Source organism: Telluria sp. AZSoR62 (genome assembly GCF_058111565.1).
Window position 1 is genome coordinate 114,243 of sequence record NZ_JBYTST010000006.1, and the last position, 112,681, is coordinate 226,923.

Sequence of the window (112,681 nt, forward strand, 5' to 3'; positions counted from 1 at the left end):
TCGAGCGGTATCGGCCGCGAACTCACCGAACAATTGCTGCGTGACGGAGAGCGGGTGTTTGCCACCGTCCGCCGGCGCAATGCGCTGGACGACCTGGCGGCGCGCTATGGCGATTTGCTGCAGGTGGCGGTCCTGGACGTGACCGACAACGCGGCCATCCAGAATGTGATGGCACAGGCATTCGCGCTCTGGGGGCGCATCGACGTGGTGGTCAGCAATGCCGGCTACGGCCTGGTGGGCGCGGCCGAGGAACTCAGCGAGGAGCAGATCGCCCGCCAGGTCCAGACCAACCTGATCGGCTCGATCGGCGTGATCCGCGCCGCGATTCCCTCGCTGCGCGAGCAAGGGGGCGGGCGCATCATCCAGGTGTCGTCCGAAGGCGGCCAGCTGACCTATCCGGCCTTCAGCCTGTACCACGCCACCAAATGGGGAATCGAAGGCTTCGTGGAAGCGGTGAGCCAGGAAGTGGCGCCCTTCGGCATCGAATTCACCCTTGCCGAACCCGGCCCCGCCCGTACCGCCTTCAAGGACGGCATCGACAGTGCGCCGCCGATGGCCGTCTACGAGGACACCCCGGTCGGCGCCCTGCGCCGCGCAATGGCGAGCGGGGGATTCGTCATCGACGGCGATCCGCGCAAGATGGCGCGCGCCATGATCGACTCCGTGGCGCAATCGCCGGCGCCCTTGCGCCTGACGATGGGTACGAGCAGCTACCACGGCGTGCGCGCGGCGCTGAACGCGCGCCTGGCGCAGCTCGAGGCGAACAAGGCCGTGACCCTGTCGACCGACGTCAGCGTCGCCTGAACTGCGCGGCATCGGTGCCATCCGCCGGCGCCGCAAGCGCTCCTCCTCCGCCATGCCGATGGCGATCCAGGGCGCGTAGCTAGAAATCGCTGCTCACCCTCAGGCTGGCGTTGCGCCCCTCCCCCGGCATGATCCAGCGCGAGACATGCAGGTGGCTCGACACGAAGTAATGCCGGTCGAGTACGTTGCGCAGCGCCAGCTGGACCTTGACGCTGCCGCCGCCGGCAAGCCGCGTCGTCCAGTCGTGCGTGAGGTCCATGCGGGCATAGCCGGGCAGGACGATGGTATTGGCCTGGTCGGCAAAGCGCGCGCCCTGGGCATAAAGCCCTGCTCCGCTGCGCCAGTGCTGGCTCCAGCGGTAGTCGCCCCACACGGAGAGAGCGTGGCGCCCGACATTCGGCACGCGCTTGTTCGCAAAGACGGCGTTGTCGAGATAGCTCGCGTCGGTATAGGCGTAGGCCAGTACCAGCTCGGCGCGCTGGCCGACCCTGCCATTGAGCGAGGCCTCGAGCCCGCGCGAGCGCGCGCTGCCGCCCACCGTGAAATCGAAATTGTCCGCCGGCGTGCTCAGGTCGGAGGAAATCATGTGGGTCTGCTTCAGGCGATAGACGCTGACTTCACTATTCAGCCTGCCACCAAGCCATGGCGCCTTCCAGCCGAGTTCGGCCTGGGCGGCCTTGCGCGAAGGCAGGGACTGCTTCGCCGACGAGGCAACCTGGTTGGGCGCCAGGCCGGTGCTCAGGTTGGCGTACACCGTATCGGCGCTGCCCAGCCGATACAGGATGCCCAGCTTGGGCGACCAGTTCCGCTCGCGCACGGAACGAATGCCCGCGGCCCCGTACATGAAGTCCTGGTAGGTATAGCGCAGTCCTCCCACCACCGACCACGCGCCCAGCGCGACCTGGTCCTGCAGCGACACCGCCCTGGCCGTCAGGTCCTGCATGGTCAAGGTCCGCGGCAAGACGGCGCCCGGCGCCGGACGCGTCACCCGGCCGAACACCGGCGCATGGATATTGATGGGAGGACTGATGGCCGCGGGCAGGCTCAGGCCGGGCTGATGCAGGGTCTCGCGGTAATGGTCGACTCCCAGGAACAAGTGGTGGTCCACGCCTGCCAGTCGGCGGAGTCCGGTGAGCGACACCGCGGCGGAATCGATGCGCCGCCTGGTATGCGGCTCCCAGGACGTCGCGCGCGCATAGGTGCCGTCGGGCTGTCCGGGCAGGGGAGATCCGGTCAGCAGATTCTTGATCGATGCCGATTGCGCTTCGAGGTGCGTGAAGTCGGCGCTCAGGCGCGTGTCTTGCCCGAGCGCGGCGTCGCCATGCAGGTCGACCATCCGGTTATCCGTTGTCGAATCGCCGAACGGCTCGCCGAATTGCCGGTCGCGCGGGATCGGGGCCGGCCTGCCGCCGGCGGCAGGAATGCCATAGTCGGGCCGGTACGCCTGCCGGGTCGCCTCGAACCCTGCGCGGAGATGGTAGGGCCCACCTGCCCCGTTGGCAAGGCCAAGCTTGACGCCGTCGAGCCGGTCCGGCACATGGCGCCATTCGCTCGCGCGGGAGCGGGTGGCGATCAGGCGCGCCGCCACGCCGGCACGCTCCGACAGCACGCGATTGAGGTCGATGCTCAGCTCTTGGGCCGCGTGCTCGCCGACCGATGCCGTCACCGAGCTGGCATCGCCCATCACGGGCTGGCGGCTGACCAGGTTCATGGTCCCGCCAGGTTCGCTGCGCACGCCGATCGCCGCGCCAGGTCCGCGCAGCACGTCGACCCGCTCGATGAAGGCCCGCACGAAAGGATAATTCGATAGCCGCACGCCGTCGCGCAGCACCCGGTTGGAACCGGTCCCGCTGTCGGCGACGGCGCCGCGCAGGCTGAAGAACTGGGTGTGCGCACCATTGAAGCCGGAATCGGCCTGGGCGCCAGGCACGTTGCGCAGGACGTCGTGCAGCGTCATGGCGCCCTGGCTCAGCACCAGTTCATCGCTCACGCTGCTCACGGAGAAAGGCAGCTCCATCGCCGTGGACGCGCCGCCGGTGGCCAGACGGGCTGCGCCATCGAGCGTGTTTGCCTTGCTGCCGGTGACGACGACGGTGGGAAGGCGCGTGGCGGCCGAAGCACCCGGAGGGCCGGTCTCCGCCGCTTCGGCAGCAGGAAGAAATCCGCTCAGCAGGAAAACCAGCATGGCGCCGGCAGGAGAAAATGGTGATGGTTCAGGTGTGTTCATACTGTTCTTGTTCGAGACGCAGGCATCCGTCCGGCACCCGATGGGTGACGGACAAGGCGACCATGCAGGCGCGCGCGCCCGCTGCAGCCAGGCCTCATGGAGCCGGCGCTTGGGCGATCTCGCGGTGTGTGCAGGTCGACGCGGCAGACATGGCGCGGCACTTGGCCGCGACGTTGTCAGTGAAACGCGGCAGTACGAAGCGGGGGTGCGCGCGGATTGGCGATGGTCCAGGCGAACAGGGGCGCGGCGGACCGGTAGAACAGCGCAGGGTAGGTCCTGGCTTGCACAAGGACGGGGAAGGTGAATGCCGCGACGGGCGGCAAGGCGAGGAAGGGATGGTGCGAGGTGCAGAACGGGCACTGCTTGACCATGTGCTCGGGCGCGTGCTGCGATGAGGTCAGCGGCTCCGATGGGTCGGGCACGACGCTCACCAGGCCCTTGCTGGTACACATCTGTACTGCCGGGTCCCCCGGTGCGGACGGCGCCACGGCATACGACATGGCCGGCGCGAGCGCGGCGAACAGGACGCCGAGCATGGCGATCCAGGTCACAAGCGACAGCCGTTTCAGGGACAGGTACATGTCGAAAGTATAGTCCCGCGCGACCCGATGGTAGTCTGGACAAATTGCCCTACCCCGGGCAGGGCAGTCACGCCACCGTGCCGGCCGCGCCAACGAAACAGGGAGCCTTCCGGCTCCCTCGTTCAAGCGGCTTTCGCCTCTTCTTTTCTTCTCTGCAGCACGAAGATCGGCTGCGCCCACTGCACGTCCTTCTTCTTCTTGCTGGTGATCAGCGTCAGTTCCGACGGGTCGTACACGTCCGTATTGTGCGTCAGCGGCGTCGTCATCAGGTACTGTGCGTCGGTGTTCTTCAGGAACTCGCCGACCAGCTGAATGTTGCGGATATCCAGGTGGGCAAACGGTTCGTCGATGAACACGAAGCCGCCCGAGCCTTCTTCCGATTTCAGCAAGCCGATCAGCAGCACCAGCGACTTCATCACCTGCTGGCCGCCCGAGGCTTCGCCGTCGTTCATCCCGATCTGGTCCTTGCCGTCGAACTTGAAGCGCACGTGCAGGCCGGCCTGGGCCAGTTGCACGTCGTCGTTCTCCAGGCGCACCGGGTCGGCCTGGACGTCGATGCCCGCCAGTTCGCCCAGGTCCTTGATGTTCTTGGAATAGGTCTTGATCGTGTAGCGCAGGCGCTCGATGTAGGCCCCGCGCGCATTGGCGGTGGCCTCGATCGCGCGGTTGTTCTGGTAGCGGCGCTCTTCGGTTTCGGACTGGCGGCCGCTGAGCTGGTCGTTCAGGCGGCCGTACTGGTCGATCACGGTGCCGTCCTGTTCCCAGTCTTCGCGCCCCAAGGAGTGCTCGAGCGTCGACAGGCGCAGGTTGACCTGGTGCGCGTTCTGGTGCTTGGCAACCAGGGCGCCGCGCCAGGCGCCGTTCTTCCAGGCAGCTGGCACGTGGCGCCAGCTGCGCCGCAGCGCGAGCAGCGCCCTGGCATGCTCGGCGCGCTGCTCGATCGTGCGGCGGTTGTTCAGGCGCGTGCCGGCTTCGGCTTCGGACAGCGCCATACGCGCGTTCTGCCAGACGGTGTCGGCGCGGGTGCGCGCGACCGTCGCGTTCTTGGTCAGCAGCTGCAGCTCGCCCAGGCGCGCGCCCACTTCCAGGCGCTCGGCCTTGAGCGGGGCGATCGCGCGCAGCGCTTCCTCGAACTCGGCCTGGCGCGCGGCCAGTTCCTTGGCGGCGTCGACGCCGGCGATGCGGCCTTTCAATGCGCCCACTTCCGCGGCCAGCTTGCTGATGGTGAGCGTGAGCGCGTCCTCCTGCGCTTCCAGGGTCGGCAGCAGCTTCTGGATCGCTTCCAGGCGCTGGGTCTTGCCGGCGGCGCCGAAGCGGTAGCGCGACGGCTCCACGAACAGCGAGCGGCCGCCGCGGCGTTCGCGGTGGTAGGCATCCGGCGTGATCCACTCGTCGCCCTTCGACTTGAAACCGGCATCGACCGACTCCACGCGCTCGATGCGTTCGAGCTGGTCGATCAGCCAGCCAGGGGCCTTGCTGGAGAAGCGCACCACCGACAGCAGGCTGTCGTCTTTCACGACCGGGGCCTCGACGCAATCGGGCACGATGAAGTGGCGGTAGCGCTCCTTCTCGGCCAGGCGGTAGGCCGCTGGGGCATCCTTGGCTTTTTCCAGCAGCACGACCGAGGCGTAACCGCCCAGCACACCTTCGACTGCGCCCTGCCATTTCGGGTCCGTCACCTCGACGATGTCCGACAACATGGCATGGGCGATGCCCTCGTCGCGCAGCGCGCGGCGCATCAGGCGCTGCGCTTCCGGTTCCGGCATCGCGCTCTTGCCCTGCAGGGCCGAGACGGTCGCCATCTCGGCGGCGATCTTGGCGCCGACGGCGTCGCGCTTGCCCTTCTGCTTGGCCAGCTCGGCTTCTTTTTCGTCGAGCTGCTTGGCCACTTCGGCGATGTCGGCGCCGGCGTCAAGCGCCAGCTTGTGCAGGCGTTCCTTCTGCTCGACCAGGCTTTCCAGCGGTTTCAGGCGGCGGTTGACTTCGGTCAGGCGGCCGGCCAGCTCGTTACCTTCCTGCTCGAGCTGGGTCTCCAGCTTCTGCGCCTCGGTCAGCACGCGCTGCTGCGCCGCCAGTTGCTGGCGCTTCTCGGCCAGGATCGAATCGGCCTGCAGCAGGGGCTTGCGCGCTTCGCGCAGGTTGCGGCTGATGGCGCCGCTCTTTTCGCGCGCCTCGTGGTATTCCAGAGCCGGCAGCACTTCTTCCTGCAGCTCGCGCTTTTCCTTGTGCAGGTCCGACCACTGGTGGTAGTTCGCCACGCGCAGGCGCAGGCCTTCCAGGTTGATGCGCGACGTCTCCAGCTCGGACTCGAAGCGCTTGAGTTCCGTCTCGGTGTCGCGCTGGTGGCGCTTGGCTTCGTCGTAGGCGTCCAGCACCTCCTTGTCGCCGAAGACCTGGAACACCAGGTCGAGCAGCTGGCGCGGCGCGTATTCGCACAGCTTGTCGGTCTCGCCCTGCTCCAGCGCCAGCACCTTCGACATCGCCGGCGACAGGCCGGCCGAGGCCAGGCGCTTGCGGTAGTTTTCCACGCCGAGCCAGTCGGTGGCTTCGGTGACTTCCTCGATGTCGACATTCCCCGGGCGCATCAGGTACTGGCGCTTCCAGTCGCCGCCGTTCTTCTGGACCTGGCAGAACAGGGTCACTTCGTCGTCGGCGAAGAAGCCGGAATGGCGGAACGGTCGGTTCGACAACTGCTTGCCGACCGCCTTGTTGTCGACCACGGCGCGGATCCAGGCGCTTTGCTGGCCCGAGTGGCGCGCATAGTGTTTATACGTGCGGCCCATCGAGCAATCCAGGCCGAACAGGGTGCGCAACGCGTCGAGCAGCGTGGTCTTGCCGGAGCCGTTCTGGCCGGCGATCGTGATGATCTTGGCGTCGAGCGGGATGTTCTTGATCCGCTGCCAGTAATCCCAGTGGACCAGTTCGAGTGATTTGATGTGGAACATGGGCTATCTCAGTGTGGGGTGTCGGCGGCGTCGTCGGCCGCGGCTTCAAGCGTGGTGTCGGCCACGGCATCGTTGGCGGCTTCGGTTTCCAGCGGCGCGCGGCGCGGGACGGCGGCCAGCGGGGCGCGCTGGAACACGTCGGCCAGGGCGCCGTTGATGATGCGCTCCTTGAGCACGTCGGTGTCCATCATCAGGTCGAGCAAGGGCCCTTCCAGGATCACGTCGCCGCGGCGTTCGATGAAGCCGAGTTTCGACAGCACGCCCAGGTTCATGTCCATGCGGGTCTTCTTGCCCAGCTTGTCGCCGAAGTCGGACAGCAGCGCCGTGTACGAGATGCCGATGGAGGTGTCTTCCGCGCGCGGGATCGGCGCGTCCTTCTCGAACATGTCGGTCTGGTCGTCGGCCACCGTGACGTGGGTTTCCTGGCGCTCGCGCTTCGGGAGAATGATCTGCGCCCACAGCACCACCAGCAGGGCCACGCCGTCGCGGGTCAGGCCGAAATTATTGTTCTGCCAGATGTCCTTGGCGCCGAAGATCTTCGGCTCCACGTTACGGTGCAGGGCGATCGTCACGTGGTCGGCATACACGTTGTCGAGCAGCTTCAGGCCGGATTCCAGCAGGCGCTTGTCGACTTCGATGCGGAACTGCTCGTCCGACAGCGCGCGCTTGACCATCTTGTCGTCGCGGCGCAGGGTCTGGTGCGTCAGCAGGCGCGCAATCAGGATTTGTGCATCGTCATTCATTGCTCGTACCGCTTTCAGGACTATCAGTATTCAATGAGAGGGAGGCGATCGACATGGCCGCCACTTCCGGGTCGTCCAGCGCGATCATGTCGTCGGTTGGCTCGAAGCGCACCGGCAGGCGCGCCAGCTCGGCGGTCGCGCCCTGCAGGCTGGCCTCGGCCGCGTCGCCCAGCAGCGGCAGCAGCGAAGCGCGGTAGGACGCCACCGCGAAGCTGGCCGGCAGCAGCGACTCGTGCAGCGCCACCTTCTTCGGGCCGCTCTCCGAGAACTCGGGGAAGTTGCCCAGGTTGGCGAAGTCGGCCAGCTTGTTGATCCAGTCGTTCAGCTCCCCCTGCATCGCCGGGTTGTCGTTGACCGTCAATGGCGCGTCGGTGCCGGTCGGCAGGCCCTTGGGGCCGGTCGAGGTCACGCGCTCGAGCAGCAGTTCGGTCTCGGCCACGTCGATCATCTCGGCCGGGGTGCCGAACAGCGGCACCACCGGGCGGTCGATCGCGCCTTCGGCCAGGCTGGCCAGGTCCTCGTGGGCCAGCAGCCAGCGCTTCACGTCGGTGGTCGACAGGCCGGACTGGCCCAGGTGCACGCGCTGGCGCTCGATCTGGTTCAGGGCGCGCGAGAACATGCCCTGCATGTTCAAGAGCGCGCTCTGGGCGCGACCGATGGCTTGCGCCGCCTTGTGGGTGGCCGAATCGGCGTTCGGGTCCATGGTGATGGCGCGCAGGATCACCGAGCCTTTTCCCACCCAGTCGCAGGCCATGTGCCATTTCGCCTGCGAGGTGCGCAGCTTGAATTCGGAACCGGAGGCGATCGCATCGCGGAATTCCTCGGTCAGCTCGACCAGGCGGCCCAGCAGGTGCTTCAGTTGTTCGACCGTGATGCCGCCCACGGCCTGGGCCCCGGCCACCTGCGACAGCAGGAAGCCCATCTCGGCATCGTCTTCCTCGGGCTTGGCCAGCGCGATCAGGGTGTCCAGTGCGGAGAGCACGTTGCGCGCCAGCGGCGTGATGCGGTAGACGGCGGCCGGGGCGTCCCAGGCCAGCAGGCCGTGGCCGCGCAGGCGGTTGAGCACCGTTTCCAGGCTCTCCGCGGCCAGGTAGGCCAGCTTGGTGTTGATGTCGCCGCGCGAGAAGCTCGAGGTGGCGGTATCGCCCGCCAGCTCGCGCAGTACGAGCAGGCGCACCAGCACGCCGTCCTGGGTGCCGTGGAACAGGGCCGTGAACGCCGACAGCATGGGCTGGGCACGTTTCAGGTGGTAGACCTGCTCGATCTCGTCAGGCGCCACGCCCGGCTGGAAGTGCGCCTGCAGCGGGTCGTCGTCGTGCGGCAGGGAGGAATCTACGGCGAGTGCGGCTGCGGCCAGTGTGTCGATCATCGTGAAATACCGTTCTTCATGCGTGGGCGGCGGCGCCTGTCTTGCCAGGCACAGCCGGTCCGCGGGGGCGCCAGTATAACAGTTTAGGTTGGGCAATTAGCAGTCCGGCAGGGTGTTTCAATGCAGGAAAGACACAGTCCAGCATGGTCATTCATGCAACATGGACTGGGTGGAAACGCTGAGGCTCAGAGCCGGACGATGTACGCCGCCAGCTCGTCCGGTGTGCCCTTGGGGAAGGCTTTGCGCAGGTAGTCGAGGAAGGCGGACACGCGCGTACTGAGCAGCCGCCGCGACGGGTACAGCGCCCAGATGGCGATCTCGGGCGCATCCAGCTCGCCCCAGTGTACGAGCCGGCCGGCGGCGATGTCGTGGCTGACGAGCGAAATCGGCAGCCGCGCCGCGCCCACGCCGGCCCGGACGGCGTCGCGCACCATCATCAGCGAAGACAGGTGCAGCACCGGCTCGGCCAGGATGGTGTCGCTCCCTGCGGGCGTGCGTACGGTCCAGGACGCATCCTGGACGCCGGCGCCGCGCACCACGGCCGGCACCGCGCCGCCATCCTGCGGCCGCACAATGTCCGGATGGGCCACCACCACCATCCGGTCGCGCAGGAAAATGCGGCCTACCAGGCTCGCATCCGGGGCCGGATTGACCCGGATCACCAGGTCGACGCCCTCTTCCACCATGTCCACCGGCCGGTCTTCGGTCGACACTTCCAGCCGCACTTCCGGATAGGCTCGCGCGAAGCCGGCGGCCAGCGGCCCCATCGCGCTTTGCGAGAACAGCAGCGGCGCGCTGATGCGCAGGCGTCCGCGCGCGCTGGCGCCGCTCGAGGACAGCGCGTCGGCCACCTCGTCGATCTCGGCCAGCAGCGCGCCGGTGCGCTCGTACAGGGCTTGCCCTTCCTGGGTGAGCTTGAGCAGGCGCGCGCCGCGCTCGAGCAGGCGCAGGCCCAGGCTGGCCTCGAGCTCGGCGACGCGGCGCGAGAGCGTGGCCTTGGGGCGTCCGGTGGCGCGGGCGGCGCGGCCGAAGCCACCATGGCGGGCAACGAGATTGAAATCGGTCAGGGCAAGCAAGTCCATGTGTTTCACCAGTGAGACGGTATGTCTAAATATACCGTCTATCGGTCCTTCTGTGGGACGTCTACCATGCAAAGCGTCAACCGACACTTTTCAACTACACAGGAGCACACATCATGACCATCCTCGTTACCGGTGCCACCGGCAAAGTCGGCCGCCAGGTCGTCGACCAACTCGTCCAGCGCGGCGCCGCCGTGCGCGCCCTGGTGCGCAAACCGGCCGACGCCGGCCTGCCGCCAGGCGTCGACCTCGTCCAGGGCGATCTGCTCGACGTCGACGCCCTGCGCGCCGCCATGTCGGGCGTCTCCACGCTGTTCCTGCTCAATGCCGTGGCCGCCGACGAATTCACCCAGGCCCTGGTGACCCTGAACGTGGCCCGCCAGGCCGGCGTCAAGCACGTCGTCTACCTGTCCGTCATCCACAGCGACGTCTACGTCGACGTGCCCCACTTCGCCGGCAAGTACGGGGTCGAGCGCATGCTCGAGCAGGTGGGCTTGTCCGCCACCATCCTGCGCCCGGCCTATTTCATGGACAACGACCTGACGATCAAGGACGTCGTCACCGGCTACGGCGTCTACCCGATGCCGGTCGGCGCCAAGGGCCTGGCCATGATCGACAGCCGCGACATCGGCGAGATTGCCGCGCTCGAACTGCTGCGCCGCGACCGGGCCAACGCGGCGCTGCCGCTCGAACGGATCAACCTGGTCGGGCCGGACACCCTCACCGGCGCCCAGCTGGCCGCCATCTGGAGCGAGGTACTGGCGCGCCCGATCGCCTACGGCGGCGACGACACGGCCGCGTTCGAGCAGAACCTGCGCCAGTTCATGCCGGGCTGGATGGCCTACGACATGCGCCTGATGGCCGAGCGCTTCCAGAGCGACGGCATGGTGCCCCACGCGGGCGACGCCGAGCGCCTGGTCCGCCTGCTGGGCCGGCCCCTGCGTTCCTACCGCGACTTCGCCGCCGAAGCCGCCGCCTGATCCATCCACCCACCGACAAGGAGTCCATCATGATCTATTCGACTACCACCGTCCCCGTCAACCCGGAAGGCCAGACCCGTCTTACCCGCGCGCAGGCCTGGGCCGGCCTGGTGCTCAAGGCGCGCGACGCCCGCCTGTTCCTGCCGCCGGGACTGTGCACCCGCTGCGACATCGTGCACGAGGGCGCCACCCACCTGGTGCGCGAGGCCACCATCGGCGGCCAGGACCTGCGCGAGATCGTCAGCTTCGACCTGGAAGAAAAGGTTTCGTTCTTCCAGGCCAGCGGTCCGCGCGAAGGCGTGATCGTCAACGAGCTGTTCGAGGATGCCGCCGGCGCCTTGCAGCTGCGCTTCTACTGCTACGTCGGACTGCGCGGCAAGCCCCCGGGCGGTCCCGAGGAACAGGCGGAACAGGCCGCGATGGACGGCGGACACGGTTACCGGGCCGCCTTGCTGTCGACGCTGGAGCGCACCCGCGCACTGCTCGCGCAGGGCAAGCTCGGCATGTCCTGAGGACCGGGTTGCCGCTTTGGCTATGACGCTCATCAAGAACCCCAATTGGCCGCGCCGCCGCGCAGCCCTTATGCTGTCGTTGGAGGGCAGGCCCGGGCCGGTGACGGACCCGGCCGCCTGCCCACACCACCCACAGACAAACGAGGAGGCAGCAGCATGAGCACGGAAATGGATTTGAAGAGCGCCGAACAGGAGGTCAAGTGCCCGATGGGGCATGGCAAGACTTCCCGGCAGACCCGCACCAACGCCCATTGGTGGCCCGACCAGCTCAACCTGGGCGTCCTGCACCAGCATGCCAACCTGGGCGACCCGATGCTGGAGGACTTCAACTACCGCGCCGAATTCCAGAAACTCGACCTCGACGCCGTCATCGCCGACCTGCATGCCCTGATGACCGACTCGCAGGACTGGTGGCCGGCCGACTACGGCCACTACGGCCCCTTCTTCATCCGCATGGCCTGGCACTCGGCCGGCACCTACCGCATCTTCGACGGCCGCGGCGGCGCCCGCTCGGGCGAACAGCGCTTCGCCCCGCTCAACAGCTGGCCCGACAACGGCAACCTCGACAAGGCGCGCCGCCTGCTCTGGCCCATCAAGCAGAAATACGGCAAGCAATTGTCTTGGGCCGACCTGATGATCCTGGCCGGCAACGTGTCGCTCGAATCCATGGGCTTCAAGACCTTCGGCTTCGGCGGCGGGCGCGAAGACATCTGGGAACCACTGCCGATCGACTGGGGTCCGGAATCGACCTGGCTGGGCGACGAGCGCTACAGCGGCGAGCGCGAGCTGGCCAAGCCGCTCGCGGCGGTGCAGATGGGCCTGATCTACGTGAACCCGGAAGGCCCGAACGGCACGCCCGATCCGGTGGGTTCGGCGCGCGACATCCGCGACACCTTCGGACGCATGGCCATGGACGACACCGAGACCGTGGCGCTGGTCGCCGGCGGCCATACCTTCGGCAAATGCCACGGCGCCGGCCCCGCGCACCACCTGAGCGCCGATCCCGAGGGTGCGAATATCGAAGAACTGGGCCTGGGCTGGAAAAATGCCTACGAAAGCGGCATCGGCGCACACGCCATCACCAGCGGCCTGGAAGGCGCCTGGACCGCCACGCCCACCACCTGGGACATGAGCTACCTGGAAACGCTGTTCGGCTTCGAGTGGGAGCTCACCAAGAGCCCGGCCGGCGCGCACCAGTGGAAGCCGGTCGGCGATGCGGGCCGCAATGTGCCCGACGCCCACATTCCCGGCAAGCAGCACCAGCCGATGATGACCACGGCCGACCTGGCCCTGCGCTTCGATCCGGCCTATGAAAAGATCGCGCGCCACTTCCTGGCCAACCCGCAGGAGTTCGCGGACGCCTTTGCACGCGCCTGGTTCAAGCTGACGCACCGCGACATGGGTCCGAAGATGCGCTACCTCGGCCCCTTGGTGCCGCAGGAAGACCTGATCTGGCAAGACCCGATTCCCGCAGCGGACCACCCGCTGGTGGACGAGGCCGACATCGCGGCGCTCAAGGCGAAAGTGCTCGGTTCCGGCCTGGGCATCCCGCAACTGGTGAAGGCGGCATGGGCCTCGGCCTCGACCTTCCGCGGCAGCGACATGCGCGGCGGCGCGAACGGCGCCCGCATCCGCCTGGCGCCGCAGAAGGACTGGGAAGCGAACGACCCGGACGAGCTGGCGCAAGTGCTCGGCCAGCTCGAGGCGATCCAGAACGACTTCAACGCCGCGGCGTCCGGGGGCAAGCGCGTGTCGCTGGCCGACCTGATCGTGCTGGGCGGTAGCGCCGCGGTGGAAGCGGCGGCGAAGCAGGCCGGCCACGACGTCAAGGTAGCGTTCCGTCCCGGCCGCATGGACGCCGCTCTGGAGCAGACCGACGTCAATTCCTTCGAGGTGCTCGAGCCGGCGGTCGACGGCTTCCGCAACTACATCCACGCCGGCGCGGTGGGCAACGTGGCCAATGGCATGCTCGACAAGGCCAACCTCCTGATGCTGACCGCGCCCCAGATGACGGCCCTGGTCGGCGGCATGCGCGCCCTGGGCGCCACCAGCGGCAACACCCAGCACGGCGTGTTCACCACCCGTCCCGGCACGCTCACGCCCGACTTCTTCAAGAACCTGCTCGACATGCGCACGTCCTGGAAACGCATCGACGGCACCCAGCACCTGTTCGAAGGCCTGGACCGCCAGAGCGGCGAGCGCCGCTGGACCGCGACCCTGGCCGACCTGATCTTCGGCAGCAATGCGCAACTGCGGGCGCTGAGCGAGGTGTATGCGGCCGCGGACGGCGAAGCGCATTTCGTGCAGGACTTCGTGAAGGCCTGGACCAAGGTGATGGAGCTCGATCGCTTTGACCTGAGGTATGCGAAGGCTGCTTGATCAGTGTGAAATCGTAGGGTGGGCGTAAAACAGTCCACCGGACTGTTTTACCTGCCCACGCGGTGATCGTTACGATGTGAGCCGCCGCATAGGCTGCAGCACCGTGCACTGAACGCGTGGGCAGGAAAACCTGCCCACCCTACGAGTACGTGGGGGCTCGTAGGTCATCGGCCTGACAGCCGCGCGCTCCTTTGTAGCGACTCACCGCTTCGTGAGCGTCGACAGCGTCTGCTCGATCTGCTCCTTCTCCCCATCCTGGTAGCGCAGCTTGACCGGATACCACTCGTGCTTCGGCGCCAGCCACACTTCCAGCACCTGCTCCTTCTTGTCGGCCGGCGGCCGGCGCGCCACCAGCACCGCGTCGACTTCGCCCAGGCCGGTGCGCAGCTTTTCGCGGCGTAGCACCTTGAATACCCAGGTCTCGGCATCGCGCCGGCCCGCAACAAAAAATGGCCATTCCGATCCCGGCTTGAAACGCTCGCCCGCGGCGCGCGCCACGGCGGCCAGCTGCCAAGTGATCGACGCCCGGTCCTGCTCCCCGCCCTTGAGCGGGTAGACCTGCTGGCTTTCGCTGAAGCTCAGGGACTTCGCATCGCGGTCGAAGGTCGTCGTGGTCGCCTCCTTGCGCAGGCGCTTCTCGTGGAATTCGGCCGGGGCCAGGCCGAAGGCATCCACCGTCCCGCTGCTGCGGTTGTCGGTAATGGTGCCCAGCACCGGCACGCGCGACTCGGCGCTGACGGCGTACTTGCCGTCGCCGGCGCGCCAGGTGACGAGCGCCTCCCCTTTCAGGCTGAAGCCGCGGTGGCGCGCCTGCAGCTCGTAGTTCAGGTCGGCCGATGGCGGCAAGCTGAACGGGCGCTTGATCGCGGGTGGGGCGGCCGGCGCGTCTTGCGCCGCGGCGTTGCCCAGGCCAAGGGCCAGCAGCAGGCCGCAGCAGGCAGGTCGAAGTGTGGAACTGTGCATGTCAAAATCCTGGTGGGGTCATGGCGATCTTGTTCACCGTTTGCGTGGTCACTGCGCCATTGGCTTCGCTGCTGCGGATCTGCACCGGCATCCAGCCGTGGGCCGGGGCCAGCCAGATATCGAGCCGCGATTTATACGAACCCGGCTTCGGCGGGCGGGTCAGGCGCACCGTCTGCAGGCGCCCGATCGGGGTATCGATCTCTTCCTGTCCGACTACCTTGAAGGTATAAACGCTGCCGTCGCGGTCTTCGCCGACAAACATGTCGATGTCGCCGCTTAATTGCGCCGGGTCGCCGCGCGCGATCGCCGCCAGCTGCAGCGGCACTGTGGCCTTGTCCTGGGCCCCCGGCTGCAGATCGTAGCGCGCCTGCGAGCCGGAGAAAGTCAGCTTGTTGGCCTGCCAGTCGAAATGGGTCGCGGTCAGTGCGCGCCCGCGCCGCTTTTCGGTCATGGTCTTCGGCGCCAGCCCGGTGTTGCCGACCTGCCCTTCGCTGGTGAGCACCACCAGGTTCACGCGCGCGAACACGACCCGGATGCCGGCCTCGATGCGCACGCGGTAGGCGCCCTCCCGGTCGCGCTTCCACGACAGGATGGCCTGGCCGCTCCACCGGGTGCCATCGGCATCCTGGCGCGCCACGTCGAGCGTGATGTCGGCCGGCGGCGGCACGTCGACCTGGTAGCGCCGCACCAGGTCCTGCGCGGGCGGCGCCTCGGGTTCGGTCGCGGGTCCGGCTGCCGGAGCCGGCTCGGCCGCCGCCACCGGGGCGACGACCGGGGCCGGTACAGGTGCGGACGGCGTCTCCACCGGCGGCCCGGCCGGCAGGCGCTCGCCCACGGCATCGGCCACCACCATGTTCGAGGGCAGCGGATCGAAGTCGGGCAAGGGCGGCTGCTTCATGCTGGGCGCCGGCGGCGGCACCGGTTCGGGCGGCGGCGCGGCCTTCGGCGGCAGCAGCCGGGTCACGCTCATGACGGCGCCGCCGTCGCGCCCCGGCAGCGACAGGCCCTGGGTGCCGGCGGTAATCCAGCCCAGCACCAGCCAATGCAGCAGCACCACCAGGGTGCCGAGCACCAGGGGGCGGCGCTGCCGTCGGAGGAAAGCAAGACTCATGGCGCTAGTGTAGCCTGCCGGCCGCGGCGCTGCCGCGCCGCGGCTTGCGCGCCGACTTGGTGACCGTGTTATTTATCTGCTACGCTAGGGTGTCACCCCCAACGGAGAATACCGATGCTCAAGCCCCCCATGCCGAACGCTGCCGGAATGACCGATACGCTCGAATTCGTCAAGAATCTCTGGGGCAGCATGAATATCCCCGGCGTCGCCATGCCCGGCGCCACGTCCAGCCTGTCCACCGAAGACCTGGACAAGAAAATCGCCGACCTGAAAGCCGTCGAATCCTGGCTCAACCTGAATATCGGCATGCTGCGCGGGACCATCCAGGCGCTCGAAGTGCAGCGCGGCACGCTGGCCACGCTCAAGGCGATGAGCGACGGCATGGCCCAGGCCATGGGCGGCGCCGGCGACAAATCCGCCATGGCCGCGCCCTTTGCCCAGTTCTTCGCGCAGTCCGCCACCCCTCCTGCCGCTGCCGCACCGCCGGCCGCCCCGGCCCCGGCGCCCGGCGCCCAGCCCGGAGCGGCCGATGGCGCGTCCAGCGACAACCCGATGCCCGCTGCCGTCGCCTGGTGGAACCTGTTGCAAGACCAGTTCCGCCAGGCGGTCACCAGCGCCATCCCGACACCCGGCGCGGCGCCCGAAGGCGCCTCCGCCGGGCCAGATGGCGGGGCTGCCAAGGCCTCTTCCGGGCCAACTGGCACAGGCGGCTCGCCGCTGGATGTCTCCGGTGGCGCGCCCGATCCGGCAAGCAGCAATCCGGCCGGCGGCCGCGTTGGCCGCAACCCACGGGGCAAAGCCGACAAAGCTTGACCAGCAGCAAACCCGCGCACACTTGACGCAAACGGTAGCGCACGCCTTGGCGGCGTGCTGAACTGGACCAAACGGGACCATCGCCATCGGTCCCGCCTTCCCTGTCCAGCCGGAGTGTGCGCGTGCTCGCCATCGATCCTGCCAGTCTGTCGCCGTCCCAGCTTGCCGACCTGCGCCGCAAGCTCGACGCCGCCGGTTGCCAGCCGCCCGCCCATGCGTACACCCTCGCCGACCTGGCCGCGTCCATCGTCGAGTTCCGCCGGCGCCACGGCATCGCCGGCCTCGGCCTGCTCGACGACTTCACCCTGCAACGGCTGAACGAGGTCACCGGCGCCACCTTCAACGACGTCTTCCAGGACGAGCTCGACCTGCTGCGCCCGCCATTCGGCCCCGCGCTGGACGCCAACCCGGGCGGCGAACTGCAGGAGCGCGCCCATGCGGCCGGCCTGGTCGGCCTGGCCCTGTCCGGCGGCGGCGTGCGCAGCGCGACCTTCGGACTGGGCGTGCTGCAGGCGCTGGCCCGCCACGGGCTGCTGCGCCGGCTCGACTACCTGTCCACCGTGTCGGGGGGCGGCTTCATCGGCGGCTGGCTGTCCAAGTGCATCCACGAACAGGGCGGCAACGTGGGCGCGGTCGAAGCCATGCTGGCGCCTACCGCCGGCACGCCCGAGGCCCCGGCGCTGCGCTTCCTGCGCCAGTACAGCAACTACCTGTCGCCGCACGGCGGCATGTTCAGCGCCGATACCTGGACCCTGATCGGCACCTATGTGCGCAACACGGGCCTGAACCTGACCATGCTGGTGGCCTGGCTGTGCGCCCTGCTCCTGCTGCCGCGCGCCGCCGTGTGGGCCGTGCACCGCATCGTCAGCCCTGGCGGGCCCTGGGCCGCCTGGTCCGACGCGGCCTGGATTATGGGAGCGCTGCTCTTCCTCGCCGCCGTCTTCGGCATCGCGCTCAGCATCTCCAGCAAGCCCTCGAGCTCGCGCGGGCTGCGCCGCTTCCCGCTGTCGCAGGGCGCGGTGCTGTGGTGGATCAACCTGCCCTTGCTGCTGGCGGGCTTCCTCGGCAGCGTCGGATTGTGGCGCCACGGCGGCGCGCCGGTCTGGGAAATGGGAGAACTGCCGGCGCAGCTGCAGGGACGCGCCTACTGGCTGCTGGCGCCGGGCCTGGTCTACTTCTTCGTGTGGGGCTGCGGCTGGTATCTCGCCCACGACCGCACCAGCGTCTACCGGCGCGCCGGCTATACCTTCTGCGCCGCCAGTGCCGTCGCGGTGGCGGCCATCCTCACGGCGGCGGCAGGCACCTTCGCCCCGGCTTTCCTGCTGCGCTTCATGGATGCCGATACCAGCGGCTTCCTGGTGAGCGGGCTCCTGGTGCTGGCGGCCATCTTCTTCCTGCTGGGCGTCGCCCTGGGCGTGGCGGCCTGGTTCCAGCCCAACCGGCCGTCGGCCGACGTCACGCGCAACGAGGTGTTCGAGGGCCTGGCCCACCTGGCCTGCGCGCTCGGCGCGCTCACCCTCGGCACGGTCTTGCTGCTGCTCGGGCTGGCCGTGCTGCCGGAACCGGCCACGCACCCGGTGCTGAACAACGCCATTGCCCTTACCACCTTCGGCATGCCGCTGATGATGGCGCTGTTCGCCAGCACCATGACGCTCATGATCGGCCTGATCGGCCGCATGTACAGCGACGCCAGCCGCGAATGGTGGAGCCGCCAGGGCGCCTGGGCCTGGATCTTCGCGCTGGCCTGGGTCACGATGTTCGGCATCGCCTTCTTCCTGGGGCCGCTGCTGCACTGGGCCTGGCTGACCTACGACCCGTGGGGCCACATCACCACCCTGCTCGGCTGGCTGCTCGTGACCTGGTTCGGGCTGAAGGCGGGCAGCGGCAGCGCGACCGGCATGCGCACGGCCGACTGGCGCCTCGACCTGGCCGCGCGCCTCGCTCCCTACGTGTTCACGGCCGGCGTGTTCGCGCTGCTCGGCACCCTGGTGCAGATGGTGGTGGCCCCTCCCGACATCGACTGCCAGGGCCCGATCACGCTGGTGTGCGTGTACGGCGCCCATGCGGGCGCCACGCTCGCCACCGAGGGCCAGTGGCTGGCCACGGTCTTCGGCGGTTTCCTGGCGGCCGCCCTGGTGCTCGGCTGGCGCGTCGACATCAACAAATTTTCGCTCTACATGATGTACCGGAACCGGCTGGTGCGCGCCTACTTCGGCGCCAGCAGCCGCACGCGCAACCCGCACCCGTTCACCGGCTTCGATCCGGGCGACGACCCGTTGCTGCACGACCTGAAGCACCAGCGCCCCTGCCACATCATCAACACCTCGCTCAACCTGGTCGGCGGCGAAGAACTCGCGTGGCGCACCCGCAAGGCCGCCTCGTTCACCTTCACGCCGCGCTATTGCGGCTTCGAGCTGCCCGAACAGGCCGCCGGCAGCGACGCCGCGCGCGGCTGCTATCGCCCGACCGACCTGTATGGCTCGCGCTCGGGCCCCGGGGCCGACGACGACGCCGGCGTGCGGCTCGGAATGGCGGTGGCGGTATCGGGCGCCGCGGCCAGCCCGAACATGGGCGCGCACTCCTCGCGCCGCTGAACTTCCTGATGACGATGTTTAACGTGCGCCTGGGGCGCTGGTGCCCGAACCCGCGCAAGGCCGCCTGGCAGCAGTCTTCGCCGCCGGTCGGCCTGTTCAGCCTCCTGGCCGAGCTGTTCGGCCTGACCAATGCCGACGCCAGCTATGTCTACCTGTCCGACGGCGGGCATTTCGACAACCTCGGCATCTACGAACTGGTGCGGCGGCGCTGCCGCCTGATCATCGCGGTGGACGTGGCCAGCGACGGCGCGCTGTCCTTCGAAGACCTGGGCAATGCGATCCGCAAGTGCGCAACCGACCTGCACGTGCGCATCGACCTGGACGTCTCCAGGCTCGCCCAGCGCGGCGACGAAGGCCTGTGCGGCGCCAGCTGCGCAGTGGGCACCGTGCGCTACAGCCAGGTCGACCCGGGCGGCGTCGACGGCACGCTGGTCTACCTGAAGCCGGCGATCGTCGGGCGCGAGAACGCGGACCTGCTCAACTACCGCAAGGTGCATCCCGCCTATCCGCACGAAAGCACGGCCGACCAGTGGTTCGACGAAACGCAGTTCGAGAGCTACCGGGCGCTGGGGCAGTACATCGGCGAATGCGCGCTGGGCGGCGCGGCCGAGGCGGCGCGCCAGGACGATGGCGGGATCGACGTGGGCAAGCTGTGCGCGGAGCTGGCGCGGCGGCATGGGGATGCCCCGGAACGGGCGCAGTGCGAGCCGGTGCGGGAGCGGTGCCGCTGATGCGCTGGCGGTGCTCCGGGAATCACGCCGTAGCCGACTCACTTGCCGTCTCGGCCGGCGGCGACTCCTCCACCTTCGGCACCAGCAGCATCAACTGCTCCATCAACTGGGCAAAGCGCTGCTGCCCCGGCTGCAGCCGGTCGACGTGCCCCAGCACACCCTGCGCTTCTTCCATTCGCTCGGCGCTGTAGCCGCGCTGCTGCATGTACGACACCAGGATCTGCGCCGAATTGAACAGGATGCGCACATTGTGCGGCAGTGCCGCGCGCGCGTTGCGCATCCATTCCACGGCCTCGGCCAGCTTGTTGGTCTTCCAGAGCAACACGCCCTGGTTCATCAGGTCGATCGCTTCCTTGCGTGCGCCGCGGATCAGGGCTTCGCCCTCCTCGCCCATGCGCGCCTTTTCAAAAATCTTCTGCACCTCGTCCTGCAGCAGCTGGTTGTCGTGGTTGTTGCGGATGACGTAGCACAGCAGCTCCACCGGCGCTTCCTTCACGCCCACCGCGAACAGCAAGGTCGCCATCTCCAGGCAGGTCGGCACGTCCGGGCGCTCGGGCTTGGCCTGCAGCAGCGCCTCCAGCTCGTCGCCGGCCTTGCGCGCGCGGCGGTAGTCGCCGCTCTCGTGGTAGACCAGGCCTTCGGTGATCTTGGCGCGCAGCTCGATGTCCGGATGCTCGGCGCCGAAGTCGCGCTGTACCGCGACCAGGAGCTGCAGCGCTTCCTTCGGGTCGTTCTTCAGGCCGCATACGCGCGCAAGGCCGAGGTAGGCGTCGGGCGTCTTGCGGATCGAGTATTCGCCGATCGCGATGCACTTGCGGAAGGCTTTCTCGGCCATGCCGACGTTGCCCAGCTTGAGGCAGGCCTGTCCCAGATTGCGCTGGCGCGGCACCGAATTGGGCGAGAGCTTGGCTGCGCGCTCCAGGATGCCCAGCGCTTCCTCGTGCTGGCCCATGTTCTGGTAGCTCAGGGCCAGCTGATCGTAGGCGTCGATGTAGTAGCGGTTCTCGGCGATCACGGTCTGGAACATCTGGCGCGCCTGTTCGTAGTCGCCGTCGGCCAGGCGGATCTTGGCCAGGCCTGCGCGCGCCCACTGGTATTCGCGCTGGGCCAGCACCCGTTCGTAGGTTTCGCGCGCCTTGCCCGGCTCGCCGCTTTTCTCCATCAGCCGCGCCTTCATGCGCAGCAGGTCGATCTCGTGCACCTTGTTGCCCGCCACCTGCTCGTCGCACAGGCGCGCCGCGCGCAGGTAGTCTTTTTCGGCATAGGCCTGGTCGATCAGGCTGAACACCTGCTTCTTGCGCCACACGCGGTTCAGGCGCGAGAGCAGCACGCCCTCGGTGATCGGCTTGACCAGGTAGGCGTCCGGCTGGTGCTCGGCCGCGCCCATCACCGACTCGACGCTCTTCTCGGCCGAGACCATCAGGAACACACTCGAGGGCAGCAACAGGTTGCGCATGCGCGCCTCTTCCAGCACCTGCTGGCCGTTCTTGCCTTCGCCCAGGTTGAAGTCGCACAGCACCACGTCGTAGCGGGTGCGGTTCAAGGCCCCCATGGCCTCGCCGCCGCTGGAGGCCTGGTCGATGTTGCGCGCCCCCAGGCTGCGCAGCGCTTCGCGCAGCAGCTGGCGCACGCCGATGAAGTCGTCCACGACCAGGTAGTTCTTGCCGGCCCAGTCGACCTGGTCGGCGACGACGGGTGGGCTGAAGGTGTTCACGGCGGTATTCATGGCAGCGCCAGGATGAAGCAGCCGCCGCCGAGCGGGCCGCCGTTTTCCAGGCGCACCGTCCCGGCGCGCTCGCGGTGGCGGTGCATCTTCGCGACCTCGCGCGAGAAGTGCAGGCCCAGGCCGGCGCTGTTGGTCAGGAAGTTCACGCCGCTGGCGGTGCCGCTCAGCGCCGCGCTGCCGGCTTCCAGCAGTGCAGCCGGATAGCCCCTGCCGTTGTCTTCGACGCGGATCTCCAGCCAGCCGTCCTGCTGCCGCGCCGACAGCCGGATGCGGTCGCGCGTGTAGTGCACCGCATTGTTGATCGCGTGCGAGACCACGCCGACGATCAGGTCTTCATCCAGGTGCCAGACCAGGTCCGGCTCGACCTCGAGTTCGAGCGCGATGCCGCGCGACTCCAGCAGCACGCGCTCGAGCGCCACCACCTGCTCGACCAGCTGGCCGGCCTCGATCGGCTGCACGTCGAACGGGTATTCCGGCGTGCCGACATGCTTGTACAGCGCCAGCAGCTGCATCAGGTTGTCGTTCAGGCGGCGCGTCTGGTACAGCATCTGCGCCATCTGCGGATAGGCTTGTTCGGTCTCGGGCGACGCGTCGTCGAGCAGGCGCTCGAGCGTGCCGGACAGGACGCTGATCGAGTTCTTCATGTCGTGCGCGGTGGACGCCAGGAACAGGAACAGCTCGTTCGATTGTGGTGTGTCTTCCATCGCAGGGGGCCGGCTGACCGAAAAAGTTACTGTAAGTCAATTATACCGCGATGGATTTGACGATTCGCTCCCCCAAGGTAACTATGGGCTGGACAACAACAGTTCCTTGCTTGCGCGATGATCCAGGCTGCTCGTTCCTGTCACCGCCGGTTGTCGCCCGGCCGCGCCTGGCTTGCGAACAGCTCCGCGACCACGCCCTGGACGAAGGGGTGCATCGGCCCCGCGCGCACGACGAGGTCGATGTGCTGTTCATAGCGGAACAGGTCGGGACGGATGCTGCGCAGGCGGGTGCTGGGCCTGAGCATGTCGGCATAGTGGTCCGGCAGGAATCCGACGTAATCCCCGCTGCTCACCAGCAGGGCCACGCCTTCCAGGCTGTCGGCCCGGGCGGCGCGCCGAAAGCACGGGCCCCAGCCATGCATCGGGACGCTGTCGGTATAGGGATCTTCCACCAGGTCGAGGCTGCCGGTTTCGCCGCCATGCAGGCTGGGATCGCCGTGCAGGTAGAGCGGATGATGTTCCGAACAATACAGGCTGCTGGTTTCCTTGTAGAGAGGATGGCTGCTGAGACCGGGAGACTCGCCGGTCGACGCGACCACGCCCGCATCGAGGCTGCCGTTCAGGACCTGGCGCTCGATGTCGAGCGGCTTGCCGACCGACAGGGCGATGCGCACGCGCGGCGCCCTGGCCCGATAGGCGCGCAAGGCGGCCGCCATCCTGAACTGGGGGTCGGACAGCAGCGCATCCATGATGCCCAGCTTGAGTTCTCCGACCGGGTCGGTACGCAGGCCGTTGACCTTTTCGCCAAAGCTGCGCACGGCCTGGAACAGCTCCTGGGCCGCACTGTGGACCAGTACGCCGTGGGCGGTCAGGGAAAACCCCGAACGGCCCCGATTGCACAAGCGCGCGCCCACCGCGTCTTCCAGTTCCTTCAGGTAGCGGCTGACCGTGGACAGGTCGGCCTGCAACACGGTGGTGGCGGGCGACAGGCCCCCGGCCGACACGACCACGCAGAACACGTGCAGCAGCCGGATGTCGACACTGGTGATGGCATCGGCATACTGCTCGACGTGATTTGCCGGACTTGCCGAGCTGTCCGCGGGATTTGTTTCGCTCATGTTCCGGCAATCGCTGTGGTGAACTGACTCTGAACCGCATGGCGGGCCAGCGCAGTTTACCACCTGCGGCAGGGCCCGGGCCAGCGAGCGGCATTCCATGCGGTTATGGCGCGGCGCAAGCATTTCATACGGACCGAGCGCAGCTTGCGTCAAGCCCGCGCGGCCCCGCCAGTCCCCCCAAGCCGGCGTCATCCCATAGGAGCGCGCGCCCGAATGTCCGCCACGGCCCAAGGCAAACAAGGACTTTGCTTGCAAACCATGCAACTGAGCTTTCCGAACCGGTCATTCCAGATGAAAAGTTTCATGCATAACATTCTTTTACGCTCGATCAGCCGTCGACGACATACCAACAACAATCAAGGAGACTCCATTGAACACCAAGCCAAGCGCCATCGCCGCTGCCGTATCCGCAGCCCTGATCGCCTATGCGCCCCATGCCGCGGCGCAGGAATCGGGCGGCACGCCCCTGCCCCCTGCGGGTGAGGCGGCGGCCGTCGCGACCCAGGCCTCCAAGGAGGCCAGGCTGGAAGCGAAGGAAGAGCAGATCACCAGGGTGGTCGTGACCGCATCCAAGCGCAGCGAGCTCGCCTCCAAGGTGCCCTACAACGTCACGGCCATCTCGGAAGAAACGCTGCGCCGCGAAAACATCACCGATGCCAAGCGCCTGATTGCCGAGAACGTGAGCATCAGCGCTCCCGGCAACGGGGCGCGCTTTACCGATTCCGTCACCGTGCGCGGCCTGAACGTGTCGCCGGTGAACGCCAATAACATCGAGCAGTTCGTCCGCTCCACCCTCGCCTATTACCTGGACGATACGCCCTTGCCCTTCATGGGATACCGGATCAAGGACATTTCCCGGGTCGAAACCCTGCTCGGGCCCCAGGGCACGCTCTACGGCAGCGGCAGCCTCGGCGGCACCATTCGCTACATCACCAACCAGCCCAGGCTGGGCAAGACCGAATTCAGGGTCAACACCGGCTTCTACCAGACCCGGCATGGCGGCCTGAGCAACGACACCGATGTCGTCCTCAACCTGCCGCTCGGCGAACGCCTGGCGCTGCGCGCCTCGCTGGCCCGCCTCGACGAGAAGGGCTACACCGACCGCGTGTCGAATCCGCCATGGAACGTCAATAATGGCGCCGGCACCTGGGTCACCAAGCCCGACCCGGCGCGCAACGTCTACGAGGACGACGACTGGCAAAAGGTCAATGGAGGACGGGTCAGCCTGCTGTGGAAACCGCACCGCGATGTCGGCCTGACCTTCGCCCATACCCAGCAGAACCAGCTGGCCCACGGTACCACCGGGGTCAGCCTGACCCCGCTCGGCATCGCCAACGCCACCACCGCGGCCGAGAAGCTGGCGGTGTGGAACTACGACCGCTACGGCGAACTGTGCGGCCCCCAAGGCAAGGATCCCTGCCCGACCTACACGGACGCCTTCCGCACGCCCTTTGCCGTCAACGACCACACCATCCTGTCGCGCTACGAAGAGTTTTCCGACCGCAGGTTCAAGCTCGATTCGATCGACCTCGACTGGGACTTCGCGTTTGCGAAACTGCATTCGTCGACCTCGTATTTCACCGACGAACGCCAGGGCCAGGCCGACTATACGGACCGCGGCCACGTGTTCTACTACCTGCTGGGCGACTCCGGCGCCAGGATCGACAGCGGCCGCTCCGCCTACATGACCTTCGACAACCGCTATACCGGTTTGGCCCACGAGACGCGCCTTACCTCGAACGGCGACGGACCGTTCAGCTGGATCGCCGGGGTGTTCTACACGCGTACCAACAAGAGCCTGAAATTTTCCGAGATGATGGAAGGCCTGGACGCCTACAACGGCATCGAGCGCCAGGCGAAAGGCGGACGGGTCGACGAAGGGTACACCGAAGACCTGTCGAGCAAGTACTCGGAAACCGCGGTCTTTGGCGAGATCGGCTACCGTCCGACGCCGAAGTGGCTGCTGACCGTGGGCGGACGCCTGTTCAAGTACGACGACAAGGCGCGCTCCTTCATCAAGGACTTCACCTACGACCTGGTCGACAGCGACAAGACCAATACCACCAGCGCGAGCGGGGAGTCCTATTACAAGTTCAACGCATCCTATCAATTCAACGACAACCTGCTGGCCTATGCGACGCTGTCGGAAGGCTACCGGCGCGGCGGCGTGAACGGCTTCCGCGACTTCGGGGCCAACAAGATCACCACGGAAGGCAATGAATACCGGCCCGACTCGACCCTCAACAAGGAAATCGGCATCAAGGGCTACCTGTTCGGGCGCAAGCTGTATGTCGAAGCCAGCATCTACCGGATCGACTGGAACGATACCCAGACCTACCGCAGCCAGGAAGTCGAGAACGGCTTCCCGATCAACGGCACCGCCAACGGCCCCGACGCCCACACCCAGGGCCTCGAACTGACCGCCCGCTACCGCCTCGACGCCAGCTGGAGCGTCAACATGGCAAGCGCCACCAACCGGGGCGAGTTCGACGAGACCAGGACCCACTGCCTGTACGGGAATACCTCGGGCGCCGGCTGCACGACCTGGTACGAGGGCGACCGCCTCGGCGGCGGGGCCAAGTGGAAGCACAATCTCGGGGTGCGCTACAACACCTACTTCGACAACGGCATTTACATGAACGCGGGCCTGAGCGGCCGCTATGTCGGCCGGGTGCTGACCAACCGCGATACCAACGGGGTGCCGCCTACCGAATTCCCATCCTATGCCCTGTTCAACGGCGATATATCCTTCAGCCGCGACAACTGGGAGCTGGGCCTGTGGGCGCGCAACCTCGCCGACCGCAGTGCCCAGGTATCGTCCCAGCCGATCGGGATCACCGGCGCGCGTCCCATCTTCGCGCAGCCGCGGACGATCGACATCAACCTGTCTTACCAGTTCTATTGAGTCCGGGTCCAGCCGTGCGCACAGCTTGCTGGAGAGCCCTGGCTTGTCTCGGCCTGGCGGCGGGCGCGGCCGCGTGCACGTGGACGGGAGGGTTCGGCGCCACGGAGGCGGCGCCGGGCCCATCGCGGCCAGGTGCGCTCGACCGCGAACTGCAGGCGATCGTCGCCGATCCGGTGCTCGGCATGGCCAGCCTGTCCGTGCTGGTAGTGCGCCGGGGCGAGGTCGCGTACCGGCGCGGCTTCGGCCATCGCAGTATCGACCCGCTGGACGGCTCGCGCAACCTGCCGGCCGGCCCCGATACCCTCTACCGCATCGCCTCGGTGTCGAAACTGGTCACGGCGCTGGGGGTCATGCGGCTGGTGGAAGAAGGCAAGCTCGCGCTCGACCGCGATATCGGGGACTACCTGGGCTACGCGGTGCGCAACCCGGCCCATCCAGCGCGCCCGCTCACCCTGCGCATGCTGCTGAGCCATACCTCCTCGCTGCGCGACGACGGCGGCTACAGCTGGGGTGCGCAGGCGGCGCTCGCGACGGCGCTGGAGGACAGGCAGCGCAGCTGGGACCTGGATCACCGGCCCGGCGACTACTTCAGCTACAGCAACCTGAACTGGAGCGTGATCGGTACAGTCATGGAAGCGGCAAGCGGCGAACGCTTCGACCGCCTGATGCAGCGCCTGGTCCTGGCGCCGCTGGACATGCGCGGCGGCTTCCATGCCGCGGCCCTGGCGCCTGCGGCCAGGGACAACCTGGCCACCCTGTACCGCAAGCGGGCTGCAGCCTCGGCGTCCGGGGGGTCGGGCGGCTGGGTCGCCCAGGTCGACGACTACCGCGCCGCGCCGCCCGCCGCGCCGGCCGGGCTGGAACACTATGCGATCGGGAGCAATGGCAGCCTGTTCAGCCCGACCGGCGGCCTGCGCGCCTCGGCCGACGACCTGGGCAAGGTGATGCGGATGCTGCTCGACGGCGGACGCCACCAGGGGCGGGCCTTCCTGTCGAGCGCCAGCCTGGCTGCGATGTTCTCGACCCAGTGGCGGCACGATCCGGCGCTGCGCAACGGCGACACCCACGGCGGCCTGTTCATCCACTGGGGGCTCGGTGCGCAAGGATTCGGGACCGCGAAGGGCGAGCGCAGCCGGCTGCTGGCCGAGGGCTATCCTGCGTGGGGCCACCTGGGGGAAGCGTACGGATTGCTGTCGGTCTTTGCCCTCGATTTCAAGACGCGCAGCGGGGTCGTCGTCCTGATCGGGGGCACCGCCAGCGACCCGGGCACGCTGCCGGGCGCCTATTCGGCGCTGTCACGGCAGGAAGAGGTGGTCCTGACGACGCTGCACCGGCACCTGCCGGCGCCGGGGTCGCCTTGAACAGGCGGTAAGACAGGAAGCGGCAAGCGCGGGTTCCCGCCGGCGGGCAGGCCTAGCGCCGCTCCGCCTTCACCCGCGCCAGGTAGGCCCGCAAGTCGTCGAAGCTGACGGCGCCGCGGCGCGCCGTATCGATCTCGTCGAAATGCCTGGCGACGAAGCCGAAGTTCTTGGCCTCGTCCATGCTCAAGCTGCCGTTGCCGTTCACGTCGGCCTCGCGGAACTGCTTCTCGAGCTTGGCCAGCGCCTGCGCGCGCAGCGCCGCGCCGGTCGCCGCCGGGGCATCGGGCTGGCGGTTGCGCAGCGCCGGGGGCACCATGCCGTCGACGCCGATCGGCGCCTGCGCCTGCGCCGCAGCCGCGCCCGCCGCACTCATGAATATCAAGAACAGATGCATGGTTTTCATTGTGCCACCGATACGCTGTTGTAGAAGGCGCGCAGGTCGGCCTTCTGGAGGCGGCGCACGCGGTCGTCGAGATAGCTCATGTGCCCGCTGTCGTAGTTGCGGATCTGGATACCGGCCTGCGGACCCAGCCGCGCCAGGTCGAGCTCGGTCTGGTAGAAGGGCGTCGCCAGGTCATGGTAGCCGCCCATGGCCAGCACCTTCATGGCCGGGTTGAGCGTCAGGGCCGCGGCCAGGTCCGGAATCGTGTCCGGCACTGCCTTGCCGTCATGCGAGAAGTTCCACAGGTTCAGCATGTTGTTGGACCCCAGGTAGGGCGTGACGGCCGTGTAGCGCAGTTCGTTCTTGAGATAGGTGCCGATCGCGCTGTTGAAGACGCTGCCGACCAGGTTGATCGACGGATCGCCGCCGGCGGCCAGCGCGCTGCCGACGGGCGCGCGCACCCGCGCATCGTAGCGTCCGATCACCTGCCCCGTCTGGAACCGCGCGCGGTAGGCGCCCGGCACCATCGAGAAATCCTGGCGCCAGGTCAGCGCAGGCACGCCGGTATAGGTGGCCAGCTGGGTCAGGGTGGCGTCGGTCGGCGGCGCGCCGCTGGCAATGAAGGGGCCGACCTCGCTGCGGTAGGGGCCGGCGGCAAAGTCGCGCACGCGCTGCAGAAGCGACGAGAAGTCGGTCGGCAGGCTGCCGCCGTTCTGGTAGTAGCTCGACACGGCCGCATAGCTCGGGATATAGCCTTCGCAGCTGACCTGCCCGGGATTGAACACGCCGCAGTTCGAGTTGTAGTTCATGGCGGGCGATTGCAGCATGACGCCGGTCACGCGCACCCCGGCGGTTTCCAGCAGGTTGGCCATCACGGCCGCGCGCGGCCCGCCATACGATTCGCCGAACAGGTAGACCGGCGAGGCCTGGCGGTTGTTGGCGATGAGGTAGCGGCGCACGAAATCGCGGAAGGCCGCCGCGTCCTGGTCGACGCCCCAGAACTGGGCATTGGTGCGCGGGGCGATCGCCTGCGAGTAGCCGGTGCCGATGGCGTCCACGAACACCAGGTCGGAATGGTCCAGCAACGTTTCCTGATTGTCGACCATCGCCGGCGCGGTCGCGGGCGGCTCGGTCGACGGGAAGGTGGTGGCCATCCGGCGCGGGCCGAAGGAGCCCAGGTGCAGCCAGATCGAGGCCGACCCCGGCCCGCCGTTGTAGAAGAAGGTGACCGGCCGCTGCGCCGCCGGCAGCGTGCCGGCGGTATAGGCGACGTAGAAGAAGGACGCCGCCGGCTGTCCGGTCTGCAGGTCGGTGGCCGTGAGGTGGCCGGTGGTGGCGGTGTAGTCGAGCGAGCGGCCGTCGAGGGTAATGCGGGCCTCGACCTTGGCCGCGTTCTCCGTCGCGCTGGCCAGTGCGGCCGAGGCGCCGCCCGAATAGACGACCGGATCGGCATAGCTGCCCGGCAGCGCCGCCACTGGCGGCGGCGGAGGCGGCGTCACGACCACCGGCGGCGGCGGGGCCGGCGCGGGGGCCGGCGAACTGCCGCCACCGCCGCCGCACGCGGCCAGGGAGGCGGCGAGCAGGATGCCTGTCAGCCTGGGTAACAGGGCGCCGCAATGCGGCACGAGCGCAGAACGTTGAGTCGCCAAGATCGTCCCCGTGGAAAACGGTTGAGTATGGCGTCGATTATGCGCCGACTGAAAAAAAACTCAACAATAATCACATGGCTGGCGGCTGCCCCTGGTCCAGCGCAGCCAGCGGCGCCTTGCCCGCACGCCGTGCGCGCAAGACGAAGCGCGCCGGATCGAGCGCGTCGACCAGAGTCGTCTCCAGCGGCAGCGGCTCGCCCTCCAGTTGCGCCGCAAGCAGTTCGGCCGCCAGCGGCGCCCAGATCAGGCCGCGCGACGCGTAGCCGAGCAGGCAGTGCAGGCCGGGATGGCGCGGCACGTCGCGCAGGCGTTCGGTGGCGCCGGCGGCGGCGAAGTCCGGCAGGCGGCCTACCAAGGGAAGGCGGTCTGGCGCCACGCAGCGAAAGCCCACGCGGCCGGCCAGCGGCGCGCCTTCGGCCACAAGCGGGTCGGAGACCAGGCCGCGCAGGCGCGCGATGTTCTCTTCCTGGCTCGATGCACGCAGGCCGGGATCGTCGTCGAGGTCGTAGGTGGCGCCGGCACAGGTGATGCCGCCGGCGGCCGGGGTCAGGTAGGCTTCGCGGCACAGCACCAGCGGCAAGCTGGGCGCGGCGCCGCCCGGCAGATGCGTGACCTGCCCGCGCAGCGCGGCCAGCGGCAACCCGGCCGATTGCGCCAGATGGCGCGCGCCGGCGCCGCTGGCCAGCACCACGGTCGGCGCCTGCGCGACGACGGCGCCATCTTCGGCGCGCGCCCGCCATACGCCGTCATGCTGCTCGAGCGTGACGCTGCCGGCGCCAAAGCGCCGCGTCAGCCGCCCGCCGCAGGCGGACAGCATCGCATCGCACACGCTGCCAGGTCGCGCCCAGCCGCCCTGCGCGAACAGCCAGGCGCCATCCGGCGCCGGAAGGCCGAGCAAGGCTTCGGCCTGTTTGCGCTCGAGCCAGCGCGCGAACTGCGGCGGGTAGCTGCCTTCGCGGGCGATGGCGCGCGAGACCTCGGCATGATCGGCGTCGCGCGCCAGCTGCAGCACGCCGCAGGCCTGGCCTTCGATCGCCCCGCCGATGCCGCCATACTGGCGCCAGGCCCGCAGCGCGTACAGGTAGGCGGCGCGCGTCAGGCGGGTCGGGATGTTGTCGTCGCGCGAGAGCAGCGGCATGAAGATGCCGGCCAGGTTGCCCGATGCTTCCATCGCCGGCGCCGGATGCCGCTCGACGAGCGTGACCTCCCAGCCGCGCGCGCACAGGCTGGCGCATGCCGCGGCGCCCGCCAGCCCCGCCCCGATCACGAGCGCGCGCCGCTCGGGCAGCGGCGGCACCGGCAGGCGCGGCTTGCGGCTGGCGAAGACAGCCTCGGTAGCGCTCTCGAATACGAACCCCTGCCCTGCCAGCGCCGCGCGCTGTTCCTCGTCCAGCGTCCTGGCGAACAGGCGCGCATCGCTGGCGACGATGCGCGCCAGCGGACGCACGAAACCGGCGCCGGCAACGGCATCGAGCAGGACGGCGTCGGGCTGCGCGCCCAGCTGCGCCAGCGCCGCGTCAAACGGCATGGCAAGCAGCGTCAGTGTCAGGCGGGGATCGTCCTGCGGGATGCGGTGAAAGCCGGGCTGCAGGCCTGTTGCCAGCGCCACGATGTGCAGACGCGTGCTCCGCTGCGGGTCGGCCAGCCAGTCGGCCTGCAGCGCGCGCATGGCCGCGCCATCGCCGTAAGCCGTGGCCAGCACCGTATAGCGCTCGCGGCCGCGCCAGTGCGCGCGCAGGTCCATCTCAGCGTGCCGCGCGCCGGAAGCAGGCCCGGTCGTGGTCGTCCACCATGCCGATGCCCTGCATGTAGGCATAGACGATGGTCGAGCCGACGAACTTGAAGCCGCGCTTGGCCAGGTCTTTCGAGATGCGGTCCGACAGCTCGGTCTTGGCCGGGCGCGCCTTGTCCGGCCAGTCGTTGACGATCGGTTTGCCGTCGACCCAGCCCCACAGGTAGGCGTCCAGCGTCAAGCCCTGCCCGCGCATGGCGAGGTAGGCCCTGGCATTGGTGATCGCGCTTGCGACCTTCAGGCGGTTGCGCACGATGCCGGGGTTGGCCAGCAGCTCGGCCGTCTTGGCATCGTCGTAGCGCGCGATTTTCTCGGCATCCCAGTTATCAAAAGCGGCGCGGTAGGTGTCGCGCTTGTTCAGGATGGTTTCCCAGGACAGGCCGGCCTGCGCGCCTTCGAGGTTGAGCATCTCGAACAGGGTGGTCTCGTCGTGGCAGGGCACGCCCCACTCGTGGTCGTGGTAGGCCAGGTAGCGCGGATTGGCCATGTTGGCCCAGGAGCAGCGGGTAGGAGTCGGCGAGGCGGTCATCTCGGGAGTATAAATCAGCTGCTCGCCGCCAGCACCGCGGCCAAATCCTCGACGCCGCGCCGGATGTCCGCGGGCCCGACCGCCGAAAACCCCAGCAGCAGGCCCGGATCGACCGCGCAGGCCGGCGCCGCCTGGTGATTGGCGTAATAGGCCAGCGGACGCAGTTCGATGCCGGCGTCCAGCGCCGCCTGCGCCACCCGCGCCTCGTTGGGAAAGCGGCCGTCTGCAGCGGGACGAAAATGCACGCACAGGTCCAGGCCGGCATCCGAGGGCCCGCAGCGCAGCCGCTCGCCCAGGCGTGCATCGACCGCGCCGAGCAGGGCTTCGCGCCGCTCGGCATAGGCGTCGCGCGTGCGCCGGATGTGGCGGGCAAAATGGCCTTCGCCGATGAAGTCCGCCAGCACCATCTGCGGCACGATGGCGCTGTGGCGGTCGACCACGGCCTTGGCGCGCGCCAGCGGCTCGGCCAATGCGGGCGGCGCCACCACGTAGCCCAGCCGCAGGCCGGGGAACAGCACCTTGGAGAGCGTGCCGACATAGATCACGCAGCCAGCGCCGTCCAGGCTTTGCAGCGAGGCCAGCGGCGGGCCGGTGTAGCGGTATTCGCTGTCGTAGTCGTCCTCGATGACCCAGGCCTTGTTCTCGACCGCCCAGCGCAGCAGCGCCAGGCGCCGGCCCAGGCTCATGGTCACGCCCAGCGGCAGCTGGTGCGAGGGGGTGGCGAACACCATGCGCGCATCGGGATAGTGAGCCGCGCCATAGGCCACGTCCATGCCTTCGGCATCCACCGGCACCGTGCAGATGCGCGCGCCGGCCACCGTCATCGGGGCGCAGGCGCCCTGGTAGCCGGGCGACTCGATCCACACTCCGTCGCCGGGCGCCAGCAGCAGGTGGGCCAGCAGGTACAGGGCCTGCTGCGAGCCGGAGGTGATGATGACCTGCTCGGGCGTGCACACCACGCCGCGCGCGGCGCGCAGGTAGGCGCACAGCAGTTCGCGCAAGCCCGGGTGGCCGGAGGGCTCGCTGTAGCCCAGGTGCGGGCCGGGACGGCGCAGCGCGCGCAGTTCCAGCTTGCGCCAGGTATCGAAGGGGAACAGGTCCAGCCCGGGCATGCTGGGCCGGAAGGCACGCACCGGACCGTCGTGGTAGCGCACCCGCGACATGGCTGCGGCCATCGCCGCGCCGCGCTCGGGCAGAGGGCGCAGCAGGCCGGCGCCGGCAGGCCCTGCACGCCGCGCCACCGGCAGCGCCGCATCCACGTAGGTGCCCTGCCCGACGCCGCCGCGCAGGTAACCTTCGGCCGTGAGCTGCTCGTAGGCAGCCAGCACGGTCTGGCGCGACACCTTCAACATCGGCGCCAGTTCGCGCGTGGCGGGCAGGCGCGCGCCGGGAGCCAGCCGGCCTTGCAGGATGGCGTCTTTCAGCCAGGCGTAGAGCTGGCGGAACAGTGGCGTGGCGCTGGCGCGGGCCAGTGGAACGGCGGCAAAGAGGTCGTGGATGTGCATAAAATTGGTACGCCCATCTTCGCCCGGATTGGCACTTTAAGCAAGCCAAGTGATTGCCTATGATCACGGTTCGACCACGATGGGGGACCAATGAAACAGTTCGACGCACAGGGAAAGCCGGCGCACGCGCGCTGCCACACCGCCACTTCGCTCACGACCGCGGTCGTGGCCATGGAGGGCTGATGTACCTGCCTTCCCGCCACCGCCAGCCGGACGCGCAGGCGATGCAGGCGCTCGTCGCCAGGCACGCGCTGGGCATGCTCGTCACGCACGACGGCGAATTGCCGGACGCCGACCACCTGCCCTTCGAGTGGTTCGAGGCCGCACCGCACGGGGTGCTGCGCGCGCACGTCGCGCGCGCCAATCCCGTGTGGCGCCGCGAAGGGCAAGCGGTGCTGGTGGTGTTCCGCGGCCCGGCCAGCTATACGCCGCCCGACCAGCAGGAAAAGGCCGCCACCGGGGGCCGCGTAGTGCCGACCTGGGATTACCACGTGGTGCACGCGCACGGCCGCCTGCGCGCGGTGCACGATCCGGCCTGGCTGCTGGACCTCCTGCACGGGCAGACCGCCCACCACGAAGCGGCCCAGGCGCAGCCCTGGTCGGTTGCGGATGCGCCGCCCGCCTATATCGACGGCATGGTCAAGGCGATCGTCGGCATCGAGATCGTCATCGAGCGGATCGAAGGAAAATGGAAAGGCAGCCCGCAGGCTGCCCGTTGACGCACACCCTGCCCGTTCGCCGGGCAAGCGTGGATTACTTGGTCGGCGCGCCGGCGGTGCCCATGGTGGAGCGGCCCGACTTGGCGATCATTTCCTCGGCCATGACCAGGTGCTGCTCGACGATCGGCCGCATCTTCGTGACCAGCGCCTTGACCTCGGGATCCTTCAGGTCGACGAGGTGGTCCTTGAGCTTGTTATGGGTGTCGGAATGGTCGGCACGGCCCGCCTGCTTGATATAGCTGCGGTTGAAGATCTCGCCTTTCAGGGCCTTGAGCATGGCCAGCTTGGCCTTGTACTTGACGCTCAGCTCGGTAGGCAATTCCACGCCCTTGGCCTGGGCCAGGGCCTGCACCTCGGCCTGGGCCTTGGTGTGGTCGTCGACCATGCGCTGGGCGTAGCCCTTGACCTCGGGATTGGCGCTCTTGCTCAGCGCAAGCTTCGCAGTAGCGATCTCTGCTATGTTGGCCATGGCCAGGTCGGTGAGCGCGTCGCGGTCGGCGCCGGTGAGCTTGGCTGCGGGCGCCGCGGCAGGCGCCGTTGTGGCCTGGGTGGCTGGCGCCGCCTGCCCGGACTGGGCCTGGGCCGGCGAGATGCCGAAGGTCGCTGCGGCGAGCGCGGCGGCGAGCAGGGTGATGGTGCGCTGTGTGTTCTGCATGGTAATTCTCCTTGCGCACGAACGCGCCGGCGGAACGCGAAAGTCCCGTCGGCGCGGTGCCGATGATGTGCCGCCCGGCTCGCCTGGTGGCGCGCGGGGCGGCTGAGGTAACTGCTTACTTGCCCGAGGTCGTACCCGACTTCGCCGTCGACATCTGCTGGGCCGCCTTCAGGTGCTGCTCGACGGTCGGCATGGTTTTTTCGGCCGCGGCCTTGACGTCAGGATCCTTGGCGTTCTTGGTGATCGACTTCAGCTTGGCATGGGTTGCCTTGTGGTCGGCCAGGCCTGCCTGCTTCATGTAGGCCTTGTCGAACGCGTCGCCGCTGAGCTTTTCCAGCTTGGCAGACATTGCCTTGTGCTTGGCATCGAGCTCGGTCGGCAGGGTCACGCCCTTCGACTGCGCCAGGGCCTGCACTTCGCTCAAGGCCTTGCCGTGGTCGTCGATCATCTGCTGGGCGAAGGTCTTGACCTCTGCGTTCTGGCTCTTGCTCAGTGCCAGCTTGCCGGTTTCGACTTCAGCCATGTTGGCCATGGCCATGTCCATGATGCCCTTCTTGTCGGCAGCGGTGAGCTTGGCCGTGCCGGAACCGGTGGCGCCGGCGGCGCCCGATGCGCCCGAGGTGGTCTGGGCGGTATCGGTGGCGCCGGTATGCGACTTGGCGCCGTCGGCGTGGGTCATGCCCTTGGCGCCCTTGGCGGCGGTGGTACGGTCTTCCATGCCCATGCTGCTGGTGTTGTTGACGGTGCCGTCGGCAGCGGTCTTGCCGGTCATGTTCTGCTTGCCGGTTGCCGTCTGGTTCGTCATCGATTGGGCGGTCTGGCCGCTGGTTTGCGCCTGCACGCCGAAGGCGCTGAACATGGCGGCGACTGCGCTCACTGCGAGCAATTTCTTGACCATTTGGTTTTTCTGCATGGTGTTCTCCTGATTTTTTGGGTGGTATGAGTGACGCCCAGGAACAGTCCGGGCGGCGTTCCTGTCTTTTGACATCGGTCGATGTCGAGCGAGTCGAGTGTAGACCTGCAGGTAACGGAACAGCGCACGTTAGCCGTATTGCAACATTAAGGCGCGCCGGGACCGAAACGGGCCCGGCGGCGGGCCGCATGCGCCGCCGTCCCGTGCGCCCTGCCGCATGGCGCGGCGTATAGTGGATGGACGCGGCCGACGGCCGTGGAGGAGCGCATGATGAAAACCGATTTGTCTCCCGCAGGCGCCTGGCACGGGCTTCCGCTGAGCCCGGCGCAGAACCGCGAGGTGCTGAACTACATCCAGCGCTGCGAGCGCGCCGGCGTCGCCTGGGACACGCCCGCGCTGCGCGACATGCTGCACGATATGCTCCACCCGCCCGAGGTGATGCTCGATGGCGGCGACGACCTCACGCAATACGCTGAAAACGAGGTCTTCGCGGCCACCCACGAGGAACCGGACGACCGGCCCATCGACGACGCGCCCTGAAAAGAAAAGGCCTTCGTCAAACGCCTGTCACAATCGGCCGGCATACTGGGCCTGTCCTTGGGAAGGGATGCTGGCGGCGCGAGCCGCCCTACCGGCGCCGGCGGTCGGGAAATATACCGGCACCAATTTATTGGAACCTCGAGAACCGTCGCGAGCGGCAGCAATGTTGGCCGAGAAGCGCAGCTGTACACGCGTACAGCGAGCATCGCAGGCCGACAGTGCAACGCGCAGCAGGTTATTCGAGGTTACAACAGCGGGATGAGGATGTCGTAGGCGTTATCGGGCCTGTTGCCATCGTCCAGGGTGGGCGTATAGCGGCGGTCGTAGCGCTCGATGCGCCAGGCCTCTTCGTCCGCAACCATCCCCAGTTGCTCCAGTGCGGCAGCGCCGGTCACGTACGTGGCCCCCACGCGCGCCATGGGTCCGCGATGGGTCAGCAAGGCATAGCGGCGCTCCGGGATGCGGATCGCGATCATGCCCGGCGGGAGCGAATTCAGATCGGCAACCTCGGTAGCGACGCATTCGAGGTAGACGCCGTCTTTTTCCTGCAGGCGCAGGCTGTAGCGCATGCCCTTGGGTTCGCCCAGTTCGCTTTCGCGTTCCAGGAAGGTATCCCAGGTGTCCGGCAGGTCCGCCTCCAGAACCGAAAACGGACCTGCAAGCGGCAGCCCAGCGAGCTTCATTTCAGGTAGGGTAACGGTTGAGATGTGCATGGTATTGCCTATAAGGTGACGAGGAAATTATAGCCTTAACCCTTCGACAATATTGCCATCTGCGCAATCGTGCGCGGCCATTTGTCGCGATCAACAATCTATTTGCAGGGAAATGCTTCCAAGACAGGTCTGACACGACCGCGCCCCGCTTCCGGCCCTTGCCGGACACGCCATCATCCGCTTCCGAAGCATTCCACCCCCGCAATCGTGCAGTTCGTCGCAAACGCCACCGTCCGCCGGCGCGCCTGCCTAGAATGGCCTCATACCAGACCTCTACCGGAGACCACCATGCAACGCCTGATCCTCGCCGCCGTCCTGTCCCTCGCTTCGTTCAACGCCCACGCCGACGAGCAGGTGCGCAGCGTCACGCCGTTCAAGGGCGTCAATGTCCACGGCCCGGTCAGCCTCACCGTGGAAGCCGGCAAGGCCTTCTCGCTCAAGGTCATTGGCGACCGGCGCTTCATCGAGCGCGTGACCAGCGAAGTGGTCGGCGGCGAACTGCGCCTGAACATGAAGGAAGGCAGCCGCAACTCGGTCGACATCGACTCGAACGACCGCGTGGTGGTCACCATGCCGGAATTGCAGACCTTCCGCGGCGAAGGCGCGGGGCTGATGATCCTGAATAAGGTGCGCGGCGAGCGCCTCGACGTCAGCTACCGCGGCGCCGGCCGCCTGGCCATCGACGGCGAAGTGCGCGAGTTGCGCCTGCGCGCGCAGGGCGTGGGCGAAGTCGATACCAGGCGCCTGGTCACCCAGGAGGCCGACGTCAGCTTCGAAGGCATCGGCGCCGTCAGCGTGCATGCGAAGGACAAGCTCAATGCCAGGGTGCAGGGCATGGGCAACCTGACCTATTACGGCAACCCGCGCATCGTGAACAAGTCGGTGTCGGGCATCGGCAGCGTGGTCGCGGTCAAGTAAGCGCCCTCCCCGCTCAGCGGTTGGCGACGTCGAGCAGGACCTCGGCGTGACAGGGCCCGTCGAGCGGGCACCAGCAGGCCAGGTTCTTGCCGCGCAGGGCCAGCTTCGCTTCTTGCGCAAGGCGCTGGCCGGCCGGATCCTCGGCCAGCCAGCGCCGGAAGGCGGCGACGGCATCCACCACGGTCGGCATCGCGATGTAGCGCGTGCCCACCGGGGTGCCGCGCGGTACGTCGGGCGCCACCGAAAACGGATTGCCCCAGCGGCCGGGACGTGCTACCGACACCGTATTGGCCGGCAGCTTCCAGCCCTTCTTCCTGCTCAGTCGTACCCGCACCGGCTGCATGGCCCCTCCTAGAGTTTCGCGATCTGCGCGTCGATTTTTCGCAGCGCGCGTTCGCTGCGCTCGCTGTACCGGTCCGTCAGGTAGTCGCTGCGGCCGCGCATGAGCAGCGTGAACTTGAACAGCTCCTCCATCACGTCCACCACCCGGTCGTAATAGCTCGAGGGGCGCATCCGGCCCTCCTCGTCGAATTCCTTATACGCCATCGGCACCGAGGACTGGTTCGGGATCGTGAACATGCGCATCCAGCGCCCCAGCAGGCGCATCGTGTTGACCACGTTGAACGATTGCGAGCCGCCGCATACCTGCATCACGGCCAGCGTGCGGCCCTGGCTCGGGCGCAGGGCGCCCTGCTCCAGCGGGATCCAGTCGATCTGGTTCTTCATCACCGCCGTGATTGCGCCGTGGCGCTCCGGGCTGCACCAGACCTGGCCTTCCGACCACAACGACAGTGCGCGCAGCTCGACCACCTTCGGATGGGTCTCCGGCACGCTGCCGGCCATCGGCAAGTCCATCGGGTCGAAGATCTTCACTTCGGCGCCGAAGTGCGCGAGGATGCGCGCCGCCTCGAACACGAGGAAGCGGCTGAACGAGCGTTCGCGCAACGAGCCATACAGCAGCAGGATGCGCGGCGGATGCTGCATGTCGCCCTTCTGCGCGAGCTTGTCCATGCTGGGCAGGTCGAGTTGTGCGGGGTGGATGTTCGGAAGATCTGCAATCTTGGTCATGTCGCGTCCTTGTCAGCTCAAGCGCAGCGCGAGCGCCGCCAGGGTCAGCAGCAGCACCGGAAGCGTCAGCACCAGGCCGACGCGGAAATAATACCCCCACGAGATGCGGATGCCCTTGCTCGCCAGGACGTGCAGCCACAACAGCGTGGCCAGGCTGCCGATCGGCGTGATCTTCGGCCCCAGGTCGCTGCCGATCACGTTCGCATAGATCATCGCTTCACGCACGGCGCCGCTGCTGGCGGTGGCGTCGATCGAGAGCGCGCCGACCAATACGGTAGGCATGTTGTTCATCACCGAGGACAGCGCGGCGGTGACCACGCCGGTGCCCAGCGCCGCGCCCCAGACGCCATGTTCGGCGCAGCGCTCCAGCAGCGCCGTCAGGTAGCCGGTCAATCCCGCGTTGCGCAAGCCGTAGACCACCAGGTACATCCCGAGCGAGAACACCACCACCTGCCAGGGGGCACCGCGCAGCACCTCGCGCGTGGCGATCCGGTGCCCGCGCGCGGCCACGACAAACAGCAGCAGCGCGCCGACGGCAGCCACCGCGCTGATGGGCACACCCAGTTCATCCAGCCAGAAGAAACCGGCCAGCAGCATCGCCAGCACCCACCAGCCGGCAACGAAGGTCGCGCGGTCGTGGATGGCTTCTTCGGGACGGCGCAACTGCGCCAGGTCGTAGTTTGGCGGGATGTCGCGGCCGAAGAACCACAGCAGCGCGCCCAGGGTCGCGGCCACCGACACGAGGTTCACCGGCAGCATCACCGACGCATAGCGCGCAAAGCCGATGCCGAAATAATCGGCCGTCACGATGTTCACCAGGTTCGACACCACCAGCGGCAGGCTGGCGGTGTCGGCGATGAAGCCGGCCGCCATCACGAAGGCCAGCGTCGCCTTCGGCGTGAAGCGCAGCGCGGCCAGCATGGCGATGACGATCGGCGTCAGGATCAGCGCCGCGCCGTCGTTGGCGAACAGCGCGGCCACCGCCGCCCCCAGCAGCACCAGCAGCGCGAACAGGCGCCGCCCCTTGCCCCCGCCCCAGCGCGCCACGTGCAGCGCGGCCCATTCGAAGAAGCCGGCCTTGTCCAGCAGCAGGCTGATGATGATGATGGCGACAAAGGCCCCGGTGGCGTTCCACACGATGTGCCAGACGACCGGGATGTCGCCGACCGTGATGACGCCTGCCAGCAGCGCCACCAGGGCCCCCAGCGACGCGCTCCAGCCGATGCCCAGGCCGCGTGGCTGCCAGATGACCAGGATGAGCGTGGCCGCAAAAATCAGGAACGCAGCCAGCATCAGGATTCCAGCCTGCCGATGCGGTCCAGCTCCGCCTTCAGGCGGGTGCGGTCCTGCGCCAGCTCCGCAAGGGGCAGCGCCAGGAAGGCTTCGATGCGGGCGCGCAGGATGGCGTATGCCTTGTCGAATGCGGCGGTGATTTCATCCGGCGTGCCCTCCACATGGCTCGGGTCTTCCACGCCCCAGTGCGTGCGCAGGACCGGCCCGAGATAGGCCGGGCAGGTCTCGCCGGCAGCGCTGGCGCAGACGGTGACGACGATGTCGGGCACCACCCCCAGGTCGTCCCAGGACTTGCTGTAGTAGCCGGCCGTGGGAATGCCCTTCTCTTCCAGCAGCTGCAGGGCGCGCGCATTCAGGCGGCCTGTTGGCTGGCTGCCGGCGCTCAGCGCGCGCCAGCCAGCCGGCGCAAGGTGATTGAAAACCGCTTCGCTGATGAGCGAGCGGCAGGAATTACCGGTGCAGAGAAACAGGACGTTCATGGGTTCATTCAGGTGGTGGTAATGGTGCAGGCAGGGGCGCAGACCGGCGTGCAGGGATTGCCGCCGCAGCAGTCTTCAAGCAGGAAAGCGACCAGGCCGTTCATCGTCTCGAACCGGGCCGCGTAGATGATGAAGCGCCCGTCCTGGCGCGCCGCGATCAGGCCCGCGTGGCTGAGTTCCTTCAGGTGGAAGGACAGCGACGAGGAGGGAATGCCAAGGGTCGTGGCGATCTTGCTGGCAGCCAGGCCCGCAGGCCCGGCTTCCACCAGCAGGCGGAAGACGGCCAGGCGCGATTCCTGGGCCAGGGCGGCCAGTGCCGCGATTGCGGTTTTCGTGTCCATCGGGGCGGGTCCAATCATTTCCATGTTTATCGAATTATAGCGAGAAAGGCATTACCCTTCCAAGATTATCGAAGCAATTTGACAGGATGATGACAAGCCGGCACGCATAACCGGGCTGCGGTAGAGTAACGGGTTGGGAAGAGGGCCTGCGAAAGCGGAGCCGCGCCCGCGTTAGCGCATCGGGAGAACAGCTTGTCGGCAGCACGCAAGACCATCGGCATCCTCGCCATCACGCAGATCGCGTCGTGGGGCGCGCTCTACTATGCTTTCGCGGTACTGGCGCCCGATATCCGGCGCGACCTGCAGATCAGCACCGAAACGGCCTTTGCAGCCTTCTCCTGGAGCCTGCTGGTGGCGGGCGTCGCGGCCACGCCGATCGGCGCCCTGGTCGACCGCCACGGCGGGCGCTACGTGATGGCGGCCGGCTCGCTGGTCTGCGCCGCCGGCCTGGCCTGGCTGTCCCGCTGCACCACCACGCCGGCGTATTTCGGCGCCTGGACCGTCATCGGCCTGGCCATGGCGCTGACGCTCTACGAAGCCGCCTTCGCCACCATCAACCGCAAGGTCGCGCAGGGCGCGCCGCGCGCGATCTCGACCCTGACCCTGTTTGCCGGCTTTGCCAGCACCATCTTCTGGCCGCTGACGCTGGCCATCGCATCGAAGCTCGGGTGGCGCGACACCTACCTTGCCTACGCCCTGCTGCAGCTCGTGGTCTGCCTGCCGCTGCACCTGTGGCTGGGACCCGATGCGCCCCACCGGCCGGCGGCGCCGGGCGCGCCGCGCGACAGCCACACGCTGGGCCAAGCCGTGCGCCACCCGTCCTTCTGGAAGCTGGCCCTGGCCTTCTCGGCCAACGTCTTCATTTTCTCGGCGCTGGCGGTACACCTGATTCCGCTGCTGCAGACGCTCGGCCACAGCGCGGGCACCGCCGTGCTGCTGGCCGCGCTGGTCGGCCCGATGCAGGTGGCGGGGCGCATCGGCGAGCGCACGCTGGCAAAGGACGCCGCGCCGCAGCTGGTGGGCCGCTTCGTGTTCGCGACCCTGCCTTTCGGGCTGCTGGTGCTGGCGCTGTTCGGGGCCCAGGCCTGGGCGGTGGTGGCGTTCTGCCTGCTGTACGGAATGAGCAACGGCGTGCTGACCATCATCAAGGGCACCCTGCCGCGCGCGATGTTCGGCGCCCGCCACTATGGCGCGATCATGGGCGCGCTGGCCCTGCCTTCGCTGCTGGCCAAGGCGGCCGGCCCGCTGGTCGCGGCGGCGATCCTGTCCGGCGCATCGGGCACGACGGTCTTGCCGCTGGCGCTGTTCGGGTGTGCGCTGGCGTCGTTGCTGCTGTACCTGTCGGCGATCCGGCAAACGCCGGCAGCGGAAACGGCACACGGCGACAGGCCGGACGACCGCAAGGCGGCGTGACGGGTCTCAAGCAGGCTGCTGCGCGCTAGCGCTTCGGCGCGTCCATCCGCGGCAGCAGGATGGCCAGGATCCCCAGCAGCGGCAAATAGGACGCGAGCCGGTAGACGTATTCGATGCCGGTGGTATCGGCCATCGCCCCCATGGCGGCCGCGCCGATGCCGCTGATGCCGAACATCAGCCCGAAGAACAGGCCCGCGATCATGCCGACCTTGTTCGGCACCAGCTCCTGCGCGAACACGACGATGGCGGAAAAAGCCGACGACATTACCAGCCCGATCACCACCGACAGCACCGCGGTCCAGAACAGGTTCGCATACGGCAGCATCAGCGCGAAGGGCGCGGCGCCCAGGATCGAGAACCAGATCACGCGCTTGCGGCCGATGCGGTCGCCAATCGGCCCGCCGGCAAACGTCCCCGCCGCCACCGCCGCCAGGAACAGGAACAAATACATCTGGGCCGATTCCACCGACACCTGGAATTTCTCGATCAGGAAGAAAGTGTAATAGCTCGACAGGCTGGACATGTAGATGTACTTCGAGAACACCAGCAGCGCCAGCACGGTCAGCGCCCACAGCACGCGGCCGCGCGACATGCCCGGCCCCGCATGCACGGCAATCTTCTTCGTGGCATTGCGCAGGTGGCCGGCGTACCAGCGGCTCACGAAAATCAGCACCGCCACCGCCAGCACCACCAGCAGCATCAGCCAGGCGATCCTGCCCTGCCCGCTGCCAATGATGATGGCCGCCGCCAGCAGCGGCCCGAAGGCCGAACCGAGGTTGCCGCCGACCTGGAACAGCGACTGCGCAAAACCGAAGCGCCCGCCCGATGCGAGGCGCGCCACGCGCGAGGCTTCCGGGTGGAAGGTCGAGGAGCCGACGCCGATCATGCCCGCCGCCAGCAGCAGCATGGGGTAGCTCGGGGCCGTGGCCAGCAGCGCCACGCCGCCCAGGGTGACGCACATCCCGAAGGGCAGCAGGAAAGGCAGCGGGCGCTTGTCGGTGTACAGGCCGATCCAGGGCTGCAGCAGCGAGGCGGTGCACTGGAACGTCAATGTAATCAGGCCGATCTGGGTGAAGCTGAGCGTGAACTCGTCTTTCAGCAGCGGGTAGATGGCGGGCAGCACGGCCTGCACGCAGTCGTTGAGCAGGTGGACGAAGGCGACGGAGAACAGGATCTGCATCACCGCGGCCGGCGGTGCGGAGACAAGGCCGGAGGATGCGGGAGGTGGTGTGGACATGGCAGGGAGCAGGACGGCAATCATGCCAGTGTACTATGCAAAGATCATGTGCACCGCAGGCTCTCCAGGCACATATCCTTTGCCTGCCGGGCCCCCTGTGCAAATATCGTTTGCACGTCCTGCGTCTAGCGTGATGCCGTCTCGTTCAACAGCGGCTGCCAGTTCCTGAACCAGGCGTCGGCCGCCGGCTCCCACGGAAAGACGCCTGCCGTATCCGGGAACACGATCTGCCAGGCGCGAAAGCCCGGGCCGTCGTACAGCCACCATGCCCAGCCCATGTATTCCCGAAAATGCGCGGGCGACACCTCGCGGATCTCGCATTCGAAGCCGCCGCCAAGCAGGCCGGCGACGCGCGCGCCGGGCGCCACCGGCTGCCCCGATTTCATCATGGCATAGCAGGCGTTGAGCGCGGCCTGGGCAACCTCGTGGCGCAGGCCGACCACGATCAGTTCGGGCAAGCCGAGCGACTGGCCGACGCCGATCGAATACGAGAATGGGGGCAGTTCGCCTGCGGCGGCCACGTTCAGGATATGCAGGCCGTAGGCGTCGATGTTTTCCAGCGCACGGCGTTCCGCCGCATGCTCATTGCTATCCTTCTGCCAGCGCTCCCAGGACGCCCCGGCGCCGGCGCGGTAGGCGCTCCAACCCGGCGGCAAATCGCCGAGCTGCGCCAGCGTGGGGTCGCGCTCGATCACGCAGCCCAGGCACAGCAGCCTGCACTGGCCCGGCTCGTCGGTCGCGGCATCCAGGAACTGCCAGCCGCCCCCCTGGTCGCGGGTCACCTGCAGTACTGGCAAGCGGCCCTCGGCCACGCCGGCGGTGCAGAAGGCGACGGTATCCACGCTATCGGCGAAGGGCCAGTGCGGGAACGTGTGCGTATGTGCCGACATCGCCCCCCCTGGCAGATGGATGAATCTAACTGGCGGGCACCCTGCCTGCACTTCTGGAGACACGCAGCGGGCGCTTCATTGGCGTATATGCGCGGAACATATGCATGCCCGGTGCTGCGGCCGAGGTGGCCGGCAATCCGTCAGTCTAGCAGCTCGGCGCCCGGGGAAGGCGCGCGCTCACGAACCGGCGTCAGCGCCCGGCGACGGTAGCGGCAGCTCCGGCGGACTGCGCCCGGTGCAGGCCGGGCGACACCAATTATTTCTGTTTGCGGCGACGTGCGTTCATGCCGATCAGGCCCAGACCCAGGCTCAGCAATGCAAGCGATCCCGCTTCGGAAACCGGCGAGACATTCACGTTGTCGAGAGCGAAGTAATGGTAATTGCCAGTGGCGCTGAACGTGACGGACGTCAGGTTGGTGAAGTTTGACAAGGAGAAAGTCTGGAAATCCTGCACGCCGTTGACGCCATCACGGATGCCGTCCAGCACGAAAGACTGCGTCACGGTGCCGCCTGCTGCCTTGAAACCAGTGACCAGTAAGTTAGGCGCGCCTGCGAAGCTGGTAAACACCTCTGCAGCGTCGAAACTGCTCATGCCGAATGCCGTGCCCGCATTGGCCTTGAAGCTGAAGCCTTCCTTGTAGTAGGTCATCAGGTAATTGCTGCCATTCGAGACGCATTGCGGATTGCACCAGTTGTAATTCGCCACGGCCGCCAGCGCTCCCAAGGCGGTCGTCGTATATCCCTGTTCGGTCACGGAAGTCATCATGTTCATCGGTTGCGCGTTGTAATTGATGACAACGGCGTTGGCGGCGGTACTGGTGAACAGGCTGGCTGCAGCGATGGCGAGGATGGAAACGAATTTGTACATGGTGGTTACTCTCATGGTGGGTCAAAGGTGGCATACAGCCAGACCCTTTTCTATAAGCAACAACCATGCCACCAGGAAAATAACGAGGGATATCAGGTGCTTACATGGAGCAACACAAATTCCCTTGCTGCAATTGTAAAGTTACCCGACATAAGCACTTATTAACTTAAGTAAACTTTTTGGCATGTATGGTGCATGTATGACACTCAACAGGCCCGCAGGCGGGTCGCGGGCCTCCTTGCAATCAGTCGAACTGGCTGAAATCCGGCTTGCGCTTCTGGAAGAACGCAGTGAAGGCTTCCTTCGCTTCCGGCGCCAGCAGCATGGCCGCGAAGCGCTCGTTCTCGGCCGCGATGGCAGCTTCGATGGCGTCGACGCGCGGACGCTTCATCAGCGCCTTGGTGGTGCGGATCGAGGCGGCCGGCAGCGCCACCAGCTTGGCGGCCTGCGCCTCGGCAAACGCGCGCAGTTCGGCAGCCGGCAGCACGCGGGTGACCATGCCCATCTCGAACGCTTCCTGGGCGCCGAAGGCTTCGCCCAGCAGCAGCTTTTCGGCGGCGCGCGCGTAGCCCGCCGATTGCGTCACCAAGAGCGAGGAGCCGAATTCCGGGCACAGGCCGAGCTGGGTGAAAGGCATCGAGAACTTGGCGTTGTCGGCCGCGTACACCAGGTCGCAATGCATCAGCATCGTGGTGCCGATGCCGATGGCCGCGCCGGCCACGGCTGCGACGACCGGCTTGGTGCTGCCGTGCAGGGCGCGCATGAACTGGAAGACCGGACGGGCTTCGGCGGGCACCCCTGGCACCGGAGCCGAATTCTTCATGAAGTCGTCCAGGTCGTTACCGGCGGTGAAGATCTCCGGCTTGCCGGCGATGAGGATGGCGCGCACGGCGCTGTCCTGTTCCGCATCGACGAGGGCGTCGGCCATGGCCTGGTACATCACGGCGGTGATGGCGTTCTTGCGCTCGAGGCGGTTGAATTCGATGGTCAGCAGGCCGGCGGCCTTGGTGATCAGCATGTCCATGTTCAGGGAGTCTCCGAATATTCTTAAGCTGGTTGGACGCGTGGGCAGGAGACCTGCCCACCCTACGAGTCGCGATATGTCGACGTTGTAGGGTGGGCGGGTCTCCCGCCCACGCGGTGATACGCTACTTGATGCTTAAACGCGCTCGATGATACCGGCCGCGCCCATGCCGGCGCCGACGCACATCGTCACCATGCCGTACTTCAGGTTGTTGCGGCGCAGGGCGTGCACGACGGTCGCGGCGCGGATGGCGCCGGTGGCGCCCAGCGGGTGGCCCAGGGCGATCGCGCCGCCCATCGGGTTGACCTTGGACATGTCCAGGTTCAGGTCGCGCGCCACGGCCAGCGCTTGCGCGGCGAAGGCTTCGTTCAGCTCGATCCAGTCCAGCTGGTCCTGGGTGATGCCGGCGGCGGCCAGCGCGGCAGGGATCGCGACCTTCGGGCCGATGCCCATGATTTCCGGCGGCACGCCGCGCACCGCGAACGAGGAGAATTTCGCCAGCGGGGTCAGGTTGTGCTCGCGCAGGATCTTCTCGCTGACGACGATCAGCGCACCGGCGCCGTCCGACATCTGCGACGAGGTCGCGGCGGTGACCGAGCCCTTGGCCGCGAACACCGGCTTGAGCTTTGCCATGCCTTCCATCGAGGCGTCGGCGCGTGGGCCTTCGTCCAGGTCCACGGTGCGGCGCTTCACGTCGATCTCGCCGGTGGCCAGGTTCGGCGTGCGGGTGATGATCTCGACCGGGGTGATCTCGTCCTTGAAGTGGCCGGCCTGCTGGGCAGCGATGGCGCGGCGGTGCGACTCCAGGCCGAAGGCGTCCTGGTCTTCGCGCGAGATCTTCCACTGGTTGGCCACGTTTTCCGCGGTCAGGCCCATGCCGTAGGCCAGGCCCACGTTCTCGTCCCTGAACGTCTCCATATTAATGGAGGGGTGGTGGCCCATCATCGGCACCATCGACATCGATTCGACGCCGCCGGCGATCATCACGTCGGCCTCGCCCACGCGGATGCGGTCGGCCGCCATGGCCAGGGCGGTGATGCCCGAGGCGCAGTAGCGGTTGACGGTGACGCCGCCCACGGTGTTCGGCAGGCCGGCCAGCACGACGGCGTTACGCGCCACGTTGAAGCCCTGCTCCGCTTCCGGGAACGAGCAGCCGACGATGGCGTCGATGATCAGGGCCGGGTCGAGGTTCGGCACGGCGGCCATGGCGCCGCGGATGGCGTGTACCAACAGGTCGTCCGGACGGGTCTTGTTGAAGAAGCCGCGCGGCGCCTTGCCGATCGGGGTGCGGGTGGCCGCGACGATGTATGCGTCTTGAAGTTGTTTGCTCATGTCAGTAGTCCTGTTCTGTCGTCGCGTTAGTTGCGGACCGGCTTACCGGTTTGCATCATGCCCATGATCCGCTCTTGCGTCTTCGGGTTCGCCAGCAGCTCGATGAAGGCCTTGCGCTCCATGTCGAGCAGCCACTGTTCCGACACCACGCTGCCCTGGTCGACGTCACCGCCGGTCACGATCTCGGCGATCATGTCGCCCAGCTTGTAGTCGTGGGCCGAGATGAAGCCGCCGTCGCGCATGTTGACCAGCTGGCCGCGGATGGTCGCCCAGCCGTAGCGGCCGGTGACTTGTACCTGCCGGCGCGCCGGGGCGCGGTAGCCGGCGTCGAACATGGCGCGCGCGGTGGTCTTCGCCACGTGCAGCAGTTCGTACGGGTTGAAGACGATGACGTCGTCTTCCTTCAGGTAGCCCATGGCCTTCGCTTCCAGGGCCGACTTCGACACCTGGGCGGTGGCCGCGTTGGTAAAGCCCGTCTTCAGGAATTGCAGGATGTCGTTGCCCTTGGCTTCCGTGAATGCACGGACAGCCGCTTCCTTCAGGCCGCCGCCGGCAGGCACCAGGCCGACGCCCACTTCCACCAGGCCGATGTACGATTCGATCGACGCGACGCGCTTCGAGGCGTGCAGCATCATCTCGCAGCCGCCGCCCAGCGCCAGGCCCGCCACTGCGGCGACGACCGGGATGTTCGAGTACTTCATCTGCATGAAGACGTTCTGCAGGTCGCGCACCATCGGGTCCATCGCCTTGGCGCCGCCCATCATGAAGGCCGGCATGGCCGACTGCAGGTCGGCGCCGGCCGAGAACGCGCCGCCTTCGGCCGCATCGGTATTCCAGATCACCAGGCCCTTGTAGCCTTTTTCGGCCTCAAGCATGCCGCGCTGCAGGCCCTTGACGACGCCTTCGCCGATGACGTGCATCTTGGTCTTGAGCGAGATGACCAGCACCTCGTCGTCCGCATGCCACAGGCGCACGGATTCGTCTTCGAACACGGTGGTGCCGAAGGTCTTTGGGTCAGTCGTGGTCGAACCCAGCACCGGTGCGCGGAACTGCTGGCGCTGGTACACAGGCAGGTCGGATGCCGGCACATACGCGTTCTTCGAGGCCGAGAACGAGCCTTCCGCGGTGTGCACGCCTTTTTCGGCGACCTGGCCTTCGAACACCCAGGCTGGGAGCGGCGCGTTGGTCAATGCCTTGCCGCTGTCGATGTCTTCCTTGACCCACTGGGCGATCTGGGTCCAGCCGGCGGCCTGCCAGGTCTCGAACGGGCCGACGCTCCAGCCGAAGCCCCAGCGCATCGCGAAGTCGACGTCGCGCGCGTTGTCGGCGATGGTGTCGAGGTGCACGGCGATGTAGTGGAAGGCGTCGCGGAAGATCGCCCACAGGAACTGCGCCTGCGGGTTGGTCGATTCGCGCATGGCCTTGAACTTCTTGACCGGGTCTTTCTCTTTCAGGATGCGGGCGACGATGTCGGCCGCCTTGGCGCCGCCTGCGACGTATTCGCCGGTGGCGAAGTCCAGGCGCTGGATCTCCTTGCCGACCTTTTTATAAAAGCCGCCGCCGGTCTTCTGGCCCAGGGCGCCCTTCTCGATCAGTTTCGCCAGCACGTCCGGCGTCTTGTACAGGCTGAAGAACGGGTCGTCCTGCAGCGTGTCCTGCATGGTCTTGATCACGTGGCCCATGGTGTCCAGGCCCACGACGTCGGCGGTGCGGAAGGTGCCGGATTTAGCGCGGCCCAGCTTGGCGCCGGTGAGGTCGTCGACCACGTCCACCGACAGGCCGAACTTCTCGGCTTCGTGGATGGTGGCCAGCATGCCGAAGATGCCGACGCGGTTGGCGATGAAGTTCGGGGTATCCTTGGCGCGCACGACGCCCTTGCCCAGGGTCGAGGTCAGGAAGGTCTCGAGCTGGTCGAGGATTTCAGGACGGGTCGAGGTGGTCGGGATCAGTTCGACCAGGTGCATGTAGCGCGGCGGGTTGAAGAAGTGCACGCCGCAGAAGCGCGCCTTCAGCTCGTCGTCGAAGCCTTCGGCCAGCTTGTTGATCGACAGGCCCGAGGTGTTCGAGGCGAAGATCGCGTTCGGCGCGATGTGCGGCGCGACCTTCTTGTACAGGTCGTGTTTCCAGTCCATGCGCTCGGCGATGGCTTCGATGATCAGGTCGCACCCAAGCAGTACGTCGAGATTGTCCTCGTAGTTGGCCACTTCGATCAGCGACGCGTCGTCCTTGTTGCCCAGCGGGGCCGGCGACAGTTTCTTCAGGTTCTCGATGGCGCGCAGGACGATGCCGTTTTTATTGCCGTCCTTGGCAGGCAGGTCGAACAGCACGACCGGCACCTTGGCGTTCACGCAATGCGCAGCAATCTGCGCGCCCATCACGCCGGCGCCCAGCACGGCGACTTTCTTGACGATGAAATTGGACATTCTGTATTTCCTTGTTAAGTCGCTACCCCGCACACGCGGGGCAGCGTGATGGGTATTTAGAACAGGTCTGCGTCCAGCGCCAGCAGGTTCGCCGAACCCGAACGGGCCTGGCGGATCAGCATCGCGGTTTCCGGGTACAGGCGGGCGAAGTAGAAGCGCGCGGTGTGCAGCTTGGCGACGTAGAACTTGTCGTCCGAATCCTGCTTGGCCAGCGCGATCTTCGCCATCTGGGCGAAGAAGTAGCTGAACACCAGGTGGCCGACCACGCGCAGGTAAGGCACGGCGGCGGCGCCGACTTCGTCCGGGTTCTGGAAGGCCTTCATGCCGATTTCCATGGTCAGCTTGGTGACCTTCTCACCGAGCTCGCCCAGCGGGGTCACGAATTCCGACATCGACTCGTCCAGGCCGTTCTCTTCCACGAAGGCCTTGATCTTCTCGCCGAAGGCGCGCAGCTTGGTGCCGTTGTCCATCAGGATCTTCCGGCCCAGCAGGTCGAGCGACTGGATGGTGTTGGTGCCTTCGTAGATCATGTTGATGCGGGCGTCGCGCACGTACTGCTCCATGCCCCACTCGGCGATGTAGCCATGGCCGCCGTAGACCTGCATCGCTTCCGAGGTCGCGATCCAGCCGTTGTCGGTGATGAAGGCCTTGACGATCGGGGTCAGCAGCGCGACTTCGCCGGCGGCTTCCTTGCGTACCGCTTCGTCCGGGTGGTTCAGTTCGCGGTCGATCTGCAGCGCGATGTACGAGGTCAGTGCGCGCGCGCCTTCGGCGAAGGCTTTCGCGGTCAGCAGCATGCGGCGCACGTCCGGGTGCACGATGATCGGGTCGGCCGGCTTATCAAGCGCCTTCGGGCCCGACAGGCTGCGCATCTGGATGCGGTCTTTCGCGTACACCAGCGCGTTCTGGTAAGCCACTTCGGTCAGGCCGAGCGACTGCATGCCCACGCCCAGGCGGGCGGCGTTCATGAACACGAACATCGCCTGCAGGCCCTTGTGCGGCTGGCCGATCAGGGTGGCGTTGGCGCCGTCCAGGTTCATCTGGCAGGTCGAGTTGCCGTGGATGCCCATCTTTTCTTCGATGGCGCCGCAGGCGATGCCATTACGCTCGCCCAGCGAACCGTCGGCGTTGACGTTGAACTTCGGCACCAGGAACAGCGAGATGCCCTTCGAGCCTTCCGGTGCATCCGGCAGGCGCGCCAGCACCAGGTGCACGATGTTCTCGGACATGTCGTGCTCGCCGGCCGAGATGAAGATCTTCGAGCCGCTGATCTTGTAGGTGCCGTCGGCTTGCGGCTCGGCCTTCGAGCGCAGCAGGCCCAGGTCGGTGCCGCAATGCGCTTCGGTCAGGCACATGGTGCCGGTCCACTCGCCCGAGACCAGCTTGGGCAGGAACAGCTTCTTCTGCTCGTCGCTGCCGTGCTCCAGCAGGCACTCGTAGGCGCCGTGCGACAGGCCCGGGTACATGGTCCATGCCTGGTTCGACGAATTGAGCATCTCGTAGAACGAATTGTTCAGCGTAATGGGCAGGCCCTGGCCGCCGTACTCCGGATCGCAGCCGAGAGCCGCCCAGCCGCCTTCCACATACTGCTTGTACGCTTCCTTGAAGCCCTTCGGCGTGGTGACCGTCTTGGTGGCGGCGTCGTAATGGCAGCCTTCGCGGTCGCCCGAATGGTTCAGCGGGAACAGGACTTCCTGCGTGAACTTCGCACCTTCTTCCAGCACCTGGTTGATGATGTCGGCGTCGATTTCCTGGTAGGCAGGCAGGTTCTTGAACTCTTCGCTGACGTTGAGGAATTCGTGCAGAACGAACTGCATATCCCGGATTGGCGCGACGTACTGACCCATGGTTTTCTCCTGACGAAGGTGATTGTGTTGTTTGACTGTGGCGCAGTGCTTACTGCGCCGGGGTGCCCGCAGGCGTGGGATTGCGATAATTCTCAATAAGCCGCTCGAAGCCGCGGCGCGCGCGCTCGACCGAGCCGGGCATGCGCAGGAAGCGGGCATCGTGGTGCAGGGCCAGGATCAGCCCATACATTTCATACACCAGCTGTTCGGCATCGGTGTCGGGACGCAGGTGGCCGATGTCGATCGCCTGGCGCGCGCTGCGCTGCAGCGCGCCCTGCCAGGCCTGCACCATCGACACCAGCTCCTCGCGGATCGGGCCCGGGCGGTCGTCGTACTCGACGGCGCCGCTGATGTAGATGCAGCCCGACGCGATCTCGACCGACACGCGCTTGAGCCAGCGGTCGAACATCGACTCCAGGCGCGGCAGGCCGCGCGGCTCGCGCACGCTCGGGAAGAACACTTCCTGCTCGAAGCGGTGGTGGTAGAGCTTGACAACTTCCAGCTGCAGGTCTTCGCGCGAACCGAAATGCGCGAACACGCCGGACTTGCTCATGTTCATCCGGTCGGCCAGCAGGCCGATGGTCAGGCCTTCCAGTCCGTCGCGGCTGGACAGCTCGAGCGCCACGTCGAGAATTGCCGCTCGCGTGAGTTCGCCCTTGCGCATGAATTTTGCTGAAGTAGTGATAACGGCCCCTGAATCGAAAAAATCCGAACGCTCGTACTATTATCTACCAGGCCTGAAATGTCAAACGGGAACTTAGAGTTGGAATTCTATTGATGCGAGACAACGGCAGGCGGAGAAACCGCCTGCAGGACGTTCGCGCCGGGTTTCAACGGGAACAAGGTTGTCGCAGATGTAAAGGTACCGCATTTTTGGACGGTCGTGCGCTTGTTTTTACCGCCCGCGCTATTGATGTCACTTCGGGGTCAGGTCTGACCCCGATGTTGTTTGAAGTTAAGAGCCGGCTTTTTCGATCGCCCTGCGGTCGCGCTTGGTCGGCCGGCCCTTGATGTCCAGGCTGGGCTCCGGGAACAGGCGGCGCGCGGTCTTGTCGTTCTCGCGCTTAGTCGTGCTCTCGTCGGTCTCGAAATACAGTTCGCGCGCCACCGGCGCCGGGCCGCGCTTGTCCGAGATGGCGGCGACGATCACTTCCCAGCGGTCGGAGCCGTTGTCGATCACCAGCTTGTCGTTGAGTTTCACGTTGCGGGCCGGCTTGACCGGTTCGCCGTCGATGCGCACGCGGCCGCGGTCGATCGCGTCGGTTGCCATCGAGCGCGTCTTGAAGAAGCGCGCCGCCCACAGCCATTTGTCGAGTCGTACGTTGTTGTCTTCCATGATGTGTCCTATGCATAGCCGATCGCAAAGATCCGCATGACCAGTTTATACAACAGATAAGCCGCGCCATAGCTCGCACGCCTGAACCAGCCGATGTGCCCGAACTCCTCGGCGCAGACCGGCACGCCGTCGGCGATGCCGCGCTCGATGTGCTCGCGCATGGTGGCGGCGAACTGCTGGTCGAGCACGACCACGTTGGCTTCCTGGTTCAGGAACAGCGACAGCCCGTCGCAATTGCTCGACCCGACCGTGGCCCAGTCGTCGTCGACCACCGCGACCTTGGCATGCAGCTGGGTCTTGCGGTACTCGACCACCTTGATGCCATCGGCCAGCAGCTTCGGGTAGAAGGAATGCGCAACCGCGTCCTGGATGCGGAACTCCCCTACCCCGATCAGCAGCGTCACCTCGACGCCGCGCCGCGCCGCATGGGCCAGCGCCTTGCGGAACTTGCGCCCCGGGGCGAAATACGGGGTGGCCAGCAGCACGCTGTGCCGGGCACGGCCCAGCGCCTGCAGGTAGGCGCGCTGGATGGTGGAGCGGTTGCGCAGGTTGTCGCGCACGACAAAGGCGGCGCGCGCCGGATGGGCGCAGGAGGTGGCAGGACGCTTGCGCGACTCCTTGAACAATTCGAAGCGCTGCTTCAGGCCGAGGCGACCCGCGCGCAGCCACTGGCCGCGCGCTTCGTCGTGGATCTGGGCCACCAGCGGCCCGCGCACCCGCACCGCGAAATCCCAGCGCGGCGCGGCCAGGCGCTGGTGCTCGGCGTGGTCGCAGCGCATGTCGTCGTTGATGTTGATGCCGCCGACGAACGCGACCTCGCGGTCGATCACGGCGATCTTGCGGTGCGAGCGCGCGATGCCGCGCCGGCACCAGGGATTGAAGACGCGGTACTGCACGCCGGTGTCGGCAAAGGCCGCTCCCAGGCGGGTGGCGGGGCGGTGCTCGGTGCCGATCCAGTCGACCAGTACGCGCACCTTCACCCCGCGGCGCTCGGCGCGGATCAAGGCGTCGCGCACGGCTTGCCCGGTGTCGTCCTCGGCGAAGATATAGGTTTCGAACAGGACCTCGTACCGGGCCGCGTCGAGGGCCTCGACCAGCGCAGGAAAATACGCAGTGCCGCTCTCGAGCAGGGTGACGTCGTTGTTGTCGACAAAGGCGACCGAGCGCATGGACGCTGGCGGTCCGTTAACTGAGCTGGAGTTCCGCCACGATCGGTGCGTGGTCGGACAGCTTGGCCCACAGCGGGCCGTGCATCACCTGGGCGTTATCGACATTGAAGCCGCGCACATAGATGCGGTCCAGGCGGAACCAGGGCAGCATGGCCGGGAAGGTGCGCGCAGGCGCCAGGCGCGGCGCACGGCCGGCCCAGCTGCGCACCATGTCGCCCATCGGCGACTTCGGTCCCACCTCGTCGAACACCTCGACCACCCCCAGCGCATTGCGCAGGCGCTCGCTCAGGGTGTTGCGCCAGTCGTTGAAGTCGCCGGCGATGATGACCGGCTCGCCATGCGAGGAAGCGTTGACGTGCTCGATCAGGGAGGCCGTCTGGCGCCCGCGGCTGCCCTCGAACAGGCCCAGGTGCACCACGTAGCAGTGCACCCGGCCGGAGGGCGTCTCCAGCACGCAGTGCAGGATGCCGCGCTGTTCGTAGGCGTGGTCGGAGATGTCGTGGTTGTGCGAATCCTCGATCGGGAAGGCGCTCAGCAAGGCATTGCCGTGGTGGCCGTGGTCGTAGACGGCGTTCATGCCATAGGCGCTGTGATGCGCCTCGCTGGTGAAATACTCGTGCTGCGCTTCCTCGGGCCAGTGGTGGTGCTCGAGAGCCTCCTTGCCGTAGCGCTCGAGGTGGCGGTCGTGCCGCCCCTGCACTTCCTGCAGGAAGACGACATCGGCATGGAATTCGGCGATTGCCTTCTTCAATGCGATCACCCGCGGCGTACTGCGCAGCGAGGAGACGCCTTTGTGAATGTTGTAGGTAGCCACGCGAATCTTCATGGGAACATTCTAACAACATCGTGCGTCCGGCCCGGCGTCAACCGGACCCAATCGTGCGCTTGTAAGGAAAACGCCTAGAGGGGCATGTGCCGCGGCAACTGCAAGATCGCTTCGGCATTCGAGGACGAGAAGCAGCGGTCGGCCGCCTCCAGGTACGGCAGCCAGGCATGGTGCAGGTGCTCGCGCGGGCTGAGCACGATGGGAATGTCGCGCGGCACGCAGACCGAGAACACGTGTTCGGTATTGTGCGTCACGCCCGGCGCGTAGCGGTGGCGCCAGACCGGATAGATCTCGTAGACGTTGGACAGGCGCCAGTCGTGCAGGCGAATGCGCTCGCCGTCGGCATGGATGCCGGTTTCCTCGAACAGCTCTCGCGCCGCGGTCTGCGTCAAGGGTTCGTCCGGCGTATCGAGCGAGCCGGTGACCGATTGCCAGAAGCCGGGGCGGTCGGCGCGCTCAATGAGCAGCACCTCCATGGCGGGGGTGTGGATGACGACCAGGACCGATTCGGGGATTTTATGGGGCATGGGGCCAATATAACAAACGCGGGCAGAACCGGTGACCGGTCGTGCCCGCGCTGGTTGAACGCGTGGGCAAGAAACTTGCCCACCCTACGAAAAACGATTACGCGACTTTCGGCTCGGTGGCGCGCAGGCGGATGTGCAGCTCCTTGAGCTGCTTCTCGTCCACTTCCGACGGCGCGTTGGTCAACAGGCACTGGGCGCGCTGGGTCTTCGGGAAGGCGATCACGTCGCGGATCGATTCCGAACCGGTCATCAGGGTGATCAGGCGGTCCAGGCCGAAGGCCAGGCCACCGTGCGGCGGCGCGCCGTATTGCAGGGCGTCGAGCAGGAAGCCGAACTTGAGCTGCGCTTCTTCCGCGTCGATCTTCAGGGCGCGGAACACCTTGCTCTGGACTTCTTCGCGGTGGATACGGATCGAGCCGCCGCCCAGTTCCCAGCCGTTCAGGACCATGTCGTAGGCCTTGGCGATACAGGCGCCCGGGTTGGTCTCCAACATGTCTTCGTGGCCGTCCTTCGGTGCGGTGAACGGGTGGTGGGTGGCGGTCCAGCGGTTGTTTTCTTCGTCGTGCTCGAACATCGGGAAATCGATCACCCACAGCGGCGACCAGACGTCGTCGAACAGGCCGGCCTTCTTGCCGAATTCCGAGTGGCCGATCTTCACGCGCAGCGCGCCGATGGCGTCGTTGACGACCTTGGCCTTGTCGGCGCCGAAGAAGATCAGGTCGCCGTCTTCGGCGCGGGTCAGTTCCAGGATCTGGGCCAGGACCTCGTCCGAGATGTTCTTGACGATCGGCGACTGCAGGCCATCACGGCCTTTTGCCTTCTCGTTGACCTTGATGTAGGCCAGGCCCTTGGCGCCGTAGATACCGACGAACTGGGTGTAGGCGTCGATTTCCGAGCGCGGCATCGAACCGCCCTGCGGCACGCGCATGCCGACCACGCGGCCGCCCGTCATGTTGGCGGCGCTGTTGAAGACCTTGAACTCGACCGACTTCATCAGGTCGGTGAGTTCGGTGAACTCGAGCTTGACGCGCATGTCGGGCTTGTCCGAACCATACATGCCCATCGCGGTGGCGAAGTCCATGACCGGGAACGGGTTCGGCAGGTCGATGCCGGCGGCGTTCTTGAAGACGACGCGCATCATGTCCTCGAACAGGTCGCGGATTTCCTGCTCGGTCAGGAACGAGGTTTCGCAGTCGATCTGGGTGAATTCAGGCTGGCGGTCGGCGCGCAGGTCTTCGTCGCGGAAGCACTTGGTGATCTGGTAGTAGCGGTCGAAGTTCGCCACCATCAGCAGCTGCTTGAACAGCTGGGGCGATTGCGGCAGCGCGAAGAAGTTGCCGGCGTTGACGCGCGACGGCACCAGGTAGTCGCGCGCGCCTTCCGGGGTCGACTTGGTCAGCATCGGGGTCTCGATGTCGATGAAGCCCAGGTTGTCCAGGTACTTGCGCACTTCCATCGACACCTTGTAGCGCAGGCGCAGGTTGTGCTGCATCTGGTTGCGGCGCAGGTCGAGCACGCGGTGGGTCAGGCGGGTGGTCTCCGACAGGTTGTCGTCGTCCAGCTGGAACGGCACCGGCACCGAGGCGTTGAGCACTTCGACGCTGCTGGCGTTGATCTCGATCTTGCCCGACTTGAGGTTGGCGTTGGCCGTGCCTTCCAGGCGGTTGGTCACGGTGCCGGTGATGCGCAGGCAGAACTCGTTGCGCACGTGCTCGGCGGCCTTGAACACGGCGGCGTTGTCCGGATGGCAGACCACCTGCACCAGGCCTTCACGGTCGCGCAGGTCGATGAAGATCACGCCGCCGTGGTCGCGGCGACGATGCACCCAGCCGCACAGGCTGACGGTTTGGCCCAGCAGTTCCTCGGTGACGAGGCCGCAGTAGTGAGTACGCATGGAGGACATAGTTTTCGTTCCAGGTTGGTTGGTTCGTTCAAGGCCATCGGCCCGTTGTTTGCTTGTTCTGTACCGCTTATTCGGGAGCGACCACGCCCATCGAGACGATGTGCTTCAAGGCCGCGTCGACCGACATGTTCAGTTCCACGACCCTGCTGCGTTCCATCATCAGGAAGAAGCCCGAGGTCGGGTTCGGGGTGGTCGGCACGTACACGCTCACGTAGTCGCCCACCAGGTGGTTCTTGACGTCCCCGCCCGGCACGCCGGTGAGAAACGCAATCGTATAGGAATCCGCGTGCGGATACGGAATCAGGACCGGCGTGCGGAACGCATTGCCCGAGGACGAGAACAGCGTGTCCGAGACCTGCTTGACGCTGCCGTAGAGCGAGCTGACCACCGGGATGCGCTTCATCACACGGTCGCCTACCTTCACCACCCAGCGCCCGACCAGGTTATTGGTCAGCAGGCCCGTGACGAACACGATGGCCAGCGTCAGCACGGCGCCCACGCCCGGCACGTCGCGGCCGAAGATGGTGTGCGGCTGCCAGGATTCAGGCACGAACAGCAGCGACTGGTCCAGCGTGCTGATGATCAGGCTCAGCACCCATGCCGTAATCGCCAGGGGCACCAGCACCAGCAAGCCGGTCAGGAAATATTTGCGCATCGAATTCATTTGTTCTTATGGTGTGCAGCCCTTGCGGGCCGTCGCATTTGCCGGACTCAGGTGCCGCTCTTGTCGCCGCCGCTCGCCGCGGCAGGCGCCGGCGTGCTGGTGGCGGCCGGAGTGCTGCTGCCCTCGCTTGACGCGGCCGGCGTGGCGGCCGAAGCTGCCCCTGCGGCAGTGCCCGTAGCGGGCGCATTACCGCCCCGAAAATCGGTGACATACCAGCCCGAGCCCTTGAGCTGGAAGCCGGCCGCCGTCACCTGTTTCTTGAAGGCGTCCTTGCCGCACGACGGGCAGACCGTCAGCACCGGATCGGAAATTTTTTGCAGGGCATCTTTGGTAAATCCGCATTCATCGCAGCGGTAGGCGTAAATCGGCATCGCATTACTCCGCAAAAATCTACAAAACCCTGAATTATAAAGCTTTTGCGTGAACTGTTGCCTGTTTGGGCTGCAGGGGCCGCCACGACCGAACGGGGACGCTCCCCTGCCATGCCGCGCGGGTGTTGTTTTTCTTCATCCTCAACAACTGTTTCGTTTGCTCAATAGCAGCCCGGAGTGATTAAATAGCATCTTTCCTAACGACACGTGGGAGTAGAGCAAGCTCTGCTGTCCAAAGTTGAAAAGAAACAGAAGATTGCGCGGTGCTGCACCGCCGCTGGTCCGTAAAAGAACGCTGTACTTCAAAGAGCCCGCGCATGCGGGCTTTTCTTTTGGCGCTGAACTGATCGCAATCCAAGCGCAACCCGGGGTCAGGTCTGACATTCAGACACGGGCTCAGCTGGCGCACGGTCGAGCTCGTGTCCAAATGTCAGACCTGACCCCGAAGTTGGAATTGCGGCGCTAGCGGCGCTGCCACACCATCCAGCGTTCTTTGCCGGCGAACACGGGAATCGAATCGGCTACCGGCGCATCTTCGGTGCACGCAAAACAAGGCGCCATCAAGGCGTCGAGCTCTTCGCGCGCGATCCCGAACGGCGGTCCCTTGGCGCCCTCGTCGAAAAAGAAAAAGCCCCCTACCCTGCCGCCTGGCGCCAACAGCGCGGCCCAGCGCGCTACGACCCGGGGGCGCATGGCCCGCGGCAGCGCACACAGGAAGGCGCATTCGTAGATGAAGTCCAGCGCCCGTGCCGGCTGCCAGGCAAAGAAGTCGGCCTGGACCACGCGCTCGCTCCACTGCCCCGCCAGCGCCTTGCCGCGCGCAACGGCAGCGGGTGCGAAGTCGATCGCGGTTGCGTCCCAGCCGGCCTCGCACAGGTAGGCCAGTTCCCAGGCGCTGCCGCAGCCGGGAATCAGGGTGACCAAGGGAGGATTGCCGGCGGCGAAATCGCGCAGGGACTGCGGCACGCCGCCGCGGTCCCAGGGCGTGAAGGCCTTGGCGAAGCGCTCGTCCCAGAATTGCGGGTCGAGCGGGTCGCGGCTGTCGAAGCTCGGGGCGTCAGCCGCCGCCATAGACGAAGAACCAGCCGATCGCCGCCATGCCCAGGCTGCCTGCCACCAGGCCGAGGAAGGTCATCAGGCCCAGCAGGCGGTTGGTGCGGCGCTGCTCGGCCAGCACCATGGCCATGATGTCGGCATTGGACATCGGGTGGCCGCCGGTGTTGCCGATGCTGGCGTGGGCGTGGTGTTCGAGCGCCTGGTGCAGCAGGCGCGGCAGTTGCGGGAAGATGTGGGCGTAGCGCGGCGCTTCGGCGCGCAGGCGCTCGACCATGCCGCCCCAGCCGACCTGCTCGCCCATCCAGCGTTCCAGGTAGGGCTTGGCGGTCTTCCACAAATCGAGTTCCGGGTCGAGCTGGCGGCCCAGGCCTTCGATGTTGAGCAGGGTCTTTTGCAGCAGAACGAGCTGGGGCTGGACCTCGATATTGAAGCGGCGCGACGTCTGGAACAGGCGCAGCAGGATCTGGCCGAAGGAAATATCCTTCAGCGGGCGGTCGAAGATCGGCTCGCAGCAGGCACGCACGGCCGATTCCAGCTCGTCCACGCGGGTCGTGCGCGGCGCCCAGCCCGATTCGATGTGGGCCTCGGCCACGCGCTTGTAGTCGCGGCGGAAGAAGGCCAGGAAGTTCTGCGACAGGTAATCCTTGTCGAAATCGGTCAGGGTGCCGACGATGCCGAAGTCGAGCGCAATGTAGCGCCCGAAGGTTTCCTTCTCGACCGAGACCAAAATATTCCCAGGGTGCATGTCGGCATGGAAGAAGCCATCACGGAAGACCTGGGTGAAAAAGATTTCCACGCCGTCGCTCGACAGCTTCTTCAGGTCCACGCCTTCGGCTGCCAGGCGGTCGATCTGCGACACCGGGATGCCGCGCATGCGTTCCATGACGATCACGCTGCTCGAGCAATAATCCCAGTGCATCTCCGGCACCATCAGCAGATTCGAATTGGCGAAGTTGCGGCGCAGCTGGCTGGCATTGGCCGCTTCGCGCATCAGGTCGAGCTCGTCGTGCAGGTATTTGTCGAACTCGGCCACCACTTCGCGCGGCTTCAGGCGCCGGCTTTCGGCCCAGACGCGCTCGATCAGGCGCGCGGCCAGGTCCATCAGGGCCAGGTCTTCGTCGATGGTCTTCTTCATACCCGGGCGCAGCACTTTCACCGCCACCTCGGTGCCGTTCTTGAGCGTGGCGAAGTGCACCTGGGCGATCGAGGCCGAGGCCACCGGGGTGCGTTCGAAGCTGGCGAACAATTCGTTGGGGTGGGCGCCGAGCGAAGCCGTGATCTGGGCGATGGCCAGGTCGGAATCGAAAGGCGGCACCTGGTCTTGCAGCAGCGAGAGCTCGTCGGCGATGTCCTGGGGCATCAGGTCGCGCCGGGTCGAGAGCACCTGGCCGAACTTGATGAAGATCGGGCCCAGTTCTTCGAGCGCCTGGCGCAGGCGGATCGCGCGCGGCGAGGTGATGCGGCGCCAGAAGAACACGGTATTCATGAAGCGTGCGGTGCGCGGCGCCTGCAGGCTCGTCACCGCGATCTCGTCGAGACCGTATTTGGTGGCGATGGTCAGGATTTTTACCAGGCGCAGGAATTTCAATATCATCAGCTATCCGAAGAAGTCAGTGGTCGCCCGGCGTGGGGGGCGGAAGCGGCCTGCGCCAGGCGCGCTTCGAGTTTCGCGATGCGCTTGGCGGTGCGCTCGACATCGTCGCGCAGGCGCACCACGTCGGCGGCGAACTCGCCGACCTGGGACGGGCGTACCAGCACAGGGCGCTCTTCCAGCAAAAATTCGGCCACGTTCTCGGCCAGCCGGCGGCCGGCGCCCAGCACGCCTTCGGCCGCGCCGCGCGAGCCCTGCACCAGGCCGCGCGCGCCGAGCGGGCCGATGAAGCGTTCCAGGTCGTATTCGGCATCCCAGCGCAAATCCCTGGACAGGGCCGAGATGGTGTTGGCAAATTCCGCGTCGCCCTCGATCTTCACATAGGAAAAGGCGCGGTCGCGGTTTTGCGCGATCAAGGGCAGGTCGGCCAGCTTGACGCGGATGGTCACGTTGTCCGGGGCCTCGCCGCCGCTTTCGAGCATGCCGTCGCGCGCCACGCGCAGGCGCAGCTGGAACTGGCCCGTGTCGATGCAGGCTTGCTTGCCGGCATGACGGACGAGCGTATCGCGCGCCCAGGCTTCCTGGGCCAGCAAGTGGTTGATCGTAGCGACCGCTGGGGTCGACAGCATGGTGGAGCTCGGGAACATGGCGGCACACATTGTTGAAAAAAAAACCGCCCGAAGGTAAGTCGGGCGGTTTTGATCTTACCAGTTTGCCGGGCGCAAACCCGGCAGCGCAGAAACTTTACTGAAAAATAATACTTTAGTGAAGCTGCTGGATGCCCGCCAGGACCCATCCGCTCTGGCCCGACAGCGGCTTGGACATGTTCCACACTTCCACGAAAGGCTCGGCCGGCGCGTTCGGGGCGGTGCGGATCATGCCGTTGAACTGCACGCTGGCCAGGTAGTCGGTGGCGGTGGTCTCGATGCCCAGCAGCTGGCCGTCGATGCTCACCACGTCGGTGAAGTCGGCCACGTTGCCGCGCTCCTGGATCTGCATCTTGAGCTCGGCGAAGACTTCCGGCGTGGTGAACTCGCGCAGGTCGTTGGTGTCGCCGCGGTCCCAGGCTGCCTGCATGCGGATGAACGAGGCTTGCGCGTGGCGCAGGAAGGCCGCCTGGTCGAAGTCGCCCGGTACGCCCCACTGGTTGTGCGCCACGCCGCTTGCCGCGCCCGCTTTATTCAGGGATACGCCGCCCTGGGCTTGCTGGCCCTGGAAGCCCACCGGCTGGCGCAGGCCGGAACCGATTTCCGGGGTGGCCACCGAACCGGCGGCGGCGCCGGCCGGCTGCGGATTGGCATAGCCGCCAAAGGCCGGGTTGGCCGGGGTGTCCTTGCGGCGGAACATGCGCACGATGAACATCACGGCCAGGACCAGGAGGCCGATCATCAGGATGGCCGAGATCGCACTGGCCAGGGCGCCGCCGATGCCCAGGTGCGAGAGCAGCGCGCCCAGGCCCAGGCCCAGCAGGGCGCCGCCCAGGATGCCCTTCCACATGCTCGGGCGAGCGGTGCGCGCGGCAGCGGCGGCGCCCGCGGCGCCGGCCGTGGCCGGCACGGCCGAAGGCTGGCGCTGCTGGAAGCCCGGGGCGGGCGCCGGCGCCGGGGCCGGCATGCGCTGCACCGATTGCGACTGGCGCCCGATCGAGCGCTTGCCGCCCATCGGGCGCGCGGTCGCTTCCGCAATCATCGACACGGCGGTGACCGCCAACAGCATCGTAGCCAGGAATTTTTTCATGATCGTCTTCCTAATAATTACAATTTGATGCCGGTGTGCAGTGCCGCCACACCCGCCGTCAGGTTGTGATACTGGACCCGCTCCAGCCCCGCATCGATCATCATCGTCTTGAGCGTGTCCTGGTCCGGGTGCATGCGGATCGACTCGGCGAGGTAGCGGTAGCTCTCGGCGTCGCCGGCAATCTTCTGTCCCAGCCAAGGCAGCACCGAGAACGAGTACACGTCGTACGGTTTTTGCAGCGGCGCGATGACCTTCGAGAATTCCAGCACCAGCAGCTTGCCGCCGGGCTTGAGCACGCGGCGCATCTCGGCCAGCGCCTGGTCCTTGTGCGTCATGTTGCGCAAACCAAAAGCCACGCTGACGCGGTCGAAATAATTGTCCGGGAACGGCAGCTTCTCGGCATCGCACAACAGAGTTGGGGTCACCAGGCCCTTATTCAACAGGCGATCGCGGCCGACCCGCAGCATCGACTCGTTGATGTCGGTGAGCCAGACTTCACCCGTGCGTCCCGCCTGCTGCGCAAACGCCTTGGCCAGGTCGCCCGTGCCGCCGGCAATGTCGAGCACCTTGAAGCCCGGGCGCACGCCCGCCTGGGCAATCGTGAACATCTTCCAGGCGCGGTGCAGGCCGGCCGACATCAGGTCGTTCATGACGTCGTATTTGGCGGCGACCGAATGGAAGACCTTGGCGACTTCCTGGACCTTCTGGTCCTCGGCGACAGTCTTGTAGCCGAAGTGGGTGGTATTCGTCATATATGGGGGCGGTGGTAGGTTGCCAACATTATACAAGCTGCTCCAATTCCGCCTCGCGCGTTGACCCGGTGCCTGTCCCGCCACACAAAAGCAGGTCCGGCGGGAAAAAAATGTTGCCTGCTATATAATACCCAAATCAATCAAATCTAATCTCCATGTCTGCACCCATGCGCATCCGGACGCGTCTTCAACTCCTCGTGCTTGCCGTTCTGGTGCCCTCTTTCATTGCAGCGGCGCTGGCGGTCGCCTATGTCTACCACGAGGAACAGAAGTCGCAGATGCAGGGCGTTGCGGAAGTTACCCGCGCCTTTGCGCTGCTGGTCAACAACGAATTGGAAACCCATACGGGCATTCTCCGAACGCTGGCCAACGCGTCCACGCTGCAGGAAGGCGACCTGGAAACCTTCCACAGCTTCGCACGCCGCGTGGCGCCCGGTGGAGAAACGGTGGTCGTGCTCGCGGACCTGGAGGGTCGCCAGTTGCTCAATACGCGCCGTCCCTTCGGTGCGGCCCTGCCACAGGCACGTTCCTCGAACGTGGGCGAATTGATGCGTAGGCTAGGGCTGGACCAGGCCATTGTCTCCGACATGTTCATGGCGCCGATTGGCAAGCGCTTCGACTACACTATCCAGGTGCCGGTCATGGTCGACGGCCGCCTGCGCTATCACCTGCTCATGGGAATCAATGTCGCGACACTGCAGAGCCTGCTCGAACTGCACGATTTTCGGAGCGAATGGATTGCCACCCTGGTCGACCGCCAGGGCCGGGTCATGGCACGCTCGCGCGAAGCAGCGCGTTTCCTCGGCAAGCCGATCAGCGCCGGAACCCATGGGCGCATCAATGCCCGCAAGGAAGGCAGTTCGGCCAGCCGTACGCTCGACGGTACCGACGTGCGCGCTTTCTTCGCGACCGTCCCGGTATCGGAGTGGAAGGTGCTCGTCAGCATACCCAACAGCGAAATCCGCCGCCTCCCCCTGCGCGCTGCGGCCTTGCTGGGCGCAATGATGGCCGCCCTACTGGTCGCCGGCGTGCTCGCGGCCGGATGGCTGGCCCGGCGCGCCATCGGGCCAATCGAATACCTGGGCCGTATTGCTGACGAACTCAGCCATGGAAAAGAAACTCCCTACCGTCACCACGGCATCGCCGAGATCGACAACGTGGCGCGGCGCATGGCCGAGGCCGGCCGCCAGATTCGCCACTCCCAGCAGGAGCTCGAGCAACGCGTCGCAGAGGCGGTCGCTACTACAGAGCGTGTGCAGGGCGCGCTGCTCAAGGCCCAGAAACTGGAAGCATTGGGGCGGCTTACCGGCGGCATTGCCCATGAATTCAACAACCTCCTGCAGACCCTGAGCACGGCGCTGCAGCTGGCCGAGCTCACCGCCACCCAGCAGAAGGTGCTGCAGCTGGTCCAGACCTGCAGGAAAACCGTGCAGCGCGCCGCGACGCTGACCAACCAGCTCGGCGCCTTCGGACGGATTCAGGAAGCGCGCCAGGAGACAGTGGATACAGGCGCACAGCTGCGCAGTGCGCGGCATCTGATTGCGGGAGCGCTGCGCGACGATATCGTGCTCGAGCTCGACTGCGACGACGACGCCTGGCCGGTGACGGTCGAGCCGTTGCAATTCGACCTGGCGCTGCTGAACCTGGCCATGAATGCGCGCGACGCCATGCCGCGCGGCGGCTTGCTGCGCATCGAAGCGCACAACCTGGCACCGGCGCAGCTGCCTGCCGGACTGGCGCCGGGCGACTATGTCGGCGTCAGCGTGCAGGACAATGGCAGCGGCATGGCGCCGGAGGTGCTGGCGCGCGCCCTCGATCCGTTCTACACGACCAAGGCGCCGGGCCAGGGCACCGGCCTGGGCCTGCCGCAGGCCTACGCGTTTGCCGCACAGTCGCAAGGCCTGCTGGTGCTCGATAGCGCACCCGGGGCCGGCACGCGGGCGACGCTCTACCTGCCGCGCACGCGCGCACAACTCTCCCAGCCGCGCCACGATGGCGTGGGGGCGCCCGCTCTCCCACGCGCCCGGGGCCAGGTGCTGTTCGTCGAAGACGACCCCCTGGTGCGCGATGCGGTCACGCAAGCACTCGTGGAGTGCGGTTTCGACGTGCTTTGCGCCGACAACGGCGACCAGGCCGTCACCCTGCTCGACGGCGGCGCCCGGCCTGCCGTGGTGTTCTCCGATATCGTCATGCCCGGCTCGGTCAGCGGCATCGATCTGGCCGCGATCGTGCGCCAACAGTATCCCGCCCTGCCTATGGTGCTGGCCACCGGCTACAGCAACCAGCAATCCGGCGTGCCCGGCGTCCAGGTGCTTGCCAAACCCTACCGGATCGAGACACTGGTAGCCCTGCTGGCGCAAGCGTCTGCACGTAAAGACATTCCGTAAGGCATTGATTCCTGATGGAATTTTTGCGATGCAGATTACCAACTCGGCAATTGCCGTGCGCCGGAAAGTTGCTAATTCTGGTTAAATAATCGTCATACGTTGCCGGATACGAACCGGCACCACTGCGGGCAATTCCGTTAGAGAAACCCGCCCCCCGGCCGCCAAGCGCCGTCCGCATTGCCAAACAATAACCAAGAATAAACGAGGTATATGGTGTCGGTGAAACGACTGTTATGCATAACGAATGAGGGCAAAGCGGGCGTGCACGCCGCCTGCGGCGATCTGCGGGGCTGGGACGTATGCACGGTGGACAGCTTCCAGGCCGCGCGCAAGGTCCTGGCGCAGCAGCATTACGCGGTCGGGCTGCTGCTCGACGGCAATGGCAGCCTCGAACACGACGACACCGAACGCTTCCTGCAACAGCATCACCACATCCGCTGGATCGGCGTGTTCGGTTCCGACGTGCTGCACCGTCCGCAGCTGCGCCATGCCATCGCCACCCATCTGTGCGACTTCCATACCCGGCCGGTCGACACCGTGCGCCTGCACCACTCGCTCGGCCACGCCCATGGCATGGCCATGCTCGTCAAGGGTACGCCGCCGCACAAGCGCAAGGCCGGCGCCCGCCATATCGACGGCCAGTCGGCGGCCATTCGCCGCCTGCGCGCCCACATCGACAAGATCGCCGCGGTCGATGCGCCCGTGCTCATCTCGGGCGAAAGCGGCAGCGGCAAGGAACTGGCCGCGCAGGAAATCCACGCGCAGTCGCCGCGCGCCGCTGGGCCGTTTATTGCGATCAATTGCGCGGCCATTCCACCCTCGCTCATCCATTCGGAACTGTTCGGCTACGAGCGCGGCGCCTTTACCGGCGCAGCGAAAGAAAAACAGGGCCTGATTGAGGCAGCCTCGGGCGGTAGCATTTTCCTCGACGAAATCGGCGACCTGCCGCTCGATCTGCAGGCCAGCCTGCTGCGCTTTCTGCAGGAACGCACAATCTACCGCGTCGGCGGCACCCGCACGATTTCCGTCGATGCGCGCGTGATCACCGCCACCCACGTCGACCTGCCCAAGGCCGTGGCTGCGGGACGCTTCCGCGAAGACCTGTATTACCGCCTGAGCGTGTTCCCGATCCGGGTGCCGCCGCTACGCGAGCGCAAGGACGACCTGCCCCTGCTGACGGAGCTCATCTTTGACAAATTTGCCGACGAAAAGAGCCCGCAACTCAAGGGCGTGAGCAAGCAAGCCATGCGCGCCATGAACCAGCACGACTGGCCCGGCAATATCCGCGAGCTGATCAACCGCATGCGGCGCGCCATGGTGCTGGCCGAGCATCGCCTGATCATGCCGGAAGACCTGGAGCTGCAAGGCGGCGACGATGCGATCATCCTGCGCGACGTGCTCGACACGACCCGTGGCAGTGCCGAGCGCAACGCCATCTGGAACAGCCTGGCCCGCTGCGGCAACAACATCAGCCAGGCCGCGCGCGACCTCGGTGTCTCGCGCATGACGCTTTACCGCCTGATGGCCAAACACTCGATCGCGCCTTGATTTCCGCGCACTGCCGCCAGGCTTGTCGCGCTTCTCCCCGCTAGTTCCCGCATCTCCCCGCTTGCTGCCCCGCAGCGCGCTGAAAACCTGCTCCCTTGTCCTACTTACTGTACTGCCGCCACCAGGCGGGCTGCATCAGCTCGCCCCGGGAATTGCTCACGAATTGATACAGTCTCGTGACAATACCGTTACAACTGTCTCAAGCCTGTGACACTTATCTCTGGAGTTGTTGAATTGCCTCATCAACAACCTCCTACAAGTTTACCATCTGTCAAAACCATCAATTTAATCAAAGACTTGCGTGGAGGAGCGAAGCTGGCACGCTAACTGCTAATAGAGGGATGGACCGGTTGTCATATTGACACCGGGCATATCAACTTTTTATCAGTGACACACAAAGGGGAGTATCAGATGAAGCGCACTATTCTGGCGACCGCAATCGCCTTCGCATTCAGCATGGCACACGCACAAGACGGCAACTCGGTGAACAACGTCCGTGGCGGTAACACCCAAACTTCGACGACCGATCGTTCGGACAACAGCACCCGTACGAACACCACGACCAACACCGACAACAGCGCTCGCACCAACACGAATACCGACAGCAGCACGCGCACTGATACTCGCACCAACACCAATACCACCACCGACAGCAGCTCGCGCGACTCGTCGGGCCAGAACCGCAGCTCGGGCGACGCGATGGCCGGCGGCCTGGGCGCCGCATCCGCCAACAACATGGGCACCGCAAGCTCGTCGGTGGCGAACTCGTTCAACACCTCGACCGCCAGCTCGACCAGCACCCTGACCGGCAACGTCAGCGGCAACAGCATTTCGGACATCGGCAACTCCTCTTACAACACCGGCAACGCCAACGGCGCTTCCGGTTCCGGCGCACGCGGCGGCGACGCCATGGGCGGCAACGCACGCGGCGCCGCCGGCGCATCGGGCGGTTCGGCCAACGGCGCAGCAGGTGCGGCAGGCGGCGCTGGCGCCGGCGCGACCAGCGGCTATGCCTCCAACGGCACCTCGTCGGTCGGCAACGCTTCCGGCGCAGCCGGCGGCGACGGCGGCCTGGCGCGCGGCGCGACCTCGGGCGACGGCGGCCGCGGTGCGGCTGGCGGCCTGGGCGGCGCGGGCGGCTCGTCGGCTGCCACCGGCGGCATGGGCGGCGGCTCGGGTGCAACCGGCGGCGCAGGCGGCGCCGGTGCAGCAGGTGGCGCAGCCAACGGCGGCATGGGCGGCGGCACCGGTTCGCTGGCTGGCGGCAACGGCGGCAGCAACGGTAACGTGAACGCCGGCGAAGGCGGCGCAGGCGGCCGTACCGGCATGTCCACCGGCGGCGCCGGCGGCATGGGCGGTGCAGGCGGCATGTCGTCGGGCTCGACCCTGACCGCATCGAACGGCGCCAACGCAGGCGGTGCATCGAACGGCGACACCGGCGCATCGTCGGGCGCGGGCGGCATGCCTGGCTCGGACGGCACCACCGGCGGCGCCAGCGGCGCGGCCACCTCGACCGGCGGCACCAGCACCGCAGGCACCGCAACGAGCGGCGCCAACTCGAACACCGCAGGTGATTCGATGGGCGGCGCAGGCGCGGCTGGCGGCGCAGGCGCCACCGCTTCGAACACCGGCGGCGCCGGTGCGGCAGGCGGCGCATCGACCGGCGGCACGGCCGGCGCAGGCGCAGCCTTGAGCTCGACCGGCGGCGCAGGCGCCTCGGGCACCGGTGGTGAAGGCGGCGCAGGCGGTGCAGGCGCAGCCGGCACCTCGACCGGCGGCGCAGGCGCTTCGGGCACCTCGACCGGCGGCGCCGGTGCAGCAGGCGGCGCAGGCGGCGCGGGTGCAGCCAGCGGCGCGGCTTCGAACATGGCCGGCGCCGGCGGTGCAGGCGGCTCGACCAGCAACGGCGACGCTTCGAACGGCGCCAACACCTCGGGCTCGGCTACCGGCGGCGCCGGCGGCGCGGGCGGTGCAGGCGGCTCGACCATGGCAGGTGCAGGCGGTGCGGGCGGCGCCAACACCGGCGGTGAAGGCATGGGCGGCGCAGGCGGCGCGGGCACCGGCGGCAACGGCGGCACCCAGACCGTGAGCACCGGCGTGTTCGACATGTCGAACTCGATGTCGAACATCGCCCAGTCGGCGGCCGGCGTCTCGGTGATCAGCCAGAACAACGGCTTCTCGTCGCTGATCCAGCAAAGCGTCAACGTCCAGTCGAACCTGGCAGTCGGTTCGTCGGGCGCCACCGGCCAGTAAGCCTCACGCGCGGTATGCAGTAATGCAGTAACTACCACCGCGCGGCACCTGCCGCGCGGTGGTTTTCAAAGGAGAACGTATGAAACCTGTGAACCGATATCTGCTGGCTGCGCTGGTCGCGCTCCCGCTGGCGGTCCAGGCCGCCGACCCGGAAAAGCTCCCGGTCAAGGTCAGTTTTCTGTCTGAAGTAAACGTCGCCCCTGCAGCGCGCAGCAGCGTCGATGCCTGGGGCGAGGCGGCAGCCACCGAACGCCTGGCCGGCACCACCGGCAAGGACGACACCGTCCACACCGAATCCGTACTGGGCGGTACGGTCGGCAACAACACGGCCATCAACACGGTCAGCGGCAACAATGTGATCGACAGTGGTTCGTTCGCGAATTCGCAGGGCTTGCCGGTCGTGATCCAGAACAGCGGCTCGAACGTGCTGATCCAGAGCGCCACCACCATCAACCTGCGTTTGCAATAAGCATGAAGCCATGAACAAGCATCTAGCCCTCAGCGCCGCCCTGTGCGGCCTGTTGCTGGCGCCCGGCTGCCAGGCCTCGGCTCTCGAGCTGGCGGTCGGAAATCGGGTCACGGTGCCGGTTACCAGCCTCAAGGACATCAAGTTCCGCAACACCACCCGCCAGCAATTCGATTTTTCCTGCGGCTCGGCCGCACTGGCCACCCTGCTGACCTACCACTACGGCACACCGGTTACGGAAAAAGCCGTGTTCGAGCAGATGTTCTCCACGGGCGACCAGGCCAAGATCCGCCAGCAGGGCTTTTCCATGCTCGACATGAAACGCTTCCTGGCCACCCGCGGCTTCGTCGGCGACGGCTTCCAGCAGCCGCTGGACAAGCTGCTCGAGGCCAAGCTGCCGGCGATCGTGCTCATTACCGACCGCGGCTACAACCATTTTGTCGTGATCAAGGGGGCCGAAGACGGCCGCATCCTGCTGGGCGATCCGTCCACGGGCACCCGCTCGGTCACGCGCGAGCGTTTCCATGAACTGTGGGCCAACAAGCTGCTGTTCGTGGTGCATAAATTCCCTGGAAAGGTTGCCTTCAATGGCGCCGAGGACTGGCGCGCCGCCCCGCGTGCGCCGCTCGGCAATGGCATCAACCAGGAACAGTACAGCCAGAGTTTGCCGAAATTCGGCCCTGGCGACTTTTAAAAAGGATTCACCATGCAATGGCTCACACATGCATGCCGGGCCATGCTGGCCACGCTGCTGGCCGGAGCCTGCGGCGCAGCCCTGGCCCAGGCGGGCGCCCCGGTCGACAGCTGGAAAGCGGTCGATGCCGCCACCCTCGAGCAGCAGCGCGGCGGCTTCGACCTCCCCGGCGGCCTGAACCTGTCGCTCGGGATCGAGCGCGTGGTCTCGGTCAATGGCGAAGTGCTGTCGCGCACCAACGTCGCGATCGCGGACATGGCGACCATGAACGCCAGCCAACTGCTGCAGGCGCGCGCCGCGCTCGGCAGCTCCCAGCTGATCCAGCTCGGCGGCAACAATATCGCGCCGGGCGACCTCGGCCTGCCCAATGGCGCGACGCTGATCCAGAACAGCCTCAATGACCAGACCATCCGCGCCCATACGACGATCACCTCGACCGTCAACAGCATGGCGCTGATCAAGGACCTGAATTTTCACTCAACTATTCGTGATGCAGTCGTGCGCTCGGCTGGAAGCCTGTAATATTGCAATATCGTTAACATAGCCGATGGAGAAACGGATGCACATTCACGCCGCGCGCCTTGGCGCTGCCGGGCTGGCCGCCATGCTGCTGGCCCCGGCCGCGCTCGCCCAGCAGGCCCCTGCCACTGAAACCGACCAAAGCAAGGAAATGGCCACGCTCAAGGCCGAACTGGCCGCGCAGCGCGAACTGGTCAACAAGCTGATGCGCGAACTGCAGGCCCAGCAGACCAAGATCGACCGCATCGAAGAACGCGGCGCAGTCCCCGAACGGGCCATTGCCGATACCCAGGGCTTGCCGGCGCGCGCCGACGACGTCCTGCTGTCGGAACTGCGCGGCACCGGCGGCCAGAACGGCGTGGTGCCGGCCACGCTGCCACAGAACCCGCCGACCAATCCGCCGCCCTCGACGCCGGGCCCGATCGGCGGCCAGGCCCCAGCGCAGGCGGCACGCGCCCCGAACCAGGCCCAGGCGCAGGCGCAGAACAATGCAACGCGCTCGCCGCGCGACGGCCGCCCGCCCGAAGTGGCGCCGCTGTTCGAGGCGCCGGGCGTGCTCACGCCGCGCGGCAAATACATCCTGGAGCCCTCGGTGCAGTTCGGCTATTCGTCGAGCAACCGCGTGGCGCTGGTCGGCTACACGGTGATCCCGGCGCTCCTGATCGGCCTGGTGGACGTGCGCGAGGTCAAGCGCAATACCTTCACCGGCGCCCTCACCGCGCGTACCGGCCTGAACAACCGGATGGAAGTCGAGGTCAAGCTGCCTTACGTCTACCGTTCGGACGCCACCGTCAGCCGCGAGATCTTCACCGGCACCGCGGTCGAGCGGGTCTTCGAGACCAGCGGCAAGGCCATCGGCGACGTCGAAGTGGCGGGACGCTACCAGCTCAACGCAGGCGGCCCGGACAAGGCCTATTACATCGGCGGCTTGCGCTACAAGTCGACCACCGGCCGCAGCCCCTTCGAAGTCGTGACCGACTGCCAGACGCGCTGCATCGGCGACAACGTCACGGGCACCGGCCTGCCCCTGACGCTGCCGACCGGCTCGGGCTTCAATACGCTGCAGGGCAGCCTGACCTGGCTGTTCCCGTCCGATCCGGCTGTTTTCTTCGGCAACATCAGCTACCTGCACAACTTCAAGCGCGACAACGTCACGCGCCTGGTGCGCAACGGCGAGCGCGAGCCGCTGGGCGAACTGGCCCCTGGCGGCATCATCGGCTTCAATTTCGGCATGGGCCTGGCGCTCAACGACAAGGCGTCGCTGAGCCTGGGCTACGACCACAGCACCGTGGGCCGCATGAAGCAGAACGGCAACACGGTGCCCGGGGCGGTGCGTACCCAGCTCGGTACCCTGCTGCTTGGCTATTCCTACCGCTTCAACGAGAAGCGTTCGCTGAACGTGGCGGTGGGTGCCGGCGTGACGCGCGACACGCCGGACGTCTCGCTGACGGTTCGGGTGCCCTTCTCGTTCTAAGGGCAAACACAGCCGTCCGGGGAGTGGCGGCTGTGGCATTTCGTTGACGGTGCGCACGATTCAAAAATCTTGCTTCCGTTTTAACAAATTCTCTCTATAATCAAGTTTGCAATGTTGAGCGCGCCACTGGTCAGTATGTCCGAAGGTTCGCTGGCAGGGCGAACAAACAGACAAACTAACAAGAGAGAATGACATGGCGACTGGTATCGTAAAATGGTTCAATGATGCAAAAGGTTTCGGTTTTATCACCCCGGACGGCGGCGGTGAAGACCTGTTTGCGCACTTCTCGGCAATCAATGCAAGCGGCTTCAAGTCGCTGGCCGAGAACCAGCGCGTGACCTTCGAGGTCACCACCGGTCCAAAAGGCAAGCAGGCTTCGAACATCCAGCCAGCAGCTTAAGGGCCTTGCCCGCCCGGCGGGCAGCGCGCAGCAAAAGAGCACATCTTCGGATGTGCTCTTTGTTTTTGGGGATGGCGTGTTGTTTCGTTCGGTCAGTGGCTGTGGCCGCAGCCGGACTTTGGCGCCGCGCTCGTGCCAGGCAGGACGGCGCCGGGTTCGCGGCCGCTGTCGCCGGCGAAGCCCGCCGCATGCAGGCGCTCCATATAGGCTTGCCAGAGCTTCGCCTGCTCGCTGCCCAGCTTGTACAGGTAATCCCAGGTGAAGATGCCGCTGGCGTGGCCGTCGTCGAATTCGGGCTTGACGGCGTAGTTCCCGACCGGCTCCAGGCCCAGCATGCCGACCTCGCGCTTGCCCAGCTGGAGCACTTCCTGGCCGGGGCCGTGGCCCTTCACTTCTGCCGAGGGCGAGTACACGCGCATCAATTCGAAGGGGATCGAGAAGGCGCTGCCGTCGTCGAAGGCGATTTCGAGCACGCGCGATTTCTGGCGCACCGTCAGATCAAGTGGATTGGGCATGCAGACTCCTCTTATTGGTTAAAACGGCGGGCGATGGCGCCGGCCAGTTCCGGCAGCAACGCGCGGCGGGCGGCCAGTATCGCTTGGTCGGTCTGGCGTGCGGCCGCGGCCCACACCGGCGCCGGGAAATGGGCGTCGTCCGCATAGCGCGGAATGACGTGCCAGTGCAGGTGCGGCACCACGTTGCCCAGGCTGGCCACGTTCACCTTCAGCGGCTGCATGACTTCGCGCACGGCCAGTTCGAGCCGGTACACGGCGTCGTTGAGCAGCAGGCGGTCTTCCTGGGCCAGGTCGCTCATCTCGCGCACATGCTCGCGCCAGACGACGCGGCAAAAGCCGGGATAGTTGGCGTCGTCGACGACGATGACGCTGAATTTGGGGCCGGCCCAGGCCACGGGCACGGCCAGTTCGCACAGTTCGCAGCCTTGCTCGGTCATACCAGCACCCTTTCGATGCCGCCGTTGTTGGCGCGCGCCACGTAGTCTGGCAGCCAGTTTTCCCCCAGCAGGTGCTTGGCCATCTCCACCACGATGTAGTCGGCGGTGGTGCCGGAATCATGGTTGTAGCGCGACAGGCCCTGCAGGCAGGACGGGCAGCTGGTCAAGATCTTGACTTCGCCGTCGAAACCGTCGGCGCGCAGCTTGTCGGCGCCCTTCTCCATCTCGCCCTGCTTGCGCGAGCGCACCTGGGTGGCGATGTCGGGACGGCTCACGGCAAAGGTGCCGGACTCGCCGCAGCAGCGGTCGTTCTTCTCGATCTTCACATTGTCGAAGGTGCTGACGAGCGCGTTCACGGTCTTGAGCGAATCCTGCATCTTCATCGGCGTGTGGCAGGGGTCGTGGTACATGTAGCGGGTGCCGGACACGCCCTCGAGCTTCACGCCCTTCTCCATCAGGTATTCGTGGATGTCGATGAGGCGGCAGCCCGGGAAGATCTTGTCGAACTCGTAGTTCGCCAGCGAGTCGTAGCAGGTACCGCACGACACCACGACCGTCTTGATGTCGAGGTAGTTCAGCGTGTTGGCCATGCGGTGGAACAGCACGCGGTTATCCGTCACCATCTTGTCGGCCTTGTCGTACTGGCCGGCGCCGCGCTGGGGATAGCCGCAGCACAGGTAGCCCGGCGGCAGCACGGTCTGCACACCGACTTCCCACAGCATCGCCTGGGTCGCCAGGCCCACCTGCGAGAACAGGCGCTCGGAACCGCAGCCCGGGAAGTAGAACACGGCTTCGGTGTCGGCGTTGGTGGCCTTGGGGTTGCGAATGATCGGGATGACCTTGTCGTCCTCGATGTCGAGCAGTGCGCGCGCCGTCTTCTTCGGCAGGTTGCCCGGCATTTTCTTGTTGATGAAGTGGATCACCTGCTCGCGCACCGGCGCCTTGCCGGTGGTCGGGGGCGGCGCTTCCACCTGCGGCTTGGCAAAGCCGCGCAGCAGCTGGTTGCCCATGCGCTGGGCCTTGTAGCCCCAGTCGACCATCACCTTGCGGGTGGCGTTGATGGTGGTCGGGTCGGTCGCGTTCAGGAAGAACATGGCCGCGCGGTTGGCCGGCTTGAAGCTGCGCTTGTCCATCTTGCGCAGCAGGTTACGCATGTTCATCGAGACGTCGCCGAAGTCGATGTCGACCGGGCATGGCGTGACGCACTTGTGGCACACGGTGCAGTGGTCGGAGACGTCCTCGAATTCTTCCCAGTGGCGGATCGACACGCCGCGCCGGGTCTGCTCCTCGTACAGGAAGGCTTCGATCAGGGCCGAGGTGGCGAGGATCTTGTCGCGCGGCGAATACAGCAGGTTCGCTTCCGGCACGTGGGTGGTGCAGACCGGTTTGCACTTCCCGCAGCGCAGGCAGTCCTTGATGCTGTTGGCGATCTCGCCGATATCGCTTTGCTGCATGATCAAGGACTCGTGGCCCATCAGCCCGAACGACGGCGTGTAGGCGTTGCGCAGGTCGGCGTGGGCGCCTTCCAGGTTCAGGAGCTTGCCCTTGTTGAAGCGCCCTTCCGGGTCCACGCGCAGCTTGTAGTCGCGGAATTCCTGGATCTCTTCGTCCTTCAGGAATTCGAGCTTGGTGATGCCGATGCCGTGTTCGCCCGAGATCACGCCGTCCAGCGAACGGGCCAGCTTCATGATGCGCTCGACCGCCTTGTGGGCGTCCTGCAGCATCGCGTAGTCGTCCGAGTTGACCGGCAGGTTGGTGTGCACGTTGCCGTCGCCGGCGTGCATGTGCAGCGCCACGAACACACGCGAGCGCAGCACGCGCTTGTGGATCGCCGTGGCTTCGTCGAGGATGCACTTGTAGGCGGCGCCGTTGAAGATCTGGCGCAGCGGCGCGCGCACGTCCTGCTTCCACGAGACGCGGATGGTGTGGTCCTGCACCACGTCGAACAGGGTCGCGTCAAGCTGGGTCCCAATCCGGGCATCGAGCGTGGACGACAGGTTGTCCAGCCCGAGTTCGTCCAGCTTGCCGCGCACCTCGCCCAGCGGCGCGTCCAGGTTGGCCAGGATGAAGCTCCAGCGCGCCTGCACCTGCGCCATCAGCGCCATCGCCTGCTGCGGACGGTCGCCCAGGATCTCGGCGCGGTCGACCGCGTCGGTGGCGTCGTCGCTCTTCTCGATCGGCAGGTGCTCGTTCGACAGGTAGGCCAGCAGTTCGCCGGCCAGCTGCAGCTTGTTCTTGATCGACAGCTCGACGTTGATGCGCTCGATGCCGTCGGTGTATTCGCCCATGCGCGGCAAGGGAATCACCACGTCTTCGTTGATCTTGAAGGCGTTGGTGTGGCGGGCGATCGCCGCGGTGCGGGCGCGGTCGAGCCAGAACTTCTTGCGCGCTTCCGGGCTGACGGCGACGAAGCCTTCGCCCACGCGGGTGTTCGCGATGCGCACCACTTCCGAGGCGGCGATCGCCACCGCGTTCTCGTCGTCGCCGACGATGTCGCCGAACAGCGCCATTTTCGGCAGCACGCCGCGCTTGGACTTGGTGGCATAGCCGACCGCGCGCAGGTAGCGCTCGTCCAGGTGCTCCAGGCCCGCCAGGCGCAGCGTGGCGAAGGCCGGGTCGCCGTTCTTCGGCAGGCTGTCGAGATAGTTGGTGATTTCGACGATCGACGGGATCGCGTCGCGCGCCTGGCCGAAGAATTCCAGCGCCACGGTGCGCGTGAACTTCGGCATCTTGTGCAGGATCCAGCGGCCCGAGGTAATCAAGCCGTCGGTGCCCTCTTTCTGGATGCCCGGCAGGCCGGAGAGGAACTTGTCGGTGACGTCCTTGCCCAGGCCTTCCTTGCGGAAGCGCTTGCCCTCGATGGCCAGCGTCTCGGTGCGGAAAGGCGCGCCCTTGGCCACGCCACGCGGAGTGGGATGGGTCCATTCGAGCTTGAAGGTGGCGACCGGCGCGTCGTGGATCTTCGACAGGTTGTGGTCCATGCGCGTGACTTCCAGCCAGTCGCCGTTCGGGTCCACCATGCGCCACGAGGCCAGGTTGTCCAGCGCCGTGCCCCACAAGACGGCCTTCTTGCCGCCCGCGTTCATGGCGATGTTGCCGCCGACGCAGGAGGCGTGGGCCGAGGTCGGGTCGACCGCGAACACGAAGCCGGCCTTTTCGGCCGCCTGCGAGACGCGCTGGGTGACCACGCCGGCGTAGGTATGGATGGTCGCGTATTCGCGGTCCACGCCCGGCAGGCGGGTGATTTCCACTTCGCCGATGCCGATCAGTTTTTCGGTGTTGATCACGGCCGACATCGGCGTGAGTGGAATCGCGCCGCCGGTGTAGCCGGTGCCGCCGCCGCGCGGGATGATGGTCAGGCCCAGTTCGATGCAGCCCTTGACCAGGCCCGCCATTTCTTCTTCCGAGTCCGGCACCAGCACCAGGAAGGGATACTCGACGCGCCAGTCGGTGGCGTCGGTGACGTGCGAGATGCGGTGCATGCCGTCGAAGCGGATGTTGCGCTTGTCGGTATAGGCGCCCAGCACGCGCAGGGCGCGCTTGCGCAGGTCGTACATGGTGCGGAACTCGAGGCCGAAGGCGTCGACCGCGGCGCGCGCGGCGTCGAGCAGCTGTTCGACGGCGGCGTTGCGGCTGGCCGCGGCGTCGAGATCGTCGTCGCCGGCCGCGTCCACGCTCAGGCGGCGCTTGTCGACTTCGCCCAGGCGGTGGTGCAGCGCGTCGATCAGCTTCTGGCGGCGCTTCGGGTTGTCCAGCAGGTCGTCCTGCAAATACGGATTGCGGCGCACGACCCAGATATCGCCCAGCACCTCGTAGAGCATGCGCGCCGAGCGCCCGGTCTGGCGCGCCCCGCGCAGCTCGTCGAGCAGCCGCCACGACGACTCACCCAGCAGGCGGATCACGATTTCGCGATCGGAAAACGAGGTGTAGTTGTACGGGATCTCGCGCAGGCGCGCGGGGGCGTTGTCGGCAAGCAGGGTATGCAGTTGTGCGGGGGCGTTCATGGAATCGACTCGACAGCTCGGACGGGCCCGAAGGACGTTCATTCTAGCTTATTGCGCTGCACCACGCTGGTGAGCGGTAAGAAAATGATCACAAGCCACGCAAGGAAATGCCAATACTCAACATTAAATGCAAATTATCTTTGCAGAAAGTGGCTGCAGTGCATCTTTCGTTTGCATGCAGGGCCCTATCGGCAAATGCTGTGCAGTACCGCCGGGCCCGGAACACGATGCTGCATCCAGCCAAACGCAACGGGGGCGGCGCCTTGCAGCGCCGCCCCCGCGGTCTAGCAGCGATCGTGCTTACTTGCTGCGCTTGCGGCGCGCCATGGCCGCGCCCATCAGGCCCAGGCCCAGCAGGGCCAGCGAGCCCGGTTCAGGCACGTCGGCAGCTTGCAGCTCGAAGTTGTAGGTGTTGGACACGCCGGCCAGGTCGATGGTGACATTGTCGGCAAAGCCGCGGTAGCCGTTGCCGGCGGTGCCGCCCACGCCCACGCTGAAGCCGCCGATGTAGGCAGCATCGCTGAAATACATGCTGTCTTTCCAGCCCTGCAGGTTCATGTTCAGCTGGCTGCCGTTCACATTGGTCACGCCGCCCGAGAAACGATAGAACAGGTCGTTGGTACCGGAGGTGTACCAGGTGTCGCGCTGGGTGTTGCCGTAGGTGCCGTTGTAGACGCCTTCCCAGATCAGTTCGCTGCGCACGCCGTTGTCGATCACGGTCACGCGCAACGCCGGCGTGTAGTCGGGATGCAGGGTGGCGATGCTGTTCGAGGCGATCGCCCAGTCGAAGGTCAGGCTGGTGAGCTGGTCGAACAGGCCGAGATTGGTGCCGGTGTTGTACAGGCTGCCCATCACGGTGCGGGTGCGTTCGCCTGCCATTTCCAGCGAGCCATTGCCGGAGCGTGGCATGGTGCCGGTGATGGTAGCGGTGGCGCCGTTGCGGGTTTCGGTCACCGGCGTGGTCCACAGAACCGAATCCGGCGTGACCTTGATTTCGGCAGCCTGCACCGAAGCCATTGCCGAGACGGCGAGCATGGCGAAGACCGATTGCTTGAGCATCGTGTTGAAGACGGTTTTCATGGAATACCCCTAGTTATTGATTGGAAAAAGCTTATGCATGCTTTTATGCAATTATTATGCCTGCAATTGCAACCGGTTCATAATCAATACCTTATGGAAATTCCATATCCACGCGCGCACCGGTGTGTAAAACCGCCCGACACCGCCTCACTGCGGCGCGCGTAACCAGGCCTCCAGCTCCGCGTCTTCCGGCGGCCGCGCGAACACCTGCTGCAGCGTCCAGCCTTTCTTGTCGAGCAGGTAGGCCACCTTCAGGTGAAAGCCCCGGTACAGGCCACTCCTGTCGCGATCGAGCTCCCTCGCGCCCGCCACGAACAGCGCGCGGTTCTCCCTGAAATCGAAATCGCCGGCCTTGCCCACGTAGTCGGCATAGCCTTCGAGCAGCCACTCGGGATAGCGCAGCATGACGGTACGCCCGAAGCGGCGCGAGACGTCGCTGTGGGTGATCTCATGGGCGATGAAATAGGACAGCGGACGCTGCGCCGCATCGGCGATCGGGCCGCGTCCCGGTGAGTGGATCCGGTTCGCCGGAATATCCGAGGCGCGGATGAAGACCTGGCGGGTGAGCCAGACGTCGGCCGCTCCGCCGATGCGCGTGCTGAAAGCGCGCCCATAGAGCCACAGGCGCCAGGGCTCGTTGCAGAAGAAGATCTCCACCGGCGTGCTGCGATCATGCAGGACCGAGGTGCGCAGGCGCGTGGTCACGTCGTCCAGCACCCCGGTGATCTCGGCCGGGATCGGCCGGTCCGACCACACATGGTAGTTCTGGTAGGTCGCGCGGTAGGCGAACATCGGCTTCGGGAGGGCTGCCAGGACCGCGTACGCGAGCAGCAGGAGCAGCAGGCCGGCCACGCCGGTGGCGATCGAGGTCAGTGCGCGCCGGGCGTGGGTGGGAAGCCGGGTGGTCGGGGTCATGGTCGGATGCGGTAGGCACAGTCACCAGGATTGGCCCCGGTCTGCAATACGACGCAATGTAGCCGGCTAATCTTATCGAAGACTTAACATGGCAATTTTTTCAACCATGCCCCGGTAGCCCCTAGTCGCGCGCGGTGCGCCACACCTGCTTCTTCGCCGGCGTTTCGTGCTTCGGGCAGCTGGTGAATGTCTGCTTGCCGTGTTTTTCGATCATGTCGATGCTGGTGGCGGGCGAGCGCTCGGTGATGCAATAGGTGCCATTGCCGGTGATGACGCGGGTGCGGCGCGCGCCGTCGCCGGTGTTGTTCACCAGCTCCTCGACCTTGGGCGCTTCCCACAGCCGCGGCGGCGCCAGGGCGCGGGCCTGCTCCATGCCTTCGCGCATGCGGAGCTGCGGGCTGTCGGGCGGCAGCACGATGGTGGGCAGGCTGCCCTTGCGCAGTGCGCGGTCGATGCTGCCGGCGCTGCGGCGGGCTGCTTCCAGCATCGTGCCGGCAGCGGGCGGCGCGTCAGCTGCAGGCAAGGGCGCGTCCGGCGCGGCGGGGACTGCCGGTTCGGGCACGCTTGCCTCGGCAGGTGCGAGTGCAGGCGTACTGCGACGCGCGGCAGCTGCGCGAGCGGGACGGGCAGGCGCGGCTGCCTGCGGCGGCGCGGCGGGCGCTGGCTCGACGCGGGGCGCCGGTGCCGGCAGGCGCAGCCACTGGATCGCGGCAGGGTCGTCCTGCGCCCGCGGCGGCGGCGTGCGCGCCACCTGCCAGGCGGCGATCAAGGCCACATGCACCAGCAGTGCGGCGCCCAGGCCGGCGGCGCGGCGGTCGGCAGGAAGAGAGAAGGCGGGATGGATCGCGAGGCTGGACATGTGCGTCCAGTATAGCGAGCGCTCGACGGCGCTTGTTCACCAATTCTCTCGGCCCGCGGTGTATGCTTGGCGCCCCAGCACCAGCCTGCCCCGCCATGATCCTGACCCGATGCACCGCCCTTGCCGGCATATCCTTCTTCTCGCTGTCGTGCGCCCAGGCCGCCGGCATCTGCACCGTGATTGCCGATGCCGGTACCAGGGCCATCCTGGTCCAGCGCGGCGACTGCCAGACCCGGGTCACGCCCGCGTCCACCTTCAAGATCGCCATCAGCCTGATGGGCTATGACGCGGGCACGCTCAAGGACCAGCATGCCCCCACCCTGCCCTACCGCGAAGGCTACGTGGCCTGGCGCGAGAGCTGGAAGCAGTCGGCCGACCCGAGCAGGTGGATGACCGAGTCCGTGGTGTGGTACTCGCAGCAGGTCACGACCGCGCTCGGCATGCCGCGCCTGCAAAACTACGTACGGCAATTCGGGTATGGCAATGCCGACGTGACGGGTGACGCCGAGCACGATGGACTGACCCTGTCCTGGATCGGTTCGTCCCTCAAGATCTCGCCGCTCGAGCAGGTGAGTTTCCTGCACAAGCTCGTCAACCGCGAGCTCGGGCTCAAGCCGCATGCCTACGACATGACGGCGCGCCTGCTCGCCTACAAGCGCGTGGAGGGATGGGAGGTGTCAGGCAAGACCGGATCGTCGTCGGGCTACGGCTGGTATGTCGGCTGGGCGTCGCAGGGAAAGCGCACACTGGTGTTCGCCCACCTGCTGCGCCGGGATGCGGCTGACCCGGAAGACCTGCCGACCGGCGTGCTGGCGCGCGAGCGTTTCCTTGCTGCCTGGCCGGCGCCGGCTGCACAGCATGCGCACCAGCCGGCAGGCAGACCCTAGCCGAACCAGCGCTCCAGCATCTGGCCCACGCTCTTCCAGAAGCCGTCCGGGATGTACAGCAGCACCGCCGTCATGGTCACGTAGCGACCGAACTTCCCGATCGCCATGTACATCACGCTCGGCCAGAACGGCAGGTGCAGCCAGCCGGCCAGGGTGCACAGCGGGTCGCCCACGCCCGGCACCCAGGACAGCAGCATGGTCTTGGCGCCGTATTTCTTGAGCCAGCCGAACCAGCGGCTCTGGCGGTCCTTGGCGAAAGCGACCTTGGCGCGGTAGCCCAGAAAATAGTCGACCGCCCCGCCCAGCGTGTTGCCGAGGGTGGCGACAAAAATCGCGGGCCAGAACATGGCCGGATTGGCTTTCACGACCGCGAACACGGCCGGCTCGGAGCCGAGCGGCAGCAAGGTGGCGGAGACGAAGGCGATGATGAAGACGGAGCTCAGCCCGACGGCCGGCGCGGCCAGGACCTTCAGCAGCCAGAGGACGGCGGATTCGATCATCGGACGGGCGGCGGGAGAAGGGGCGTGAACGGGACAGTCATGCGTCCATTATAATGAGGATCACTTATCGTAACGACACGATAGGCCGTGCCTGCCATCCAGGCCGGCATATCGTAGCTGCGCGCCTCGGTCACCCCTGCTGGCGGAACAGTGTGCGTCGTCCGGACCGCCAGCCATCCCACCTGGCAGCAACAACCGATTGCCGACCATGACTACCGACTATCTCAAGAAAATCCTGACCGCGCGCGTCTACGACGTCGCCCAAGAAACCCCGCTCGAATACGCGCCGACCCTGTCCGGCCGCATGAACAACCGCATCTACTTCAAGCGCGAAGACATGCAGAGCGTGTTCAGCTTCAAGCTGCGCGGGGCCTACAACAAGATGGCCAACCTCACGCCGGAGCAGTTGAAGCGCGGCGTGATCTGCGCCTCGGCCGGCAACCATGCGCAAGGCGTGGCGCTGTCGGCCGCGCGCCTGGGGTGCCGCGCCCTGATCGTGATGCCGACCACCACCCCGCAGGTGAAGATCGATGCGGTGAAAGCGCGCGGCGCGGCCCATGTCGAAGTGGTGCTGCACGGCGACTCGTACACGGACGCCTACCACCACGCGCTGCTGCTGGAAAAAGAGCAGCGCCTGACCTTCGTCCACCCTTTCGACGACCCGGACGTGATCGCCGGCCAGGGCACGATCGGCATGGAGATCCTGCGCCAGCACTCGGGGCCGATCCATGCGATTTTCGTGGCCATTGGGGGCGGCGGCCTGATTTCCGGCGTCGGCGCCTATGTGAAGGCGGTGCGCCCGGACATCCGCATCATCGGCGTGCAGAGCATCGATTCGGATGCGATGGCGAAGAGCCTGAAGGCCGGCCAGCGCGTCACGCTCACCGACGTCGGCCTGTTCTCGGACGGCACCGCGGTGCGCCTGGTGGGCGAAGAGACCTTCCGCGTGGCGCAACAGGTGGTCGACGAGATCATCATCGTCGACACCGACGCCATCTGCGCCGCGATCCAGGACGTGTTCCAGGACACGCGCAGCATCCTGGAGCCCGCCGGCGCCCTGGCCGTGGCGGGCGCCAAGGCGTATGTCGAACGCTCGCAAATGAGCCGCAACCCGGTCAAGGCCGAGACCCTGGTGGCGATTGCCTGCGGCGCCAACATGAACTTCGACCGCCTGCGCTTCGTTGCCGAACGCGCGGAGCTGGGCGAGTCGCGCGAGGCGGTGTTCGCCGTGACGATTCCGGAGCAGCGCGGCAGCTTCCGGCGCTTCTGCGCCCTGGTCGGCCCGCGCAACGTCACCGAGTTCAACTACCGCATCAGCGACGCGCGCGAAGCGCATATTTTCGTCGGTGTGCAGGTGGGCAGCCGCAGCGAGTCGGGCCTGCTGGCGCGCACCTTCGAGGAACACGATTTCCGCACCCTCGACCTGACCGGCGACGAACTGGCCAAGCTGCACATCCGCCACCTGGTGGGCGGAAAAAGCGCGCTGGCGCAGGACGAATTGCTGTATCGTTTCGAATTCCCCGAACGGCCCGGCGCCCTCATGCGCTTCCTCGACAGCATGGCGCCGAACTGGAATATCTCGCTGTTTCATTACCGGAACCAGGGCGGCGACGTCGGCCGCATCCTGGTGGGCCTGCAGGTGCCAAGCGCCGAGATGGATGAATTCCGCCAGTTCCTGGCCACGCTCGGGTACCGGTATTGGGATGAGAGTGCCAATCCGGTGTATAAGCTGTTTTTGGGCGTGTGAGCAGATCCGGCTGCATAATTCGTTAGCCTCAAGACGGCGTACGCGCCACTGGCGCCTACGCCCCCCGGCGCAGGCCGGTACAATGCCACTGGCATTGCACCGCCCAAGTTCGCACCGCAGTATTACCCCCACTGCGGCACGCAATCTTTCGTTGACCGCGTGGGCAAAAAATTTGCCCACCCTACGGGGTGCCACAAGCATCCAGTTTTCCTATGAACACTCCTGACCAGTCCCCCCTCGGCAAATCCTCCGCCTACCAGAGCCAGTACGCACCCGAGCTCCTGTTCCCGATCCCGCGCGCGCAAAAGCGCGAAGAGCTGGGTCTGAGCGCGACCTCGGGCACCCTGCCCTTCTTCGGCGTCGACATCTGGAACGCCTACGAGCTGTCGTGGCTGAATATGCGCGGCAAGCCGCAGGTGGCGATCGCCACCATCACGGCGCCGAGCGACTCGCCCAACATCGTCGAATCGAAGTCGTTCAAGCTCTACCTGAACTCCTTCAACCAGACCCGCGTGGCCGGCACCGACGCGCTGGCCGAACTGTTGCGCCAGGACTTGTCCGCCGCCTTCGGTTCGCCCGTGCATGTGAAGATCACGACGCCGGATGCCTTCGGCACGCTCAAGATGGGCGAGCTGGAGGGCACCCTGCTCGACCGCCTCGACTTGGAGATCGACCAGTACGTGCCGGCGCCCCAGCTTCTCAGCGCGAACCACGGCGATGGCCCGGTGGAAGAGACCCTGGTGTCGCACCTGTTGAAATCGAACTGCCTGGTCACCGGCCAGCCGGACTGGGGAAGCGTGCAGATTACCTATGTCGGCCCGCAGATCGAACAGGAAGGCCTGCTGCGCTACCTGATCGGCTTCCGCGAGCACAACGAATTCCACGAGCAATGTGTGGAGCGCATCTTCATGGACGTGCTGCGCCAGTGCAAGCCGTCCAAGCTGGCCGTGTACGCCCGCTATACCCGCCGCGGCGGCCTGGACATCAACCCGTGGCGCGCCAATTTCAGCACCGGCATGCCGGGCAATTTGCGCACGGCCCGCCAGTAAGCGCCTTCCAACACACAGCCTCAACCCGGCTGTGCGTTTTCGGCCACAACCATTGCGCGGTTCCGATGTCAAACCCCCTGAGCCCCCCGTTTGCCCAAAATCCGGGCATGGGCCGATAAAAATCGGCACAAGCTGGCTGCCACCCTCATTTCCTGCGCTTTCTTGTCAATTTCACTCAAGAAATTGCGTTTAGTTGGAGGGGATTTTTATGGTCCAGGCCTATGCTTTTACGGGCTCGTCCCCACGTAATCCACTGGATGCCCGTACAGATACGAAATCGCATGCCGCTGCCATGAAACAGGCCTATAATTCCGCCTCGCAAGCACCTACCTGTGCATCAGCACACTAGTTATGACGAACCTTAGCAAAATCCTCTCGCTCGAGAACGTGCAGCTGGACCTGGAAGTGTCCAGCAAGAAGCGCGCCTTCGAGCAGGCTGGCTTGATCTTCGAGAACAACTGCGGCATCGCGCGTTCGACCGTGTCGGACAACCTGTTCGCCCGCGAGCGTCTCGGCTCCACTGGTCTCGGCCATGGCGTGGCCGTGCCGCATGGCCGCATCAAGGGTTCCAAGAGCCTGAAGTCGCCCCTCGCCGCCTTCGTGCGCCTGGTCGAACCGATTCCCTTCGAGTCGCCCGACGGCCAGCCGGTCAGCCTGCTGTTCTTCCTGTTGATCCCGGACCACGTCACCCAGCAGCACCTCGAGATCCTGTCGGAAATTGCCGAGCTCTTCTCGGACGAAGCCATGCGCACTGCGCTGGCCACCGACCCGGACCCGAAATCGGTGCACGAGCGCATTATCAATTGGCAACCCAGCCTGCAGGCAATGGGTTAAGCGCCCGCGTCAAGCTACCCTAGTTACGCTACACTAGCTTCGCGGCAATGTCGCCGCGCCCCATGCCCATGCCCATGCTGCAGACCCCGCTGACCATCCAACGGCTGTACGACGACAATCGCGACAGCCTCCAGCTCGGCTGGTTCGCAGGCTTTCCCGGCGGCGAGCGGCAGATCGCGGGCGACGCCGCCTCGGCCGCCGACCAGGTCGGCCACCTGAACCTGATCCACCCGGGCCGCATCCAGGTGTTCGGGCACCAGGAACTGAACTACTACCACCGCCTCAAATCGAGCTCGCGCACCCACGTCATCGGCGAGCTGATCGGCGGCGGCCCGCCGGCCCTGATCATCGCGCAGGGCCTGGAAACCCCGCCCGACATCCTCGCGATTTGCGACGACCAGAACATCCCGCTGTTCTCGACCCCGCTGCCGGCGGCGCAGGTGATCGACTTTCTGCGCGTCTATTTGTCCAAGAAACTGGCGCAGCGCGTCATCATGCATGGTGTGTTCATGGACGTGCTCGGCGTGGGCGTGTTGATCACGGGCGACTCGGGCCTCGGTAAAAGCGAGCTGGGCCTGGAACTGATTTCGCGTTCGCACGGCCTGGTGGCCGACGATGCCGTGGAATTCTCGCGCATCGCCCCGAACATGATCGAGGGCCGCTGCCCGCCGCTGCTGCAGAACCTGCTGGAAGTGCGCGGCCTGGGCCTGCTGGACATCAAGGCGATCTTTGGCGAGACCGCGGTGCGCCGCAAGATGCGCCTGAAGCTGATCGTGCACCTGGTCAAGCGCGGGGCCCTCGACGAAGAAGTCGAACGCCTGCCCTTCCAGCACCCGACCGAAGACGTGCTCGGCCTGCCGGTGCGCAAGGTCGTGATTCCCGTCGCCGCCGGCCGCAACATCGCGGTGCTGCTCGAGGCCGCCGTACGCAACACCATCCTGCAATTGCGCGGGATCGATACGCTGCAGGAATTCATGGAGCGTCAACGACAAGCCATGACCGGCGACTGACCCAGGCCGCATGGCTCGCGGGGGACAAGCCCGTGGCGCTTGCGGTATCATCACTGCCATGCACATCGTCCTCATTACCGGTATTTCGGGCTCAGGCAAATCGGTTGCCCTGAATGTCCTCGAAGACGCAGGCTACTACTGCGTCGACAATCTCCCGCCGGCCCTGCTGCCGGCCCTGGTCTACGCTGTCGGCGAAAAAGGCGCGGACAAGATCGCCGTCGCGGTCGATGCCCGCAGCGCCGAATCGCTGGTTGAATTGCCCGTGAGCGTGCGCCACCTGAAGGAAGAAGGCCACAACCTCAAGGTGATGTTCCTGACCTCGAGCACCCATTCGCTGGTGGCGCGCTTTTCCGAAACCCGCCGCAGTCACCCGCTGTCGCACCAGGTGCGTCCGGGGGAAAACCCGGCCTCGCGCCGCACCCTGATCGAATGCATCGCCGAAGAACGCGAACGCCTGTCGGCGATCGAAAACCTCGGCCACGTGATCGACACCTCGGAGCTGTCGGCCAACAAGCTGCGCGAATGGATCCGCGAACTGGCCGACATCGAACACGCGCCGCTGACCCTGTTCTTCGAGTCCTTCGCCTTCAAGGTCGGCGTGCCGCTCGACGCCGACTTCGTGTTCGACGTGCGCGCGATCCCGAACCCGTATTACGACCTGGCGCTGCGCCCGCTCACGGGCCGAGATGCTCCCGTGATCGCCTTCCTGGATGCCCAGCCCAGCGCCACCGAGATGCTGGAAGATATCAAGAACTTCGTCGCCAAATGGCTGCCCTCGTTCAAGACGGACAACCGCAGCTACCTGACCGTGGCGGTGGGTTGCACCGGCGGGCAGCACCGCTCGGTGTACATGGCGGAACGCCTCGGCGCCTATTTCGGAGGCACCGAACGCGTGATCGTGCGGCACCGGGAGCAGCCCAAGCACGTTGCGGTCTGAACGCTTGAAAAACGGTGGGGGCGGGTAACCCGGGCCAACGGCCCGGGTTACCCGCCCCCACCCACATTCAAACCGGCGTCAGGCCAGGTGGTGCAGCGGATGCGCGTAGTCGGGCCACACTGGCTCGAAGAATGCCGCCACCATCTCCGGCGTGACTTCCTCCAGCGTCGCCGGATTCCACTTCGGCGCATTGTCCTTGTCGATCACCAGCGCGCGCACGCCTTCGAGCACTTCGCCGTGCTCGAAATTGCGGCGCACCAGCGAGCGTTCCATGCGCAGGCAGTCGGCCACGCCGAGCGCGGCGCCGCGCAGCAGGAGTTCGCGCGTGACGCACATCATCAGCGGCGAGCGCTGGCGCATGGCCTTCAGGGCCTTTTGCGCGAACGGGTTTTCGTCGCGCGCGAGCGATTCCATGATGGCGGCCACTGAAGCAGCGCTGAAGTGCGCATCGATCACGGCGCGCTGGGCCTGCAGTTCACTGCTGCCGGCGGCTTGCGCAAACGGCGCGGCAAACGCGCGGATCGCCGCAGGCAGGTCGGCGCCCGCGGTCGCCTCCACCAGCGCCATCAGCTCGCCCATCTTCTCGCCCGGCACGAACAGGTCGGCCAGTCCCACATAGATGGCGTCGGCCGCGCCGATGGTCAGGCCGGTCAGGCCCAGGTATTGCCCCAGCTGGCCCGGCGCATGCGACAGGAAATGGCTGCCGCCGACATCCGGGAACAGGCCGATGTTCACTTCGGGCATGGCAACCTTGCTGCGTTCGGTGACAATGCGCAGGCCGCAACCAGGGCCGCCCTGGGCGATGCCCATGCCCCCGCCCATCACCACGCCGTCCATCAGCGCGATATACGGCTTCGGGTAGAAATGGATCAGGTGGTTCAGTGCGTATTCTTCGGTAAAGAAGTCTTCCAGCAGCGCGCTGCCGCCCATCGGCCCGACCTGGCCCTTTTCGTGGAAGAAGCGGATGTCGCCACCCGCGCACAAGGCCTTCTCGCTGGTGCTGCCGATGACGACCGCGTCGATGCCGGCGTCAGTTTGCCAGTCGCGCAGGATCGCGGTGAGCGCGCGCACCATGTCGAGCGAGAGGGAGTTCAGGGCTTGCGGCCGGTCGAGCGTAATGACGCCGGTGCGGTTGGCGACGCGGGTCAGGACGGTGTCGGTCATGGAGATGCTCTGTGATCGAAAAGACATGCATTCTACAGAACAAAAGCGTGAAATTGGAAGCGTGCAAACGTAACAGTAAAGGGAGCGCCCAGCAAAAAGGGCGTCCCCTCAGACGCCCCTGCTGTCATTGCTGCTGTGCGTATTTACGCGACGGCGGCTTCGCCGGTATCCGGCAGGCGCTTGTGCGCCACGTGATTATGGTTTTGCAGCATGGACTTGTGCTTGATGACCTGGCGGTCCAGCCTGTCCATCAGCATGTCGATCGCCGCGTACAGGTCTTGCGCGGCGCTGGCCACATGCAAAATTTTTCCTGATACTTGCAGGTTGATCTCGGCTTTCTGCCGTTTTTCTTTTTCGGTGAGATTATCGATGGCGAGGAACACGTGGGTGTCGATCACGTGGTCGAAATGGCGGGTAATGCGCTCGAGCTTATTCTGAACGTATTCACGAATTGCGGGAGTCACTTCAAGATGATGACCACTGATTGTGAGGTTCATACACACTCCTTTGAAATGTTGCCCTGCCGGCACCACAAGGTAGGTGGGACAGTGCTTTACAGAGACTTGCGGAGGCTGACGGGAGGGATCTTGAGGGCTTCGCGGTATTTGGCTACCGTCCGGCGCGCAATGACCATACCTTGTTCCCCGAGCATTTCCGCGATCTTGCTGTCGGATAAAGGGTTCTTAGGGTCTTCTGCTCCTGTCAATTGCGCAATCAGCGCGCGGATCGCCGTGGAAGATGCTTCTCCCCCCGCTTCGGTGGCGACGTGGCTTCCGAAGAAGTATTTCAGTTCAAACATGCCGTGGGGGGTCAACATGTATTTCTGCGTGGTTACACGGGAAATAGTGCTCTCGTGTAGGCCTAGTGTATCAGCAATCTCGCGCAGCACAAGCGGACGCATGGCAACCGCGCCGTGGCTGAAAAAGTTGCGCTGGCGCTCAACAATTGCCTCGGCTACGCGCAGGATCGTGTCGAAACGCTGGCGCATATTCTTGATCAGCCACTTGGCTTCCTGCAGCTGTGCGCCCATCTGGCTCTCGCTTTTTCCCTGCTTGAGCAGGTTGGCGTAAAGCGAGTTCACGCGCAGCTTCGGCATCACATCCGGGTTCAGCATGACCGACCAGCCGCTCTTGGCGCGGCGTACGATCACGTCCGGCACCACGTAGTCCGAGGCAGCGGACGCAAAGGCCGCGCCGGGATGCGGATTGCACTGGCGGATGACGGCCTGGACCTCGCGCAGGTCTTCGTCGTCGCAGTCCAGCGCCTTCTTGAGCTTGGTGTACTCGCGCTGGGCGAACCAGCTCAGGTAGCCTTCGACGATGCTCAAGGCCAGGCGCCGCGTCACCATCGGCACGCCCGGCATGCGACGGATCTGCAGCGCCAGGCATTCGGCCGCGCTGCGGGCGCCGCAGCCGACCGGGTCCAGGCTCTGCACCAGCGCCAGCGCGCAGCGCAGCTCGTCCATCTCGATCTCGAGTTCGGCGGGCAGGCGCGCGTGGATGTCGTCCAGCGGCTCCTCCAGGTAGCCGTTGTCGTCCAGCGCATCGATCACCAGTTCGGCCAGCGCGCGGTCGCGCACGCCGCAGCCGGTGGTGCGAACCTGCTCGGCCAGGTGCTCGCGCAGCGACACGCTGCACGCTTCCAGCTGCGGGCGGCCGTCTTCGTCGTCGCCGCTCCTCGCGCCGCCGCCCTCGCCGCCCCAGTCGCCGTCAGGCTCGCCGCGGTCGCGGTCGCCGTCCTCGAAGCCGTCGGCATCGGGCTTGGCGGCCTCGCCTTCGCCGCCTTCCTGTCCCGGCTGCGCGGCCGGGGCTTCGGCGCTGGAGGGGGCGCTGTTGATGGCGCCGTCGGCCAGCAGCCGCACCGAGTGGTCGAGCGGATCGTCGAGCCGTTCGAGCAGCGGGTTATCGGTCAGTATCTGCTCGAGCTCCTGGTGCAGTTCGAGCGTGGACAATTGCAGCAGCCGGATCGACTGCTGCAGTTGCGGCGTGAGCGCCAGGTGCTGCGACGTGCGGAGTTGCAGGGACTGTTTCATGGTCACATGCGGAAGTGTTCGCCGAGGTAGACGCGGCGCACCGACTCGTCGGCGATGATGTCGTCCGGACGGCCCGAGGCCAGCACCGCCCCCTGGTTGATGATGTAGGCGCGGTCGCAGATGCCGAGCGTCTCGCGCACGTTGTGGTCCGTGATCAGGACGCCGATGTTGCGCTCCTTCAGGAAGCGCACGATGCGCTGGATCTCGATCACCGCAATCGGGTCCACGCCGGCAAAGGGTTCGTCCAGCAGCACGAAGCGCGGATTGGTAGCGAGTGCGCGTGCGATCTCGACGCGGCGGCGCTCGCCGCCCGACAGCGACAGCGCCGGGTTCTCGCGCAGCTTCTCGATCTGCAGCTCGGCCAGCAGGGTGTCCAGGCGCCCGTTGATCTCGTCCTTCGACAAGGCCTTGCCCTCGTTGGTGCGCTGCAGTTCCAGCACGGCGCGGATATTCTCTTCCACCGTCAGCTTGCGGAACACCGAGGCTTCCTGCGGCAGGTAGGACAGGCCCAGCACCGCGCGGCGGTGGATCGGCAGGCTCGAGATGTCGGTGCCGTTGATGTCGATCGAGCCGGCGTCCGACGGCACCAGGCCGACGATCATGTAGAACGAGGTGGTCTTGCCGGCGCCGTTCGGGCCCAGCAGCCCCACCACTTCGCCGCAATCGACCTGCAGCGACACGTCGCGCACCACCAGCCGCTTGCCATAGCTCTTTTGCAGGCCCTTGACGACCAGGGTGCTGCAGCCTTCGCGCACGCTCTTCTCCACCACCGTCATTGCTTGCCGCCTTCTGCAGGCGCAGCGCGGCGCGGGGCGATGATCAGGGTGCCGCGCCCGCCGCCGACCTTGCTCTGGCCGCTGGCGTCGTTGCGCACCTGGGCGACTTCCTTGCGGTTGTCGTAGGAGATGAAGGGACCCTTGATTTCGTTGGCCAGGCGGCCGTTTTCCAGTTCGCGCACTTCGGCGGCGGTGAACAGCTTCACCAGTTCGGCGCGCTCGTCGTACTCGATGCGCTGGGCCTGGCCCTCGACCCACAGGTCCGGGCCGCCGTCGCGCTTCTGGCGGAAGGTGGCCAGCTTGCCGGGGGCCGCGGTGAGCGTCACGCTCATGTAGCCTTCCGGCGTTTCCTTCACCTGGGCGCGGTCGGACTTGAGCACCAGGGTGCCGCGCGTGAGCACGACATTACCCGTCAGGATGCGGGTTTGCGTCACTTCGTCGACGTCCAGGGTGTCGAAGTTGATCACGGCCTGCTTGAGCGAATCGGCGCGCTCGGCAAGGGCGCCGAGGGAAGCCAGGCCAAGAAGGGCCGCAAGGATGATTTTTTTCATGGGTGCTTGTCCTGTGATGACGTGCGCGCTAGCGTTGCGCGCGTGGCGGATAGACGATCTGGCCGCGGCTGGCCAGGTGCAGCTTCTGGGTCGCATTGTTCGCGACCATGCCGGTGCCACGGATGGTGGAGGCGCCGAGCTGCATCTCGATCGGCTTGTCGGTCTTCATGATCTCTTCGTCGGGCAGCACGGTCAGCGCCTCGGTGCGTACGCGCAGTGCTTCGCTGGTGGGCGTGGCCGGGCGCTGGATGTCGACCTTGCCGAGCAGGTCGACCCGGTGTTCTTCGTGATAGATGCGGCCGCGGTTAGCCACCACGGTGGTGCGCGGGCGGCCGGGCGTCATGCCCTGCACCACCGGCTGCTCGACCTCGGAGACGTCGCCCTGGGGCTGGTGCGCCAGGCGCTTGCCCGACACGACGTAGCTCGGCTTGCCCTCTTCGGTCATGCGCACGAAGGAGAAATTCTCGACGATGTAATCGGGCTCGTTCAGCGGCCCGCCCAGGCGCGCGTCGGTGTCGTCGCGATCCATCACCTGCACCAGCCAGAAGCTGCCGAAGGCGAGGAAGACCCCGATGATCATGACGCTGAGCAGTCTCCAGCGGTGGGCGGTGCGCTTGTAGGTGACCATGTCGTGTCGGCCCGCAGGCTCAGGCGAAGTAAGGCGCGAGCGCCTGTTCGTAGGTGCCCTGGGCGCGCATGACCAGGTCGCAGACTTCGCGCACGGCGCCGCGCCCACCCACGTTTTTGGTGACGTAGTGCGCGCGGTGCTGCACTTCCGGGTGGCCAGAGGGCACCGCCACGGCAAAGCCCACCTTGGTCAGCAGCGGCAGGTCGATCACGTCGTCGCCGATGTAGCCGCATTCCTCGGCGGTGACGCCGGTGGCGTCCAGCAGCTTGGCAAAGCCGATGCGCTTGTCGTGGATGCCCTGGTAGACATGGGCAATGCCCAGGTCTGCTGCGCGCTTGACCACGATCGGCGACAGGCGCGCGCTGATGATCGCGGTCTGCACGCCGGTCTTGTTCAGCAGCTGGATGCCCAGGCCGTCCAGCACATTGAAGGTCTTGGTGACTTCGCCGTCCGGGCCATAGGTCAGGCTGCCGTCGGTGAGCACGCCGTCGACGTCGAAGATCATGACTTTCACGCGCGCGGCGCGCTGCATGTGTTCCAGTGGAGTCATTTAGATTACCTTGGCGCGGGTCAGGTCGTGGATGTGCAGGGCGCCGACCAGGCGGCCGTCCGCATCGACGACCAGCATCTGGTTGATGCGGAATTCTTCCATCACGGCGACGGCATCGACCGCCAGCTGTTCCGGGTGCACGGTGCGCGGGCCGGCATGCATCACGTCGCGGATCGCGATGTTCGAGAAATCGTGCATGCGCTCGATCAGGCGGCGCAAGTCGCCGTCGGTGAACACGCCGACCGGGCGCTGCTGCTCGTCGACCACGGCGGTCATGCCCATGCCCTTTTGCGAGACTTCGAGCAGGGCTTTCGCCAGCGGCGTATCGGGGCTCACGGCGGGAATCGCGTCGCCGCTGCGCATCACGTCGCGCACGTGGGTCAGGAGGCGGCGGCCCAGGGCGCCGCCCGGGTGCGACATCGCGAAGTCTTCTTCGCGGAAGCCCCGCAGGTCCAGCAGCGCCACCGCCAGCGCGTCGCCCATGGCGAGCGTCACGGTGGTGCTGGTGGTCGGGGCCAGGTTCAGGGTGCAGGCTTCCTTGGCCACCGAGATATCCAGGTGGATCTCGGACAGCCTGGCCAGGCGCGAATGCGGCTTGCCGGTCATCGAGATGACCTGGCTGCCCATTCTTTTGACAGCTGGCAAAATTTCGAGCAGCTCGGACGATTCGCCCGAGTTCGAGATGGCGATGAAGACGTCCTGCGCCGTCACCATGCCCAGGTCGCCGTGGGCGGCTTCGCCCGGGTGCACGAACATGGCCGGGGTGCCGGTCGAGGCCAGGGTGGCGGCGATCTTGCGTCCGATGTGACCCGACTTGCCCATGCCCGACACCACCACCCGCCCGGTGCAGCCCAGCAAAAGCTGCACGGCGCGCACGAAGCTGTCGTCGTCGCCCAGGCGCGCATGCAGCGCGCGGATGGCGTCGGCCTCGATGGCCAGGGTCTCGCGGCCCAGCTCCAGCACGCGGCGGGCCTGGTCGGCATCAAAACTTTTCAGCATTGTTTTTTCATCGGTTACACTCATCGTGGCAGTATAAACGAATTGGCCAAGCAAAAAACTTGCCAGTGGTAACAAACTACAACAACGAATCACGGGGAAGATGCATTCCGGACTTGAACTGACCCTGCTCCTGCTGGGCTGCGCCGTACTGGGCGTGGTCGCTTTCCGGATGCTTCACCTGCCGCCGATGCTCGGCTACCTCGCCGTCGGCGTCCTCATCGGCCCCCACGCGCTGGCGCTGGCCGACGACAGTCCCGCCACCCATGGGCTGGCCGAATTCGGCGTCGTCTTCCTGATGTTTTCGATCGGGCTGGAATTTTCGCTGGCCCAGCTCAAGTCGATGCGGCGCATCGTGTTCGGCCTGGGTCTGGCTCAAGTCGTATTGACAATCGCGGCCGCCATGGGCTTCGGCCTGTTCATCTCGTATTGGGCGCCGCATTTGCACGTGAGCTGGCAGGCCGCCTTTGCGCTGGGCGGAGCGCTGGCCATGTCGTCCACCGCCATCGTCGTCAAGATGCTGACCGAGCGCCTGGAACTCGAGAGCGAGCACGGGCGCCGCATCATCGGCATCCTGCTGTTCCAGGACCTGGCGGTGGTGCCGCTCCTGATCATGATTCCTTCGCTGGCGCGCCCGCCCGAAGAACTGGCGGCGACCCTCGGCTGGGCGGCGGTGAAGGCGGCCTTCGTGCTGGCCCTGCTCCTGATCTTCGGCCAGAAGCTGATGCGCAACTGGTTCACCATCGTCGCCAAGCGCCGCTCGCAGGAGCTGTTCATGCTCAACCTGCTGCTGGTGACGCTGGGCCTGGCCTGGGTCACCGAGCAGGCCGGCCTGTCGCTGGCGCTGGGCGCATTCGTCGCCGGCATGCTGATCTCCGAGACCCAGTACAAGCACCAGGTGGAAGAAGACATCAAGCCCTTCCGCGACGTGCTGCTCGGGCTGTTCTTCATCACGGTGGGCATGCTGCTCAATGTCGGGGTGGTGCTGGAACACTGGTGGCTGGTACTGGCGCTCTTGATCTTCCCGGTGCTGCTCAAGTTCGCTATCATCGCGGCCCTGGCCAAGGCCTTCGGCTCGAGCGACGGCGTGTCGATGCGCACCGGCCTGGCGCTGGCCCAGGCCGGCGAATTCGGCTTCGTGCTGCTGAACCTGGCCTCCGGCTCGAAGCTGATCGACCCTTTCCTGATCCAGCTGGTGCTGGCCTCGATGGTGCTGTCGATGCTGGTCGCCCCCTTCGTGATCCAGAACATGGACAAGATCGTGATGAAGGTCGCGTCCAACGAATGGATGATGCAGTCGCTGCAGCTGACCCAGCTCGCCAGCCGCACCATGAAGACCCAGAAGCACGTGATCATCGCCGGCTTCGGGCGCAGCGGCCAGAGCCTGGCTACCTTGCTGTCCGAGGAAAAGCTGCCCTGGTATGCGCTCGACCTGGACCCGGAACGGGTGCAGGAAGCGCAGGCCGCCGGCGCCAACGTGTCCTATGGCGACGCCGCCCGCCGCGAAGCCCTGATCGCGGCCGGCATCAACCGCGCCAGCGCGCTGGTGATCACCTTCGCCAACACGCCGCTGGCGCTGAAGGTGCTGCACCTGGTGCATGAGCTGGCGCCGAATCTGTCGGTGATCGTGCGCGCCCACGACGACAGCGACCTCGACGTGCTCAAGCGCGCCGGCGCCACCGAAGTGGTGCCCGAAGCGCTGGAGTCGAGCCTGATGCTGGCCTCGCACGCGCTGGTCGTGATGGGCGTGCCCCTGCGCCGCGTCGTGCACCGCGTGCAGAACGCGCGCGACGAACGCTATGCTTCGCTGCGCGGCTACTTCCATGGCGCGGGCGACGTGTCGGACGATCCGGAACACACCTATGTGCGGCTGCATTCGGTGACCTTGCGCAGCGAGGCGGCGGCGGTCGGACGCCGCATGAAGGAGATGGGACTGGAAGAAGTCGGGGCCGAGGTGACCACGCTGCGCAGGAATGGGCAGAGCCTGAACTGGGATCCGGAGACGGTGCTGCTGGTGGGGGATGTGCTGGTGTTGCGCGGGGTGGGGGAAGCGGTGAGCCGGGCCGAGAGCCGGTTACTGTGAACGCTGATAACCCGTAGCGTGGGCAAGTTGCTTGCCCTCGCGTTCAACTAACCGGGGCGTCATCGCGGTGCGTCAACCCATACGTGATTTGAACGCGTGGGCAGAATCTGCCCACCCTACGGGACCGTGGCTATTCCGCCATCCGAGAGGTGGCTGCTCGCTACCCTGTGACCACGCGATTGCGCCCATCCGCCTTGGCGCGATACAAGGCCGTATCCGCCTGCGCCACCAGATCCTGCGCCACGCCCTCGATCGCGTGGTCGCGCTCGAAATCGTCCAGCGTCGCCACCCCGATCGACACCGTCACCGACACGTGCTCGCCGGTCGACAGGTCCACCGGCGTCACCGCCACGCTGTTGCGGATGCGTTGCGCCACCATGCTGGCGCTCTCCAGCCCCGCATCGATCAGCAGCACCACGAATTCCTCGCCGCCGAAGCGCCCGAGCGCATCCGAGATGCGCAGCTCCGCCTTGATGCGCGAGGCCACTTCGCGCAGCACGTCGTCCCCTCCCCCATGCCCGACGCTGTCGTTGACCTTTTTAAAATGGTCGATGTCGATGTACATGCAAGAGATGCGGTAGCCCTGGCGGCGCGCCCGCGCGATCTCTTCCACCAGACGGCGGTCGATGTAGCGGCGGTTGTAGACGCCGGTGAGCGCATCGGTCAGGCCGATAAACTTGAGCATCTCGTTGCTGATGACGTTCTCGAGGCAGATCGCGATGATCGACCCCATGTGCTCGAGGAAGTCGGTGCCGAGGGCCGCCGTGAAGCGGTTCGGGTCCGTGCTGCCCAGGTTCAGGCTGCCGATCAGGCGCGTATTGCGCAGCAGCGGCACCAGGGCCACGCTTTGCAGCCCGGTGGGTGGATGCGGGAATTGCGCGCAATGCCGGGATGGCGCGTAGGGCCCGAGCAGCGGGCGCGGACGGCGGCCTTCGACGTGCTCGAAACCGAGGTCGCTGGCGTGCTCGCAAAAGCTCAAATCCGCCAGCGCTTCGTAGTCGACGCCCAGCTTGTGCATGACGGTGTAGATATCGGCGTCGGGGTCGACCAGCGACAAGGTCACCGTGTCGAGCTCCGAGATGACCGGCAGGGTGCGGAAGATCGTCGATACCAGTTCCTGGAAGCTGCCGGCGCCGACGATCTGCAGGTCGAACGCCTGGTGCCGGGTCATGATCGAATGGTTGCGCTCAGCCTGTTCGAGCAGGTACGCCATGCGGGAACGCAGGGTCTCGTTCTCCAACATCAGCTCTCGCGTCTGCGCATCTGGCTCGTGCATTGATCATTCCTTTCAGCAATAACCGTAACATTACGCCATCTGACCTCCCTTGAAAACGAAAACCGCCCGAAGATGGGCGATTTTGCGACACAAAGTTTTTACAACTGTCAAAAATTCAGGGTCACGTCCAGTTCCTGCCCGACGCGCAGGGTCCGCCCGGCGCCGTCCGCGACGATGCAGTTCATGCCCATGCAGACCGCGCCGTCCATGCGCGGGTTGGCCCGGTAGGCCTGCAGGATGTCGAGCGGATCGGGGCCGAAGGCGCCGGTAGCCTGGTCGATCGCGGGGATCGGGCAGCGGGCACAGGGTTTCACCGGGCGCAGCCTCAATTCGCCGGCGCTCATCGATGCGACGAAGTCTTCTTCGAAAGCTGCCAGGCCATCGACAACCAGGTTCGGGCGAAACCGGTTCATCGGCAGCGGCGCGCGGCCGGCGCCATGTAGCCTGGCGTTGAGGTCGTCGAGCGAGGCCTGGCCGATCAGGAGGATGGGGTAGCCGTCGGCGAAACGGGTGGCCGACGGGGCGCCGCCGGTCCATTTGGTGCTGGTGGGGCGCTGTTCTTCAGGGCGGAAGCGCACCAGGCGGCAAGCGGCGCCGCCCAGCGCTTCGGCGAACCAGGCGGCAGCCGCATCGCCGCAGTCGGCCGCCTGCAGGTGGTCGTCCCAGATCCGCACGGCGATGGTGGGCGCGGCAAGGTCGTACGCCAGCGGCAGGGAAAGCGGCGGCATGCCCGGGGCGCTCACTTCCAGCCTGTCGCCGTCGATGCGTGGAGTGATGAGCGCCATGCGCGGGAACTCGCGCTGGGTCAGGAACTGGCCCTCGACGGTGACCAGCATCCATTCGCGGTCGTCCACGCCCTGCGCGGACAGGCCGTCGATGCCGCATGCCGCTTCGGCGACACGGATGCCGGCGCAGGACTTGATCGGGTAGAGAACGAGTTCGGACACGGTGGCCATGCTGTCAACCTTTGCGAATGAAGGCCGACAGTATGGCAGGGATGACCCTCGTTGGCACGCTCAGCGGCCGGCCGCTTTCGCCTTCTCGTCGCGTTCGCGCTGCAACCTGGCGTCGAAGTTGCGGGTCGCGCCCGCGGCCAGCTTGCGGCAGCCTTCCGGGTCGATGAAGGGGTTCGACTGCGCGGTTCTTGCCGCCGCCTTGCCGAAGGCGTCGGTGGCGGACGGATGGGCGGCAATGACGATGTCGCACTTCAGGCCGGCCACCTTGGCCAGCGTCGTGCGGAAGCTCGCGGCGCGCTCCGGGTAACCGGCGCCGCCACTGTAGTAGAAGCCGTCGGTGGATACCGCGGTCAGGCTGTCGGCATAGACCATGTCCAGGCATTTGCCGGCTTCGCACGACTGCCAGGTCCAGGTGGTTCCGCCGGGCGTATGGCCGGGGGTGTAGTGGACCGTGAAGCGCAGCGGCCCGACGTTCAGGGTTTCGCCATCCTTCACCTCCTTGACCTGCGCGACTTTCGGGATATGGAAGCGGTCCTTCGGGTCGTACTGCGGATCGTCCGTGCCCGGCGTGCCGTCGCGCAGCACCTGGGCGCCGTGCGGGCTGTGCGCGACCGTCGCGCCGCTGGCCTTTTGCAGCGCGGCGATGCCGCCCGCGTGGTCGAAGTGGGCGTGCGAGTTGAGGATGAGTTTCACGTCCTTCAGCCTGAAGCCGAGCGCCTCGATGTTCTTCTGGATCAGCGGCGCCGACTGCGGCAGCGCGCCATCGAGCAGGACATGGCCTTGCGGGCCGGTGACCAGGATGGCGGACAGGCCGGCGGTGCCGACGTACCAGGCGTTGCCGTAGATATTGAAGGGGGCGGCCGGCTGGTTCCATTCGTCGCAGGAACTGCATGTGATGGCGTCCTGCGCCAGCGCGCCGTTCGTGGCTGCCAGTGCCAGGGCGAGGACCACCGGCTTCATCAAGTTCTTCATCATGTACTCACACTCCAGGCAGAAAAAAAGGGCCCCGCAGGGCCCTCGATCGTCACGCGAATCAGACGTTGAACAGGAAGTTCAGCACGTCGCCATCCTTGACCACGTATTCCTTGCCCTCGGCGCGCATCTTGCCCGCTTCCTTGGCGCCGGCTTCGCCTTTCAGGGCGATGTAGTCGTCGTACGAAATGGTCTGGGCGCGGATGAAGCCGCGTTCGAAGTCGGTGTGGATCACGCCCGCGGCCTGCGGTGCGGTGGCGCCGACCTTCACGGTCCAGGCGCGCACTTCCTTCACGCCGGCGGTGAAATAGGTCTGCAGGCCGAGCAGTTTATAAGCGGCGCGGATCAGGCGGTCCAGGCCCGGCTCTTCCATGCCCATGTCGGCCAGGAATTCCTTCTTGTCCGCGTCTTCCATCTCGGCGATTTCCGCTTCGATCGCGGCGCTGATTGCCACGATCGGCGCGTTCTGCTTCTTGGCGAATTCGGTCAGCTGGTCCAGCAGCGGGTTGTTGGTAAAGCCCGTGTCGGACACGTTGGCGACATACATCGCCGGCTTGGCCGTGATCAGGTGCAGGTCGCGGATCAGGAGCATCTCGTCGGCGTCCAGGCCCATGGTGCGCACCGGCTGGCCTTCGTTCAGGTGCGGCAGGATACGTTCGCAGATCGCCACCAGCTTGGCCGCGTCCTTGTCGCCCGAACGCGCTTTCTTGTTCTCGCGGTGGATCGCCTTTTCGACGGCGGTCAGGTCGGCCAGCGCCAGCTCGGTCTGGATGACTTCGATGTCGTCGATCGGGTTGACCCGGCCGGACACGTGGATCACGTTGTCGTCTTCGAAGCAGCGCACCACGTTGACGATGGCGTCGGTTTCGCGGATGTGCGACAGGAACTGGTTGCCCAGGCCCTCACCCTTGGAGGCGCCCGCCACCAGGCCGGCGATGTCGACGAATTCGACGATGGCCGGCACCATGCGCTCCGGCTTGACGATGTCGGCCAGTGCCTGCATGCGCGGATCCGGCACCTCGACCACGCCGACGTTCGGCTCGATCGTACAGAACGGGTAGTTCTCGGCCGGGATGCCGGCCTTGGTCAGGGCGTTGAACAGGGTGGACTTGCCGACGTTCGGCAAGCCGACGATGCCGCATTGGAGACTCATGGGGATTCTTTCTCATTCGGTGGACGCGGAGCGGAAAGGAAAGCCCGGCTCCAAAACCCCACATTGTAACCGCGGACGGTGTGGGTTGCCGAAAAAACCGGCGTACAGCTGGCCGGTCACTGGACAATTTCCTGTCGATAATTTTTACACTCGCCGCCAGTAAAATCTTGACGCTGTAAATATGTCCTTACGGATCAATGAGTTGCATAGCTGGAACGAAGATTGCTTATTGTCATGCATCTAACTGAAGGAACTCATCATGAACAAACTGATCTTTGCACTGGCTTTCGCCGCCACCCTGTTTGCAGCCCCTGCCGATGCAGCAGTCGTGCGCACCAACCTCGGCAATGCCGGCCTGGTCGGCAGCGACCTGACCGACCCGGAAAACAATGGCAATCCAGAAGCGAACATCAACTACAACGCGACTTTCCGTTCGTCGGTCGAAGCCGGCTTCGGCGGCGCGGAATATGCGTTCAATGTGTTCGACAACCAGGTCGGCGGCGGCAACGACAAGTGGTGCTGCGACACCAATGTCTGGGTCGAAGCGAACTTCGGCGCCAAGCGCTACACCCTCACCAGCTTCACGGCTTCGTCCGCAAACGACGTGCCGGACCGCGATTCGAACCGCTGGCAGATCCTGGGCTCGAACGACGGCATCAACTACACGCCGATCTTCAGCTACAACGCGGCAGGCTCGATCTGGAACCAGCGCCTGCAGACCGTCCAGTTCATCGCCGGCACCGACTACACCATGCCGGCGGGCTACAGCATCTTCCGCTACCAGTCGACTTCGGTCGTCTGGGGCGGCATGCACCAGCTGGCCGAGCTGGAATTCTTCGGTACGCAAGTGCCCGAACCGGCCAGCATCATGCTGATGGGCCTGGGCGCCTTCGGACTGGCCGCAAGCCGCCGCCGCAAGAAGAACTGATTCACCACACTCAACGAAAGCCGCTGCCCCCGCAGCGGCTTTTTTCGTTTAGAGCGGCCGTACCCGCGACAAATCCGGCCTGGCGACAAACTCCGCCAGTTCATCGCGCAAGCGCTGCCCCTCCCCCATCGCCCGCTGCCAGTTGCGCACGCGCGCATCATGGTCGAGCCCGTAGAACTTGAAGTCCGCCCGGTCCGGCAGCTTCCCGCGCGGCAGCGTGCGCAGGAAGTCGTCGGACGGCGCGATGATCAGGACATTGTCGAGCCAGCCGCGGTTGGCGCCGCGCGCCGCCCGGCGCCACGGAAAACCCTTGTCCAGCCAGCCCGGCACGATGTGCTGGGTGAAGTGCGGGTAGAGCACCAGGTCGCCTTTCATCTCGCCGGCAGCCCGCGCATAGGGCAAGGCCAGGTGGTAGTCGATGATGCCGCCATCCCAGTAGCTGCCCGGCGGGGCCTCGGCGATACCGGTGACCGGTTTCATCAGGAGCGGCAGCGTGCCCGAGGCCAGCAGGCCGCTGGCGAGGTTGTCGCGCGTGAGCGAGGAAAAATGGGTAGTGAACGCATCGAAACGCTCGCGCAGCCACGGCGCTTTCGACCGCTCGTCGCCGATCACGACGCGTTCCAGCAAACGCCCGAGCCAGTCGCGCGAGCCGGCATTGTGCAGCGCGGCCGCGGCAAAGCCGCGCAGTTCGGCGCGCGGATGCGCGGGCGCGGCCAGTCCGCCCTTGCCGCGCACGGCCAGCAGGTGCAGCCGGTGGTGGGGATGGCTGACGATGTCGTCTTCGTGGCCGCGCACGAATTCGGCCAGCAAGCCCTGCACCACCGCGTGGATGTCGTCCTGCGTCGGCTTCCTGCTGGTGTAGCGCTGGCCGGCATAGAGCTCGCCAAGGCGGGCAAACGCCTTGGCGGGATCTCGCTGGCAAGCGGCGGCCATGCGCCAGGCGCCGATCGAGGCGCCGATCAGGTCGCGCTCACGCGGGGCGGTGGGCAGCCATTCGCCGAACATCCATTGGTCGACCGCCTGGAAGATCAGTCCCTTCGGTCCGCCGGCGGCGGCCGGGATGATCGCGATGTCCTGGGCGCGCAAGCCTTGCGCGCCGAGCTGGGCCAGGGCCAGCGGCCCGGCATGGAAAGTAAGTGCCTTCATGGCCAAAATTATCGCAGGAAGACCGCGCTTGTGCTGGCGCAAGGGTCGGCCAAGGCCGCTACGTAACATGGATCGTTCCTGTTCGCGGAGTCCGCCATGCCGTGTCGCCTTGCCCTGGTTCTCTTGCTGCTGTTCGCCTGCGGCCCCTTGGCGGCGAACGACAACGCGGTCACCGTCGAGCGCTACCGCCAGCACTTCACGGTCGAGGCCGACGGTTCCTACCTGCTCGACGTCGAACTGGCCAAGAGCATCGCCACTCGCGCAGGCATCGCGCTGCACGCCGAGCAGTTCATCGGCTTCAACGCCTCGCTCGACGACGTCGTTTCCGTGGAGGCCTGGACCGCCAAGCTTGATGGCCGCCGCGTGCCGGTCGCGCCCAGCCAGATCCGCGAGCAGCAAGAGGCCGCCTCCGCGGATGCGCCGATGTTCCAGGACACGCGCCTGAAAGTCGTCATCTTCCCCGACGTCGCGGTGGGCGACACCCTCCACCTGCGCTACCGGCTGCGGCGCCACACGCCGCTGTTTCCGGGCCAGTTCGAAGACTTCACCATTGCCCGCCCCTTCCCGACCAAAGACTTCCGGCTGACCTACGACCTGCCGGCCTCGATGCTGCTGCATGCCGACGCGGTAGGGTTCGAGCTGGTGGCGAGCGACAGCCCGCCCGGCCGACGCCGCACGAGCTGGCGGTATGTGGAAGGCGAGCACGAGCACATCGAGCAAGGGTCGGTCAGCTATCTCGACTACGGCAGGCGCCTGGCCGTCACCACCTTCCCGGACTATGCAGCCTTCGCTCGCGCCTACCGGGCGCGCGCCGAGTCGGCCTCGGTCCCCGACGCGGCCATCGGCAAGCTCGCGATGGAGATCACGCAAGGCATGACCGATCCGCGCGCACGGGCGATCGCCCTGTCCGACTGGGTCAGGCGCAACATCCGCTACGTCGCCGTCTACCTCGGCCCGGGCGGCGTGGTGCCGCATCCCGCCCCGGCCGTGCTGGCCAGGCGCTACGGCGACTGCAAGGACCACGCGGCGCTGCTGCAGGCGCTGCTGGCCGCCGCGGGCATTTCCGGCAGCGCCGCCCTCGTCAACAGCGACCAGGCCTACCGCCTGCCGGCCGTGCCGACGCTGGGCGTGCTGAACCACGTGATCGTCTACGTGCCGCAGTTGCAGCTGTTTCTCGACCCCACCGCAGCGGCCGTGGCCGGCGGCTTCCTGCCGCCCGGCCTGCTGGGTAAGCCGGTGCTGCTGGCCGACAGCGGCAGGTTTGCGGTAACGCCCAGCTACCAGCCGGCGCGCAGCAGAACGCTGACGCGTTTCGACATCGCACGCGACGGCAGCAGCCGCTTCCACGTGGCGCGCACCAGCGGCGGCGCGATGGCCGATCCCTACCGGCAGGCGGTGCGCGACACGGCGCAGCCCGAGCGCGAACGCTTCGTGCAACGCATGCTGGCCGGACTGGGACAGACGGGCGACGGTGTGCTCGAGCCGGGCGACACCGGCGCGGCGGCAGACGATTACACGCTGGCGTTTTCGGGCGCGCTTGAGGGCTTCGTGCACCTGCCCGGGCCGGTGGCGCTGGCGACGACCTACCATTTCTGGGGAGGGCTGGGCGACGCGGTAGTCGACCTGGGACGCGAGCCGCAGCGGCGCCAGGACTTCATTTGCCCCGCCATCGATGCGGAAGACGAATTGCGCTACCGGCTACCGGCAAAAACACGCGTGCTGGCGCTGCCGAAACCGCTGGTGGTAGACGATGGCAGGTTCTATTACCGGTCGCAGTACGCGCGCCAGGGAGACGCGGTGGTGGTCAAGCGCCGCCTGCAGTTCAGGCACACGGCGGCAACCTGCACCCCGGACGACTACCGCCAGATGCGGCCGGCGCTGGAGCGCATGATGCGCGACCTGCGCGGCCAGGTGGTAGTGAAAGGGTCGTAGTGCAGTTCAGGCGGTATGCAGCTGCATGGTCGCCACATCCATCTTGCCTTCGCAGGCCAAGGGGATGATGCGCAAGGCCTTGTCGATCGATTCCTCGATCAGCACCTGCTCTTCGCGGCGCGGGCGGTGCAGCACGAAGTCGGCAACGGCCTGTTGCAAATTCAGGCTGCGCGGATGGCCGATGCCCAGGCGCAGGCGCCAGTAGTCCTGCGTGCCCAGGGCGGAGGTAATGTCCTTCAGGCCGTTGTGACCGCCCGAAGAACCGCCCTTCTTGAGCTTGGCCACGCCCGGCAGCATGTCGAGCTCGTCATGCACGACCAGCACTTCATCCGGATTGATTTTATAGAAGCGCGCCAGCGCGCCGACCGACTGCCCGGAGCGGTTCATATAGGTCAGCGGCTCCAGCAGCCAGACTTCGTTGCCGGCGATGCGGGTCTTCGCGACCATGGCGTTGAAGCGCGTCTCGCGCTGCAGCCGGCAGCCGGGCAGCGAATTGGCCAGGTTGTCGACCAGCCAGAAGCCGGCGTTGTGGCGGGTTTGTTCGTATTCCGGGCCCGGGTTGCCGAGGCCGACGATCAGTCGGATGGACATGAATGGAGTGATTCTGGGAAAAACAGGATTATCGCCCAAAAAGGCGGGCTCACGTGCCGGCAATGCGCCAGGGACGCGCCAACAAAAAACCCGCCGGGCAAGCCGCGGCGGGTTTTCGTTTTCTTCGCACCGCTTGCGCGGCGCTACAAGAAGATCTTACTCGGCAGCTGCTTCAGCCGACACGGCGCCGCGTGGGATCGACGAGGTGACGATGGTCAGGTTCTGGCCGTGGGTCAGCGCGGTCACGCCTTCTGGCAGGACCAGGTCGTTCGTGTGGATCGACTGGCCGGCTTCCAGCTTGCTCAGGTCGACTTCGATGAACTCAGGCAGCTTGCCTGGCAGGCAGGACACGTCCAGCTCGTTCAGCACGTGCGAGATGACAGCGCTGTTCAGCTTGACGGCTGGCGAGGTCTCGGCGTTGATGAAGTGCAGGGCGACCTTGGTGTGGATCGGCTGCGAAGCGTCGACGCGCTGGAAGTCAGCGTGCAGGACCAGCTGCTTGTATGCGTGCATCTGGAAGTCACGCAGCAGGACTTGCTGCGTGGCGCCTTCGATTTCGAGGTCGAGCACGGAACCGTGGAATGCTTCTTTCTTGAGCGCGTGCCAGAGGGCGTTGCCGTCCAGGGCGATCAGGACTGGGGCAGCGGTGCCGCCGTAGATGATGCCTGGGGTCTGGCCAGCCTTGCGCAGGCGGCGGCTCGCTCCGGTGCCCTGCAGGGTGCGGTTGAATGCAACAACTTTCATGTGAAACTCCAAGTATAAAGGGTCCGAATGCCGGAACAGATGTGCCGGCCCGGTAACCCAGTGTGGTGACCATCCCCGCGACCAGGGACAGTCATGAAAGAGCGCCGTATTGCGCGCTCAAGAATTCGGTGAACCTGAGATAGTACAACGGCGCGCCAGGCTTTTCCAGCCTGGCGCGCCGCCGAACGATGTTCTGTTGCTTATTCGGCGAACAAGGAAATGACCGAATCGCCCTTGACGATGCGCTTGAAGGTCTCGGCCAGCAGCGGTGCGCTGGTGAGCTGGCGGATCTTGGTGCAGGCGGCGCCGGCTGCGCTCAGCGGGATGGTGTCGGTGACGACCAGCTCGTCGAGCGGGGAATTGCTGATGCGGTCGATGGCCGGACCCGACAGGACCGGGTGCGTACAGTAAGCGACCACTTTCTTGGCGCCGCGCTCCTTGAGCACTTCGGCGGCCTTGGTCAGGGTGCCGGCGGTGTCGACCATGTCGTCCATGATGACGCAGTTGCGGCCTTCGACTTCACCGATGATGTTCATGACTTCCGACACGTTCGCCTTCGGGCGGCGCTTGTCGATGATCGCCAGGTCGCAGCCGAGGCGCTTGGCCAGGGCGCGGGCGCGCACCACGCCGCCGACGTCCGGCGACACGACCAGCAGGTCGTCGTAGTTGCGCTTCTGCAGGTCGCCCAGCAGGATCGGCGAGGCGTAGATATTGTCGACCGGGATATCGAAGAAGCCCTGGATCTGGTCCGCGTGCAGGTCCATGATCAGGACGCGCTCGACGCCGGCTTCTTCCAGCATGTTGGCCACCACCTTGGCCGAGATCGCGACACGCGCCGAACGCGGGCGGCGGTCCTGGCGGGCGTAGCCGAAGTAAGGAATCGCGGCGGTGATGCGGCCGGCGGATGCGCGCTTGAGCGCGTCGACCATCAGGATGATTTCCATCAGGTTGTCGTTGGTCGGTGCGCAGGTCGATTGCAGGACGAAGACATCCTTGCCGCGCACGTTCTCGTTGATCTCGACCATGACTTCGCCGTCCGAGAACTTCGAGACCATTGCTTTGCCAAGTGGAATGCCGAGGTTCTTAGCGACCCCCTCTGCCAGCGCCGGATTGGCGTTGCCGGTAAAAACCATCAGGTTTTCGTAAGCCATGGAGGAAGTCCCAAGAGATAGAAAGTTGACACTAGAAAAACAATCAGCCGGCTATACCGGCTGATGTTTGACGACGCTGCGTTGCCGATGCTTGCGGAGCACTGCACCGCTGTTTTTACCCGCTGGACGCTTGAGCATCGACAGCCGGGAAAACTTTGGCAGGGGAACAAGGATTCGAACCTTGGTATGCCGGAATCAAAATCCGGTGCCTTAACCAGCTTGGCGATTCCCCTACACGACTGCACTTGCTTGCCGTTACATTCTGCGTATTTTAACGCTTAACGTCGCGACAGGCAAAATTTTATTCCATAACTCACGGATTTTGCAAGACCGATTTCATCGGGTGACTCGACAGCGACTGCGCTTTCCATGCTCGCCAAGCCTCAGGCACAAGGGCCACGACCTGATCCGCTTCACGCTCGCTGGAGAAAGCACAGAACACACATGCCCCCGAGCCAGTCATCCTGGCATCGCCATGCCTGCCCAACCATGCCACCGCTTCTGCTACCGGCGGGAACAGGCGTTCAGCCACGTCCTGCAAATCATTTTTCCCGAAACCGCGATGCTTGCCTGAAACTTCGTAGCTGCTGGAAAAGTCCGATATTATGACCCGCTCCGTATCTCTTGTCAATTCCGGGGCCGAAAATATTGCCGGGGTCGGCACGGCGACGCCCGGCTCGATCACGACGTACCAGCACGCGGGCCCGCGCACGGGCTGCAGGCTTTCCCCCACGCCTTCCGCAAACGCCGTCTCGCCGAACAGGAAGAAGGGGATGTCGGCGCCCAGCGGCAAGCCAAGATCCATCAGCTCTTGCTGCGTCAAGCCCGCCTGCCACAGGTGGTTGGCCGCCATCAGCGCAGTGGCCGCGTCCGACGACCCTCCCCCCAGCCCGCCGCCCATCGGCAGGATCTTGTCCACCGCCACGTCGATGCCCGGCGGCAGGCGCCCATGACGGCGCGCGTATTCCGCCTGCAGCAGGCGCAAGGCGCGCACCACCAGGTCCTGCTCGGCCGGCACCCCCGGCATGTCGGTGGTGCGCACGATGCGCTCGTCGTCGCGCAGGTCGAAATGCAGGGTATCGGCGCGGTCGACCAGCTGGAACACGCTTTGCAGCAGGTGGTACCCATCGGCGCGGCGGCCGACCACGTGCAGGAACAGGTTCAGTTTGGCCGGGGCCGGGCAATCGTGCAGCGAACGCATGTGTCTCAGCCCTGCCCTGCCGGGTTCACGACGATGCGGATCGACAGGTCCTGGATGTCCCCTGCCGCGGCGCGCTCGGCATGGATCACGCGCGGCGCCGGCTGGACGGCATTGGCGTCCTGCCACTCGACGAAGCGCAGGCGCCAGCCGTCGCGCGTGATCACGCCGTTGTTGGCGGGCGAAGCCAAGAAGCGCTGGCCGCCGGCATCCACCGCATAGCCCTGCAGCCAGTCGCGCAGGCCAGAGACCGGCAGCGGCCAGCCCAGGGTTTGCTGGGTCAGGCCGTCGATGTCGCTCGCGGTCACCGGCTTGCGGCCGGCTTGCGTCAGGGTGGCCGAGCCCGGGGTGACGGCAATGGTCGCCACCGTCTGGCCCAGCGGCGAAACCAGCTCGACGTCGATATGGCCCGGGCGCTGGGCCCAGTTGAAATTGCCGTTCAGGGATTCGGTCTTGCCATCCTTCTGGTAATTGACTGCCAGGCGGCCGTTCAGGTCGATGCTGTCGCGGTAGGCGCCGACGGTGGCGACATTGGTGCTGGTGGTGGCGCAGCCGGCCAGGGCAAAGGTAGCGGCACAGGCGAGCAGGGTCAGGCGTCGGGTGATCGGCATCGGAAAAAGAAGTAGTGAAAGGAAGGCGCCGGCACACCCACGGTGGCCGGCGCAACAACTGGATTATTTCACAAGGTCTGGCGCAGGCGCGCCAGCGTGCTGCGCAGCGTGTCGTTCTGCGGGTCCTTGGCGCGTGCTTCGCGCCAGAGTTGCTGGGCGTCGGCCTGCTTGCCCTTCTGGAACAGCACTTCGCCCAGGTGCACCGCGATTTCCGGGTCGCGCCGCAGCGCATAGGCCTGGCGCAGGTATTGTTCGGCTTCGTCCAGCTTGCCGAGGCGGTACTGGACCCAACCCATGCTGTCCATGATGAAGGGGTCGCCCGGCGCCATCGCGAGCGCCTTGGCGATCAGCTCCTGGGCTTCCTGCAAGCGGATATTGCGCTCGGCCAGCGAATAGCCCAGCGCGTTATAGGCGTGGTGGTTGTCGGGCGCCAGCGCCATGACATCGCGCAGCAGCTTTTCCATGATCTCGACGCGGCCGATTTTTTCAGCCAGCAGCGCGAAGTCGTACAGCAGGTCGGGATTCTTCGGGAAGCGCTTGGCGGCCGCTTCCATCAGCGCATAGGCTTCCAGCACTTGGCCTGCGTCTCGCAGCAATTGCGCTTCGGCCACCGCCACCTGGGCCTGCTGCGCCGGCTCGGCCGGTTTCAGGCCGGCCAGCAATTGGCGCCCGCCGGCCACGTCGCCGCCCTTGGCCATCAGGCCGGCGCGGCGCAGCTGGGCATTGAGCAGCAGCTGCGGCTCGGTGCCGGCCGGGACTTTCTCCAGCCATTGCAGCGCCGCCGGGAAGTCGCCGCGGTCTTCGGCCAGCTGGGCCAGGATCAGCAGCGCGCGGGTCGGGTCGCGGTCGTCTTCCGGGCTGCGGCCAAGCACGTCCACGAAGCGGGTGAAATAGGTTTCCGCCGCCTTGCTGTCGTTCATCTGGCTGGCCAGCACGCCCAGCGCGTACAGGTTGCCGGCGTCGTCCGGCTTGGCCTTGAGCAGGGTTTCGAACTGCGCGCGCGCCTGCGGGAACTGCTTCTGGTTGACCAGGATGCGCGCGTGCGCCGCGCGCACTTCGCGCGCGTCGGGGTGCTGCTTGAGGAAGGCTTCCAGCATCGGCGCCACCTTGGCGTCGTCTTCGAGCACCTGGGCCATCATCAGCATGGCGATTTCGGAGTCGGGCTTGGCCGCCAGCGCCGCCTGGGCTTCGCGCACGGCCGCGCCCTTGTCGGCCCGGGCCAGCGCCGCCTGGGCGCGCACGATATGCGCTTCCAGGGTGCCGTTGTAGGGGCTGACGATGCGCTCGAGCATGGCGGCCGCCGCCTCCTTGTCCTTGGCGCGGCCCAGCAACTGCTGGATCTGGAACATCAGCACGCCGCGCTCCTTGAGCGGCGCGGCCTTCAGGCGCTCCACGAAAATCGGCTCGACTTCGGCGATCTCGTCCGAGGTGACCACCATGCCGACGAAATACTGGGTCGCTTCGTCCGAGGCCGGGTCGAGCTCGCGCCACAGGCGCACGGCGGCCAGCGTGTCGTCGCTCTGGCGGGCCGTGACCGCCATTTCGGCCGCGCGGCGCGCCAGGCGCGGGTCGCGGGTCTGCTGGGCCAGCGACAGCATGGTGAGGTAAGGCCCCTGCCAGTCGCCCTTGCGGAATGCGAACTCGGCCTTAAGTAGCTGGTTCAGCATGCTGCTGGTGAGTTCGACCTTGGGCAGGCGCGCTTCGATCTCGGCGCGCAGCTTGGCCTGCGCATCCTCGGCCGATTCCGTGGCTGCCGCCGTCTCGTCCTGCTCCTGCCCGAGCGGCGCATCGGCGGCCGCTGCCGGGACGGCGCCGGCCGCCGCCAGGGGCTGCTGTGTGGGCGCGACGGCGCACGCCGCCAGGATGCTGGAGAGGGTTACAATGACGAAAGCGTTTTTCAAGGCAAATCCTGTGTGCTGGGTGTCGCCTGATTCTACGCTCAAGCGTGGCCCCGCGTGCATGACAGCGCAGTTGTCGCCAGTCGCTTTTCAAGAATTGTCACCGAATACCTCCCCATGCCCGAACTCCCAGAAGTCGAAGTCACCCGGCGCGGCGTCGCGCCCCATATCGAAGGCCGTGTCGTGGAAGCGGTGGTCCTGCGCCGCGAAGGCCTGCGCTGGCCCTTCCCGCCCGGCCTGTCCGGCCTGCTGGTGGGGCGGCGCATCACCCACACCGACCGGCGCGGCAAATACCTGCTGGTCCACTTCGAGCATGGCGCCCTGATCATCCACCTGGGCATGTCGGGCCACCTGCGCGTGCTGCCGCCCGGGGTCGAGCCGCGCACGCACGACCATTTCGATCTCGTCGTCACCGGGCCGGAGGGCCAGCAGGTATTGCGCCTGCACGATCCTCGCCGCTTCGGCGCCGTGCTCTGGCACGACCAGGACGAAGGCGCGCTGGGCGAGCACCTGCTGCTGCGCGGCCTCGGGGTCGAGCCCCTGGAAAGCGGCTTTTCGGGCGAGCTGCTGCACCGCGAGACGCGCAGGCGCAGCGCGCCGATCAAGCAGGTGCTGCTGGCCGGCGACATCGTGGTTGGGGTGGGCAACATCTACGCCTGCGAAAGCCTGTTCCAGGCCGGGATCAACCCGAAAACCCCGGCCGCGCGCATCAGCCGCACCCGC

General features: G+C 66.2%; 101 protein-coding genes and 1 tRNA gene (2 of these 102 only partly in view). 31 read left to right on the plus strand and 71 right to left on the minus strand.

The features are described from left to right. A protein-coding gene (locus tag AC3XQU_RS11420; RefSeq protein ID WP_489874286.1) for an SDR family oxidoreductase crosses the window boundary here: on the plus strand, positions 1 to 804 show its 3' portion. The gene continues 33 nt to the left of window position 1, outside the view; only the last 804 of its 837 coding nucleotides appear in the window; its start codon lies beyond the left edge, outside the window; it ends in the stop codon at positions 802 to 804. A gap of 79 nt (positions 805 to 883) precedes the next feature. Here the strand turns inward: AC3XQU_RS11420 and AC3XQU_RS11425 are convergent, their stop codons facing one another. The 6 genes from AC3XQU_RS11425 to AC3XQU_RS11450 all read right to left on the minus strand — a co-directional run bounded on the left by AC3XQU_RS11425 (position 884) and on the right by AC3XQU_RS11450 (position 9,751). Further along, positions 884 to 2,989, minus strand: a complete 2,106-nt coding sequence (locus tag AC3XQU_RS11425) for a TonB-dependent receptor (RefSeq protein WP_489874287.1) — start codon at positions 2,987 to 2,989, stop codon at positions 884 to 886. Between the two features lie 218 nt (positions 2,990 to 3,207). Beyond that, a complete protein-coding gene (locus AC3XQU_RS11430; protein ID WP_489874288.1) occupies positions 3,208 to 3,612 on the minus strand; it encodes a DUF2946 domain-containing protein in 405 nt (134 codons plus the stop codon). A gap of 122 nt (positions 3,613 to 3,734) precedes the next feature. Then, the gene (locus AC3XQU_RS11435) at positions 3,735 to 6,557 is read right to left on the minus strand and encodes an ATP-binding protein (RefSeq protein WP_489874289.1); all 2,823 of its coding nucleotides are present in this window, start codon (positions 6,555 to 6,557) and stop codon (positions 3,735 to 3,737) included. Between the two features lie 8 nt (positions 6,558 to 6,565). Then, complete coding sequence (locus AC3XQU_RS11440) at positions 6,566 to 7,300, minus strand: hypothetical protein (protein ID WP_489874290.1); 735 nt, start codon at positions 7,298 to 7,300, stop codon at positions 6,566 to 6,568. Further along, entirely contained in the window at positions 7,293 to 8,669 is a 1,377-nt protein-coding gene (locus tag AC3XQU_RS11445) for a hypothetical protein (protein WP_489874291.1), read from the minus strand. Before AC3XQU_RS11445 ends, AC3XQU_RS11440 begins: the two co-directional genes overlap by 8 nt. Positions 8,670 to 8,854: 185 nt before the next feature. Further along, positions 8,855 to 9,751 carry a LysR family transcriptional regulator gene (locus AC3XQU_RS11450; protein ID WP_489874292.1) on the minus strand — a complete coding sequence of 299 codons (897 nt, stop codon included), beginning with the start codon at positions 9,749 to 9,751 and terminating at the stop codon, positions 8,855 to 8,857. Between the two features lie 113 nt (positions 9,752 to 9,864). On the opposite strand from AC3XQU_RS11450, the gene AC3XQU_RS11455 reads away from it, so the two are divergent. The 3 genes from AC3XQU_RS11455 to katG all read left to right on the plus strand — a co-directional run bounded on the left by AC3XQU_RS11455 (position 9,865) and on the right by katG (position 13,619). Continuing rightward, the gene (locus tag AC3XQU_RS11455) at positions 9,865 to 10,728 is read left to right on the plus strand and encodes an NmrA/HSCARG family protein (RefSeq protein WP_489874293.1); all 864 of its coding nucleotides are present in this window, start codon (positions 9,865 to 9,867) and stop codon (positions 10,726 to 10,728) included. A gap of 29 nt (positions 10,729 to 10,757) precedes the next feature. Next, positions 10,758 to 11,240 (plus strand): AtaL-like protein, encoded by a 483-nt coding sequence (locus AC3XQU_RS11460; RefSeq protein ID WP_489874294.1) that lies wholly within the window; start codon positions 10,758 to 10,760, stop codon positions 11,238 to 11,240. A 156-nt stretch (positions 11,241 to 11,396) separates the two neighbouring features. Continuing rightward, positions 11,397 to 13,619, plus strand: a complete 2,223-nt coding sequence (gene katG / locus AC3XQU_RS11465; protein WP_489874295.1) for a catalase/peroxidase HPI — start codon at positions 11,397 to 11,399, stop codon at positions 13,617 to 13,619. Between the two features lie 201 nt (positions 13,620 to 13,820). Here the strand turns inward: katG and AC3XQU_RS11470 are convergent, their stop codons facing one another. Together AC3XQU_RS11470 and AC3XQU_RS11475 are read right to left on the minus strand one after the other, a co-directional pair. Then, complete coding sequence (locus AC3XQU_RS11470; RefSeq protein ID WP_489874296.1) at positions 13,821 to 14,582, minus strand: DUF3108 domain-containing protein; 762 nt, start codon at positions 14,580 to 14,582, stop codon at positions 13,821 to 13,823. A 1-nt stretch (position 14,583) separates the two neighbouring features. Continuing rightward, positions 14,584 to 15,693 (minus strand): DUF3108 domain-containing protein, encoded by a 1,110-nt coding sequence (locus AC3XQU_RS11475; RefSeq protein ID WP_489874297.1) that lies wholly within the window; start codon positions 15,691 to 15,693, stop codon positions 14,584 to 14,586. A gap of 114 nt (positions 15,694 to 15,807) precedes the next feature. On the opposite strand from AC3XQU_RS11475, the gene AC3XQU_RS11480 reads away from it, so the two are divergent. The 3 genes from AC3XQU_RS11480 to AC3XQU_RS11490 all read left to right on the plus strand — a co-directional run bounded on the left by AC3XQU_RS11480 (position 15,808) and on the right by AC3XQU_RS11490 (position 19,831). Next, complete coding sequence (locus tag AC3XQU_RS11480) at positions 15,808 to 16,506, plus strand: PhaM family polyhydroxyalkanoate granule multifunctional regulatory protein (protein ID WP_489874298.1); 699 nt, start codon at positions 15,808 to 15,810, stop codon at positions 16,504 to 16,506. Between the two features lie 122 nt (positions 16,507 to 16,628). Further along, a complete protein-coding gene (locus tag AC3XQU_RS11485) occupies positions 16,629 to 19,100 on the plus strand; it encodes a patatin-like phospholipase family protein (protein ID WP_489874299.1) in 2,472 nt (823 codons plus the stop codon). Between the two features lie 8 nt (positions 19,101 to 19,108). After that, positions 19,109 to 19,831, plus strand: a complete 723-nt coding sequence (locus tag AC3XQU_RS11490; protein ID WP_489874300.1) for a hypothetical protein — start codon at positions 19,109 to 19,111, stop codon at positions 19,829 to 19,831. A 22-nt stretch (positions 19,832 to 19,853) separates the two neighbouring features. Here the strand turns inward: AC3XQU_RS11490 and AC3XQU_RS11495 are convergent, their stop codons facing one another. The 3 genes from AC3XQU_RS11495 to AC3XQU_RS11505 all read right to left on the minus strand — a co-directional run bounded on the left by AC3XQU_RS11495 (position 19,854) and on the right by AC3XQU_RS11505 (position 23,379). After that, positions 19,854 to 21,557, minus strand: a complete 1,704-nt coding sequence (locus AC3XQU_RS11495; RefSeq protein WP_489874301.1) for a tetratricopeptide repeat protein — start codon at positions 21,555 to 21,557, stop codon at positions 19,854 to 19,856. Then, on the minus strand, positions 21,554 to 22,261 hold the full coding sequence (locus AC3XQU_RS11500) for a sensor histidine kinase (RefSeq protein WP_489874302.1): 708 nt from the start codon (positions 22,259 to 22,261) through the stop codon (positions 21,554 to 21,556). The genes AC3XQU_RS11495 and AC3XQU_RS11500 overlap by 4 nt, the downstream gene beginning before the upstream one ends. Before the next feature lie 140 nt (positions 22,262 to 22,401). Then, positions 22,402 to 23,379 (minus strand): LysR family transcriptional regulator, encoded by a 978-nt coding sequence (locus AC3XQU_RS11505; RefSeq protein ID WP_489874303.1) that lies wholly within the window; start codon positions 23,377 to 23,379, stop codon positions 22,402 to 22,404. Positions 23,380 to 23,749: 370 nt separating this feature from the next. Between AC3XQU_RS11505 and AC3XQU_RS11510 the strand changes: the two genes are divergently transcribed. Both AC3XQU_RS11510 and AC3XQU_RS11515 read left to right on the plus strand, forming a co-directional pair. Continuing rightward, positions 23,750 to 26,284, plus strand: coding sequence for a TonB-dependent receptor (locus AC3XQU_RS11510; RefSeq protein ID WP_489874304.1), 2,535 nt, complete (start codon positions 23,750 to 23,752; stop codon positions 26,282 to 26,284). A gap of 14 nt (positions 26,285 to 26,298) precedes the next feature. After that, positions 26,299 to 27,645: a serine hydrolase domain-containing protein gene (locus AC3XQU_RS11515; protein ID WP_489874305.1), complete on the plus strand. Its 1,347-nt coding sequence runs from the start codon at positions 26,299 to 26,301 to the stop codon at positions 27,643 to 27,645. Positions 27,646 to 27,697: 52 nt separating this feature from the next. On the opposite strand, the gene AC3XQU_RS11520 is transcribed toward AC3XQU_RS11515, so the two are convergent. From AC3XQU_RS11520 to pdxR, 5 genes are all read right to left on the minus strand, one after another. After that, complete coding sequence (locus AC3XQU_RS11520; RefSeq protein WP_489874306.1) at positions 27,698 to 28,048, minus strand: EF-hand domain-containing protein; 351 nt, start codon at positions 28,046 to 28,048, stop codon at positions 27,698 to 27,700. Then, entirely contained in the window at positions 28,045 to 29,634 is a 1,590-nt protein-coding gene (locus AC3XQU_RS11525) for a S10 family peptidase (protein ID WP_489874434.1), read from the minus strand. The genes AC3XQU_RS11520 and AC3XQU_RS11525 overlap by 4 nt, the downstream gene beginning before the upstream one ends. 112 nt (positions 29,635 to 29,746) lie before the next feature. After that, positions 29,747 to 31,420 carry an FAD-dependent 5-carboxymethylaminomethyl-2-thiouridine(34) oxidoreductase MnmC1 gene (gene mnmC1 / locus AC3XQU_RS11530; protein WP_489874307.1) on the minus strand — a complete coding sequence of 558 codons (1,674 nt, stop codon included), beginning with the start codon at positions 31,418 to 31,420 and terminating at the stop codon, positions 29,747 to 29,749. A gap of 1 nt (position 31,421) precedes the next feature. Next, complete coding sequence (locus AC3XQU_RS11535; RefSeq protein ID WP_489874308.1) at positions 31,422 to 31,997, minus strand: DNA-3-methyladenine glycosylase I; 576 nt, start codon at positions 31,995 to 31,997, stop codon at positions 31,422 to 31,424. A gap of 14 nt (positions 31,998 to 32,011) precedes the next feature. Beyond that, entirely contained in the window at positions 32,012 to 33,502 is a 1,491-nt protein-coding gene (pdxR, locus tag AC3XQU_RS11540; protein WP_489874309.1) for a MocR-like pyridoxine biosynthesis transcription factor PdxR, read from the minus strand. 182 nt (positions 33,503 to 33,684) lie between these two features. On the opposite strand from pdxR, the gene AC3XQU_RS11545 reads away from it, so the two are divergent. Beyond that, positions 33,685 to 34,221 carry an FMN-binding negative transcriptional regulator gene (locus AC3XQU_RS11545; protein WP_489874310.1) on the plus strand — a complete coding sequence of 179 codons (537 nt, stop codon included), beginning with the start codon at positions 33,685 to 33,687 and terminating at the stop codon, positions 34,219 to 34,221. 34 nt (positions 34,222 to 34,255) lie between these two features. On the opposite strand, the gene AC3XQU_RS11550 is transcribed toward AC3XQU_RS11545, so the two are convergent. Next, complete coding sequence (locus AC3XQU_RS11550) at positions 34,256 to 34,876, minus strand: DUF4142 domain-containing protein (protein ID WP_489874311.1); 621 nt, start codon at positions 34,874 to 34,876, stop codon at positions 34,256 to 34,258. Between the two features lie 115 nt (positions 34,877 to 34,991). Beyond that, entirely contained in the window at positions 34,992 to 35,789 is a 798-nt protein-coding gene (locus AC3XQU_RS11555) for a DUF4142 domain-containing protein (RefSeq protein WP_489874312.1), read from the minus strand. 267 nt (positions 35,790 to 36,056) lie between these two features. Between AC3XQU_RS11555 and AC3XQU_RS11560 the strand changes: the two genes are divergently transcribed. After that, positions 36,057 to 36,329 (plus strand): hypothetical protein, encoded by a 273-nt coding sequence (locus AC3XQU_RS11560; RefSeq protein WP_489874313.1) that lies wholly within the window; start codon positions 36,057 to 36,059, stop codon positions 36,327 to 36,329. Positions 36,330 to 36,574: 245 nt separating this feature from the next. Here the strand turns inward: AC3XQU_RS11560 and AC3XQU_RS11565 are convergent, their stop codons facing one another. Next, complete coding sequence (locus tag AC3XQU_RS11565) at positions 36,575 to 37,042, minus strand: GyrI-like domain-containing protein (RefSeq protein WP_489874314.1); 468 nt, start codon at positions 37,040 to 37,042, stop codon at positions 36,575 to 36,577. Positions 37,043 to 37,330: 288 nt separating this feature from the next. Between AC3XQU_RS11565 and AC3XQU_RS11570 the strand changes: the two genes are divergently transcribed. Next, positions 37,331 to 37,960: a GIN domain-containing protein gene (locus AC3XQU_RS11570; RefSeq protein ID WP_489874315.1), complete on the plus strand. Its 630-nt coding sequence runs from the start codon at positions 37,331 to 37,333 to the stop codon at positions 37,958 to 37,960. Between the two features lie 13 nt (positions 37,961 to 37,973). Here AC3XQU_RS11570 and AC3XQU_RS11575 read toward each other — a convergent pair whose 3' ends face one another. From AC3XQU_RS11575 to AC3XQU_RS11595, 5 genes are read right to left on the minus strand one after another with little or no spacing between them, the layout of a single operon-like run. Further along, positions 37,974 to 38,303 carry a DUF4326 domain-containing protein gene (locus AC3XQU_RS11575; protein ID WP_489874316.1) on the minus strand — a complete coding sequence of 110 codons (330 nt, stop codon included), beginning with the start codon at positions 38,301 to 38,303 and terminating at the stop codon, positions 37,974 to 37,976. 8 nt (positions 38,304 to 38,311) lie between these two features. Continuing rightward, a complete protein-coding gene (gene arsH, locus AC3XQU_RS11580) occupies positions 38,312 to 39,028 on the minus strand; it encodes an arsenical resistance protein ArsH (RefSeq protein ID WP_489874317.1) in 717 nt (238 codons plus the stop codon). Between the two features lie 12 nt (positions 39,029 to 39,040). Further along, on the minus strand, positions 39,041 to 40,321 hold the full coding sequence (locus tag AC3XQU_RS11585; RefSeq protein WP_489874318.1) for an arsenic transporter: 1,281 nt from the start codon (positions 40,319 to 40,321) through the stop codon (positions 39,041 to 39,043). Beyond that, the gene (locus AC3XQU_RS11590; RefSeq protein WP_489874319.1) at positions 40,321 to 40,800 is read right to left on the minus strand and encodes an arsenate reductase ArsC; all 480 of its coding nucleotides are present in this window, start codon (positions 40,798 to 40,800) and stop codon (positions 40,321 to 40,323) included. The genes AC3XQU_RS11585 and AC3XQU_RS11590 overlap by 1 nt, the downstream gene beginning before the upstream one ends. An 8-nt stretch (positions 40,801 to 40,808) precedes the next feature. Next, complete coding sequence (locus AC3XQU_RS11595; protein ID WP_489874320.1) at positions 40,809 to 41,141, minus strand: ArsR/SmtB family transcription factor; 333 nt, start codon at positions 41,139 to 41,141, stop codon at positions 40,809 to 40,811. Positions 41,142 to 41,333: 192 nt separating this feature from the next. Here AC3XQU_RS11595 and AC3XQU_RS11600 point away from each other — a divergent pair, with 192 nt between their 5' ends. Next, positions 41,334 to 42,554, plus strand: a complete 1,221-nt coding sequence (locus AC3XQU_RS11600; protein ID WP_489874321.1) for an MFS transporter — start codon at positions 41,334 to 41,336, stop codon at positions 42,552 to 42,554. Positions 42,555 to 42,579: 25 nt separating this feature from the next. Here the strand turns inward: AC3XQU_RS11600 and AC3XQU_RS11605 are convergent, their stop codons facing one another. The 20 genes from AC3XQU_RS11605 to ubiE all read right to left on the minus strand — a co-directional run bounded on the left by AC3XQU_RS11605 (position 42,580) and on the right by ubiE (position 64,107). Then, complete coding sequence (locus AC3XQU_RS11605; RefSeq protein ID WP_489874322.1) at positions 42,580 to 43,791, minus strand: MFS transporter; 1,212 nt, start codon at positions 43,789 to 43,791, stop codon at positions 42,580 to 42,582. A 125-nt stretch (positions 43,792 to 43,916) separates the two neighbouring features. Then, positions 43,917 to 44,681 carry a DUF4262 domain-containing protein gene (locus AC3XQU_RS11610; RefSeq protein WP_489874323.1) on the minus strand — a complete coding sequence of 255 codons (765 nt, stop codon included), beginning with the start codon at positions 44,679 to 44,681 and terminating at the stop codon, positions 43,917 to 43,919. Positions 44,682 to 44,937: 256 nt separating this feature from the next. Continuing rightward, on the minus strand, positions 44,938 to 45,549 hold the full coding sequence (locus tag AC3XQU_RS11615) for a hypothetical protein (RefSeq protein WP_489874324.1): 612 nt from the start codon (positions 45,547 to 45,549) through the stop codon (positions 44,938 to 44,940). Between the two features lie 244 nt (positions 45,550 to 45,793). Next, the gene (locus tag AC3XQU_RS11620; protein WP_489874325.1) at positions 45,794 to 46,573 is read right to left on the minus strand and encodes an enoyl-CoA hydratase; all 780 of its coding nucleotides are present in this window, start codon (positions 46,571 to 46,573) and stop codon (positions 45,794 to 45,796) included. A 135-nt stretch (positions 46,574 to 46,708) separates the two neighbouring features. After that, entirely contained in the window at positions 46,709 to 47,905 is a 1,197-nt protein-coding gene (locus AC3XQU_RS11625) for an acetyl-CoA C-acyltransferase (RefSeq protein WP_489874326.1), read from the minus strand. Between the two features lie 26 nt (positions 47,906 to 47,931). Beyond that, a complete protein-coding gene (locus AC3XQU_RS11630; protein ID WP_489874327.1) occupies positions 47,932 to 50,328 on the minus strand; it encodes a 3-hydroxyacyl-CoA dehydrogenase/enoyl-CoA hydratase family protein in 2,397 nt (798 codons plus the stop codon). 56 nt (positions 50,329 to 50,384) lie between these two features. Next, positions 50,385 to 52,175: an acyl-CoA dehydrogenase C-terminal domain-containing protein gene (locus AC3XQU_RS11635; RefSeq protein ID WP_489874328.1), complete on the minus strand. Its 1,791-nt coding sequence runs from the start codon at positions 52,173 to 52,175 to the stop codon at positions 50,385 to 50,387. A 49-nt stretch (positions 52,176 to 52,224) separates the two neighbouring features. Beyond that, positions 52,225 to 52,839: a TetR/AcrR family transcriptional regulator gene (locus tag AC3XQU_RS11640; RefSeq protein ID WP_489874329.1), complete on the minus strand. Its 615-nt coding sequence runs from the start codon at positions 52,837 to 52,839 to the stop codon at positions 52,225 to 52,227. A 291-nt stretch (positions 52,840 to 53,130) separates the two neighbouring features. Beyond that, positions 53,131 to 53,511: an RNA-binding S4 domain-containing protein gene (locus AC3XQU_RS11645; protein ID WP_489874330.1), complete on the minus strand. Its 381-nt coding sequence runs from the start codon at positions 53,509 to 53,511 to the stop codon at positions 53,131 to 53,133. Positions 53,512 to 53,519: 8 nt separating this feature from the next. Further along, positions 53,520 to 54,680: a cardiolipin synthase ClsB gene (gene clsB, locus AC3XQU_RS11650; RefSeq protein WP_489874331.1), complete on the minus strand. Its 1,161-nt coding sequence runs from the start codon at positions 54,678 to 54,680 to the stop codon at positions 53,520 to 53,522. Between the two features lie 16 nt (positions 54,681 to 54,696). After that, the gene (locus tag AC3XQU_RS11655; protein WP_489874332.1) at positions 54,697 to 55,506 is read right to left on the minus strand and encodes an endonuclease/exonuclease/phosphatase family protein; all 810 of its coding nucleotides are present in this window, start codon (positions 55,504 to 55,506) and stop codon (positions 54,697 to 54,699) included. A 74-nt stretch (positions 55,507 to 55,580) separates the two neighbouring features. Next, positions 55,581 to 56,033, minus strand: a complete 453-nt coding sequence (gene nudB, locus AC3XQU_RS11660; protein WP_489874333.1) for a dihydroneopterin triphosphate diphosphatase — start codon at positions 56,031 to 56,033, stop codon at positions 55,581 to 55,583. A gap of 97 nt (positions 56,034 to 56,130) precedes the next feature. Beyond that, positions 56,131 to 57,927, minus strand: a complete 1,797-nt coding sequence (gene aspS / locus AC3XQU_RS11665; RefSeq protein WP_489874435.1) for an aspartate--tRNA ligase — start codon at positions 57,925 to 57,927, stop codon at positions 56,131 to 56,133. A gap of 76 nt (positions 57,928 to 58,003) precedes the next feature. Continuing rightward, positions 58,004 to 58,591, minus strand: coding sequence for a DUF502 domain-containing protein (locus AC3XQU_RS11670; protein WP_489874436.1), 588 nt, complete (start codon positions 58,589 to 58,591; stop codon positions 58,004 to 58,006). Between the two features lie 56 nt (positions 58,592 to 58,647). Continuing rightward, complete coding sequence (locus AC3XQU_RS11675; protein ID WP_489874334.1) at positions 58,648 to 58,971, minus strand: FmdB family zinc ribbon protein; 324 nt, start codon at positions 58,969 to 58,971, stop codon at positions 58,648 to 58,650. A 462-nt stretch (positions 58,972 to 59,433) separates the two neighbouring features. Beyond that, a complete protein-coding gene (locus AC3XQU_RS11680; RefSeq protein WP_489874335.1) occupies positions 59,434 to 60,042 on the minus strand; it encodes a methyltransferase in 609 nt (202 codons plus the stop codon). Beyond that, complete coding sequence (ubiB, locus tag AC3XQU_RS11685) at positions 60,029 to 61,621, minus strand: ubiquinone biosynthesis regulatory protein kinase UbiB (RefSeq protein ID WP_489874336.1); 1,593 nt, start codon at positions 61,619 to 61,621, stop codon at positions 60,029 to 60,031. Before ubiB ends, AC3XQU_RS11680 begins: the two co-directional genes overlap by 14 nt. After that, positions 61,621 to 62,247, minus strand: coding sequence for a ubiquinone biosynthesis accessory factor UbiJ (locus AC3XQU_RS11690; protein ID WP_489874337.1), 627 nt, complete (start codon positions 62,245 to 62,247; stop codon positions 61,621 to 61,623). Before AC3XQU_RS11690 ends, ubiB begins: the two co-directional genes overlap by 1 nt. Before the next feature lie 133 nt (positions 62,248 to 62,380). Continuing rightward, the gene (locus AC3XQU_RS11695; protein ID WP_489874338.1) at positions 62,381 to 63,355 is read right to left on the minus strand and encodes a Tim44 domain-containing protein; all 975 of its coding nucleotides are present in this window, start codon (positions 63,353 to 63,355) and stop codon (positions 62,381 to 62,383) included. A 17-nt stretch (positions 63,356 to 63,372) separates the two neighbouring features. Then, entirely contained in the window at positions 63,373 to 64,107 is a 735-nt protein-coding gene (gene ubiE / locus AC3XQU_RS11700) for a bifunctional demethylmenaquinone methyltransferase/2-methoxy-6-polyprenyl-1,4-benzoquinol methylase UbiE (protein WP_489874339.1), read from the minus strand. A gap of 212 nt (positions 64,108 to 64,319) precedes the next feature. Here ubiE and AC3XQU_RS11705 point away from each other — a divergent pair, with 212 nt between their 5' ends. The 8 genes from AC3XQU_RS11705 to AC3XQU_RS11740 all read left to right on the plus strand — a co-directional run bounded on the left by AC3XQU_RS11705 (position 64,320) and on the right by AC3XQU_RS11740 (position 73,848). After that, complete coding sequence (locus tag AC3XQU_RS11705) at positions 64,320 to 66,494, plus strand: hybrid sensor histidine kinase/response regulator (RefSeq protein WP_489874340.1); 2,175 nt, start codon at positions 64,320 to 64,322, stop codon at positions 66,492 to 66,494. A gap of 210 nt (positions 66,495 to 66,704) precedes the next feature. Beyond that, complete coding sequence (locus tag AC3XQU_RS11710) at positions 66,705 to 68,042, plus strand: sigma-54 dependent transcriptional regulator (RefSeq protein ID WP_489874341.1); 1,338 nt, start codon at positions 66,705 to 66,707, stop codon at positions 68,040 to 68,042. Positions 68,043 to 68,453: 411 nt separating this feature from the next. Then, a complete protein-coding gene (locus AC3XQU_RS11715; RefSeq protein WP_489874342.1) occupies positions 68,454 to 70,295 on the plus strand; it encodes a hypothetical protein in 1,842 nt (613 codons plus the stop codon). A gap of 79 nt (positions 70,296 to 70,374) precedes the next feature. After that, entirely contained in the window at positions 70,375 to 70,764 is a 390-nt protein-coding gene (locus tag AC3XQU_RS11720; RefSeq protein WP_489874343.1) for a hypothetical protein, read from the plus strand. 10 nt (positions 70,765 to 70,774) lie between these two features. Continuing rightward, positions 70,775 to 71,455, plus strand: coding sequence for a C39 family peptidase (locus tag AC3XQU_RS11725; protein WP_489874344.1), 681 nt, complete (start codon positions 70,775 to 70,777; stop codon positions 71,453 to 71,455). A gap of 12 nt (positions 71,456 to 71,467) precedes the next feature. Then, a complete protein-coding gene (locus AC3XQU_RS11730; RefSeq protein ID WP_489874345.1) occupies positions 71,468 to 71,977 on the plus strand; it encodes a hypothetical protein in 510 nt (169 codons plus the stop codon). A gap of 37 nt (positions 71,978 to 72,014) precedes the next feature. Further along, positions 72,015 to 73,448 (plus strand): hypothetical protein, encoded by a 1,434-nt coding sequence (locus tag AC3XQU_RS11735; protein WP_489874346.1) that lies wholly within the window; start codon positions 72,015 to 72,017, stop codon positions 73,446 to 73,448. Positions 73,449 to 73,641: 193 nt separating this feature from the next. Next, a complete protein-coding gene (locus tag AC3XQU_RS11740; RefSeq protein WP_489874347.1) occupies positions 73,642 to 73,848 on the plus strand; it encodes a cold-shock protein in 207 nt (68 codons plus the stop codon). A gap of 92 nt (positions 73,849 to 73,940) precedes the next feature. Here the strand turns inward: AC3XQU_RS11740 and AC3XQU_RS11745 are convergent, their stop codons facing one another. The 6 genes from AC3XQU_RS11745 to AC3XQU_RS11770 all read right to left on the minus strand — a co-directional run bounded on the left by AC3XQU_RS11745 (position 73,941) and on the right by AC3XQU_RS11770 (position 81,658). Beyond that, positions 73,941 to 74,363 (minus strand): gamma-butyrobetaine hydroxylase family protein, encoded by a 423-nt coding sequence (locus AC3XQU_RS11745; protein ID WP_489874348.1) that lies wholly within the window; start codon positions 74,361 to 74,363, stop codon positions 73,941 to 73,943. Between the two features lie 11 nt (positions 74,364 to 74,374). Continuing rightward, a complete protein-coding gene (locus AC3XQU_RS11750) occupies positions 74,375 to 74,800 on the minus strand; it encodes an HIT family protein (RefSeq protein WP_489874349.1) in 426 nt (141 codons plus the stop codon). Beyond that, a complete protein-coding gene (locus AC3XQU_RS11755; RefSeq protein WP_489874350.1) occupies positions 74,797 to 78,804 on the minus strand; it encodes a DUF3683 domain-containing protein in 4,008 nt (1,335 codons plus the stop codon). The genes AC3XQU_RS11750 and AC3XQU_RS11755 overlap by 4 nt, the downstream gene beginning before the upstream one ends. Positions 78,805 to 79,104: 300 nt before the next feature. Next, positions 79,105 to 79,884: a PEP-CTERM sorting domain-containing protein gene (locus tag AC3XQU_RS11760; RefSeq protein WP_489874351.1), complete on the minus strand. Its 780-nt coding sequence runs from the start codon at positions 79,882 to 79,884 to the stop codon at positions 79,105 to 79,107. A gap of 147 nt (positions 79,885 to 80,031) precedes the next feature. Further along, a complete protein-coding gene (locus tag AC3XQU_RS11765; protein WP_489874352.1) occupies positions 80,032 to 80,799 on the minus strand; it encodes a hypothetical protein in 768 nt (255 codons plus the stop codon). A gap of 121 nt (positions 80,800 to 80,920) precedes the next feature. After that, the gene (locus AC3XQU_RS11770; protein WP_489874353.1) at positions 80,921 to 81,658 is read right to left on the minus strand and encodes a hypothetical protein; all 738 of its coding nucleotides are present in this window, start codon (positions 81,656 to 81,658) and stop codon (positions 80,921 to 80,923) included. Positions 81,659 to 81,753: 95 nt separating this feature from the next. On the opposite strand from AC3XQU_RS11770, the gene blaOXA reads away from it, so the two are divergent. After that, the gene (blaOXA, locus tag AC3XQU_RS11775) at positions 81,754 to 82,545 is read left to right on the plus strand and encodes a class D beta-lactamase (RefSeq protein WP_489874354.1); all 792 of its coding nucleotides are present in this window, start codon (positions 81,754 to 81,756) and stop codon (positions 82,543 to 82,545) included. Here blaOXA and AC3XQU_RS11780 read toward each other — a convergent pair. Next, complete coding sequence (locus tag AC3XQU_RS11780; RefSeq protein ID WP_489874355.1) at positions 82,542 to 83,045, minus strand: YqaA family protein; 504 nt, start codon at positions 83,043 to 83,045, stop codon at positions 82,542 to 82,544. The two genes, blaOXA and AC3XQU_RS11780, sit on opposite strands and share 4 nt — an antisense overlap. Positions 83,046 to 83,253: 208 nt before the next feature. Here AC3XQU_RS11780 and ilvA point away from each other — a divergent pair, with 208 nt between their 5' ends. From ilvA to rapZ, 5 genes are all read left to right on the plus strand, one after another. After that, positions 83,254 to 84,792: a threonine ammonia-lyase, biosynthetic gene (gene ilvA / locus AC3XQU_RS11785; protein ID WP_489874356.1), complete on the plus strand. Its 1,539-nt coding sequence runs from the start codon at positions 83,254 to 83,256 to the stop codon at positions 84,790 to 84,792. Positions 84,793 to 85,004: 212 nt separating this feature from the next. Further along, complete coding sequence (gene queF, locus AC3XQU_RS11790; protein ID WP_489874357.1) at positions 85,005 to 85,841, plus strand: NADPH-dependent 7-cyano-7-deazaguanine reductase QueF; 837 nt, start codon at positions 85,005 to 85,007, stop codon at positions 85,839 to 85,841. A 351-nt stretch (positions 85,842 to 86,192) separates the two neighbouring features. Beyond that, entirely contained in the window at positions 86,193 to 86,675 is a 483-nt protein-coding gene (locus AC3XQU_RS11795) for a PTS sugar transporter subunit IIA (protein ID WP_489874358.1), read from the plus strand. A 74-nt stretch (positions 86,676 to 86,749) separates the two neighbouring features. Then, complete coding sequence (hprK, locus tag AC3XQU_RS11800; RefSeq protein ID WP_489874437.1) at positions 86,750 to 87,685, plus strand: HPr(Ser) kinase/phosphatase; 936 nt, start codon at positions 86,750 to 86,752, stop codon at positions 87,683 to 87,685. 58 nt (positions 87,686 to 87,743) lie between these two features. Beyond that, positions 87,744 to 88,622 (plus strand): RNase adapter RapZ, encoded by an 879-nt coding sequence (gene rapZ / locus AC3XQU_RS11805; RefSeq protein ID WP_489874359.1) that lies wholly within the window; start codon positions 87,744 to 87,746, stop codon positions 88,620 to 88,622. A gap of 78 nt (positions 88,623 to 88,700) precedes the next feature. Here the strand turns inward: rapZ and AC3XQU_RS11810 are convergent, their stop codons facing one another. The 8 genes from AC3XQU_RS11810 to AC3XQU_RS11845 all read right to left on the minus strand — a co-directional run bounded on the left by AC3XQU_RS11810 (position 88,701) and on the right by AC3XQU_RS11845 (position 95,346). Next, entirely contained in the window at positions 88,701 to 89,786 is a 1,086-nt protein-coding gene (locus tag AC3XQU_RS11810; RefSeq protein WP_489874360.1) for an enoyl-CoA hydratase/isomerase family protein, read from the minus strand. A gap of 143 nt (positions 89,787 to 89,929) precedes the next feature. Next, the gene (gene hpf, locus AC3XQU_RS11815) at positions 89,930 to 90,283 is read right to left on the minus strand and encodes a ribosome hibernation-promoting factor, HPF/YfiA family (RefSeq protein WP_489874361.1); all 354 of its coding nucleotides are present in this window, start codon (positions 90,281 to 90,283) and stop codon (positions 89,930 to 89,932) included. 56 nt (positions 90,284 to 90,339) lie between these two features. Further along, a complete protein-coding gene (locus AC3XQU_RS11820) occupies positions 90,340 to 91,818 on the minus strand; it encodes an RNA polymerase factor sigma-54 (RefSeq protein ID WP_489874362.1) in 1,479 nt (492 codons plus the stop codon). A gap of 2 nt (positions 91,819 to 91,820) precedes the next feature. After that, a complete protein-coding gene (lptB, locus tag AC3XQU_RS11825) occupies positions 91,821 to 92,594 on the minus strand; it encodes an LPS export ABC transporter ATP-binding protein (protein ID WP_489874363.1) in 774 nt (257 codons plus the stop codon). After that, on the minus strand, positions 92,591 to 93,145 hold the full coding sequence (gene lptA / locus AC3XQU_RS11830; protein WP_489874364.1) for a lipopolysaccharide transport periplasmic protein LptA: 555 nt from the start codon (positions 93,143 to 93,145) through the stop codon (positions 92,591 to 92,593). Before lptA ends, lptB begins: the two co-directional genes overlap by 4 nt. A 28-nt stretch (positions 93,146 to 93,173) precedes the next feature. Beyond that, positions 93,174 to 93,773, minus strand: a complete 600-nt coding sequence (lptC, locus tag AC3XQU_RS11835) for an LPS export ABC transporter periplasmic protein LptC (protein ID WP_489874365.1) — start codon at positions 93,771 to 93,773, stop codon at positions 93,174 to 93,176. 19 nt (positions 93,774 to 93,792) lie between these two features. After that, complete coding sequence (locus AC3XQU_RS11840) at positions 93,793 to 94,323, minus strand: KdsC family phosphatase (protein ID WP_489874366.1); 531 nt, start codon at positions 94,321 to 94,323, stop codon at positions 93,793 to 93,795. Next, on the minus strand, positions 94,324 to 95,346 hold the full coding sequence (locus AC3XQU_RS11845; protein WP_489874367.1) for a KpsF/GutQ family sugar-phosphate isomerase: 1,023 nt from the start codon (positions 95,344 to 95,346) through the stop codon (positions 94,324 to 94,326). A 76-nt stretch (positions 95,347 to 95,422) separates the two neighbouring features. On the opposite strand from AC3XQU_RS11845, the gene AC3XQU_RS11850 reads away from it, so the two are divergent. After that, on the plus strand, positions 95,423 to 97,402 hold the full coding sequence (locus AC3XQU_RS11850) for a cation:proton antiporter (protein WP_489874368.1): 1,980 nt from the start codon (positions 95,423 to 95,425) through the stop codon (positions 97,400 to 97,402). A 160-nt stretch (positions 97,403 to 97,562) separates the two neighbouring features. Here AC3XQU_RS11850 and AC3XQU_RS11855 read toward each other — a convergent pair whose 3' ends face one another. From AC3XQU_RS11855 to ychF, 4 genes are all read right to left on the minus strand, one after another. Continuing rightward, positions 97,563 to 98,678, minus strand: a complete 1,116-nt coding sequence (locus AC3XQU_RS11855; RefSeq protein ID WP_489874369.1) for a GGDEF domain-containing protein — start codon at positions 98,676 to 98,678, stop codon at positions 97,563 to 97,565. A gap of 107 nt (positions 98,679 to 98,785) precedes the next feature. Then, the gene (locus tag AC3XQU_RS11860; protein WP_489874370.1) at positions 98,786 to 99,634 is read right to left on the minus strand and encodes an MOSC domain-containing protein; all 849 of its coding nucleotides are present in this window, start codon (positions 99,632 to 99,634) and stop codon (positions 98,786 to 98,788) included. 60 nt (positions 99,635 to 99,694) lie between these two features. Further along, on the minus strand, positions 99,695 to 100,609 hold the full coding sequence (gene bla, locus AC3XQU_RS11865; protein WP_489874371.1) for a subclass B3 metallo-beta-lactamase: 915 nt from the start codon (positions 100,607 to 100,609) through the stop codon (positions 99,695 to 99,697). A 58-nt stretch (positions 100,610 to 100,667) separates the two neighbouring features. Continuing rightward, complete coding sequence (gene ychF, locus AC3XQU_RS11870) at positions 100,668 to 101,759, minus strand: redox-regulated ATPase YchF (RefSeq protein WP_489874372.1); 1,092 nt, start codon at positions 101,757 to 101,759, stop codon at positions 100,668 to 100,670. A gap of 259 nt (positions 101,760 to 102,018) precedes the next feature. Between ychF and AC3XQU_RS11875 the strand changes: the two genes are divergently transcribed. Next, positions 102,019 to 102,687 (plus strand): PEP-CTERM sorting domain-containing protein, encoded by a 669-nt coding sequence (locus AC3XQU_RS11875; RefSeq protein WP_489874373.1) that lies wholly within the window; start codon positions 102,019 to 102,021, stop codon positions 102,685 to 102,687. A 48-nt stretch (positions 102,688 to 102,735) separates the two neighbouring features. Here AC3XQU_RS11875 and AC3XQU_RS11880 read toward each other — a convergent pair whose 3' ends face one another. Then, a complete protein-coding gene (locus AC3XQU_RS11880) occupies positions 102,736 to 103,833 on the minus strand; it encodes a patatin-like phospholipase family protein (protein WP_489874374.1) in 1,098 nt (365 codons plus the stop codon). 96 nt (positions 103,834 to 103,929) lie between these two features. On the opposite strand from AC3XQU_RS11880, the gene AC3XQU_RS11885 reads away from it, so the two are divergent. Further along, positions 103,930 to 105,765, plus strand: coding sequence for a DUF3857 domain-containing transglutaminase family protein (locus tag AC3XQU_RS11885; protein ID WP_489874375.1), 1,836 nt, complete (start codon positions 103,930 to 103,932; stop codon positions 105,763 to 105,765). Between the two features lie 6 nt (positions 105,766 to 105,771). On the opposite strand, the gene pth is transcribed toward AC3XQU_RS11885, so the two are convergent. The 7 genes from pth to AC3XQU_RS11920 all read right to left on the minus strand — a co-directional run bounded on the left by pth (position 105,772) and on the right by AC3XQU_RS11920 (position 111,961). After that, complete coding sequence (pth, locus tag AC3XQU_RS11890) at positions 105,772 to 106,356, minus strand: aminoacyl-tRNA hydrolase (protein WP_489874376.1); 585 nt, start codon at positions 106,354 to 106,356, stop codon at positions 105,772 to 105,774. A 156-nt stretch (positions 106,357 to 106,512) separates the two neighbouring features. After that, positions 106,513 to 107,100: a 50S ribosomal protein L25/general stress protein Ctc gene (locus tag AC3XQU_RS11895; RefSeq protein WP_489874377.1), complete on the minus strand. Its 588-nt coding sequence runs from the start codon at positions 107,098 to 107,100 to the stop codon at positions 106,513 to 106,515. Between the two features lie 200 nt (positions 107,101 to 107,300). Then, the gene (locus AC3XQU_RS11900; RefSeq protein ID WP_489874378.1) at positions 107,301 to 108,251 is read right to left on the minus strand and encodes a ribose-phosphate pyrophosphokinase; all 951 of its coding nucleotides are present in this window, start codon (positions 108,249 to 108,251) and stop codon (positions 107,301 to 107,303) included. A 156-nt stretch (positions 108,252 to 108,407) separates the two neighbouring features. Beyond that, positions 108,408 to 108,484: transfer RNA gene (locus AC3XQU_RS11905), tRNA-Gln, on the minus strand. An 80-nt stretch (positions 108,485 to 108,564) separates the two neighbouring features. Continuing rightward, entirely contained in the window at positions 108,565 to 109,452 is an 888-nt protein-coding gene (ispE, locus tag AC3XQU_RS11910) for a 4-(cytidine 5'-diphospho)-2-C-methyl-D-erythritol kinase (protein ID WP_489874379.1), read from the minus strand. Positions 109,453 to 109,457: 5 nt separating this feature from the next. Continuing rightward, on the minus strand, positions 109,458 to 110,060 hold the full coding sequence (locus AC3XQU_RS11915) for an outer membrane lipoprotein LolB (RefSeq protein WP_489874380.1): 603 nt from the start codon (positions 110,058 to 110,060) through the stop codon (positions 109,458 to 109,460). Positions 110,061 to 110,128: 68 nt separating this feature from the next. After that, positions 110,129 to 111,961: a tetratricopeptide repeat protein gene (locus AC3XQU_RS11920; RefSeq protein WP_489874381.1), complete on the minus strand. Its 1,833-nt coding sequence runs from the start codon at positions 111,959 to 111,961 to the stop codon at positions 110,129 to 110,131. Positions 111,962 to 112,075: 114 nt separating this feature from the next. Between AC3XQU_RS11920 and mutM the strand changes: the two genes are divergently transcribed. Then, positions 112,076 to 112,681 carry the 5' portion of a bifunctional DNA-formamidopyrimidine glycosylase/DNA-(apurinic or apyrimidinic site) lyase gene (gene mutM, locus AC3XQU_RS11925; protein WP_489874382.1) on the plus strand. 228 nt of this gene lie beyond the right edge of the window, so 606 of the gene's 834 nt are visible here — the first part of the coding sequence; it begins with the start codon at positions 112,076 to 112,078; the stop codon falls past the right edge of the window.

Excerpts from the sequence above, each read along its gene's own strand:
- AC3XQU_RS11425 (WP_489874287.1), bottom strand. The coding sequence starts at position 2,989 with ATGCTGGTTTTCCTGCTGAGCGGATTTCTTCCTGCTGCCGAAGCGGCG.
- AC3XQU_RS11430 (WP_489874288.1), bottom strand. The coding sequence starts at position 3,612 with ATGTACCTGTCCCTGAAACGGCTGTCGCTTGTGACCTGGATCGCCATG.
- AC3XQU_RS11435 (WP_489874289.1), bottom strand. The coding sequence starts at position 6,557 with ATGTTCCACATCAAATCACTCGAACTGGTCCACTGGGATTACTGGCAG.
- AC3XQU_RS11440 (WP_489874290.1), bottom strand. The coding sequence starts at position 7,300 with ATGAATGACGATGCACAAATCCTGATTGCGCGCCTGCTGACGCACCAG.
- AC3XQU_RS11445 (WP_489874291.1), bottom strand. The coding sequence starts at position 8,669 with ATGATCGACACACTGGCCGCAGCCGCACTCGCCGTAGATTCCTCCCTG.
- AC3XQU_RS11450 (WP_489874292.1), bottom strand. The coding sequence starts at position 9,751 with ATGGACTTGCTTGCCCTGACCGATTTCAATCTCGTTGCCCGCCATGGT.
- AC3XQU_RS11455 (WP_489874293.1), top strand. The coding sequence starts at position 9,865 with ATGACCATCCTCGTTACCGGTGCCACCGGCAAAGTCGGCCGCCAGGTC.
- AC3XQU_RS11460 (WP_489874294.1), top strand. The coding sequence starts at position 10,758 with ATGATCTATTCGACTACCACCGTCCCCGTCAACCCGGAAGGCCAGACC.
- katG (WP_489874295.1), top strand. The coding sequence starts at position 11,397 with ATGAGCACGGAAATGGATTTGAAGAGCGCCGAACAGGAGGTCAAGTGC.
- AC3XQU_RS11470 (WP_489874296.1), bottom strand. The coding sequence starts at position 14,582 with ATGCACAGTTCCACACTTCGACCTGCCTGCTGCGGCCTGCTGCTGGCC.
- AC3XQU_RS11475 (WP_489874297.1), bottom strand. The coding sequence starts at position 15,693 with ATGAGTCTTGCTTTCCTCCGACGGCAGCGCCGCCCCCTGGTGCTCGGC.
- AC3XQU_RS11480 (WP_489874298.1), top strand. The coding sequence starts at position 15,808 with ATGCTCAAGCCCCCCATGCCGAACGCTGCCGGAATGACCGATACGCTC.
- AC3XQU_RS11490 (WP_489874300.1), top strand. The coding sequence starts at position 19,109 with ATGACGATGTTTAACGTGCGCCTGGGGCGCTGGTGCCCGAACCCGCGC.
- AC3XQU_RS11495 (WP_489874301.1), bottom strand. The coding sequence starts at position 21,557 with ATGAATACCGCCGTGAACACCTTCAGCCCACCCGTCGTCGCCGACCAG.
- AC3XQU_RS11500 (WP_489874302.1), bottom strand. The coding sequence starts at position 22,261 with ATGGAAGACACACCACAATCGAACGAGCTGTTCCTGTTCCTGGCGTCC.
- AC3XQU_RS11505 (WP_489874303.1), bottom strand. The coding sequence starts at position 23,379 with ATGAGCGAAACAAATCCCGCGGACAGCTCGGCAAGTCCGGCAAATCAC.
- AC3XQU_RS11520 (WP_489874306.1), bottom strand. The coding sequence starts at position 28,048 with ATGAAAACCATGCATCTGTTCTTGATATTCATGAGTGCGGCGGGCGCG.
- mnmC1 (WP_489874307.1), bottom strand. The coding sequence starts at position 31,420 with ATGGACCTGCGCGCGCACTGGCGCGGCCGCGAGCGCTATACGGTGCTG.
- AC3XQU_RS11535 (WP_489874308.1), bottom strand. The coding sequence starts at position 31,997 with ATGACCGCCTCGCCGACTCCTACCCGCTGCTCCTGGGCCAACATGGCC.
- pdxR (WP_489874309.1), bottom strand. The coding sequence starts at position 33,502 with ATGCACATCCACGACCTCTTTGCCGCCGTTCCACTGGCCCGCGCCAGC.
- AC3XQU_RS11545 (WP_489874310.1), top strand. The coding sequence starts at position 33,685 with ATGTACCTGCCTTCCCGCCACCGCCAGCCGGACGCGCAGGCGATGCAG.
- AC3XQU_RS11550 (WP_489874311.1), bottom strand. The coding sequence starts at position 34,876 with ATGCAGAACACACAGCGCACCATCACCCTGCTCGCCGCCGCGCTCGCC.
- AC3XQU_RS11555 (WP_489874312.1), bottom strand. The coding sequence starts at position 35,789 with ATGCAGAAAAACCAAATGGTCAAGAAATTGCTCGCAGTGAGCGCAGTC.
- AC3XQU_RS11560 (WP_489874313.1), top strand. The coding sequence starts at position 36,057 with ATGATGAAAACCGATTTGTCTCCCGCAGGCGCCTGGCACGGGCTTCCG.
- AC3XQU_RS11565 (WP_489874314.1), bottom strand. The coding sequence starts at position 37,042 with ATGCACATCTCAACCGTTACCCTACCTGAAATGAAGCTCGCTGGGCTG.
- AC3XQU_RS11570 (WP_489874315.1), top strand. The coding sequence starts at position 37,331 with ATGCAACGCCTGATCCTCGCCGCCGTCCTGTCCCTCGCTTCGTTCAAC.
- AC3XQU_RS11575 (WP_489874316.1), bottom strand. The coding sequence starts at position 38,303 with ATGCAGCCGGTGCGGGTACGACTGAGCAGGAAGAAGGGCTGGAAGCTG.
- arsH (WP_489874317.1), bottom strand. The coding sequence starts at position 39,028 with ATGACCAAGATTGCAGATCTTCCGAACATCCACCCCGCACAACTCGAC.
- AC3XQU_RS11585 (WP_489874318.1), bottom strand. The coding sequence starts at position 40,321 with ATGCTGGCTGCGTTCCTGATTTTTGCGGCCACGCTCATCCTGGTCATC.
- AC3XQU_RS11590 (WP_489874319.1), bottom strand. The coding sequence starts at position 40,800 with ATGAACGTCCTGTTTCTCTGCACCGGTAATTCCTGCCGCTCGCTCATC.
- AC3XQU_RS11595 (WP_489874320.1), bottom strand. The coding sequence starts at position 41,141 with ATGGACACGAAAACCGCAATCGCGGCACTGGCCGCCCTGGCCCAGGAA.
- AC3XQU_RS11605 (WP_489874322.1), bottom strand. The coding sequence starts at position 43,791 with ATGTCCACACCACCTCCCGCATCCTCCGGCCTTGTCTCCGCACCGCCG.
- AC3XQU_RS11610 (WP_489874323.1), bottom strand. The coding sequence starts at position 44,681 with ATGTCGGCACATACGCACACGTTCCCGCACTGGCCCTTCGCCGATAGC.
- AC3XQU_RS11615 (WP_489874324.1), bottom strand. The coding sequence starts at position 45,549 with ATGTACAAATTCGTTTCCATCCTCGCCATCGCTGCAGCCAGCCTGTTC.
- AC3XQU_RS11620 (WP_489874325.1), bottom strand. The coding sequence starts at position 46,573 with ATGGACATGCTGATCACCAAGGCCGCCGGCCTGCTGACCATCGAATTC.
- AC3XQU_RS11625 (WP_489874326.1), bottom strand. The coding sequence starts at position 47,905 with ATGAGCAAACAACTTCAAGACGCATACATCGTCGCGGCCACCCGCACC.
- AC3XQU_RS11630 (WP_489874327.1), bottom strand. The coding sequence starts at position 50,328 with ATGTCCAATTTCATCGTCAAGAAAGTCGCCGTGCTGGGCGCCGGCGTG.
- AC3XQU_RS11635 (WP_489874328.1), bottom strand. The coding sequence starts at position 52,175 with ATGGGTCAGTACGTCGCGCCAATCCGGGATATGCAGTTCGTTCTGCAC.
- AC3XQU_RS11640 (WP_489874329.1), bottom strand. The coding sequence starts at position 52,839 with ATGCGCAAGGGCGAACTCACGCGAGCGGCAATTCTCGACGTGGCGCTC.
- AC3XQU_RS11645 (WP_489874330.1), bottom strand. The coding sequence starts at position 53,511 with ATGGAAGACAACAACGTACGACTCGACAAATGGCTGTGGGCGGCGCGC.
- clsB (WP_489874331.1), bottom strand. The coding sequence starts at position 54,680 with ATGCGCTCGGTCGCCTTTGTCGACAACAACGACGTCACCCTGCTCGAG.
- AC3XQU_RS11655 (WP_489874332.1), bottom strand. The coding sequence starts at position 55,506 with ATGAAGATTCGCGTGGCTACCTACAACATTCACAAAGGCGTCTCCTCG.
- nudB (WP_489874333.1), bottom strand. The coding sequence starts at position 56,033 with ATGCCCCATAAAATCCCCGAATCGGTCCTGGTCGTCATCCACACCCCC.
- aspS (WP_489874435.1), bottom strand. The coding sequence starts at position 57,927 with ATGCGTACTCACTACTGCGGCCTCGTCACCGAGGAACTGCTGGGCCAA.
- AC3XQU_RS11670 (WP_489874436.1), bottom strand. The coding sequence starts at position 58,591 with ATGCGCAAATATTTCCTGACCGGCTTGCTGGTGCTGGTGCCCCTGGCG.
- AC3XQU_RS11675 (WP_489874334.1), bottom strand. The coding sequence starts at position 58,971 with ATGCCGATTTACGCCTACCGCTGCGATGAATGCGGATTTACCAAAGAT.
- AC3XQU_RS11680 (WP_489874335.1), bottom strand. The coding sequence starts at position 60,042 with ATGGCGGCGGCTGACGCCCCGAGCTTCGACAGCCGCGACCCGCTCGAC.
- ubiB (WP_489874336.1), bottom strand. The coding sequence starts at position 61,621 with ATGATATTGAAATTCCTGCGCCTGGTAAAAATCCTGACCATCGCCACC.
- AC3XQU_RS11690 (WP_489874337.1), bottom strand. The coding sequence starts at position 62,247 with ATGCTGTCGACCCCAGCGGTCGCTACGATCAACCACTTGCTGGCCCAG.
- AC3XQU_RS11695 (WP_489874338.1), bottom strand. The coding sequence starts at position 63,355 with ATGAAAAAATTCCTGGCTACGATGCTGTTGGCGGTCACCGCCGTGTCG.
- ubiE (WP_489874339.1), bottom strand. The coding sequence starts at position 64,107 with ATGACGAATACCACCCACTTCGGCTACAAGACTGTCGCCGAGGACCAG.
- AC3XQU_RS11710 (WP_489874341.1), top strand. The coding sequence starts at position 66,705 with ATGGTGTCGGTGAAACGACTGTTATGCATAACGAATGAGGGCAAAGCG.
- AC3XQU_RS11715 (WP_489874342.1), top strand. The coding sequence starts at position 68,454 with ATGAAGCGCACTATTCTGGCGACCGCAATCGCCTTCGCATTCAGCATG.
- AC3XQU_RS11720 (WP_489874343.1), top strand. The coding sequence starts at position 70,375 with ATGAAACCTGTGAACCGATATCTGCTGGCTGCGCTGGTCGCGCTCCCG.
- AC3XQU_RS11725 (WP_489874344.1), top strand. The coding sequence starts at position 70,775 with ATGAACAAGCATCTAGCCCTCAGCGCCGCCCTGTGCGGCCTGTTGCTG.
- AC3XQU_RS11730 (WP_489874345.1), top strand. The coding sequence starts at position 71,468 with ATGCAATGGCTCACACATGCATGCCGGGCCATGCTGGCCACGCTGCTG.
- AC3XQU_RS11735 (WP_489874346.1), top strand. The coding sequence starts at position 72,015 with ATGCACATTCACGCCGCGCGCCTTGGCGCTGCCGGGCTGGCCGCCATG.
- AC3XQU_RS11740 (WP_489874347.1), top strand. The coding sequence starts at position 73,642 with ATGGCGACTGGTATCGTAAAATGGTTCAATGATGCAAAAGGTTTCGGT.
- AC3XQU_RS11745 (WP_489874348.1), bottom strand. The coding sequence starts at position 74,363 with ATGCCCAATCCACTTGATCTGACGGTGCGCCAGAAATCGCGCGTGCTC.
- AC3XQU_RS11750 (WP_489874349.1), bottom strand. The coding sequence starts at position 74,800 with ATGACCGAGCAAGGCTGCGAACTGTGCGAACTGGCCGTGCCCGTGGCC.
- AC3XQU_RS11755 (WP_489874350.1), bottom strand. The coding sequence starts at position 78,804 with ATGAACGCCCCCGCACAACTGCATACCCTGCTTGCCGACAACGCCCCC.
- AC3XQU_RS11760 (WP_489874351.1), bottom strand. The coding sequence starts at position 79,884 with ATGAAAACCGTCTTCAACACGATGCTCAAGCAATCGGTCTTCGCCATG.
- AC3XQU_RS11765 (WP_489874352.1), bottom strand. The coding sequence starts at position 80,799 with ATGACCCCGACCACCCGGCTTCCCACCCACGCCCGGCGCGCACTGACC.
- AC3XQU_RS11770 (WP_489874353.1), bottom strand. The coding sequence starts at position 81,658 with ATGTCCAGCCTCGCGATCCATCCCGCCTTCTCTCTTCCTGCCGACCGC.
- blaOXA (WP_489874354.1), top strand. The coding sequence starts at position 81,754 with ATGATCCTGACCCGATGCACCGCCCTTGCCGGCATATCCTTCTTCTCG.
- AC3XQU_RS11780 (WP_489874355.1), bottom strand. The coding sequence starts at position 83,045 with ATGATCGAATCCGCCGTCCTCTGGCTGCTGAAGGTCCTGGCCGCGCCG.
- ilvA (WP_489874356.1), top strand. The coding sequence starts at position 83,254 with ATGACTACCGACTATCTCAAGAAAATCCTGACCGCGCGCGTCTACGAC.
- queF (WP_489874357.1), top strand. The coding sequence starts at position 85,005 with ATGAACACTCCTGACCAGTCCCCCCTCGGCAAATCCTCCGCCTACCAG.
- AC3XQU_RS11795 (WP_489874358.1), top strand. The coding sequence starts at position 86,193 with ATGACGAACCTTAGCAAAATCCTCTCGCTCGAGAACGTGCAGCTGGAC.
- hprK (WP_489874437.1), top strand. The coding sequence starts at position 86,750 with ATGCTGCAGACCCCGCTGACCATCCAACGGCTGTACGACGACAATCGC.
- rapZ (WP_489874359.1), top strand. The coding sequence starts at position 87,744 with ATGCACATCGTCCTCATTACCGGTATTTCGGGCTCAGGCAAATCGGTT.
- AC3XQU_RS11810 (WP_489874360.1), bottom strand. The coding sequence starts at position 89,786 with ATGACCGACACCGTCCTGACCCGCGTCGCCAACCGCACCGGCGTCATT.
- hpf (WP_489874361.1), bottom strand. The coding sequence starts at position 90,283 with ATGAACCTCACAATCAGTGGTCATCATCTTGAAGTGACTCCCGCAATT.
- AC3XQU_RS11820 (WP_489874362.1), bottom strand. The coding sequence starts at position 91,818 with ATGAAACAGTCCCTGCAACTCCGCACGTCGCAGCACCTGGCGCTCACG.
- lptB (WP_489874363.1), bottom strand. The coding sequence starts at position 92,594 with ATGACGGTGGTGGAGAAGAGCGTGCGCGAAGGCTGCAGCACCCTGGTC.
- lptA (WP_489874364.1), bottom strand. The coding sequence starts at position 93,145 with ATGAAAAAAATCATCCTTGCGGCCCTTCTTGGCCTGGCTTCCCTCGGC.
- lptC (WP_489874365.1), bottom strand. The coding sequence starts at position 93,773 with ATGGTCACCTACAAGCGCACCGCCCACCGCTGGAGACTGCTCAGCGTC.
- AC3XQU_RS11840 (WP_489874366.1), bottom strand. The coding sequence starts at position 94,323 with ATGACTCCACTGGAACACATGCAGCGCGCCGCGCGCGTGAAAGTCATG.
- AC3XQU_RS11845 (WP_489874367.1), bottom strand. The coding sequence starts at position 95,346 with ATGAGTGTAACCGATGAAAAAACAATGCTGAAAAGTTTTGATGCCGAC.
- AC3XQU_RS11850 (WP_489874368.1), top strand. The coding sequence starts at position 95,423 with ATGCATTCCGGACTTGAACTGACCCTGCTCCTGCTGGGCTGCGCCGTA.
- AC3XQU_RS11855 (WP_489874369.1), bottom strand. The coding sequence starts at position 98,678 with ATGCACGAGCCAGATGCGCAGACGCGAGAGCTGATGTTGGAGAACGAG.
- AC3XQU_RS11860 (WP_489874370.1), bottom strand. The coding sequence starts at position 99,634 with ATGGCCACCGTGTCCGAACTCGTTCTCTACCCGATCAAGTCCTGCGCC.
- bla (WP_489874371.1), bottom strand. The coding sequence starts at position 100,609 with ATGATGAAGAACTTGATGAAGCCGGTGGTCCTCGCCCTGGCACTGGCA.
- ychF (WP_489874372.1), bottom strand. The coding sequence starts at position 101,759 with ATGAGTCTCCAATGCGGCATCGTCGGCTTGCCGAACGTCGGCAAGTCC.
- AC3XQU_RS11875 (WP_489874373.1), top strand. The coding sequence starts at position 102,019 with ATGAACAAACTGATCTTTGCACTGGCTTTCGCCGCCACCCTGTTTGCA.
- AC3XQU_RS11880 (WP_489874374.1), bottom strand. The coding sequence starts at position 103,833 with ATGAAGGCACTTACTTTCCATGCCGGGCCGCTGGCCCTGGCCCAGCTC.
- AC3XQU_RS11885 (WP_489874375.1), top strand. The coding sequence starts at position 103,930 with ATGCCGTGTCGCCTTGCCCTGGTTCTCTTGCTGCTGTTCGCCTGCGGC.
- pth (WP_489874376.1), bottom strand. The coding sequence starts at position 106,356 with ATGTCCATCCGACTGATCGTCGGCCTCGGCAACCCGGGCCCGGAATAC.
- AC3XQU_RS11895 (WP_489874377.1), bottom strand. The coding sequence starts at position 107,100 with ATGAAAGTTGTTGCATTCAACCGCACCCTGCAGGGCACCGGAGCGAGC.
- AC3XQU_RS11900 (WP_489874378.1), bottom strand. The coding sequence starts at position 108,251 with ATGGCTTACGAAAACCTGATGGTTTTTACCGGCAACGCCAATCCGGCG.
- ispE (WP_489874379.1), bottom strand. The coding sequence starts at position 109,452 with ATGCGTTCGCTGCACGATTGCCCGGCCCCGGCCAAACTGAACCTGTTC.
- AC3XQU_RS11915 (WP_489874380.1), bottom strand. The coding sequence starts at position 110,060 with ATGCCGATCACCCGACGCCTGACCCTGCTCGCCTGTGCCGCTACCTTT.